A 115,343-nucleotide genomic window follows, 5' to 3' on the forward strand; every position below is an offset into this window, starting at 1 on the left:
GCCGTCAAATCTGCGGGGCCTACAAGGTGATGTGGTCATTGATGAAGCAGCGTTTCACGAGTCGTTAAACGAGCTTTTAAAAGCTGCTATGGCACTGACAATGTGGGGAGCTCGCGTTCGTATCATTTCGACCCATAACGGCGTCGACAACCTGTTTAATCAATATATAAACGATGCCCGGGCTGGCCGGAAAGATTATTCCGTTCACACCATCACGCTTGATGATGCGATAAGTGAGGGCCTATACAAGCGCATCTGTTATGTCACCGGGCAAGAGTGGTCTGAGGCGGCACAACAGAAGTGGCGAGATGATCTTTATCGTAACGCGCCGGATGAAGGATCGGCTGACGAAGAGTACGGCTGTATTCCTAAGCAGTCAGGCGGTCACTATATCAAGCGCATTCTTATTGAAAACGCGATGGTGGCTGATCGCTCAATTCCGATCATCACAATCAAGGCACCTGAAGAGTTCGAGCTTCGCACGGAACAGTCACGCAATGACTTTATTGATATGTGGTGTGAAACAAACCTCCTGCCTTTGCTCGAAAAATTGAACCCCCTCCATTCACATGTCTTCGGCGAAGACTTTGCACGTCGGGGCGATATGTCGGTGTTCCTGCCGCTCGAAATAAAACCCGATTTAACCAAGCGCACTCCTTTCGTGGTGGAGCTTTCGAAGCTGACGTACGACGCGCAGCGCCAAATCATGTTTTACATTCTCGAGCGCTTACCCAGACTGCGAGCTATGGCCTTTGATGCGACCGGCAATGGCGGCTATTTGGCCGAAGCTGCAGCGCTCAAGTATGGCGTTGAGATGGTTGACCAGGTCATGTTGAACGAGAACTGGTATCGGGAATGGATGCCTAAAATGAAAGCAGGTTTTGAAGATGGGGTGTACGAACTGCCGCGTCATCAAACCGTGCTTGACGATTTTGCCAAGCTCCAGGTGCGAAATGGCGTACCCAAAATTGATAAAGGCAGCGACAAACAAGCGGATGGAACGAAACGACATGGTGACTTTGCGGTGGCATTAGCTATGGCTGAACGTGCTTCGTGGATGGACGGATCACCTATAGAGTTTCAGGCGCTACCACGTAAGCGGTCCGAGTCTGATTCAGATTATGAGTCACTGTATCATGCCGATGGCGGCTGGTAGGAGAACAAGATGAAACCAAGAGTACGGATTTATAACGGTGAGCGTATTGACTTAGTTGCACTGCAAGAAGCTCAGACCCAGCGCTCCGAAGTGGCTCACTTGCTGCAGCATTTTAGTAACCACCCGTCGCGCGGACTGACCCCGACGAAATTATCAACAATCCTCGCTGATGCCGAGATAGGTAATATAATTTCGCAGTGTGAACTCGCTGAAGATATGGAAGAAAAAGACGCGCATATATTCAGTGAATTGCAAAAGCGTAAACGAGCTATGCTCGGTGTGGAATGGACAATTGAACCACCGAAAGACGCCAGTAAGGCTGAAAAGCGTGATGCTGAAATGATCACCGAATGGCTAGAAGATGGTGATTCCTTGGATGACCTGATTCTGGACATGGGAGACGCCATTCTTAAGGGCTTCAGTGCCACCGAAATGACTTGGAATTATGAACAGAAGCTATGGATTCCAGAATTCAACTGGCGTGACCCAGCGTGGTTTAAAACTCATAGCCAGTATCGAGATCAACTTCGCCTGCGTGATAATACCCCTGAGGGACAGGTGTTGGAGCCACTGAACTGGATTCTGCATCGTCACCAGGCAAAATCAGGATATCTAGCGCGAACAGGGCTGGTTCGGGTTCTTGCTTGGCCTTATCTATTTAAGAACTACTCAGTGCGAGACCTAGCTGAGTTCTTAGAGATTTATGGTCTACCGCTGCGCCTCGGTAAATACCCGACTGGGGCTACACGAGATGAAAAGAGCACGCTGCTGCGGGCTGTGATGTCAATTGGCCATAATGCTGGCGGCATCATACCCAAAGGTATGGATATCGAATTTAAGGATGCGGCAAAAGGCTCCTCTGATCCATATCAGGCGATGATCACTTGGGCTGAGCAATCACAGTCAAAAGCGATCCTCGGCGGTACACTAACCAGCCAGGCTGATGGCAAATCATCGACCAATGCGCTTGGGAACGTGCATAACGAAGTGCGCCAGGAATTGCGTGATTCTGATGTGAAGCAAATCGGCCGTAGCCTTACTGCGCAGCTGGTGATGCCATTTTATATGCTAAACGGTGCAAGCTTTAGCAGTGAGAATCGGCGTCTGCGGTTTAAGTTCGACACCAAAGACGCTGAGGACCTGAAAAGCTTCAGCGAGTCAATACCCCGCCTAGTTGATATGGGAATGCGCGTTTCACGTCAGTGGGCGCATGAGAAAACCAACATCCCCGAAGCACTTGATGACGATGACTTGCTGACAGCATCACCCAAATCAATTCATCCGAACCGAGTTGCCGCACCAGCAACAAATAAACGTATTGTGTCGCTTCGTCGCGAAACCGCTGTCGATGATGACGCGGTTGAGCCGTTTGGACAGCAGTTGGCCGCGCGTATGGCACCTTTCTTGGATAAAATGACCGACGATGTACGTGAGCTGGTTGAGCGCGCTCAGTCGCTCGAAGAGCTGCAGGACGCCTTGGCCGAATTGGATATGTCGGCAGATCAAGCCGGTCGTTTGTTTGCTCAGGTGTTTCTCGCGTCTGACTTAGCCGGTCGCACGGATGTTGAGGATGGCATTTAATGTCAAGCGCGCAATACGGCTCACTGCCCTTTGAAGAGGCAATCGCATACTTCCGCAGAAAGCTGAACATTCCGACCGAGCGCTGGGCAGATTTATGGGCCCAAGCGCACGATCGAGGGTTTATGGTCGCCGGCGCAATGAAGAATGATTTACTTAACGATTTTCGCTCTGCCGTTGATGAGGCAATTGCTAACGGTCGGTCAATCAGTTGGTTTAAACGCGAGTTCAATGACATTGTAGCGCGTCACGGCTGGAGCCACACAGGCAATGCCGATTGGCGGGCCAGAGTTATTTATAACACCAACGTGCGACAGAGTTACAATGCTGGCCGGTATGAGCAGTTGCAGCGTTTTCCGTACTGGGAATATCGGCACGGCGACTCTTTAGTGCCCCGTGAGCTTCACTTGAAATGGGATAGCTTGGTGCTCCATAAGGATGACCCTTGGTGGCAAACGCATTTCCCGACTAACGGCTATGGCTGCAAGTGTAAAGTATTCGGGCGTAGCGAACGGGAGATGGAGCGACGCGGACTAACACCTGATAGTGCACCTAATGATGGTCGCTACGAATGGACCGACAAAGTAACTGGTGAGGTTTTTGACTTGCCCCGCGGTATCGATCCGGGATTTGAATATGCACCTGGTTCAGTTGCAGAGCGCCGCGCGCTGCAGCGCACAGTTACTCAAAAAGCACAGATATTTGAAGCACCCCCGCGAGTGGTACCAGATATTTTTTCCACGGCCACCGGCGTAACAAACGATAGCTTCAACAGTATTTGGAGCCGCGCACCAGACTCAATGACTGGTGCTATCGATACACTTAGAAACTTTATGAGAATTCATCCAACGAAGACTCTATTTATTAAACAGGCGGAGATTGGCTATAACAACCGCTCTTCAATAGCTATTCAGGATGATGTAGCCAATTATCTCGGATTGAATTCTCGTGATAGAAAGTGGACCTATGGTCGTGCCACAAGGGCAGCAGGTTACACTGCTTCTTCCTGGGACTTTACCGTGATAAAGGTTAAGGCTAATACACGCTTTTCTAATATTGATTTAACGCGTATTCAAGACGAATTAAAGGCTCTGTTAAACGATCGGGTTGACGGAAACGTGGAATGGTCTGTGTCGCTCAGGTTGCGTCAGAAGGGCTATAATGATGACGGTATATTGACAACCTGGCTGCATGAGCTCGGTCATCAGATCCATTTCTGGGGTGGTCAGTCAAATTGGTCGCAGTCATTCCGGTCAGCAGGTGTGACCCGATATGCTGGTGCCAATCCGGAAGAATTTTTTGCCGAGCACTTTGTCATGTGGTTTTTTGCGCGCGACGAGCTCTTTGCCTATTCACCCGCTCTAGTCAGGTGGATAGAAGAGCAGCTCCAGTCGGCGCTGAGTTCAACTCAAAAAGGACGCTGGAAAGAATGACCGTTGAAAATGATAATGATGTCGTGCGGCAAGCCATGGATGTGGTAGCCATGCCGGCCACAATTGAGAATGCCCGGCAACTGGGCAAAATACTAAAGAGCGCTCAGGGTGAAGAAAAGGACCATATCACCGACTTAGTTGAGTCGTTCCTAATGGATGTTAATGATCCGGTAGTTCGTGAGAAGTTGTTAGAGGAGATTGGCTAGTGGCTGGCACACGTATCGTCATTGACGGCAGTACCGCCATTATTAGCGCCGCGATTCGGCCTTTGCGCGACCAGTCCGTAAACCTTGCCGAGCCCAACGCTGAGGTGGGCGAATACCTGATCGAGTCGCACCAGCAACGTTTTAGGGAAGCGGTATCGCCTGAAGGAGATGCATGGGCACCTCTGTCAGAAGCCTACAAGGCGCAGTCGAAACGCCCCAGTGACATCCTGATTGAAGAAGGAATCTTGATGGACACGCTTAACTACAAACCCGGTCCAGCCGAGTTGCTCTTTGGTACCCCTTTGGAATATGGCGCCGCGCATCAGTTCGGGTACCAACCCCGTAACCTGCCGGCACGTAAGTGGCTGGGATTGTCAGCAACCGATAGTGAGGTTATCGTGCAGATCTTCCAAGCGTATCTCTCAGAGGCGTTTTAAAGCAGGTTAAGTAAACAAGCGGTGCCTTGGTTAGCATTATTTGCCGATAATTGACTGACGGAAAATTTAAACGGGTTTTAAACGGTATCCTCGCACCTTGATCAGGCTGATCTTTCCGCGTTTACCTAAATGACCAAAGTTCTGGTTGAAAAAGACTAGCTGGTTATAGATAGTAACGACTTCCATTCCTAGGCAATAAACACCGAGCCAAAAGTAGCAAAACCCTTTAATCCCAAGTTGAAAGCCGCCATCGCCATGATGGAGGCATGAAAAGAAAAAACGCCCTCACCTCAATTGCCGCTTTGACGGCACTGCGATCCGAGAATGAAACCTCGGGTCTTGCCGTATTAAGCACCGTGATGACCGTATCCGATGCCAATCGTAAGCGGGTTCAGCTTCTGCCTGACGGTATTTTCCGCGCGAAAGATGGTCGTCCGTTCGACGCTCCACACTGGATACTTGACCAAACAGTAGCTGACCGACTCATTCAGAAAGTGTCCGCCCGCGCTAACGATCTCCATTTTGATTACGAGCACCAAACTCTCAACTCAGAAAAGAACGGCAAAGAAGCTCCCGCTGCCGGCTGGTTTCGTGAACTTGAATATGTGCCTGGTGAGGGCCTATTCGCTATCGAGCCTCGCTGGACGACCAAAGCGAAGCGTTACATCGAGGACGAAGAATACCGCTATGTTTCTGCTGTCTTCGCCTATGACGGTAAAACCGGTGAGGTCACTGACCTGCATCACGCTGCCCTGACCAATGATCCAGGCCTAGATGGCATGAAGTCGTTAGCGGCTATGAAACATTTTACACCAAGTTCCCAACCGCCCGAATCTTCGGGCATTCAACCACAACAGGAAGATAGTCCGATGAACGAAGCACTGAAACTGTTGCTGGCGACGTTAGGCATCGAATTTGAGGACAAAGACCTCGAAGACGCTGCCGCCTGTAAGAAGCTATCCAAGAAAGCGAACGATGCTATTGCCGCGTTGAAGGCAACGGCTGCTGACTCGGAAGATCTGACTACACAAGTCGCAGCACTGAAAAGTACTCAGGTAGATCCGGCTAAGTACGTACCAATCGAAGTTGCGAATGAATTACGAACCGAAATCGCCGCGCTTAAAAGCGGTGGCGATGAGGCTGCAGTGACATCGCTGATTGAGACGGCTCGATCGGAAGGCCGTTTGTTGGCCAGCGAAGTCGACTGGGCAAAATCTCTTGCTGAAAAGCATGGTTTTGAAGCCCTGAAGTCGAACATTGATGGTCGACCCACTATCGCGGCCCTTACGCGAGATGGAAAAGGTAATAAGCCTGGTGAGGATGGTAAGAATACTACCAAGCCTGATCAGGATGTCGAGTTAACAGCGGACGAGCTTGCAATTTGCAAAAATTGCGGTGTAGACCCTGATGACTATCGCAAAGTCAAAGGAGCCAGCTAATGCAGCTTACTCAAGATCGCGATACCCATCGCTCTGAACTTGCACTTGTGACTGACCCGGTCGCGGCCTCAGAGCGAATATTCGCTGGCAGCATCGTGATGCTCGATGCATCAGGTGATGCTGTTCCAGGCTCAACAGCAACCGGTTTAACACCACGCGGAGTTGCTCAGGAACACGCTGATAACCGAAATGGTTTAGCAGGTGCTCTGAGCGTTCGAAGCCGGCGCGGTGTTTTCTGTTTTGAAAATGACAGCTCGGTGAGTCGCGCTGACATTGGCGGGCAAGCGTATGTGGTTGATGACCAGACTGTGGCAAACACTGATGGCACCGGCACCCGCTCAGCCTTGGGCAAAATCATTGACGTGAACGCTGATGGCGTTTGGGTCGAAATCGCTTAAGGGGCATTTCATGATTGTTAACAAATCGAACCTGAGCATCATCTATACCGCCGTTAAGACAGCATTTAACAAAGGTTTAGTTGATGCCAACGCGTATTGGAACAAAGTGGCGACTGAAGTGCCATCCAGTACTAAAGAAGAAAGTTATAAGTGGCTGGGCCAATTCCCACGTTTACAAAAGTGGATTGGTGATCGTGTTGTTAAAAACCTGTCCGCACACAGCTATTCAATCACCAATGAAAAATTTGAGTCAACCATCTCCATTCCGCGGGATGACATCGAAGACGACACTTACGGCGTGTTCACTCCTCTCTTTCAAGAAATGGGTCATGCGGCCAAAACACACCCAGACGAGTTAGTGTTTAGTGTGCTGGCAAGTGGCTTTAATTCACTTTGCTACGACGGCCAGAACTTCTTCGACACCGATCATAAGGTTGGTAAGAATTCAGTCAGTAACGTTCAGGCTGGTTCCGGTGTGCCCTGGTTCCTGCTCGATACCAACCGGCCGTTAAAACCTATCATCTTCCAGAAGCGTCGTGAATACGATTTGAAGTCGCGCCAGGACGATTCGTCCGAAGCCAGCTGGCAGCGTGATGAATTTGAATATGGCGTGGATGCTCGGGTCAATGCAGGTTTCGGTTTGTGGCAGCTGGCTTTTGGCTCAAAGGCTGATCTGACTGAAGCTAACTTTGACTTGGCTCTGGAAGCCATGATGGGTCTCAAGTCCGACGAAGGTCGTCCATTGGGTGTTCGTCCGAACCTGTTAGTTGTGGGTCCAAAGAACCGGGCAAAAGCAAATAACGTGATTGAAGTGATGAACAAAGAAGGTGGTGCAAGCAACCCGAACTACAAAGCCGTAGAAGTTCTGGTTGTGCCCTGGCTTGAGTAAGCCTTAGCGCTCTCGTTCAAATCTCCCTGAGGCCGCCTGTGAAGTTTGGCGGGCGGTCTTTTTAACGAAGGAATACATGATGTCTAAGCAAATTTTAATAGCTGTTTTGGCCATGGTGTCAGCTCAAGATGGATACCGACGCGCCGGCATTGACTTATTAAACGGTAAGAACGAACTAGAACTCACCGAAGCTCAGCTCGCTCAGTTCGAAGCAGACTCTCGCATTGTGGTAACGCGTGTGGATGCGAAAAGTCAATCAGCAACCAATGGTGCCGGAGGCGGCAAGAAAGAGCCTGAGAAAGCGACCTTTAATGCTGAAGCACCGGCTGAGCTGGATTTATCCAGTTTCGAGCCTGAAGCCCTAGCGCCCTATGTTGCTGCTGTCCACCAGCTGCACAAAGACGGCAAGCTTGAGCTCAATGCCCAGGGCAAACCAAACGTCGACGATCTGTCTGTTGAAGTTGATGGCAAGACCATCAAACCAAGCGCAGCTGACCGCGATGCGGCTTGGGATGGCTACAAAAAACTGATTGGTGCATAACCCGTGAATTATTGCTTAGTGACTGATCTAATCGCGCGCTTCGGTGAGCAAGAACTTATTGCGCTCACTGACCGCGATGGCACTGGCACCGTTGTTGAGGTCGTAGCCCAGCATGCTATCCAGGATGCTTCGGCATTGATAGATGGCTATTTACTGGGCCGCTATGACCTTCCGCTGCAGCCGGCCCCGACTGTATTGACGCCGATTTGCGCTGATATAGCCAGGTACCAGCTGTATGACAACGAGGCTCCTGCCGTAGTCACTAAGCGATATGAAACGGCTATCCAATTTCTGAAGTCAGTTGGTAAAGGAGAAGTAACGCTAGGTGTCAATGATGCGGGTGCCGCACCAGGCTCAACCGATCTCCCGGAAATCCAATCCGGCGGTAATATCTTTAACCGTAAAAACTCGAAAGGGTTCATTTAATGCTGCACTCCCTGGTCGAATCCAAGTTAGGTGAGCTGACAGTCGATGGTGAACTAGTTTTTAAGACCGTTGAGTCAGCAACCAACCTTGATTCGGTTATCAAAGGCAATCGAATCGTATCTGACACGGCTTTTGTCGTGCCAATGACAGAGCGCGGCGCACCTCAGGAAATGAACACTTACAGCTTTCAGCAGCAGTTCACGGTGACAGTTGGTGTGGTTATAGCTTGTCGCAGTATCAACGACCGGTTTGGCAGTGATGCCATTGGACGAATGGAATCGCTGAAATTACATGTTCGGAAACATCTTCTGGGGTGGGAGCCGGACAACATGGAGGCGGTGCTGTTTGACCAAGGCCGCATTGTATCGTTTAGCGCAACGGCCGCGTTCTGGTTAGAGCAATACCGCAGCCGATACACATTCAGAGGATAATACCATGTCTCGTAAGACGAAAAAACGCTTGCTACTTGCCGCACTTGCAGCAACCGGCGCCTATGGCGAAGACCACATCATCGATAATGCTGTAACACCGATCGCAATGCAGACGATGGGACTAGAAGTAACTCCCATCGAAGCAACCGAGATTGATCGCGAGTTCGATAACGGCCGCCCTGGGAATAATAAGTTTCTGGTGGTTGGCAAACACTGCAAGGTCACGTTCTCGGTAGAGTTGACCGGTGGTGGCGGCGCTACTCAGCCGGCAAATTACTCGTCGCTACTGCAAGCGTGTGGGTTCAGCGAAACCGTTGGGTTGGATGATGTAACGTACGCTCGCATCATTAACAACACTGAAAAGGACATTACCTTACATGCCTACATCGACGGAGTGAATCATAAAGTTCTTGGCGCACGTGGTACCTACAAGCACGTTGCCAAAGTGGGCGAAGTACCAAAGATTGAGTTTGAGTTTACTGGGTTGTTCGGCGGTTTAGCCGGAGAGAATATTCCGGAAGCTGACTTCAGCGGCTGGCAAACTCCAGCTGCAGTAGGCGCAAAACACACCACGTTCATGCTCGACGGTAATGAACTCGAACTACATGAGTTTGAACTCGACGGTAAAAATGAAGTGGCCTATTTCGAAGGTACGAAAACTGAAAAGGTGCACCTTACTGACTGGAAGCCTGATGGAAAGATTGTTTTCGAGGCACCCGCTCATGCAGATTTTGACCCAACTTCGATATATATCGCCGGCGCTACCATGCCTATAAGCCTCGTTCATGGAACAGTCGTGGGCAATATTGTCACCATTGACAGCACAAGTATCCAGCTTGGAAAACCTAGTTATGGTGACAAAGACGGCATGATGACTTTCGATTGCCCGTTCCGGGTAATTGATGATGAAACCTTGGCGACTTCTTAAGTCGCCATTACCAGGGAGAAATACTAATGGCATTTAAAATCCAGACGGTGAACGAAATCACCTGGCCGGTAACCGCTGATATTCCACAGGACGGCGGGAAGACTAAAAAGCACAAGTTCTTCGGGCGCTTCCGCTACATCACGCGTACCGAGTTCAACCGGCTTTCGGCGCTGGGTGAGGAAGCTCTGTTACGCCATTGTGCGATTGGCTTTGACGATACGCCGGAAGACATCAAAGCGGATGAAGATGAAGTCAAAAACATCTGCGAAATACCGTACTACTGCTCTGCAATTTATCAGGCGTACCTAAAGCTACTGGTGGGCTCTGAGTCAAAAAACTAGAGACCGTAGCCCGTCAGCTCGCCAAAGGCCCTCAGCGTGATAGCAGCGAAGAAGAGGCCTTTATTGAGCAGATGGAGGCTGCGGGTGCCCCAGTTGAATTGATCGAACAGCAGCGGCTGAACTACACCGAGGCCGCTGTGATTGAGATTTTAGAAGTCTGCCACCCTGCGCTTGAGTGGTTCTTCCAGGTATACGATTTGCTGAGATGGAATCAGCATTTTTGTTTGGGATTAGACGTTGTAGCGGTTGAGGCCGATGCGCGGATGCGCGGTATCAATATCGATAAAGATGACTATCAGCGCCTACGAACACTTGTTGAACACTATAGCCAGGCAATTAACGAGGAGCGAACTTGAGTAACGACTTAAGCTTGATGATACGCCTTAAGGGCGAATCTTCCGACCTCGTCAATGCGCTGAGTAAAGCCAGTGCGCAGCAGCGTACCCTTAATGGTGAACTGCGTGCAACTGGAAATAGTTCGCAGGTCGCCACCCGAGGATTTGACCATGTCACTAAACAAAGTGACGTGCTTACAAGTGCAGTTCGTAGAGCGGGTTTAGCAATTGCCACCTATTTTGGCGTTTCGCAGCTAAAAAATATGGCTGTAAACTTGACCGGTGCAGCTGGACAAATGCAGGCTGCAGATGTTCGTCTGAGAAATTTAACAGATTCATCGGAAGAGTACGCACTGGCTCAACAATTCGTCAGCCAAACGGCATCCAAACAAAGTCAGGATCTCTTAGTTTTAACTCAGTCATATAGTCGGCTTCTTGCCTTGCAAAAAGGCGGCATCATAACTGGTGCTGAATCACGTCTTATAATGTTGGGTATTAACGACGCGGCCGCTGCTCTTGGCGCAACCTCCACTCAAGTTAATCAGGTAATGTATGGCTTATCACAAGCGCTTGCCTCCCCTTTAGTTCGAGCTGAAGAGCTCAACCAAACAGTTGAATCTTTGCCAGGCTTACTGCAAGCGTTGGACAAAGCTGCTGGGTTAGATCCAGGTGGATTTCGTCAAATGGTTAATGACGGGCAGATCACTTCCGATATGCTCAAAACCACACTTATAAAAGCCTTAAATACATATGAAGGTGCCGCAGCTTCCACATACGACAATATTAATTCAAAAATTCAGCGCAACAGAAATGAGTATTTAGAAACAGCAAAAGCGCTTGAAGACCCAATAGATGACATTTTAACTCCTCTTTTAGGAGTTCAAAGTGAAGCCCTTCAGTTTGCGCGAGAAAATGCCCAGGAACTAGCAGTGGCTTTGGAAATAGCAATGGTTGCGGCGGCTGGAGCTGCTACTTCTGCAATTCTGCGTTATGTCATCGCTAAGAATGTAAAAATCAATGCCGAACGAGCTGACCTCGCAGATACGGTGCGGTCTACACAAGCTGATTTGGTTGCAGCCAAAAACTCGCTTGCTAGTGCTCAAGCAGAAAATCGTAAAGCAATAGCTTTAGCAAAAAGCACGGCCACAACTCGCGCGTATACTCAGTCGACAAATCGACTAGCCGCTAGTAAATCCGCGTTAACCGCCGCAACGGCGAGAGCTGCTGCAGCTGAGAAAGCTCATACAGCAGCCATGACAGCATCAGCTGCCCGTGGAGGGATGTTAGCCACTGCTGGTAGAGGCCTGTTCGCTGCGTTTGGAGGATGGCCCGGCATACTCATATCAAGTGCAATTGCCTTGGCAATGTACTCAAGTTCAAGTGCAAAAGCAGAAACCAGCACCGACAAACTGGCCGCATCGATCCGTTCAGTCCAAGAAGCTCGCGGCATGTCATTAGGGGAACTGCAGGCGGACTTAAGCAAAACCAATACTGCCCGTATGCGTCTAGCTACTGAAATTTACAACATGCAGCGCGAACGAGCAGCGCTTGAAAACAAAGTGACTGATGCTGCCGGTCAGGGAACCGGTGATACGACATTTAATAGTTTGATGCGTCAGCTTGACGATTTGAACGAACGCATAGCTGATACACAGGCAAAAAAAGACGCGCTCGATAAAAGTAGTACAGAGAAAGGCGTTATTTTTGAAACCAAAACGAATGAAAGAGACAAGGCCACCATTGACGCAGAAAAAATGCGCCTTGAGCAACTCAATAAGGAAGCTCTCAAACGGGTAGAAAACTACAAAGCTGAACTTGCTCTGCTTGGCGATACTAGCGAGGCGGCACGAGTGCGATATGAAATTGAACATGGCGCACTAAAAGAAGCTGAGGAAGGTACCAAAAACCTGCTGCTCGAAAAAGCAAAAGAACTCGATACCGAAAAACAAATTCAAAAAGTGCATGCTGACGCCGAAGGCTATCTAGAGAATCTTCGTGAACAGGCCAATGTGCACAACATAACTACTGAGCTTGCTCGAGTTCGCTATGAAATCGAGCATGGCAAACTTCAAGGTATTAACGAAGAGCTGGAGCGACGACTATTGAACGAGGCGCGCTTAGCCGATGAAGCGCGCAAAAAGGAAGAAAAAAAACAAGAAAACCAGAAAATCGAGACGCAATTCACATCGATGGTGTCTGCAAATGAAAATGAATTAATGACGCCCGAGCAAAGAATTGCTGCAGAGTATCAAAAGAGACTAGATCTAATTGACCAGTATGGGCAGCTTGAAATTGCTAAAACCCAAGAAATTGAGCGGGCGAAACTTCAGGCAAAGCAGTTGTTCGATAAGCAAACTGAGGAATTGCAGCGTAAGCAGTTGCAAACACAGCTTTATGCTGGACAACAAATATTTGAAGGTATCGCAGGATTAGCCAAAGCTTTCGGTGGAGAGCAATCTGCCGCGTATAAGGCGATGTTTGCTGTCAGCAAAGGATTTGCCATAGCTCAGGGAGTGCTCAATCTTTCAACCGCGATATCTAATGCTTTTGCGCTGCCATTCCCTACTAACTTACCTGCGATGGCCACCGCGGCGTCTGAAGGTGCCCGTCTATTAACAACAATTAAAGGAACCACTTATCAAGGTCAGGCACACGATGGTATATCTCGAGTGCCTGCTGCTAATGAAGGCACATGGATGTTGCGCCGCGATGAAATGGTTCTGAACCCACGTCAGCGTGATAATTTTGAACGCCTAGTTAACCGCGTCGAAGGAATGAACTCTGGTAACTCATCCAGAGCGCAAGTAATCGAATTCCGACCGCAAATTGCTATAGATGCGCGCGGAGCATCTGACGGTATTGAGTCTCGCCTTGAAAACTTAGTGAACGAAATGATGGAACAAATGAAGCAGTCGCTTTATGACGATTTTGCAAGTAATGGTCCACTTTCACAGCGCTTGCGAGGTAACGCTGCTTGAATTTATTTCCAGATATCGAACCCAGTAAATGCGGTTTCACACTTATACCTGCTTCAAAAGCCATCGAATCTCCCTACAACCTAGTTGAGGAAGTTTGGGAGGAGCCAGGTGATAAATGGCACGTCACATTAACCTTTTCATTTTTGACAAAGGCTGAAGGTAGATTGTTGCGCGCCCATCTATTAGCGCTAAGAGGTCAAACCGGTATTACTTTTATAGAAGACACTAGCCATGAAAACCAAGGTTCATGGAGCGGAGCGCCGATTGTCGATGGAGCCGGTCAATACGGAACAACTCTAAATGTTAGAGGGTTTGCCGCTAATGAACTTGTTGCTAAGGCTGGTGATCGTTTTCAGTTGGGTCAACGTCTCCACGAAATCACAGAAGATGTCTATTCCTCTCCATCAGGTCTTGCGACGCTGATATTTCAGCCCGAAGTAATCAAACCTGCTAGTGACGGTGAATCTTTAGTTAGTGATCGCCCTCGTGTTCGGGCGATGCTCAAAGATGCAAGAAATATCCCATCTTTTTCGGGCACTAAATCAGGCTTCCGGAACATTCAAATCCAGTTTCAAGAGGCACTTCGATAATGCGGTTCGATGATCCCACAATTGAAGAGATGATAGCTAACAATGATCCTAAAAGGCTTCGTATTTTTGGCGAGCTCCAGTTTCCATCAGGTTGGGTTCGTGCGCATACAGGCCTTGGAGAACGGACCTACTTGGGAAATGTTTACCAAGGCATTGGTGAGTTGGCCAGCATAGGTAAGTTCAAAGAAAATGGTGGGCGTGGTGCCAATAGCATGGATTTATCTCTTGTTGTTCATGACATGACTTTGTTTGCAGATGTCGTAGACGAAGACCCGAATGGTGGTGACGCTCAACTACATCTTGTTGCTCTCGACGAAAATTTACAAGTAGTCGGTGGTGCACTTCTATTTGACGGTTACATCGCGTCATCTGGTCTGAAGCGAGGCCGCCCCTTCACTATTTCTCTTCGCGCATCAGATTGGTGGGAGCGTTGGAGCCAGCCGGTTCAGAACGCTCGCATGACCGATGAAGCACAGCAATCCATGTATCCCGGAGACCGATTCTTCGACCAAGTCGAGAAGATAGCCAAAGGCATTGATAGCGATGTGCCTGGTCGCTCTGTCGGTGGTGGTAGTGGTCCCGCAAATCCACCTGATTACAGGAAGCAGAAGTAATGCGCGTGAAAGATTGGCCAACTCGATTGATTCAACTCCTGCAGCAGCGTCGCACCATGCCATTTGAGTGGGGTGTGAACGATTGCTGTTTGTTTGCGGCAGATGCTATCGAGGCTGTCACCGGTGAGGACCCTGCACCTGAATTCCGCGACCGCTATTCCACTGAGCTCGGCTCTATGCGTGTGCTCAAGCGTGAGGGTTACGAATCTATTGAAGCAGTGCTTCGCGCCAAGCTCGGTGAGCCAAATCCAAGGCAAGCGCCAGCGCGTGGTGACATCGTCCTGGTCGACTACATGGGAACGCTCACGGTCGGTGTGTATTTCAACTGTGCATGGGTGCTCAGTGAAGATGGGCTGGTTCAAGCACCTGCAAAATGGATCATCCGTACATGGAGCATTAACTGATGCCTCAAGTCATTCCAGCCATAATAGTTGGTATCTCAGCTGGCGTTGCGGTCGGTGGGGCTGCCGCCGTTTGGATAGGTGTTGCGGCGGGAGTTGGAACTTTAGCGCTACAAAATGCCATGAAGCCCGAAATGCCATCGGTCGAGGAGAATGTCGGAGCTGCTCAGAACCTGACTACAGCACCGCTTCAGTCGAGACGTGGCGTCTATGGCGACACGGTCGTCAGTGGCAGCATCGTTGGCTACGCTCGGAAGAAAATCAACGACAAGGACACGCACGTTCTTGCGGTAACACTAGCCGGCCACATCATTGAATCCGCTGAGCTCTACGAAATAAACGGTAAAGAGCCTCATGAGGGTTGCCAGGCGATCATATTTGATGGCACGCAAACGACCGCTTCTCCTGATTTAATCGACCATGTTGAGGACTGGACGGAAGACCATATCGGCTTTGGAGTGGCTTATGCTGTGGTGTATGTGCCAGTCGACCCTGAGAAGATGTCGGGTGGTCTGAATAACGTCACATTTAAGGTCAAAGGCTCCAAGGTCTACGATCCACGCAAGGACACCACTGTGGGTGGCGCGGGTTCGCACCGCTCGAATGACCCAACCACGTGGGAATGGTCAGATAACGTTATCCTGTGTGCTTTTGACTACGTTCGATTCAAAGGGTTTAAGAAGCTCAACCTCGACAAGTTCGACATTGGCCATGTCATCGAGCATGCCACCATCTGTGATGAGCTCGTCGACTACGAAGACTCTGATGGTGTTACGCACCAGGAGAAACGATTCACGGCCAATGGCACTTGGATGTATGACGAGAGCCCGCCAAGTGTGCTGCAGCGCATCCTATCGGCCTGTGGCGGTAAGCCATATCGGCGTGGCGGTAAAATCTATCTGCACACGGCCAGCTATCATGGCATGGCTACGCTCACGCTCACCGAGAACGATGCAGCCGGCGACATTAAAATCATCCCACATCGCGAAATACGTGACCGGGTGAATCTGGTCCGTGCAAGCTTCGTTGACCCTCGCAAAGGGTGGCAACCGACTGATGCACCCGTGGTCAAGAACGCCACCTATCTGCAGAAGGATGGCATGGAGCTCGAGAACGACCTGCAGCTGTCATTCACGACCAGTTCTAGCATGGCGCAGCGGCTGATGAAGTATCACCTCGAGCGCAACCGAGCGGGCATGCGTATTGAGTTTCCAGCGAAGGCAAAGGCGCTGAGTGCATTAGCCGGACGTACGGTTCGCATTCAGTTCCCGGATGACGGTATCGACAAAGAATTCATCGTGGCCGAGTGGGACTTTGACCTCAAGAGCAAAGTGACTCGGTTGATGCTCGAGGAGGAATCCCCGCTGTTGTATTCGGATGACGTCACTCCGAACGTGGGCGATATCACACCCAATACCAGTTTGCCTGACTTCAACGTGCCAGCGCCTCCGGAGAACGTCCAGTTCACTTCTGACTTGGCGGCAACGCATCGACAGGGCTACTTGTCCTGGTCACATCCATTACCGCAGGCGGTGACGCATTACCGCGTTCGCATCAGTCGAGACGGTTCGGTCGTCTCTGAGTTCTCGGTCATTGCCAGTGATATGCCTCGGCAGGACGTCGCTGGATTGGACTCTGGTACCTACACCATAACAGTCGAAGCAAAGAACCGATTTGAGCGGTATTCGGAGCCAGCGCTGATTGAGCTCACGCTCGTTGAGCCGGTGCCTCCAACCGAGTTGGCCGTCACAGTTTCAGACTGGCAAATCCAAGTGCGGCCCATCCTCCCTGGTGTGGGTGTGCGGACCTTGTTCGAGTTCGACATCGTTGTGGGTGATGGCGAAGGTTACACGCCAACAGTGCAAGCCCGCGGCATGAGTCACATCTATTCCGGACTGGACCCAAGCACGCTGCATACTGTGTTCGTACGAACAGTGAATGACTTCGGTCGCTCTGAATGGATCTCCGAAGCGGCGACAACGAGCGCTGCTGGCACACAGGTTGATGGCTTCTTGCAGCCTATACGCGAAGAGCTCGATGCGATTGACACCTTGCTCGGTGGCGCATGGAATCCTACGCAGACGGTTGCTGAGCTGTTTACACAGGTGTTCCGTGACCAAGAGCTGCAGGAGACCGGGCGAGCCACGCTGGTTATCGCACGTAAAGCCGGTAAAGACGTCGAAGGCGCATTGTTCGCTATCGATGCCATTCAGGGGGACGTGTATAACGAGAGTACCGGACTAGCTGCATCATTCGCGCTGGCGCAACAGGCCTCAGCTGATGCTGACGGCAATGCGGAAAGCATCACAGCCATTCTCTCCGGAGTAACCGGTACCAACAACTACGCTGATGCGTTGCTCACGTTGCAGGCTTACTTCACTGAAGGCGGTTTGGGAGCGCGAGCGTTCCTGGGCGTCGACGTGGGTGGCCGAATCACCGGGATCGTGATCAATGACAATGGCGCCACGCAGCAAATCGAGTTTAAAGCGGGCTCGTTCGCGTTCTTGAATAGCTCGAACACGCCAGTCGTTTTTTGGGATGCAAACAAAGGGCGCTATGTATTCGATGGCACACTGGTTTCCGTCGACGCTGAGCTCGGTGGATGGCTGCTAGATGAAACGGCATTGGCAAGCGGTGGCGCTGGTGAGCAACGCGTCATTATCGATAGTAACGGCAACTACGTACGATTCTTCAACGCTGCAGATGAGATGGTGGGCGAGATGTCACCTCAACGCTTCATATTGGGCTCCGTTAATGGCCCATACATGGAGTGGACACCTGCAGGCTTAACAGTCAACGGCGATATCTATTCTCAGAACGGTAGCATGGGTGGCTGGTACATCACGCAAAATATGCTTCGCTCGGCGCAGTCGGGTGCACGAATCGAACTCAACGCTGAGAAGAACCGCATTTCAGTCTTCGACGCGGTGAACGAGAAGGTCGTTATGGGCTACCTCCAAGGACTACCCAAGAACGACGGCTCTGGTAATTGGGAGGCGGGCGTGTACGGCATCTTTATTCGAGCGGGTGACCAGCTGCGCATTGATGGGGATGTGAATTACACCAGCGGTGATTGGCTGGTTGCGAACGATGCCAGCGTCAAGATATTCAATAGCGATTATGAAATCGTTCGTCTCGGTACCAACGATGGCAAGAAAGGCGTATTCATCTTTGATGGCTCTGCTATGGCCAACGTCATTGGTGAGTTCTCATCAGCACGCATCAAGGTTGGTGTAGGTGACAATTCACTTGAGTACATCAATGGTGTTCTGACGGTTAGCGGCACGATTATTGCCGATGATGGAACCATTGCCAACTGGGAGGTATTACCTGGCATGCTGCGAAGTGCCTCCAGTGGCAAACGTATCGAGATAGACGCCAATAACACGCGCATCAATGCTTACGATGTCAGCAACACCAATGTAATGTCTCTAAGTCCTGATGTGATGCGTTTTGGTAATACATCGGGGACCTATATTCAATGGACGCCGGCAACTGGTCTCGAAGTCGTCGGTAAGGTTACGGCCACTGAGGGAAGTTTCAGCAACTGGCGCATTCGTCAGGACTTCATCGAGTCAGTTTCGTACTCGGAAGGCTCAACAAACTATCGTGCAGTGCTCTTCGCAGGCGATGGTACCAATGAACCATATCTTTCGTTCTACGAGCCTGGCAACATCCTGCGCGCTTCGCTCAGTCCAAGTCGACTGTTTGCCGGTGACGTGAATTCAGACTATATCGAGTGGACTCCCGTTGGTGGACTCGTGATACGAGGCGAGGTTCTCGCTGACCGCGGCGTCATTGGTGGTTGGGAAGCGACATCCGACTTGCTGCGTTCAGCCGCTTCAGGCACTCGCGTTCAACTTGATTCGACCAAGAATCGGATCTCGATATTCGATGCGGTCGATGAAAAGGTGGTCATGGGGTACTTGGGAGGGCTGCCCAAGAACGACGGCAGCGGCACCTGGTCATCAACGAACTACGGTTTCTATGTCAGAGCAGGTGACAAGCTTACGATAGATGGCGACGTTAATTACACCGATGGTGACTGGCTCATCGATGGCGATGCTTCTGTCAAAATCCGCAATGGCCAGGGACGTGAAATTATACGACTCGGAACCGTTGCCGGCATCAAAGGTTTGTTCCTATTTGACGGCTCAACTACCGAGGGCACCACTAAGCTTGGTGAGTTCTCAAACCAGCGCATTCAGGTCGGTACCGGAAGCCAGAAATTGACCTATGAAGGCGGTAACTTGTCCATCACAGGTACCGTCAACGCACTCGATGGCAACTTCAATGGAACGCTGACTTCGATTAGTGGCGAACTGGGTGGCTGGCGCTTAAATGATGGCTATATCCAATCGGTGACTTATACCGAAGGGCAAACAAATCCGCGAGCAGTACTCTATTCCGGTGGCGTTGGCGCAACACCGTATCTGACGTTCTACGATATTGGCAATGTCATGCGAGCCTCAATCAGCTCTACACGACTATTTGCTGGTAATTTATCTGGTCAGCACATCGAATGGACACCCCAAAACGGACTCACGGTTCGTGGTCATGTCGAAGCAATATCTGGATCATTCTCTGGCGCTATAGAGGGCGGAACGATTGATATCGGCAATGGTTCATTCGTTGTCGACGTCGACGGTAATATCACGCAACAAAATGGGTACTACCGTACTGCAGAGTCAACCTCCAGTGATGTCCGAGTTCTCATCGATGGCCGCCCATCAAGTCCTTATGCCATTTTTATCGGTGTTGGTGGAGCCTCAGATGCCAACGCAATATTTGCCATCAAGAAAGATGGTACGCGGATCATAGATCCCGATTGGATTCGTGATGTTGTCGGCACAACTTCAGAGTCACAGTTTGCTGCGAGTACTGGAAACAACTCGAACCCAGTGACCGCAACCGTCACTCATGCGTCCGCTGGTAATGCGGTCGATGCGACCGGAACGGTATCAATGAACGTCGTCATGGATGGGGATTATCGTGATTCCAATTATTCTTTGACGGCCATCATCAAGCGTGACGGAACGACAATCGCTTCTCAGACCGTCAACTTCTCTCAGACTTATTTCAATAACGAACCCGGTCTTACGGAAACAGGCTTTCAGGCAGCTATCACCCTAGAGACACGCGATAACGGTGCTGCAGCCGGTAACAGACAATACCAGGTCACTTTCACGCGCACCATTGTTGGAACCATCAAATTGGCCTCAAGTCGCGTGACGGTCAAAACCAACGAAAAATTAGTGTAGGAGTTCACATGGCAGGCTTCACAATTGGAACAGCAGACTTCACGAACGGAAGCAACGTCGTATCGAATGTGACGCTCTCAGATGGCTCACTGGGCTTCTTTGGCATGGGTACCACCATTGCCGTGGGTTCCAACCCGGTCGTTGCTCAGGTTGAGGCGTTGAGCGCTGATACGAGTGCATCCAGTGTCACACTCCGGAAGAATTGGCCGCATGATACGGGCAACTACGCATTTATCGCCTGGAATACCATTGAGGGGCTACAAGGCGCTGTGCAAGCAGCACGTCTATTTGCAGAGCGCTTAGAGACCGCGAACGCTGCAGTAGTGGCGCTATCAAACATGTATCCGGACACAGCAGCTGGAATAGCAGCAACAGACGATGGTGATTACTTCAGTGTTGCCGGCAGTGGTAACACCTTCGCGACGCTTTACCGAAATGAATCAAATGTGGCCGTAGCGAAAGAGTCGCTGCCAAGCGTCGCGGCCATTGTTGCAGCCATCCAAGCAAATTCTGATGCACAGCAGGCTTTAGCGCAGACACAGCAACTACGGAACGAAACCAGCCAGTTCCGTGACGATGTGTCGACCATGAATTCGAATGTGAACACCAAGCATGGTGAAGTGGTCACCAAGCATCAAGAGACATTATCAGCAGCTGATGCAGCCGGACAATCAGCAGGCAGTGCAGGCCAAAGCGCAACGTCTTCAGCTGAGAGTGCTTCATTATCAGCAGAGTGGGCAACAGGTAACGAGCCAGGTGGCGTCGGTACCAAATCTTCGCGCCAGTGGGCTGAGGATGCTCAAGCTGCCGCGGCACCAGTACTATCTGCTCTAGGCGATATTGATGCCGTTCTCGATGCCATCAACGGGGAGGTTATCTAATGGGAACGACCGCTGAAAAACTCGACCGTATCGTTGGTACCAAGGCGCTGTTGCGTGAGCAAATCAACGCCATTCTGACCGAGCGTGGCGATCCACTACTGACGGAAACAGACCCGTTTCGACTCTATCCCCACGTCCTTGACTACACACCGGAAGCGTTATTTCTGCAGGGGGAGCAGGGACTCTGGCTCGATCCATCGGACATAAGCACAATGTACCAGGATGCAGCAGGAAGCACTCCAGTCACAGAGCCTGGACAGCCAGTCGGTTTGATACTGGATAAGTCGCGATCGATGAAGCTGGGGCCGGAAAAGGTTACTTCCGTTCAACTTGCTTCTCCAAGTATTTCTAATTTTGGCGGGAGTTCTGGTTCATACGATTCGGTGAATCACATAATGTCTAATACCGCTGTCGGAACTGATCCGGGATATCCGCGTTTCCGATTCAATTTCGGACTAGAACCGGGAAAAAGATACTTGGTTCAAGGACAACTTAGTGGTGATTTAACGGGGCTATACGGATTCATTCCCGTTCGAATGAATGTGGGAGGCTCTGCAAATAACATCGGTTATGATCCGCAAACTGGATTAATGAGCGGACTCCAAGTTGCAGGAGATCCAGTTATAGAGTTTTTGCTGAACGGAGAACAACTCTCAAATATTAAAATTGAGAGCCTCTCTATCAAAGAGATTTTTGGAAACCATGCCCACCAAGCTACTAGCGCTTCTAGACCAATCTTCGGACGAGAACCGATTACTGGCAAACATAACCTCCTGCAACATACAGAGAACTTTGGTAACGAAGTTTGGGTCAAGCAACTAGATGGTCTCGGTTCGCTGCCGATTGTGACTGACAATTATGGAATCGCACCAGACGGCTCGCAAACGGCGGCTCGGCTTCAATGTAATTTAAATGGTGGAACATTGAGTGCCGATCGTTCTTATCTTTTGCAGACAACGAACATTGCCGGTGAAAAAAGTATAAAGCTGCATGCACGTTTAAATGATGGGCAGCCTAGTACAACAATCGTATTTAGCATTGATGCTGGAGAAACAGTCCAGCTGACGAGTGAGGAGTGGGTAGAGTTAGAGTTAACCAAAAGCTCATCAACGGGACAACTGCGAGTCGGAATAATTGGCAGCTCGTCGTCGAATGAATGTGACATTTTGATTTGGCATCCTCAAATGAATAAGGGGAGCCAAACTCTGTCATATCAACGAGTGAATTCTAAATTCGATGTTGTCGAAGAGGACATCCCAGATGCTTATTATCTGTATTTTGACGGTATCGATGATTACCTAACAACCCCCGCAATTGACTTTTCTTCGACAGATGAAATTAACGTGTTCAGTGGGGCAAACAAGAATACCAGTGGCTTTGCAATTATCTGGGAACTGACCACCGATGGAGTGAACACTGATGGCTCTTACACTCATGGCGTCGATGCCAACCAGGGTAATTATATTGTCGCAACTCGCGGCACGGTGCGCGAAGTGTTGAATACAGATCCGAATTATCCAAGTCCAGATAAAAGAGTCTTTACAAGCTTCGCTAAAATATCTACCCAGACAGCTGTGATTCGTATAAACGGGTTGGAATTAGAAAGTAGCTCAGATCCGCAAGGGTCAGGTAATTACGCAAACGCAACCTCATATATCGGCAGTCGAGGCCTCCTGAATAACAGATTCAATGGGGAGGTATACAGTCTCGCAGTCCGAGGAAAGCTCAGCTCTCAAGCAGAACTCGAACGCACAGAAAAATACGTCGCAGCCAAAACAGGAGTAACCCTCGCATGATAGTCACTTACATAATCACCAGTGAGCAAAAAGCAGAGTTCGAAACCTGTTTGGCCGAATGCGAAATATCAGGACTTGAGGGAATGTTCTCGACGCCGTTGTCTGCTGATGGCCAAGAGCCAGCTACGCATTTCATCAGCTCCGGAGAGTTATCCCAGGAGCAAGTTGATTGGCTAGACGTAACGCTTGAGCCAGATGAGTTCCACAAGCGACTTGATGTAGGCCCGCGGCAGATGATGGATGAGTTAGCGCTCCAGCTGGTTCAGCTATCTCAAATCGATGAATTTAGTGCATAATTTTGATGCTCGGTCTGCTTTATCCCAAGTATGCATCCAAACAAACTCTAATTTCTTGATGTTGTCCCAATTTTTTATGTAATCCTCGACTTTAGAATCTAGATTATCAGGCGCGGAAGAAATATGAATTTGACGTACACGGAGTTTGAGTAATTTGATCAGTCGGATATTGTCTTCAACGAACGTATGAAGGCCGCGCACTTCGTTGTAAAACTCTTCACCGATTGTCCTTGCCGTCGAGAACAACGGTTCGATGCGTTTGAGAGTTGATTGAAGTTTGTACGAAAGCCTGTCGACGATCATTATCAATTCAAGTTCAACTGGTGATTTTCCCTCAGTTCGCTCCTGCAACGACTTTACAATTGCATTCGGAGAGTTTTCCTTTTCAAGCTCCATTAGCCTAAATTTTAAGTCCTCAAGACGACTAAACAGATTTGCTGCTTGTAGAGCCTTAAACTTAGAAACCTCCTGATGTCGCCAATTAAAAAGTGCGTATACAGCCACTATGGCCAACATCAACGAAGCGAGTCCTTGCACGGCCCCTACAAGATTGCCTTCGACATCCCTGAACATCATTGCGCCTAAGCCACCAAAAGCGGCTATTGCGATAACAGCTAGCAGGTTTCCTTTCCATGTCTCAGGCCATTTCATATCAATCATCCAGTTTGAAGTCAGAGTATCCCAGCAAGACTAGCAGACGTTCCCGCTCACCGGAATCGTTTGATAGCTACTCGCCCCACTGGAGCTCACCATTGAGCACTGCATGAGAAACGAGTTCCCGGAGCACGCCAATCTCACTTAAGCCGGCTGAATGGGATATTAGACCGTCTATCCCGCAAGCACCGTCATTTGTCATATAGCTGTAATCGTAAATCATGGTCTATACCTCCTTACTAAGGCTTACTGAATTATTTGATCGAACCAGTGAGCGAAATCTATCTAATCAGCTAGGAAATGTAACTATGAGCAGAGCAGCAAAAAAAGTCCCAGTGACGCAAATTTTAAAATCCACCCAGTCAATGTTGGAGCACTCTAATAGAGTTTTATCCCATCTGAAGGAACACTTGAACATGAGTGAAATGGTCGCGTTCTCTGACTTCGATTCTGACATGAATATACATGTTCAGGTCTGTGGATATAAATTTGTTTTTAGATTTACCCCAGGGATTACAGAGACTGGATTAGGTATGGTTAGGTCGTACCTGTATGGGCGTTGGAACATTTATTATATTCAAAACCTCCAGAAGCAAACGGAAATTGGACCTATTGGCGCACTATTCTCTGATCCTGCTAATGAAAAAATGGCGGCTACATTCCCCGACCTAAACGAAAATGAGTTTTTCGCAGAACAGAAGATAGTGGACGGAATGGATAGTGACCCAAGTAAGCACGAAGAGCTGCTGTCTTGCTTGGTTAGTTGGGCCTACAGAAATCTGGAGGGCGAGTCATTTGAGCTTTCTTACAGTCAATATACATCCTAATCTATAAGCAACTTGTATGCTTAACCGGGCGCAGCTTGAAAGTTACAAGCTAGCCGCCCGATTAGTATCGATATCACTGGAACGCATACCAGTATAGGTTCCTCTATCTCATCATGTGAAACGCGAATATTCGGATATTCGATATTGCTCTCAACCGCACTTAAACAGCTTTAAAAAGAGCCTTAAAGCATAGTTTTAAAGTTCGATAGATGCCCTTTTTTGTCTCAATTTATTTGGTGTGTTGTCGCAAAATCGCGACGCGCTACAGATGTAGCGAGGGGCTTTGATGAGAACCCTTCGGTTCGACAAAACGGCAGGATAGCCGTTTTGCACAGCGCACAGCGCTGCCCGGAGGGCGAAGGCCATGGATGGCCTGAGTGAATCCCCTCCAAAACCACCCACCGCCCCAAACCCCACATTGAACGCGAATGCTATCCAGCGCGTACTGACCTCGTTATAGTGAGAAAAATTCTAACGAGGACATGCTATGAAACCTTTCATTGTTGCGTTAACAGTTACCGCACTTGCGGGTATCAGCACTGTGGTTAGTGCTGCTGATCGTATTACGGGTCATCACTTTGCGACGCGCTCCGAAGCCATGGCACCCAATGCAATGGCAGCAACCAGTCAGCCGCTTGCCACTCAGGTTGCCTTGGACATTATGCAGCAAGGCGGCAATGCCATTGATGCAGCCATTGCAGCGAATGCTGTGCTCGGGCTAGTTGAACCCACTGGGAATGGTATTGGCGGCGATTTGTTTGCCATTGTGTGGGATGCAGAAACCGAACAGCTATATGGACTCAATGCCTCGGGACGTTCACCCAAGAGCCTCACACTACAGTATTTTCAACAGCAAGGCCTCAGCAAAATTCCAGCACGTGGCGTGCTGCCATTGTCCGTTCCGGGTACCGTCGATGGTTGGTTTGAATTGCATGACAAGTTTGGGGCGCTGCCCATGGAACAAGTTTTGGCTCCAGCTATTGAGTATGCAAGACAGGGCTTTCCGGTTACCGAGGTCATTGCGTATTACTTTGCTCGCAATGCCGACGTAATCGGCGACCAGCCCGGGTTCGCAGAAGTCTTTCTTAAGGACGGTGAGCCACCACAAAAAGGTAAACGCTTCCGTAACCCTGATCTTGCCAACACCTACGAACTTATTGCTGAGCAAGGTCGCGATGTTTTCTATAAAGGTGAAATTGCAAAAACGATTGGAGAGTTTGTGAAAGCCCATGGCGGCTTTTTAAGTTACGACGACCTCGCCGAACATACGTCGACGTGGGTCGACCCCGTGTCGACGAATTATCGCGGTTACGATTTGTGGGAACTGCCACCTAATACGCAAGGGATTGCCGCACAACAAATCCTCAATATCCTCGAGAACTATGACCTTGCGGATATGGGCTTCGATAGTGCTACGTATATCCATCATTTTGTCGAAGCCAAAAAGCTGGCGTTTGAAGACCGCGCCAAGTACTACGCGGATCCTGAATTCAGTGCTGCCCCAGTTACCGGACTTCTCGACAAGGACTACGCCAAAGAACGAGCAAAATTAATCGATCCAAATCGAGCTGGCCGTGCGTATGAACCAGGTAACCCGCCAACTGAGGGCGATACCATTTACCTCACCACGGCGGATCAACAAGGCAATATGGTGTCTTTGATTCAGAGTAATTATCGTGGCATGGGCTCAGGTATTACTCCAACTGGCTTGGGATTTGTGATTCAAAATCGTGGTGAGTTGTTTGCCTTAGAAGAAGGACATGCCAATGTCTTTGCACCCGGTAAGCGTCCGTTCCACACCATTATTCCAGCGTTTGTAACCAAAGATGGACAACCGCTCATGAGTTATGGAGTGATGGGAGGCGCGACGCAGCCACAAATGCATGCGCAGATTCTCATCAACATGATTGATTTTGGAATGAATCTGCAGGAGGCAGGCGATGCGCCTCGTATTCTGCATACTGGGTCCAGTCAACCCACCGGCGAAATCATGACTGATGGCGGTGTGCTGAGTCTTGAGAATGGTTTTTCGGCGGCAACGCGTCGCGAATTGATCAAGATGGGGCACACATTACAAGAAGCTGTGGGCCCTTATGGCGGTTATCAAGCCATTTGGCGTAACCATGAAGAAGCTGTTTATTACGGCGCTTCAGAGAGTCGCAAAGACGGTCACGCGGCTGGATTCTAATACGGAGGTCATACGTGCGTTGGTGGATTATTGTCGTGCTTGCTGTTGCTGTGCTGGTCACAGCATGCAGCGCTATGAATAGCCCAGGTCGGTTTGCTGATCGCAATCCGTATCTGGAACCGAAAGACACCAACGCCATCGATTTTTTCAAGATGCGCTGGTTTGGCGATGAAGTTTGGGCCGATCAGCAAGCTGAGCTAGCCGAGCAGCCTGATTTAGTGCCGCAACAAGCGGTAGATTTAACGCTGTTGCAATCGCCGACCACGACTCCACAGATCACTTGGCTCGGACATGCCACGTTTTTACTGCAACATAATGGCGTCAATGTACTTACTGACCCCATTTTGACAGACCGTGCTTCGCCTTTCCGTTTTGCCGGGCCCGAACGCTTACAACCGGCACCTCTGGAGGTCGCAGAGCTCCCGCCTATCGACTTGGTGATTATCAGCCACAATCATTACGACCATCTTGACACTGCAACCATTACCGCACTCGGTCCCGATGTCACCTATTTAGTCCCTTTAGGTTTAACCGAATGGTTTACTGACCTCGGCATCCCCACTGAGAATGTTCATGCGTTTGATTGGTGGCAAGCACAACAATTCGATTCGGTTACGGCCACAGCCACACCCAGCCAGCATTGGTCTGCGCGCAGCCTATGGGACAAAAACGATAGCCTCTGGGTCAGCTGGCATCTCACCATTGACGACTGGCAAGTATGGTTTGCCGGCGATACCGGTTATAACGAAGTCCAGTTCAAAGAAATTGGCAGCAAATTCCCCGATATCGATGATGCGCTGGTGCCAATCGGCGCCTATTTGCCGCGTTGGTTTATGCAGCCGCAACATATTAACCCCGCGGAAGCGGTGTTGATGCACAATGATATTGGTGCTGCGCGCTCCTATGCGATGCATTGGGGTACATATCAGCTCGCTGCTGAAGGGTTGGCACAAACTAAACGAGACTTATCTGATGCTCGCCAGACCTATCAAGCAAGCGAGGACACGCTGCGGTTACTTGCCATCGGTGAAACAGTCACAGTCACACCCTAAACATCATGGGTAAATGAATGGCGATTTCACGATGCCAATTTCACGTCAGCTAAGGTAAGCTGATCACATGTACAATTACTACTATTGAGGTCTTCATGGAGCTCGTTCTCACCGCATTTATCGCAAGTGCTATAACCGGCGGCTGCACCGCTGTAGGTGCATTACCGGTTCTGTTTGGTCGAAAACCCTCCGAGACCTTTAACGACACTCTACTCGGCTTTGCCGCCGGCGTTATGCTTGCTGCGTCGTTCTTTTCGTTAATTATTCCATCGCTCGATATTTCTACCGAAATGTACGGGCCTGGGCCTCTTCCGGCCACCATTGCAGTGGTCGGCATTTTACTCGGCGCACTGGCAATTGCTCTGGCGGATCGTTTGATTCCGCATCAACATTTTATTACCGGTCAGGAAGGTCCCGACCCGCAAAAAGTAGCTGGTGTTTGGCTCTTTGTGCTGGCGATTGCGATTCACAACTTCCCTGAAGGCTTAGCGGTCGGTGTCGCTTACGGTAGTGGGCAAGAAGATACCGCCTATGCATTGGCAGTCGGCATTGGCTTGCAAAACTTGCCGGAGGGACTTGCCGTGGCGGTGGGGCTAATGAGTGTAGGCTACGATCGGGTAGAAGCATTCCTTGTCGCCGCGTTAACCGGACTCATAGAGCCGATTGGTGGTGTCTTTGGTGGCTTTTTCGTCAACATTTCACAAGTATTACTGCCGTGGGGACTGGTCTTTGCGGCCGGTGCGATGTTGTTTGTCATTAGTCATGAAATTATCCCAGAAACCCATCGCCGAGGGCATCATAGACGTGCAACAGCGGGTTTAATGGTAGGGCTGGTAGTGATGTTATTCCTCGACGTGTGGCTGGCGGTATGAAGCGGGCATTATTAGTAGGCTACGGTGATATTGCGCAGCGTACAGCGCGTCTGCTCATCGAATCTGGCTGGCAGGTCACAGGTATTTGCCGGCATCCCGATAAAAAACCAACCATGCCCGGCATTCAAGTACTCGCAGCAGACGCAGGCAACGAAGCTGACTTGCGCCGGCTTGGACTCGCTCAGTTTGATGCGATTGTCATTACGTTGACACCATCAGGATATGACCGTGAGGGCTACCACCACGGCTACGTGATCCCCTGCCGACACATTCAAATGATTTTAGCCAGCGAACCGCAACAGGAATCTGGACCACCGCGCATTATCTATATCTCCAGCACTGGCGTTTATGCTGAGCGTAACGGTGAATGGATTACTGAAGAAATGCCAACGCTGCCAGACACCGATAGTGGTGAGATGTTGTTACAGGCAGAGCAAGTAATTCAAAGTGCGGCAGCTAGCGTAAGTATCTTGCGTTGTTCAGGTATCTACGGCCCCGGTCGAATTTATCTACAGCGCCAAATCAGCTCCGGTGAGGCTGTGATTAATCCCGTTTATAACAACCGTATTCATGCAGATGATGTCGCCGGATTTATTCATTATTTATTGCTACACCCTGAACATCAGGAACCGGTTTATCTTGTCAGTGATGATGAGCCTGTGTGGCAAGAAACGTTGTATTTAAGGTATGCCGAACAGCTAGGCGTCGATGGGAGTACACTCAAACGAAGCGATACAGTCGGCCCACGCGGCAACAAACGCATCAATAATGCCTTAATGCGCAGCACCGGCTACGCGCTGCGATACCCGAACACACTGGTGAACAGTGAACAGTAAATAGGGAACAGAAAAGCCCAAACAGCGCTCTTCTATTCACTGTTCACTATTCACTGGTCCTCCAGGTAATCCAGGATTCCGTTGGCGGCGGCGCGACCCTCCGCGATGGCAGTAACCACCAAGTCGGCACCCCGCACCATATCTCCCCCAGCAAAAATTTTCGGGTTCGAGGTTTGCATCGCATAATCCGTATCGCCAGTGGCAATAACCGTGCCCCAATCACTGAGTTTCACGTCATGTTCAGAGAGCCAACGCGGCGGATTCGGTTGATAACCAAAGGCAATCACCACAGCATCTGCAGGCAACACAAACTCAGAGCCTGCAACTGGTTCTGGACGACGCCGTCCTTGGTCATCCGCTGGACCTAATTCCGTACGGATCATGCGCACGCCACTCACGCGGCCTTGCTCATCACTCTCGATAGCCAGTGGTTGCACATTAAACTCAAACCTAACGCCTTCCTCACGCGCATTCTGAACCTCTCGCCGAGAGCCCGGCATATTGTGTTCATCGCGCCGATACGCACACGTCACTGACGTGGATTGCTGCCGAATGGCGGTCCGCACGCAATCCATCGCAGTATCACCACCACCGAGCACCACCACTTGCTGCTGCCCCAAGTCAATCAACGGATAGCCCGGCACATCACAATCGAGTAGACGTTGTGTGTTCCCAATCAAATAGGGCAATGCATGATGCACACCATCCAGTTCCAAACCTGCCAATTTACCATCGAGAGCCTTATAGGTTCCCAAGGCAAGAAAAACTGCATCATACTCACTCAGCAGTTGGTTCATTTCGATGTCAGTTCCCACCTCAATACCAAGTTGAAACTCGATACCCATATCCGTGAAGATCTCGCGGCGTAGTGTCATTACGGATTTATCTAATTTAAATGGCGGAATACCAAAGGTCAGTAGACCACCAATTTCTGGGTAACGGTCAAACACTACCGGTGTAACGCCATTCCGAACCAGCACATCTGCGCAGGCCAAACCTGCGGGACCAGCACCTACCACGGCAACCCGTTTACCGGTCGCAACAACACCCGACATATCCGGGCGCCAGCCCTGCGCAAATGCCGTGTCATTGATGTATTTTTCAATACTGCCAATGGTCACAGCACCAAACTCATCGTTGAGTGTACAAGCGCCCTCACAGAGTCGATCCTGCGGACACACGCGTCCGCACACCTCAGGCAAACTATTGGTTTTATGACTCAGCTCGGCGGCTTCAAAAATTCGCCCTTGCTGAGCTAACTCGAGCCATTGTGGAATGTAGTTATGGACGGGACATTTCCACTCACAGTATGGATTACCGCAGTCTAGACAGCGATCGGCTTGCCCAGCAGCCTGATGCTCTGCCATAGGTTCGTAGATTTCGACAAATTCAATTTGTCGCTCACGCAATTGCTTCTTCGGTGGGTCTATCCGCTGCACATCGAGGAATTGATAAATGTTTTTGTTCATTACATCACCTCCACCCGTAATTCAGCGGTGGACCGCGCACGATGCCCCAATAACTCCGCAACATCGGTCTGTTTGGGTTTCACCATCCAAAACTGTTGCGCCGACTCGGCAAAGTTCTTCAATAGCGCGTGACCATGGTCACTGCCGGTCGCTTCAACGTGTTCATGCAACAGCCCGCGCAAATGCTCTTGTAGGATAGGGGTATCCACCGCGCGAGCTTCGACGAGTTCGGGATTCAGGCGCTCACGAAACTTGCCATCCGTATCAAGCACATACGCAAAACCGCCTGTCATGCCTGCACCGAAATTGATTCCAGTCGGACCTAGCACCACGACGATACCGCCCGTCATGTACTCGCAGCCATGATCGCCAATACCCTCCACCACTGCTGTCGCACCAGAGTTCCGCACCGCAAACCGCTCACCAGCGCGCCCTGCAGCGAATAACTTGCCGCCAGTGGCGCCATATAAGCAGGTATTACCCATAATGACTGCTGCCGCCGCGTTATAACGACGCTCGGCAGGTGGAATTAGCGTGATCCGTCCGCCAGCCATACCTTTGCCGACATAATCATTAGCATCGCCAATGACTTTAAGTCGCAAGCCACCTGCATTCCACGCACCTAAGCTTTGCCCTGCTGTACCGGTGAATTCCAGCGTAATAGGCGCACCTGCCATGCCTTGATTGCCATGCTGCTGGGCAATCACACCACTCACAGCAGCACCCACGCTGCGGTCAAAATTTCGAATCGAGAATTGCCATTGACCACCGCGCCGTGAACGAATTGCCTCGGCCGTCGCTCCCAGTAGCTGCTGATTCAACTCACCTTGATCATGTGGCGGATTTCGCTCAGTACAAAATTTCGGGAGAGTACTCTCGCAACCTGCAGCGTTCAACACTCGACTCAGATCGACCTGTTGCTGTTGCTGGGTTGCGCCAGCGACTCGTTCGAGCAAATCGACACGACCAATCAAGTCGGTTAATTGGTTCACACCCAACTTCGCGAGCCATGCTCTGACTTCTTCAGCAACAAACCGGAAGTAGTTTTCGACGCGCTCCGGCAGACCGGTGAAATGCTCGCGCCGCAGGGTCTCATCTTGCGTCGCAACTCCCGTTGCACAGTTGTTCAAATGACAAATGCGCAGGTATTTGCAACCCAACGCAATCATCGGCGCGGTGCCAAATCCGAAGCTTTCCGCACCTAAAATCGCACCTTTAATGACATCCAAGCCGGTCTTCAGTCCGCCATCGACCTGCAATCGAACTTTGTGCCGCAAGCCATTACTGACCAGTGCCTCATGTACTTCAGCCAACCCTAGTTCCCAAGGGCTGCCAGCATGTTTCACTGAGGTGAGTGGACTCGCGCCGGTGCCGCCATCGTAGCCCGCCACCGTAATGAGATCGGCATAGGCTTTGGCGACACCTGTTGCGATAGTGCCGATGCCGGGCGACGAAACCAATTTGACCGACACTAGCGCATTCGGATTCACTTGCTTTAAATCGAAGATCAACTGTGCGAGATCTTCAATCGAATAGATATCATGATGTGGCGGCGGTGAGATTAAAGTCGTCCCCGCAACGGAGTAACGCAAGCGTGCAATCTCTGCCGTCACTTTTTCGCCCGGCAGCTGACCGCCTTCACCGGGTTTGGCTCCCTGCGCCACTTTGATCTGTAGTACATCTGCATTCACCAAGTAGTGCGGCGTTACGCCGAACCGCCCCGAGGCAATTTGTTTAATGCGAGAATTTTTTGCAGTTCCGAATCGCCGTGGATCTTCCCCACCCTCGCCGGAGTTTGAATGCCCACCAATATTATTCATGGCTTCTGCAAGTGCCTCATGCGCCTCAGGGCTCAATGCACCTATCGACATGGCTGCGGTATCAAAGCGCTGATAAAGCTCGCTTGCGGGCTCAACAGCGTCAATATTGATGGCCGTTGCACTCGATATCGGCTTGACGAGATCTCGCAGAAAGGCAATGGGCCGTTCGTTCACCTGCTTGGCAAAGAGTTGATACGCTTGCGGATCATTCGTAATCACGGCTTTCTGGAGCGTCGTCACCACATCAGGGTTATAGGCATGATACTCACCCCCATGCACATACTTCAGATGACCGCCCTGGCTTAAGCTTTTACGTTGTAACCATGCATCTCTCGCCAGTCGCTGTAATTGTTGCTGAATATCCATAAAGCCAGCACCATCGACGCGCGCTGGGGCATGACTGAAACACCGCTCGCGGACTTCAGGCGCTAACCCGACCACCTCGAATAAGCACGCGCCACGGTAACTAGCAACGGTCGCAATGCCCATCTTCGACATGATTTTCAGCAAACCCTTGTTGATGCCCGCTCGGTACCGCACTAATGCATCGCGGGCAGGCCCTTCCACATCCCCTCGTTCGACCAATTGCTCAATCGACTCGTACGCCAAGAAGGGATACACCGCAGTTGCTCCCAGTCCAATTAACACTGCCATTTGGTGAGAGTCGCGCACCGATGCGGTTTCAATGACCAAATTGGAGTCACAGCGCAACTGCGCTCGGACCAGTGCTTGCTGCACAGCGCCAACTGCCAGCGGCGCTGGAATGACCAAGTGACCTTTGGCAATATCTCGATCCGAAAGAATAATCACGACCGCTTGTTCGTCACGCACAGCAGCAACCGCCGCTTGGCACAACCGAATGAGCGCTTGTTCTAGATTATCCTGCTCGGGCTCAAAACACAGGGAGAATTTGACTGCTTTATAATGCTCTTCGGGTAACTCCCGCAGTTGCTGCAGGTCGGTATACATCAATACCGGAGATTCAATAACCACGCGTTCGGCGTACCCCGAGGTCTCATTAAAGACATTTTGCTCGCGGCCAATACAGGTAGCCAGTGACATGACATGACGCTCACGGATGGGGTCGATGGGTGGATTAGTCACTTGGGCAAATTGTTGGCGGAAATAATCGTACAGCTGCCGTGGCTGGCGGCTCAACACGGCAATCGGCGTATCATCGCCCATAGAGCCAGTCGCCTCATGACCATCATTAGCCAACACACCCAGCACCTGTTGTATTTCTTCATGGGAATACAGGAAAAGTTTGTGGAATATCGTCATCTGCTCGTCATCAAACAGACGCTCACCAATTTTTTCACCACTTAACTCGGCGAACGGTGTAAGTTTGCGAACATGCTTGTTAAGCCAGTCGCGATAGGGATGCCGGCTTTGTAACTCGTAGTCAATTTCTTCACTGTGCCAAACTTTGCCCGTGTAAGTATCCACCGCCAACATCTGTCCGGGTCCAAGCCGTCCCTTCTCGATGACATCCGCTTCAGCGTAATCCCAAATACCAACCTCGGAAGCCACCGTTAGAATATCGTCCTTAGTTCGAATATAACGCGCCGGACGTAAACCATTGCGGTCCAAACTGCAGGCCACATGGCGACCATTGCTCATGACAATTCCAGCTGGCCCATCCCAGGGCTCCATATGCATCGAGTTAAACTCATAAAATGCACGCAGCGCATCATCCATAGTTGGATCGCCCTGCCACGCCGGCGGAATCAACAACCGCAATGCGCGGAATAAATCCATCCCACCAGCGAGCATCAGCTCTAGCATATTATCGAGTGCAGACGAGTCCGAACCGGAATCATTAATGAAGGGCGCTGCTTGTTGTAAATCGGGAAGTAGCGGCGAGTGAAACTTATATTGTCGCGCTTGTGCCCATTGGCGATTTCCACGAATCGCGTTGATTTCGCCATTGTGCGCAAGAAAACGAAAGGGCTGCGCGAGCGGCCAACGAGGCTGGGTGTTGGTGGAAAAGCGTTGGTGAAAAACACAAATCGATGTGGTGAGCTCAGAATTGGCCAGATCAAGAAAGAAATTCGCAAGATCAGCTGCCAGCATCAAGCCTTTATAGACAATCACTAAGCAACTCAATGAACACACATAAAAGTCTTCGTGGACGCTGAGTTTCTCCTCAGCTCGACGACGTGCAATATACAGTCGACGTTCCAAATCCTTTTTACGCCAACCCGGTGGCGCACTGACAATGACTTGCTCAATACGCGGGCAGGTTGAACGTGCGAGTGGACCGAGCACTTCAGGAGCCGTTGGCACGACGCGCCAACCTTCAATACTAAGTGTTTCTCGAGCGAGTTCGGATTCGATGACAGCACGTTCTCGCCGAGCTTTTTCCTCATCGAGACTGAGGAACATCATACCCACCGCAAACTTCTTACTCAGATGCCACTGCTGTTGCTCTGCGTAGCTACGGAAAAAGGATTCTGGCAGTTTCAGCAATAATCCACAGCCATCACCAGTCTTGCCGTCGGCATTGATTCCGCCACGGTGCTGCATATTCGCAAGCCCAGTAATAGCTCGCTGAATCAAATCATGACTAGCATGACCCTGAATTTGAGTGATGAGGCCGAATCCGCAATTATCACGAACATCAGCATGGTGGTACAAACTCATGCGCGAATCCCCTCAGCAACGAAATGAAACAACGTGATGGAACAACGTAGTGGAAAAACGTCGGACTCTTCACCTTAGATAAGGCATGCGGGGGATGCAAATATAACCAAAATACTGACAGTGAATGTGAACAGTGAATAGGGAAAGGTGAACAGCAAAGCTAAAACAATGCGTACATTTCTAATGTTTTCTATTTACGGTTCACAGTTCACTATTTACCAAAAGCCAGCATCCGATCGAGGGGGAGTCGGGCGCGTTCGCCCATGGTTGGGTCCACATGAATCTCATGCGCGGCACCGCCACTTTCTAATGCTTCAGCAATAGCGACGAGGCCGTTCATAGCCATCCATGGGCAATGTGCACAGCTGCGACAAGTTGCGCCGTTGCCGGCAGTCGGTGCTTCAATAAAGTGCTTGTTCGGTGACAATTGCTGCATTTTGTAAAAAATGCCACGGTCGGTTGCCACTATGAATGTTGAATTCGGGAGCGTTTGACTAGCTTTCAATAACTGTGAGGTAGAACCAACCGCATCGGCTAGATCAACAATAGCTGCAGGTGATTCCGGGTGCACCAAAACAGCAGCTTCTGGGTAGACGCGTTTTAAATCTTCAAGCGCTTTGGTTTTGAACTCATCATGAACAATACAAGCACCCTGCCACATAATCATGTCAGCGCCCGTTTGTTTGGCGATGTAGTTACCCAAATGCTTGTCTGGGCCCCACAAAATCTTCTCGCCTTGCGCATCCAAATGATCAACTAAATCGAGCGCAATAGACGATGTCACCACCCAGTCTGCGCGCGCCTTCACCGCAGCAGACGTATTGGCATAGACCACAACGGTTCGGTCAGGATGCTGGTCACAGAATGCTGAAAACTCATCAATCGGACAGCCTAAATCTAACGAACAAGTCGCTTCCAATGTCGGCATCAACACCCGTTTGTTTGGAGTTAGTATTTTTGCGGTCTCGCCCATGAACTTCACGCCAGCCACAATCAGCGTTTCCGCTTCATGATTCGCACCGAAACGAGCCATTTCTAGGGAGTCAGCCACGCAACCACCAGTTTCTTCGGCCAGCGCTTGGATTTCTGGATCGGTATAGTAATGCGCCACCAGAACTGCATTCTTGGCTTTCAGCAAATCACGGATTCTGGCTTTGTACTCGTCCTTTTGCTCAGCACTCAATGGCTTGGGCTTAGGCGGGAAAGCATAATCAAGAGAGTCAATCACACGGGCGTGGATTTCAGCGGTACTGGTCATGGCGATACTACGGTCTGGTTCACGTCTGGGTAGTATATCAAAATCAGTAAAATGTGAATAGCGAACAGTGAACTGAAAACACGAAAGTCGACCGGTACTTGCACTCACGGGGGGGGGTAATCTTTGCTATTAACTGTTTACTGTTAACTATTTACGGGGGAGTGGTGGGTCGTGCAGGATTCGAACCTGCGACCAATTGATTAAAAGTCAACTGCTCTACCAACTGAGCTAACGACCCACTGGGGATAAAAGTGTTCTCTTCTCACTGTTTACTATTTACTGTTCACAGTGTTTGATTGGTGGGTCGTGCAGGATTCGAACCTGCGACCAATTGATTAAAAGTCAACTGCTCTACCAACTGAGCTAACGACCCAACCTGTACCGCCACCTTGCTTTTATTTCATACCGTTTGGCATGAACAAGGTTGCATTGCAACGGCGGCATAGTTTACTGAAAATGCTGCTCGTTGCAACTGCAAATTACCTAAATCGGGTCTGTTTGCTCAATTTACGAACGTTCGCCCGAAAATAACACAGGATGTTTACAACTCAGCTAAGCGCTTGCGTGCTAATCCTGCTTCGGTGCTATCCGCATATTCATTGATGACTTGCTGATAATAATTACGCGCAGACTGATTTTGACCTTGCTCTTGAGCAATTATGCCCAACTTCAAGACGCAATCGCCGCGTTTATTACTATCGGGGAATGACTCTACCACAGTCGCAAATTCCTTTTTCGCTTCATCAAATTTGCCATCAGCAAATAAGAGTTGGCCAAGCCAGTAATGTGCGTTGGCAGCGTAAGTCGAACTTGGGAAACGTTCGAGGAAGCTGCGAAATGCCGGAATGGCAGCATCGTATCGTTTATCTTCGAGTACTAATCGAATGGCTTGGTCATAGGCATCGTTTTCACTCAAATCCGCAGAGTAATTCGATACCGCAGATTCGCCTGCCATCGGATCTAGTGTAGAAACGGCGGTATTGGTTGCCGGAGCAGGTGCCGCTAAACGACGATCAATCTCTTGGTAAATTTCGCGCTGACGCTGCAAAATTTGTTCCAGTTGATAGGCGTGTTCTTCGGTTTTACCGCGCAATTCAGCGACTTCATTTTGTAACGTCGACATCTGGTCGAGTAAGGCCATTTGCGCCTTATTTCGAGCGTCCATGACGCGTTCCAGCTGTGCCAGACGTTCTTCAATTGAGCCACTGCCAAGCTTCTGAACCGGCGCTTGCGCGAACGCAGCGCCGGATGCCAGAAGTGCCAGTGCGATGAGAGTCTTTTGCATTGGCCCTACCAAGTTTTATTAGTAAACCAAAACGCCGCGACGGTTCTTCGCGTAAGCGTCTGGGTTAGACGCACGAATCATTGGTTTTTCTTCACCAAATGAGACAGTGCTGATTTGATTCGAGCTGACGCCTAAGTTTTGCAAGTACTGCGCGACTGCTTTAGCACGACGCTCGCCTAGCGCGATGTTGTACTCAGGTGTTCCACGCTCGTCACAATGTCCTTCGATAGTCACGCTGACTGCTGGGTTGTTTACCAAGTAATCGGCATGCGCTTGCAACAATTCAGCGTACTGAGAAGTGATGCGTGAATCATCAAATTCAAAGTAGACCATGTTCTCCATGCGCAATTCAGCCATCCGCTCTTCACGGATTTCTTCAGGTGTCTTTTGACGCTCAGCAGCATCCACTTCAACACCAGAACCGCTTTGCTGTTGCGATTGTTGGTTAGTCTGCTGATTCGCCGCTTCATCGGCACCTTGATTCGAGCTACAAGCCGCCAAAGTCAGCATTGGGAATGCGATCAAAAGCGTTTTTAACAGTTTGTTTGCGTTCATGTCCGCGGTCCTTAATTTTCTATAAATGTCTGGGGTGTTCTGTGTTTTCTAATAACTTTCAGTGACTAGCGTAAATACGGTGACCAACTCGGCGATTTCACTTCGCCCTCGCGAGCGGGTAAACGCGCCTTAAATCGACCATCTACCGAAACCAGTGCTAGTACTTGCTGGTTGTTGTGCGTGGTGCTGTAAATCACCATGCTGCCGTTCGGCGCCAAACTGGGCGACTCATCCAAAGCTGTTTGAGTCAAAATCTGTAGGGCTCCGCTCGGATAATCTTGTTTCGCAATATGATAATTCCCTTGAGTGCGATTCACCATAACGAACTGCTGTCCATCTGGAGTAAACACACCACCTAGGTTCTGTTCGCCCTCAAACGTTAGCCGACGAACCTGTCCTGAATCTAAATTTACGCTATATAGTTGCGGTCTGCCACCCCTTTCTGACGTAAAAATCAGCGCTTTACCGTCTGGTGACCAGCTTGGTTCGGTATCGATACTGTAATGATTCGTGATTCGTTTAAGCGCTTTGGTCGCCACGTTCATAGTATAGATTTCTGGATTACCGTCTTTCGACAACACCATGCCCAGACTGCGGCCATCAGGTGACCACACCGGACTACTATTAATGCCTGGGAAGTCAGTCATTGCTTCACGGCGTGTGGTATAGATATCTTGAACAAAAATTTGCGGCTTACCACTCTCGAAACTGACGTACGCTAATTTGTTTCCGTCGGGTGACCACGCTGGTGACATCAACGGCTCAGGACTGCGAAGCAGTACTTTTTCGTTGTAACCGTCGTAGTCCGCAACTACTAATTCATAGGGCTTGTCTTGGTTATAATTCACCGTGACATAGGCAATCCGCGTCATAAACGCACCGCGTTGGCCGGTCAATGTCTCATAAAAAACGTCGGAGATACGATGAGAATACTGACGAAATTGATTGCCACTAATCACGCTACTACGTGCGTCCAAAATGTGGTCTTCGGCCGTGACAAGCTGACCATTGCGTAACACTTGAGTACCGCTCGTAATTTGTCCACGCAGAATATCGACGATTTCAAAAGAAACGGTGTAACGGTCAACGGCATAGGGTTCAATGGTGCCAATCAAAATGGCTTCAACCCCCAAACTGGCCCAGCGGGCGTAATCAACTTCGCTAGCCGTTGAAGGCCGTTGCGGCATTGCATTTACCGGAATAGGATTGAATTTACCGCTACGCATCAAATCAGCAGCGACGACATCGGTCAGCCCCTCCGGTGCTGGTCCAGTACCCTTCCAACGAAACGGTACCACGGCAATAGGACGCGCGCTATCGATGCCCTCAGTGATCACGATCTCGAGCGCTGCTTTGGCTGGATTTTGCAATACCAATAGGGTGATTGCTGCGGTCATCAAGGTCACGAATAATTTTTTCATTGGCCCTACATCTTTTCGTTAAGTTACAGACTTGGTGCGACCGTTAATCTGATCGTACTCATTTCTTTAAATACTTCTGGATCCTGCGAAACCGGCAGTGTACCCGCTTTTAGTACCGCATTGCGAGCCGACTGACACACTCGCGCATCTCCGCTTCCGGTGTCAACCGAAATCACAAAGCCACTGCTGGCTAAGCGAATGGTCAATTCACAGTTCTTGCCACGCATCGATTCATCGACAATCCAATTGCGCTGAATGGTTTGCGTAATCAAACCCGTATATCGTTGAATCTCGCTTTGCATTTGCTGCTGCCGCGCAGTCCGACGCTCTTGTGCTTCACGCGCCAAACGCTCTTGCAATTGACGCTCACGCTCCGCTTTTTCGCGGGCTTCTTGCTCACGTTTTTGCCGCTCGGCTTCTTCGCGTTTACGGCGCTCTTCTGCTTCTTTGGCTGCTTGTTCTTCGCGCTTGCGACGCTCTGCCGCTGCTTGAGCAGCTGCTTCAGCCTCCTTACGTTCACGCTCAATACGGTCTTTTTCTGCTTCAGCTTTACGTCGCTCTTCTGCCAGTTTCTGGCGCTCGCGTTCTTGTTGCTGTGCGAGTTCTCGCTGCCGCTGCTGTTCTTGTTCGCGGCGTCTTTCTGCCTCAGCAGCTCGACGCTCGAGCTCCTTAATTCGGTTCTCTTCAGCCACCCGCTGCTGCCGCTCTCGTTCGCGAATGGCTTCCACTTGTTGGGTTACCTGTGACTGATCAACGGCAACTGCCTCAACGATTTCCTCGGTTTCTTCCAAATCATCCGTCGTTGGCTCTAAGCCAGACAATTGCACTTCAATCGGCTTAATAGGATTCGGACTGATGATCATACCCAATGCCAACACTGCGACAATACCGCCATGCAAGAGCAGCGACCATACCAATGGCATGGTTAAATCTTTTGGCCACCAAGGTTGCTTCTTTGCCACTGCTTACCCCTGCTCTCCGCTACCATCGGTCATCAGTCCCACCGTCGGTACACCGGCCTTTTGCAATAACACCATTAACTGAATCACTTGGTTGTAGGACACCGCACCATCGCCCTTCACCACAATTTGGCGCGCAGGATCAATTTGCAACTCAGCAGCAACACGTACTGCTAAGTCTTGCGCTGATAACGCTGCGTTTGGGTCCTCATACGAACTCAAATAATAGCGCCCATCACGATCCACTGAAGCCACAATCGGCGGCTTGGTATCTGGGTCCATTGGCTCTGCGTTGGCTTTTGGCAAGTCCACCGAAACGCCCTGCGTAATTAAAGGCGCCGTGACCATGAAAATAATCAGCAGCACCAACATGACGTCAATGTAAGGCACTACGTTGATTTCTGACACCGGCTTCCGACGGCGTCGAATGACCGTCATCATGCACTAGCACCTGCTTTTGCTGGAGCGCTCGTCTGCCGCTGCAGAATCGCGAGCAACTCATCCATAAAATTCAAATATTGGTTATCGACTTTCTCAACTCGATGAGAGAATCGGTTGTATGCGATGACAGCTGGAATCGCTGCAAACAGACCCATAGCCGTCGCAATCAAAGCTTCCGCAATACCTGGAGCCACCATGGCTAACGTGGCCTGTTGCACAGCGCCGAGACCAATAAACGCATTCATGATGCCCCACACCGTACCGAACAAACCCACATAAGGACTGATAGAGCCGATAGTCGCGAGCAAACTCAAATTTGATTCGAGTTTGTCGAGTTCACGTGAATGCACCACGCGCATTGCACGATAAGCCGCATCAAGGATCTGTTGCTGCGGCAAATTCGCATTCGACCGCAAGCGCGCAAACTCCTTGAAACCTGCGTGAAATAACTTCTCCATTCCTGAGGCATTTTGTGCACGAGCACCAACCTCTTGGTACAGTCGCCCTAAATCAACGCCTGACCAAAACCGATCTTCAAACGCTAACGCGTTCTGGCTCGCTTGCTGAATCACTTTACGGCGCTGGAAAATCATCATCCAGCCACCTATCGAAAACGCCAACAACATTAACATCACCAGTTGTACAACCAAACTGGCTTCGAGAATTAACGCGGTAATGGAAAGTTCAGCTTGCACGCTTGAGTCCCTCTAAAATTTCTTGTGGCATTGGAATCGCTTTGACCCCGCCGTTATGTTTTAAATTCACGCAAGCAGCTTTAATCTCTGCTTGGCATAAAACGGTTCCATCGCTCGCCAACACCTGCTGACTGAAGAGAACCGAAGCGCGTTTGAGTTGTTCGACCACAACAGTCACATGCAGTTCATCATTAAACCGTGCTGGCAGAAATAAATTTAACTGCACCGAGCGAACCACAAAGCCGATGCCCTGCTCTAACCAAGTATCTTGCTCAATACCTAATGAGCGTAACCATTCGGTGCGCGCTCGCTCAAGGAATTTGAGATAATTGGCATAGTATACGATGCCACCAGCATCTGTATCTTCGTAATAAACGCGAATAGGCCAAATAAAAGCGGCTTGTTTTTCCATAAAATTTTATCTTATTGGTTTTTTAGTCAGTAGTTTTTTTAAACCTAAAAATAGACCACAATCAATAAAGCCATTGTAATTATTGCTTATTTTTGGTCTTACCAATTTCATTTAGGCTATTTAACAACCAAGTGTTAAAACGTGATATTAGTTTTTCTAATAGATAACGCAATTTTTCTCGGTTGAAGACTGGTCAGTCCTGCTTATAATACGCAGCATATCAGTTACGAAGAGACCGGTTGTCACTTCTCCTGTTATTGTTCCCTGGATTTAACTTCCTTGTTGTTCTGTATTTTGCCCGCTCCCTGAGCGGGCTTTTTTTTGTCTGAGTGAACGGTAAACAGTGAACAGGGAACAGAAAACCTAAAAAATGCGCCCTGTTTTGGCTTTGCTATTACCTGTTCACTATTCACTGTTCACTTTTAGTGAGGCCGAAATGGCGATACGCATGCGGTGTCGCAATTCTTCCCCGTGGCGTCCGTTGCAAGAAGCCCTGCTGAATAAGATACGGCTCTAACACATCTTCTATCGTGTCTTTCTCTTCGCCAATTGCGGCTGCCAAATTGTCCAAGCCAACTGGACCACCCATGAATTTTTCCATAATGGCCAGTAATAACTTACGGTCCATATAATCAAAACCAGCTTCGTCTACATCCACCATTTTCAATGCTGCATGAGCAACCGGCTGATCAATCACACCGTTGTTTTTCACTTCAGCAAAATCACGAACCCGGCGTAACAGACGATTCGCAATTCGTGGTGTTCCACGTGAGCGTCGTGCAATTTCCAGAGCGCCATCGGCACTCAAGTTCAAATTCAAGTAGCGCGCTGACCGCTCGATGATAATGGTTAGTTCCTCGACACTATAAAACTCGAGGCGTTGCACAATGCCAAACCGGTCGCGCAATGGTGACGTTAGCGCGCCAGCTCTTGTGGTCGCACCAATCAAGGTAAACGGTGGCAGATCCAATTTGATTGATCGAGCCGCAGGCCCCTCACCAATCATAATATCGAGCTGATAGTCCTCCATCGCTGGGTAGAGAATTTCTTCCACCACTGGGCTCAAACGATGAATTTCATCAATAAAGAGGACGTCATGTGACTCTAAGTTCGTCAACAATGCCGCAAGATCACCTGCTTTTTCCAGCACCGGCCCCGATGTTTGCCGAATATTTACGTCCAACTCATTCGCCACAATATTGGCTAGCGTGGTTTTGCCGAGCCCAGGCGGACCAAAAATCAACACATGATCGAGCGCTTCCGAACGCTGCCGCGCAGCTTGGATAAAAATCTCCATCTGCTCCACAACGTGCTTCTGACCGGTATAGTCACCCAACCGCTTCGGGCGAATAGCACGATCGACAGCCTCATCCTCGGGCTGCTTCTGGGGTTGGTTAATCCGGTCCGGTTCAATCATTTGAAATCCTGTAACTGAAGTGAAATGTGAACAGTGAACCGATCTGATGTTTTGCTGTTCACTATTCACTGTTCACTATTCACTATTAACTATTCACTATTAACTATTAACTATTCACTATTAACTATTCACTTTATTCTTATGTCATCGAGCGCAGTGCGGCTCGAATGAGCTCTTCGCTTGGTGCCGATTCATTCCCTTTGTACGCCGCGTTTACCGCTTTCTCTGCTTGAGCTGGCTTATAGCCGAGGCCGAGCAATGCGCTTAATGCATCTTCGCGTGGACTGCTCGCTTGGATGGTCGGGCTGTCGCTGCCAAAGTCAATTGGCGCTGCGTCGGTTGCAGGTGTATCTGTACCCCATTTCGACAACCGATCACGCATCTCAACGACCAATCGTTCTGCGGTTTTGCGGCCGACGCCTGGTAACTTCACTAAACTCGTCACATCATCATGCGTCACCGCACGGACAAACTGGGTTGCGGTCATGCCGGACATAATGGTTAATGCCAACTTCGGCCCTACCCCTTGCGCTTTAATCAGTTGCCGGAACAAAGTGCGCTCCGCAAAAGTGTTGAAGCCATAGAGTAACTGGGCATCTTCACGCACCACAAAGTGAGTAATCACGGTTACCGTCTCACCCACGTCCGGCACTTCATAAAAACAGGTCATGGGCATTTGTACTTCGTAACCAATCCCATTCACATCAATCAATAATTCTGGCGGTTGTTTTGCTATTAAAGTGCCACGTAATTGTCCGATCACCGCCGTCCCCTCGCTTGATGGATTAGATTATTGCGCATATGTGCATGACACAGCGCCACTGCTAACGCATCAGCTGCGTCGGCTTGTGGTTTGTGCGTCAGCTTTAGCAACGCCACCACCATGTGTTGTACTTGTGTTTTATCGGCCGCGCCCGTGCCGACTACGGCTTGCTTAACCAACCGCGCAGCATATTCGGCAACCGGTAAACCCGCCACCGCTGCGGCGACTATCGCCGCGCCGCGTGCTTGCCCTAACTTCAATGCTGAATCGGGATTGCGCGCCATAAACACTTGTTCAATCGCGAATTCATCGGGCTGAAACTGCGCAATCAACTCACTGATGCCATCATGAATGACCTTCAGTTTTTGAGCAAGGTCTAAACTCCCTGGCTCACCGGCTTTCGCACCTGAGTGGACGCGGATACAACCCGATGCCAAATACGTTAATTGCTTACCTTCCTGACGAATAATGCCATACCCAGTGAGTCGCGAACCTGGGTCAATGCCCAGAATAATGGCCATTAGTGCAATCGCTCGAGTATCGCGTCGGCAATATCAGCGTTGTGATAAACTTCCTGCACATCGTCAATATCATCTAAGGCATCAATCAACTGCATAAATTGCTGTGCATCAGCTTCCCCAATTTCGCTGCGGCTGGTTGGCATGAGGCCACACTCATCGTGAACCGGTTGTAAACCCGCATCGCGTAAGATCTTCCGCACTCGCTCATAATCTTCTGGCGTGGTAAAAACATCCCAAGTACCATCTGGATTCTCCACCACATCCTCCGCCTCAGCTTCTAACGCCGCCGCCAGTAACTCTTCTTCATCTTGTGATGCCGCAAAACTCAGTACCCCGCGTTTCTCGAACAAGTAGCTCACCGAACCATCGGTACCTAAGTTGCCGCCATGACGGCTAAAGGCAAAGCGTAATTCGGAGACGGTGCGATTGCGGTTATCCGTCATAGTTTCAATGAGAATAGCAACACCGCCCGGGCCATAACCCTCGTAGGTCAATTCTTCCACGTTATCACCATCCAACTGGCCACTGCCACGCTGAACTGCGGTATCGATGGTATCTTTTTTCATGTTCTGCGCGAGCGCTTTATCTATAGCGGTGCGCAAACGCGGATTGGTTGCCGGATCATCGCCGCCGCTGCGGGCAGCGACGACAATTTCTCGAATGAGACGGGTAAAGATTTTGCCGCGCTTAGCATCCTGCGCGGCTTTGCGATGGCGAATATTCGCCCATTTGGAATGACCTGCCATGCAGTCGCTCCTGTTACTCAGTTTCCTTCAAGCTAACAGCGATACTCAATTCTTGCAAAGCGTCTGCATTGGCGAAGCCCGGTGCGTCGGTTAGGACACAAGCTGCTGTGGTAGTTTTCGGAAACGCAATCACGTCTCGAATTGAGCTTGCGCCAACCATCAACATGACCAAACGGTCCAAACCAAACGCTAAGCCAGCATGTGGCGGCGTGCCATACTTCAACGCCTCGAGTAAGAAGCCGAATTTCTCTTGTGCTTCGGCCTTGCTGATGCCGAGAATCTCGAATACAGCTTGCTGCATCTCGCTGTCGTGAATACGTACCGAACCACCACCAACTTCCACACCATTCAAAACCATGTCATAGGCATTCGATAGCGCGGTGGTTGGGTTCGCTTTCAATTCTTCAGCAGTCGTGTTCACCGGTGAGGTAAACGGATGGTGAATGGCATACAGCTGACCGTCATGTTCTTCAAACATAGGGAAGTCGATCACCCACAATGGCTTCCATTCGTCGCTTACCATGCCACAGTCTTGACCTAACTTCAGACGCAAAGCGCCCATAGCTTCAGCCACCACAGTCGCAGAATCGGCGCCAAAGAAAATAATGTCGCCGGTGTTTGCGTCAGTGCGCTCAAGAATGCCCTCTAACGCTGCATCAGGGATAAATTTCAACACCGGTGACTGCACGCCCTCACGGCCCGCAGCGCGGTCGTTGATCTTCATCCACGCTAAGCCTTTAGCTCCGTAGATACCGACAAACTGCGTGTACTCGTCAATATTTTTGCGTGAGATCGACTCAGCTTGACCGGGTACCTTCAATGCGGCGACGCGTCCTTTCGGATCATTAGCAGGGCCGCTGAATACTTTAAACTCAACGTCGGTGAGTAAATCAGCAACGTCGACTAATTCAAGTGGATTCCGCAGGTCAGGTTTGTCGCTACCAAACCGACGCATGGCCTCATGCCACGTCATTTGTGGGAAGGCACCCAAATCTACATCCAGCATTTCACGGAACAGGTTTTGCACCATGCGCTCAGTGACTTCCATCACTTGCTCAGCGGACATGAAAGAGGTTTCGATATCGATCTGAGTAAACTCTGGCTGGCGATCCGCACGTAAATCTTCGTCGCGGAAGCACTTCACAATTTGATAGTAACGATCAAAGCCAGACATCATCAGCAACTGCTTAAACAACTGCGGTGACTGTGGCAATGCAAAGAACTTACCTTTGTGAGTGCGACTAGGGACCAAATAGTCACGTGCGCCTTCAGGCGTTGCCCGCGTCAACATTGGTGTTTCAATGTCGAGGAAACCAGCGCTGTCCATAAAGCGACGTACGGCAGCCGTCACGCGAGCACGGAATTGCAAATTATGGTTCATATTTGGACGACGAAGGTCCAAATACCGGAAGCGCAACCGCTGCTCTTCACTCACATGCTGATTAAAGTCGATAGGGAGTGGCGCTGAACGATTCAAAATAGTGAGCTCGGTAGCCATTACTTCCACAGCACCCGTTGCCATAGTCGCATTCACTTGGCTTTCTGGCCGTGCCCGTACCACACCGGTTAATTGAATACAGAACTCTTGGCGGAGCGAATTTGCAGTGTCAAACAAAGCAGCCTGATCAGGATCAAAAACAACTTGCACCAAACCAGTGCGATCGCGCATGTCGATGAATATCAATCCACCTAAATCACGACGTTTGTTGACCCAACCACACAAGGTGATGGTTTCATTGACCAGACTCGTCTCGAGCTGTCCACAATAATGGCTACGCATGGGCGGTTCCCTACCACAGATGAGAATTCTACAAAGCGCAACATTATAACGGACTGCACGCAATTGTCATTAGCTTCGCGGTACTTGTCTGCAATCATTGGGTTACTGAATCAACGTCGGATTATGCTAAACTTCGCGCAATCCATCGACTGACTACGCGAGAGCATACGCGCACCATGACACCGAAACGCGACGCTATATTTTCCGAGCCGCTGACCGCGGTCGCAGACTTTGTTTTTGACGCCAACGTCGTCGAAGTCTTTCCCGACATGATCAACCGTTCGGTGCCGGGCTATCCGAGTATCTTGCATGGTATTGGGCAACTAGCTAAACGCTACGCGCAACCACAATCACGATTGTATGACCTCGGTTGCTCATTGGGCGCGGCAACACTCGCCATGCGCAATGTGGTCGCCGACCTCGACGATATCGAAATTATCGGCGTCGACAATTCCCCTGCTATGGTCGAACGTTGTCAATTGCATGTGCAAGGCTATAAAAGCCAAGTGCCGGTGGTCATTCGCTGCGAGGATGTGCAAACCACCGAGCTGAGTAGTGCTTCCGTGATTGTCATGAATTTCACCTTACAGTTCGTGCCACCTGAACAGCGCGATGCGCTAATTCAGCGCATTTTTGACGCACTCAAGCCGGGCGGTATTCTGCTGTTGGCCGAAAAATTTCACAGTGCGGATGCAGCCATGGATGCCACGCTCATCGATTTGCATCACGAATTCAAGCGCGCCAATGGCTACAGCGAATTAGAAATCAGCCAAAAACGGGCTGCCATTGAGAATGTCATGCGGATTGATACATTGGAACGTCATCGTGACCGCATTCAGGCTGCTGGTTTTGCGCACCATCAGATTTGGTTTCAGTGTTACAACTTCGCTGCCATGATGGCGGTTAAAGCCGGTGGACACCTATGAATCTTGACCATTTTCAAGCTGACCTCGCAGCAGTCGCCCAATCCCCACTGCATCCTTGGCTGACGCGGTTACCCGCGCAACTCGAGCAATGGTCGCGCGAGCAGCTGCATGGCGAACTCAAAGGCTGGCTCGCCGCCGTAAAAGCATTACCGCAGTTGCCCGCCGATCAGGTTGCCTTAACCGACACCGTCAGTGTAAACGCAGCCCAAGTCAGCTCCAGTGCTCAACAACAAATTCATGGCTTACTCCAGCAATTGATGCCGTGGCGCAAAGGCCCTTTTCAGTTTCATGGGGTCGATATCGATACTGAATGGCGCTCCGATTACAAGTGGCAACGCGTCGCTCCACATATCGGAGGTTTGTCGGGGCATGTGCTCGATGTTGGTTGTGGCAGTGGCTATCACTTATGGCGAATGCTCGAAGCAGGTGCCGAGCAAGTGTGGGGCGTTGACCCTGGGCAATTATTCATGGCGCAGTTTCTAGCCACTCGACATTTTATGCCGCCTGAATTGCAGGCTCGCGCGCACTACTTCCCGCTGGGTATCGATGACCTCGGTCCACTGCATTGTTTTGACACTGTGTTCAGTATGGGGGTGTTGTATCATCGCCGCTCTCCGATTGATTTTCTCACACAGCTTCACGATTGTTTGAAAGTGGGCGGCCGACTCGTCCTCGAAACTCTGGTCGTTGACGGTGACCAACAGCAAGTGCTGGTGCCGGGCAAAACCTACGCGAAGATGCGTAATGTGTGGTTTATACCCAGCACCGCAGCTTTACTGCATTGGCTCGAGCGCTGCCGTTTTAAATCGGCGCGCGTGGTTGATGAATCGGTGACTACCGTTGATGAACAGCGAGCTACACCGTGGATGCAGGGGCAATCATTGGCCGACTTTCTTGATCCCAATGACCCAACAAAAACCATTGAAGGCTATCCGGCACCGCGTCGTGCAGTTATTGTTTGTGAAAAGTAAGTTGTTAAACCTTACTGTTAAAAGTAAAAGGAAGCGGTGATGGCTTATCGTCCCAAAACAACATTAGAGCAATGGCGAGCCTTCCAAGCCGTCATTGATGAGGGAGGATATGCCCATGCAGCAGCGACACTGAATAAAAGTCAGTCGTCGTTGAACCATGCGGTTGCGAAGTTACAACAACAGCTCGGTGTTGAATTGCTCCGGGTAGTCGGTCGCAAAGCTGAACTGACCCCGCATGGTGAAGTGATGTTGCGTCGCTCCCGCCAACTCACCGTGTATGCACAGGAACTCGAGCAACTGGCCGACAATCTGAAGCAAGGTTGGGAGCCGCATGTCAATCTGGCATTAGAGATGGCGTTCGACCGCCAGCAATTACTCCCAGTTCTGCAAGAATTTCAGTTGCACAGTCGTGGCAGCCGCTTGTCTATTGTCGATACGGTATTAACCGGCTCTATTGAACATATTCGTGAACAAACCGCGGATATTGTCGTGACACATCAACTACCCAAAGGCTATATCGGTGAGCCGATTCAGGGCTATGTGTTGGAGTTATGGGTTGCGAATACGCATCCGCTGGCACAACTCGAACAGCCACTGAATCCAGAGGTTTTGAGTCAGTACTTGCAGATTGTGATTCGTGATACCGCACGGGAACCTGTTGAACAGGAAGGTTGGCTCAAAGCTGAGCAGCGCTGGACCGTTGACCATTTTGCAGAGGCATTGCAACTGGTCGAGGCTGGCATTGGCTTTTGTTGGTTGCCCCCTTTTGTGACGCGCGACAGAGCAGGATTGACGCGCCTAACCCTTGAGGGCAGTCGACGCCGACAAGGTAGCCTCTATTTAGTGCTCCCCAAAAACGAGAAAACCGGACCTTGCGCCCGGTTACTCTATCAACTGATGCTGACAACACTCGCTTTAAACTAAATCATGGAGCCAACGTTTTAGGTCCGCACCAATACCGCCATGCCGCAAAGCATGTTCAATAAAGGCTTTGGTATAACCAAGCTTGTTACCACAGTCGTGGCTACGCCCTTTCATATAATAAGCGGACACAGGCTGTTGCTTTAACAACATGGCCATAGCATCTGTCAGTTGAATTTCATTACCAGCACCGACTGGCGTTTTCTCCAACAACGGCCATAGCTGCGCTGGAAAAACGTAACGCCCTACCACAGCCAAATCAGATGGCGCTGACTCCACCGGCGGCTTCTCAACCAGCTGCTTGATAGCTGCCGCTTCACCAGCTTGCAACTCAACGCCACCAATATCGGCAATACCGTATTGATTCACCATATGTTTCGGCACTTGCTCGACCATCACTTGCGCAGCACTGGTGGCATTAAAGTTCGCCACCATCTCAGCCAAGTTGTCACGGGTTAGATCACAGCTTGCAGCGTCCACTAACACGTCCGGCAAGACCACAGCAAAAGGTTCATCACCCACTAAGGGCCGAGCGCACAATACCGCATGCCCTAACCCTTTCGCCACGCCTTGACGCACCGGCATAATAGTCACACCTGGTGGCCGCAAACTTTGAATCTCGTCCAGTAAGGCTTGCTTGTTTCGTTCTGCCAACGTTGATTCAAGTTCGTAGTATGTATCGAAATGGTTTTCGATAGCTCCCTTACTCGAATGGGTTACCAGAATAATATCGGTCAAGCCTGCCGCCGCACACTCCTCGATGATGTATTGAATCAGTGGGCGATCCACCAGCGGCAGCATTTCTTTCGCTATCGCTTTTGTGGCTGGCAGCATGCGGGTCCCAAGACCCGCTACCGGTATGACAACTTTTTTAACCATACAACATCCTTTATTTTTTCGTGTCGCCAATTCCTTCGTGCTCAGCGACCACTTCCATTTCTTGCTCAAGACCTTCAGCTGTGGTGGTTGGCTCCATACGTTCAGCACCGTGCATCCAACGCACTAACATGCCTGAAATCATCCACAAGACTAAGCCAAATGCGACCAAGCCAACAGCGATACCACCAAAGACCACGAGTAAGCCAGAATATTCAGGATTCAAGCCAATGCTGGCCGCTAACTCTTGTGAGAAGGTCAGTTGATCAGCGGTTTCAGAGAATGCGCCAATCTCACCGGCAATCTTACTCGCAATAGCTGGCATCAGGAACCAAATACCCATGACCAACGACGCTAAGCGCAGCGGGGCTAACTTCGTCATCAAAGACAAACCAACTGGGGAAATACATAATTCACCCAGCGTATGGAATAGGTACGCCAGTACCAACCACATCATATTGGCTTTACCAGTAGTTTGAATTTCAAATAGACCCAAAATCAGGAATACGAAACCCATTGCGGTGAGCAATAGACCCACAAATACTTTAATTGGCGCATCGGGGCTCTTGTCGCGCTTGTTCAAATACACCCAGAGGAACGAGAAAATTGGTGCAAACAGCAGAATAAAGAGCGGGTTTAATGATTGAAAATAACCTGCAGGGATGATGCTATCGCCCCAGCTACGGTCGGTGTAGCGGTCAGCATAGATGTTCATCAAACCGCCCGCCTGCTCAAACGCCAACCAGAATACGGTTACGAAAACGAACAAGAACAGGATAACGCGCAAACGGTCAAATTCGATTTTAGTCAGCGGTTGCTTCTTACCACCACTGTTCGCAATGTCTTGCTTCGCACCGGGAATCTTACCTACATCGCCCAAGTAACGTTGGAAGAAAAACACTTGCGTCAATACTGCCAGAGTCATACCAATACCGGCCGCAAAGTAACCCCAGCGCCAACCGAAGTCCGGACTTTCGCCGAGAGTCGAGGTAATAAATGGTGCAATAAAGGCACCTAAGTTAATACCCATATAGAAAATTGAGAAGGCACTGTCGCGACGTGCATCACCGCGCGGATAAAGGTCACCGACAATAGTCGAAATGTTCGGCTTGAACATACCGTTACCGGCAATCAATAACCCTAAACCGACATAAAATAGGTCAATACTATGCGGCGTAGCCATAAAGAGCACGAACTGGCCTGCCGCCATCAAAATACCACCGAGTAAAATCGAGAGACGCTGTCCCAAGAAGTTATCGGCTAACCAACCACCAATAATCGGTGTGAAATAAACCAATCCGGTATAGGTTGCATACAACGACAATGCATCCGCATCGCTCATACCAAAGCCAGGATTCAAGCCCTCGGTGGCTGCCACCAAAGTGAGTACTAACAAAGCCCGCATACCATAGTAGGAGAACCGCTCCCACATTTCAGAGGTAAACAGAATATAAAGGCCTTTCGGATGGCCCCAAAGTGTTGAATTGGATGGCGCTTGGCTCATACAACTTCCTCGTTGTGTAATTGATTTATTATTATCGACCGGTCGAATGACAACCGAATCGTTTTCGAGATGACGGGCTTTTATAACGCAAGAACCTTGCTAGGTGCAAGGTTCTCGCGCTAATTCACGGGATATTCAGGTCAAGGACGCTAGAATTGATCGTAAAAGTCGTCGCCTAGGTCCTCTTCATAATCTGGAACGGGTTCCGGAGGAGGATTGCCATCGTAGACTTTATTGCGCCAGTTTTGGAAATAGGCCTCACGCAAGAAGCTATACGAGTCGAGCGAGTTTTCCATGAGACGGTCTTGCTCCATGAGTCGCAACCGTGTATCGAGTGCTTTCACAATCCAGCGACCTGCGCTGACCGGACCACTCAAATTATCGAGAGGAAAATACAAGCCATCTACGACGTCACCACCACGGTCAACGGGCACTGTCGGACCCACTAATGGCAACATCAAGTAGGGCCCGGAGCCGACGCCCCAAGTTGCTAACACTTCACCGAAACCTTCTTGGCGTTGCGTCAATCCCATGGGTGTGGCGACATCAAAAATGCCCACTAAGCCGATAGTACTGTTTAGAGTAAAGCGCCATAAGGTCACACCGGCGTCACCTACTTTCCCTTGCAGTAAGTTATTCACGAAAGAAGCAGGCTCTTCGAGGTTATCGACCACATTGCGCAGTCCTTGGCGGCCCGGCTCTGGAATTTTCGCATAAGCGAGTGCAGCAGGTTTTAAGATGGCTTTATCCAACGCATCATTAAATTCCCAAACACTGCGGTTGGTTTCTTCATAAGGGTCGCGCGGATCCGCATAGGGATCATCCGGTGCACTAGCACAAGCACCGAGTACCAAGGTGGCACTTAGCACCAACCAACGTCCGAAGTGTTTTACATCACGCACAACCTACTCCTTTTGCTTAATTACTTTCAGCCGCCACTGGCACCACTTGGTCAATCACCAATTCCACAGCTTGTCCCGGCTGCGCTTCTATCAGTACCGCCGTCGCGTTTAAATCACCGGGTTGAGAGTCAATCTGTTCATCACTTGAGATACGCGCCATCACCTGCCATTGGTTCAATGTCGACAACCGAATATCTGGTAACATCGCATTCGCATCCGACAAAGTCACCTGTACTGGCCACTGCTCCAAAGGCTGTCTGACCACCGCTGCGGGCATTGGTGGACCATTCGGGTCACGTACATAAACGAAAATTGTCGCGCTCTCGGGAATCTGTTCACGCAGTTCTTCTGCAATTGTAACCGTAACCGACAGCTCTAACGTTGCAGCAGCTTGACGCTGCTCCGCATCCGCAATCGCTTGCTGGACAGCTTGCGCCTGCTCACTATCTGCAGGTAACTGACGTGCCAATAAGCGCCATGCACTCGCCGCCTCAGCCCAATCTTGCTGTTGAAAGGCAACAAAACCCAGCAAAGACAATCCTTCCGTGTTGGTCGGGTCTTGCTCCAACAAGCGGGCCAGCAAGCGAGCTGCTCGCCCTAAATACTGGTCATCGCCCGTCTGCAACAATAGCTGTGCATAGTTTAACAAAGTCGCCGCGCGGTCCGGATTCAATTGATAGGATTTTTCGTAAGCATTTATTGCTTCTTCGGTTTGTTGCATGGCCGTCATCACACGTCCATAAACTAGCCATGCCACTGGATCATCGGGTGCTACCGCAAGCTTCTGACGTAAACCGAGAGCGAATGTCTGCAACTCCTCTGGGGTAGTTTGCGCCGCCGCATCACTCAACACTTTGCGACCCAGCTCTGGTAGTGCTTCGAGGGCTTGATCGGCTTGCTGCTGCTGTTGCCAACCACCAAACAGTGCATACAAGGTCACACTCAATATCAGCACCAGCGCAGCGGGATACCAAATCGAGCGGCCTACTTGAATGTCTTGCACTTGTTCGAGCTCGCTATTCTCCGACACAAAACGTCGATCCAGATCAACTAGAGCCTGTCGGGCCGCATTGTCCGTCAATAATCCATCTGCTTGCTCATTGGCAATTTCTTGCTGTCGCTGCTCATAGAGTTCACGATTGACCTGCAGGCGAGTCCGCTGCTCTTCATGCTGACGACGTCCAGACAACAATAACCAAGCTGCACCAACCAAGCCGGTACCAATCGCCGCTATCCACAAATAATAACTCATCTGTTAATCCTGTTTGCGCAATGCGTCTAAACGCGCTTGCTCCTCAGCGGTCAACTGTTCATCGTCAACCTGTGTCCGCCGACGACGTACACTGATCACAATCACCATGGCGCCAATCACGACTACCGCTGACGGTAACACCCACAGCACCAGCGTGCTGGTTTGTACCGGTGGCTGGTAATGAGCAAAATCGCCATAACGCGTCACCATGTAATCAATGACTTCGCGCTTAGAAGCACCCGCTTGCACCATGGCATAGGTGCGATCACGAAGGTCTTTCGCCAGTGGTGCATCCGAATCCGCAATCGATTGGTTCTGACACTTCGGACAGCGCAGTTCTGCAATTAATTCGCGAAAAAGTGCTTCTTTTGCAGGGTCTTCAAACTGATAGGTTTCGAGGTTTGCAGCTGCAATTGACCATGACAATAGCATGGCGCTGAGCAGCAAACTCCAGCGCAGTAAGTTCGTCATGATGCACCTCCAGATTGCGCTTCTACGAGAGCCCGATAACGCTGGCCGAGTTCACCTGCCCAGACGCGTTCATTGACGTCACCGACATGGCGATAATGCACAATGCCATCGGTATCAATTAAAAAGGTTTCCGGAGCGCCATAAACACCAAAATCGAGCGCGACATTGCCCATTTCGTCAAATAAATTGAGTTGGTAGGGGTCACCTAGTGTATTGAGCCAATTCACAGCTTTGGCGCGCGAATCGTCTTTATAATTAAGGCCAATAATGGCAACACCCTCTGCGGCGAGTTGATTCAGGTATTCATGCTCAGCGCGGCAGGTTGGACACCAAGTTGCCCAGACATTTAACAGAACAACCTGCCCCGTCAACACGCTTTGGTCATGCAACGTTTCGGGTTGGTAAATATCAGGCAACACGAATTCTGGCACTGGCTTACCAACCAGCGCTGAGCTGAGTTCGGTTGGGTCCGAGAACAAACCGCGCAGTAAAAAGCCCACGAGTACGATAAAGATAATCAGTGGAATCGCTAAAATCGCGATACGCATTCCCCGCCCTTCGGTCATACCGTCGCCTCCACTGGCGCTCGACGACTGGCACGATAACGCTTGTCACTCATAGCTAACGCGCCGCCTAGCGCCATCAAAATGGCACCTAACCAAATCCAGCGCACCATAGGTTTCACATAGATTCGAACCGCCCACGCATCGCTGTTATCCAAGGGTTCGCCGAGAGCGACGTAAAGGTCGCGGGTAAATCCCGCGTCCAAACCGACTTCCGTCATGCTGGTTCGTTGCACCGTGTAGAAACGCTTCTCGGTAATCAATTCAGAGACCACGCGGTTGTCTCGACGCACTGTAAACTCAGCATGATCGGCAATGTAATTCGGACCCTGCACTTGGCTAAGCTCGCGGAATTCAAAGTTATAGCCTTGCACCGTGACGGAGTCACCTGGCGCCAGCCTTACATCGCGCTCGACTTCGTATTGACTCACAGCCGCAATACCAATCAGGGTTACAGCAAAACCGAGGTGACCGAGCACCATGCCCCAATGGCTGCGACCAAGGCGCGTCAGGCTCGCAATACCCTGCCCACGTTGCTGAATCCGTTGTTTTAATTCGGTCACGAGGCACAAGACAATCCAGAAAGCCAGGAGCAAGCCCAACACTGCCATGCCTTGCACGGTGTCGGCCAGAATAGACGGCAATAAGAATGCCAAGCCAACCGCTAACACCAACGCTAACACTAATTCGTTACGTAACGGTGCAAGTTGCTGACGTCGCCAACGAAACAGCGGTCCTAGACCCATAAAAAACACAAATGGCACAATCAAGTAAGTGAACATCTGATTAAAGAACGGCACCCCAATGGATATCGAGCCCAAGCCCAGTTCTTTGTGCACCAGCGGTAACAAGGTGCCGACCAACACCACCACCGTCGCGGCAATCAGCAAAATATTGTTCGACAGCAGCAACACTTCACGTGAGGCGACATCGTACTTAGTCTGCGAATTCACTGAGCTTGCTCGCAGTGCATAGAGCAGCAGCGAGCCACCAATGACAATCACTAACAAGGCCAAGATAAAGAGTCCGCGCGCCGGATCAGTGGCAAATGCATGAACCGAAACAATAACGCCCGAACGTACCAAGAACGTTCCGAGCAAACTCAAACTAAACGCGGAAATAGCTAATAACACAGTCCAAGCTTTGAAGGTGCCGCGTTTTTCAGTGACTGCTAATGAATGCATTAAAGCGGTGCCAACCAACCAAGGCATGAAGCTTGCGTTCTCAACCGGGTCCCAGAACCACCAGCCGCCCCAGCCTAGTTCGTAGTAAGCCCACCAGCTACCGATGGCAATACCTAAAGTCAAAAAAGCCCACGCAGCCGTCGCCCAAGGGCGTGACCACCGTGCCCAAGCAGCATCCAACTTGCCCGTCAACAGCGCGGCGATAGCAAAGGCAAAAGCGACCGAGAACCCAACGTACCCCATATACAACAACGGTGGGTGTATGATCATGCCAGGATCTTGCAGGAGTGGATTCAGGTCCCGACCGTCAACAGGAATCAGCGGCAGCGTGCGTTCAAACGGATTGGAGACCGAAATCATGAACGAGTAGAAACCTACGCTAATCAGACCCAAAATAGCTAGCACTCGAGCCATCATGCTCACCGGCATGCGTTTGGAGAATAGTGCAACAGCAGCAATCCAACCTGCTTGCATCAACATCCACAGTAGGAACGAACCTTCATGCGAACCCCACACTGCGGTGATTCGATAAGCTAATGGGAGTTGCGTGTTTGAGTTAGCTGCCACATAGTAAATGCTGAAGTCGTTGACCACAAAAGCCCAAGTCAGCGCAATGTACGCCAGCAAGGTAAAAATAAACTGCCCGTAGGCCAACGGCCGTGCCAGCAACATAGCGCCACTGTGGCCTTTGTAGGCGCCCCAGAGTGGATAAATACCTAATATCAATGAAAACGCTAACGCTACCGCTAGCGTCATTTGTCCAAATTCAGCTAGCATACTTAGTACCCGCCTTCGCTGTCATTCGCGCTATCTTGCTCGGCCTCGCTCGAGCTGGGGAATGCATCTGCCGAGTTTGGATTCACGTGCTTGATACCTTTCATTGCTTCGGCAATTTCTGGCGGTAAATATTCTTCGTCATGCTTAGCCAATACTTCCGTGGCCTGCAAAACCTTTGGCTCAATCAACACACCTTGCGCCACAATACCTTGTCCTTCACGGAACAGATCAGGCAGGATACCGGTATAGTTCACGGTCACTTCCGGACCAATATCGGTCACTCGGAAGCTTACTTGGAGTGTTTCCGGATCACGACGGACCGAGCCTTCGACCACCATGCCACCCAAGCGTAGGCGCTGACCAACTTCAGGTTTACGCAGGTCTTTGCCCTTGCCTTCAACCAGCTCACTGGGGGTATAGAACAAATCAATGTTTTCGTTGAGCGCCGTCAATATCAGTCCCGCCGAGACAGCAACGCCGGTAATCAAGACCAACACCCAAACTAATCGTTTTTTTCGACGTGGAATCATCAGCGACTACGCTCCTGCTGTTGACGGCGTGCCAAGCGCTCTTGGCGACGCATGTGGTCGGCACAGGCTTTTTCGAGGTGCCGGCGCGCGATAACGCTGCGCAACACCAATAAGCCAAGACCGAGAAAAGTGCCTCCGAAGGCTAGCCAGACAAAGAAGCCATAGCCACCCATCACAATAAATTCTTGGAACGAAGAAAAGGCCATCAGTTCAATTTCTCCTGTCCGATTAACTCCTGTTGAACCCACGGACGATGCAATTCTTGTCGCAATATTTCATGCCGCAAACGCCAGCAAATCATCGCTGCTGTGAACAACGCAAAACCTAACAAGCAGATTAGCAGCGGAATCAGCATGCTGGTTGCCATGGAAGGCTTCTCAAACTTGGTGATGGTGGCGCCTTGGTGCAAGGTATTCCACCAGTACACGGAGTAATGAATAATGGGCACGTTCACAACACCCACGAGCGCCAAAATACCGGCCGCTTTGGCTCCGGTGCGCTTATCATCAAACGCGTAATAAAGCGCCAGAACACCCAAATATAAAAACAATAAAATGAGCTGCGACGTTAAGCGCGCATCCCATTCCCACCAAGTGCCCCACATGGGTTTACCCCACACAGCACCTGTAAATAACGATACCGCTGTAAGCACCGCGCCCACTGGCGCGATGGCGGCAATCGCCCACTCTGCGGTTCGTATTTGCCAAACCAATGCAATCAGTGCAGTGATGGCCATGCCCGTGTAGGCGCCCATCGAGAAAATGGCGGCAGGCACATGAATATAAATAATGCGATAGCTATCGCCCTGCTGATAATCAGGTGGCGCGTATGCGAGTCCCCAGACAATGCCCACCAACAAACTCAGCGCGGCACTTATGGCCAACCAGGGTAACCAACGTCCGAGTAATCGATACGTTGCTTCGCCTTTTGCATAGGGGTGTAACCATCGCCACATATTAATTCACACTCACTCGAATCGCAGCCGCTACTGCCAACGGCGCCAAAGTTAGGGTTAATACCATTAAACCGGCCAATAATAACACTTGTCCGAGTATCGGAGCACCCACTAACGCACCTTCAACGGCTGCGCTCGCAAAAATAATTAGTGGGATGAACAGTGGCAATAACAATAGACTTAACAGCGCGCCACCACGACCTAAACTTACGGTCAGCGCTGCTCCTATAGCCGTTAAAGCACTCAAGATGGGGGTCCCTAACAACAAGGTCAGCATCAGGGTAGCCCAGCCGTCCATATGTAACTTTAATAATAACGCGCAAACGGGCGTTAAGATCACTAGTGGCAAGCCACTCAGTAACCAATGAATGATAATTTTAGCGAGCGCCGTTACCGCCAATGGTGTCGGCAAGAGCACCAACTGCTCCAACGTACCGTCTAGGTAGTCATCACGAAATAAACGCTCAGAGCCAAGCAAGGATGACAGCAACGCCACCACCCATATCACACCTGCGGCAATACGACCCAAAACGTCAGGTCCCGGCCCTACCGCCAACGGGAATAACGTCACCACCATCAACACGAACAACAATGGATTGAGAATATCGCTGCGCCGCCGCATTGCTACTCGCCAATCGCGCGCAATAACTGTCGAGATGACTTGCCAAGTGGTCACGTTATTCATGTCCACCACCTAACGTTAGCGTCTGCAATTGCTTAGGTTGCCAAGTCAGCGGCTGATGCGACGTGAGTACCAAAGCACCGCCGTTTTCACAGTGCTCGGCAAAACGTTCTTGTAATAGGTTGATGCCGGCTTGATCCAGCGCAGTAAATGGTTCATCCAGAATCCAGAGTCGAGCACGACTATACCAAAGCCGCGTGAGCGCAATGCGACGTTGTTGCCCTGCCGATAGCTGTTGAGCGGGGATATCTTCCAAACCGAGCAAACCAACCGTCTCGAGCAGCCGCCAAGGGTCTTCGATCTGAGCACCGTCAAGTTGTGCTTGGAGTTGCAGGTTATCCAGCGCGGTTAGTGCTTGTTTGACGGCAGGTTTGTGACCAATGAATAAGGTTTGGCGTTGCCATGTTTCATTATCATCGGTAGCAAATCGAGACACAGTGCCCGTATTCGGCGCGTAGAGTCCAGCCAGCATGCGCAAGAGCGTCGATTTACCGGAACCATTGGGCCCAGCCACATAGAGCACGGCACCTGAGGGAACACTCAGTTCGAGATCACGAAATAGTAGCCGATTCGCACGAGTCGAGCTGAGTTGCTGCGCATGCAGCAAAACGTCGGCCGCCAGGTTTTTGGCAACCGGTTGAGATGTGACACTGTTAAGACTGGTCATTCAATTGCTAGGCTCGTGCTACGGCAAAGACCCGGCAATCCTACCACATTAATCTACAGTCATCAGCACGTTGTATTGTTCGTTTTGCTGTAAGTCTGACACGGTCACAACGCTAGGCTGGAAGACTCCACCGGCGTCACTACTAAACGAAATCGTAAAACTAGTTCCCGCAGGTATTCCCGAGCATGAATAGGATCCGGTATCCGCATTACCCTGCTTCGAATACGTACAACTAATGTTGAGGTCACTGGTGGTAATGCTGACACTGTTGTAATACCTATTGGTACAAGACCTATAGTTTCCATTCTGCATCAACAAACAGTTGACTTCACCAGTAACCGAAAACAGCGCAGTTCCGTCACCGTCGCCATTCTGTGCTTCACTGTCAACGGTAACCGTCAAACTGCTAGACTGCGCGGTAGAAGATTCTAGTGGATGTAAAGCATCACTGCCTAATACACCAGCATTCCCGCCCCTGACGTCAATCTCAATAATAGACTGCCCGCTCACCTGCGCTTGAACGCGCCCACGTGAATACGTGCCGTAATAGTTGTTATCCGGGTCGACAATCGTCTCAATAGGTTGGTTGGTTACGCTGGCGACTGCAGGCTGCGACGCATCCCACTCACCCAATAATGTCAAATTGACCTCATAAAACGGGACTTTACTAATCCAGTCGTCTTCATTGTTATTAATAGCGGTACGGACCGCCTGCAAATGATCCGCAGACATGGTATCCAAATAGATCCCACGCCCAATCATCTGATAGGCACCTGGCGCCACGTTTACGTCTCTATCAGCCAAAGGCGCTGGCAAGGCTGTTCCAAGCACTAAGGAGCGGACTACGGCACGAACGTAATCGGTGTAGGCTGCTGCGCCAGCTGAATTGATGAGATATTCGGCACTGGTTACTGTCAGCGCTTGCAGTTGCCAATCAGGGTACATTGCATAGTAGCCATCGATGCGCCGCATCCGGCACGACTCTTCGTAGTTTTGGCCAACCGTCGCACGCGTAGAAAAACCCAAAATATTTTCAGGTGAGTAATGCCGATGATTGCCGCTTGGGGTGCGGCTATCATCTTGTTTGTAGACCACACCTGCGTTCGCCATATCCGAGTTATCATGATGATCCCGACAGCACTGAGTACACAACTCAGACTGGTCGACATTACGCGGTTCACCATAAATCTTAGTGACCTGCTGATTACCGTTCGGATCCAAAGTTAAACGGCCGTCCTCTAGAATCAATCTACTTGGTGTCGCTCCCTCGCCAAATCCGCGCATAGTACAACTGCAGTTCACCGTGACAAAGTCTTCTACACGCTGAGTTTGTGTCGCTTCGTCATAGGTAACCGTGTCGAAACGAACTGATAATTTATCACCACTACGCTCAACCTGTGGTGTAGGCCGAGTGGTCTCCTTCACTTGGAACACATTAGCATTGTCATCATCCGTTAATCGCACCGCGATAACTTCAGGCGCCGCACCAGGGTTATAGGTCACCTGTGGCTCGTTGCGCGGTGCTGGCTCCGTGATCACCAAGCCACCGTCGCGTCCAGTTATGCTCCCCAACCAGGCTTCCATAGCGACTGTTTCGGTAGCTCCTCCACGCGTCGTCCATGAAATATCTAAGGCGACTGATTTGGCGTCAGGTTGCGCAGGGAGTGGATTCGGTAAACCGACATCCCCAGTCGTCAACCAAGTACCATTAAAATACTGGGGTGCTACCGTCCAAGTTACGGCATAGGACTTATCGCCACGCAAGGCGGTATCGGTACCAGAAGCGATGTCCTCAAATTCATTGAACCTCAGTAGCTCTAGACGCTCTTGCGCTATTTCAAGTGCTTCAGTGCGTTCTGCTGCGCGCACCGAGCTTTGCAGGTATGTTCGTTGTAGACTCACTAAACCAGCCACACCCACCGCAATAATTACGAGAGCGACCAAAAGCTCCACAAAGGTAAAGCCGCGTCCGTGCATCTTAGTTACATTAGAAGTCATGCCAACTCCCTCCTACGCGATACACTCGACGAAAAGCGTCGTTCGTCACCACATTATTCAATACTTGCGCATTATACCGAGCGGTGAGATTACCGTTCGACAGATCCGGATCAAAGTTCGCCATAACGGCTCCTTGAATTACTGCGCCACCATTCATTTTAAAGTCATAGGTTGCGATGTTTCCGGGAGTTCTGAACGCAAACACCATACCAAAAATTTCCATACTGCCATTGATTCTAAAATCGCCATCCTGAATGACTAAAGCTACTGGGTTCTCTTCAGTTCCAATCTGGCCCGAGCTGAGAGCACAAGAGCCGGAAATCCAAATAAGTCCTGTTGAGGCCGCGTTGAGACTGTCACAATTCGCATATTCCGCTGTCGCCATTGCTCTTGAATCAGTCCAATTGGCTTCTTCAATTCCGAATAGATACATCATCAAATCATCTGGAAAATTCGGATCATTATCGAGAATATCGACACCGTGGTCACCACGTTCGCTAAATGGAAGAGACGCGCAATTTCCCTGATCGAATTCTTGTTGACCACAAGTGGTACCGTTACCGTTGATATCGACATCGTCACTAGTCCAAATGGACAACGGCACACCATCACCACCACCATTCGGGTTCGCAACAACTTGGAAACTACCCGACACGTTCATCGCACCACGAATAGCGATAGGAACGTCTGGTGCCGAACGAATCAATGGCATCACCGCAATGCTTTGTCTGAAGGTGCGTTGGCCGCGTCCATCCGCAGATTGGCCGGCAACGGTAATATCAACTAAATCAATATCGCCACGGGGGGTATCATTGATCCGCGTTCCAATAGTGTTCGCAGTATAAGTAGCACCTGCAATAACGCCGTTAATAGTCCGGGTGAGATTATCGCGGTCAGAATCAATCAGCATGATGACTTGCTCTAATGCGGCGTCAGCCACCAAATGTGCCTCTTGGGACGCGGCGTGATTACGCATCACCCGCTGTTCTTGAGCTTTAAAACGCGCGGTGTACAGCGTTGCCAAAATAATAATCGACAGCAATAGTACCGACAGCGTCAGGGTCGCGAATCCGCGTTGGTTGTGATTAATAGGCATTGCGAATCACCACTTCCGTTGAAAATTCACGGGATAACGTTGCATCGGTCGGTGCAGAAACTGACATTTGAACCGTCACAATTTGCTCGTTAACGTTCACCAGCATACGCTCGGTTAACACAAACTGGAGGCTGTCGACCTGCAACATATCGGCACTCGTCAGCGTCTGCCAACCACCCGAATTACAAGATGCTGCACTTTGGCGTCGTTGGATTTGTCCTTCCCGAACACGATAGCCAAAAGCTTCAGGTGCTCCATTAAAAGTGCCATCCTGATTCGCATCATAACGAAACTCGATACAGCTATTGGCGGCTTCACCCGGGAATAAGCTGATGACAATACTATCGTTGAAATCCGTCGACGCATTGGCAGGATCGGTGAGTAACTCATTCGCATCGGCACGATAACCCGTTCGGCGCAAATCACTGACCATCAACTCCATGACAGCAGTCGCTTCCTCCTGCAGTTGACTCAACTGCAGACTGCGAGAATTGACTCCGAGTGTATTTGAAAACACAGTCGTTAAAGCCGCCATCAACAATAAACCAAGCGAGATGGTGATCATCAATTCGATGAGCGAGAGCCCCTGTTGCTTGCGCATTAGCATGCTGGATACCCTCCAATATTACCGGTTTGGCAGAATCGTAATCGCCCTAACACGCTCACAATGACACGAACTTCGCCATCAACATCACCATCGTCAACAATTTGATAGCTCACGGTACCAGCGTTGCCCTCAGCCAGACCACGCATTGCATCAAACCGTGTGAAACTGCCCCCTGAAAATGCTGCATTGGCCAAATTCACACCGGCAAAATCTTCACTATTTTGCTGGCGCAAGATGCCATCAATGCTGCAGTCTGACGTTAAACAGTTGCAGTCGTTCACGGTACTCACCACGGCACACCAGTTGCCACCGTCTTGAGTCCACACCACAAATCGATCTTGCCCACTGCGCAGTGCATCCGAACGCGCAAATTGCAATAATGCATACGACTCCTGCGCAGCGCCCTGCAAGCGCGTAGTGCGCGCAACATCCAACATGGCTGGAACGCCTGCACCCAAGACTATGCTCAAAATAGCTAAAGTGACGAGTAATTCGAGCAAGGTAAAGCCGCGCCCAGCGAGGCGTTGCGGAGTGGTTCTATGCCGCTGTTCTGACAGCAGTTTTTGCCCAAAAAAGCGGCCTGTCGATCGTGCGATTCTAGCGCTCATTGCGTTTGGCCTGAAAATAGCGTACTACTTAAGCATAGTAACAAACTACCCTACATATTTTACGACAAGGCGAATAAATGCAAGTTAAAAATAAGTTGCGTGGAATTACCCTGATTGAGTTGATGGTCGCAATAGCCATTATCGGCATTATTGGCGCGATTGCGTATCCGTCTTATGTTGACTACGTTCGCGAAGCGCGAAGAGCTGACGCCATCAGTCAATTGCTGACGATGCAAATGGCACAAGAGGAATGGCGTTTAAGGAATGCTGCTTACGCTGAATTGGCTGATCTACCGATCACAGTAAATAGCGAGTTCTATAACTTCAGTACCAGTAACATTGGCGCTGAGACCTACACACTAACGGCAACCGCCACGGGTGGACAAGCGAACGACTCGGGCTGCGAAGCGCTGACGCTCAATCAAAACGATCAACGCACGCCAGCCGACTGCTGGAACTAACTAAAAGTGAACAGTGAATGGTGAATAGTGAATAGTGAAAGGTTAACAGTGAACAGAGCGGATTGTCCGTTCACTGTTGACTATTCACCGTTCACTGCAATCCTCAGTTCTGGGGGGATTGAGAACGTGATATTTTCTTCTCGACCGCTGCGCTCATTGACCGACTGACCACCCCAGGCCTTGAGTTGATCGATGACATTACGGACTAGCACTTCAGGTGCCGAAGCTCCTGCGGTTACACCAACTTTTTCGACATCGTCTAACCAGCTTTTATCAATACAACTCGCATCATCAATCAAATAAGCACGAGTGCCCATCTTCTCGGATAATTCGCGGAGACGATTGGAATTCGAGCTATTCCGGGCACCAACTACGAGCAATACATCGACTTCCGTAGCTAAATCACGTACCGCATCTTGACGGTTTTGTGTGGCATAGCAAATATCGTCTTTGCGCGGACCTTCAATATCTGGAAACTTCGCACGCAGTGCGTCAATTACCTCAGCCGTATCATCGACTGACAGCGTCGTTTGACTCATATAATGCAATTGCTGCGGATTCTTCACTTCAAGTGCAGCGACATCTGCCACTGACTCTACCAAATAAATGCCGCCTGCTTCATTATTATACTGCCCCATGGTGCCTTCGACTTCTGGATGCCCCGCATGCCCAATCAACACACACTCGTGCCCCTTGCGACTCGCACGGGTCACTTCCATATGCACTTTAGTGACCAATGGACAAGTGGCGTCGAACACCCGCAAACCACGATCTTTAGCTTCTTGGCGAACCGCTTGCGACACCCCATGTGCCGAAAATATAACGATACTGTCATCCGGCACTTCATGAAGCTCGTCCACGAACATGGCGCCGCGCTGCTTCAGCGAGTCAACCACATATTTGTTATGCACTACTTCATGGCGCACATAAATCGGTGGCTCAAAAATCTCGAGCGCGCGCTCGACGATGGTAATCGCACGGTCGACACCGGCACAAAATCCACGCGGATTGGCCAACAAAATGTGCATACTACCTCCTCAAACAAAGTGAATAGTGAACGGTGAATGGTGAAAAGAAACCGATCTGTTCACTATCTATTATCTGTTCACTATCTATTATCAATTCACTGTTCACTATTCACTAGTTTTTAGGGGTTCACTTCTAGTACTTCTACTGCGAAGGTGACCCGCTGTCCAGCTAGTGGGTGATTAAAATCAATGGTGACAAACTGCTCATTGATGCCGCGAACGATGCCCGGTAATTCCGTTCCATCCGGTTGTGGAAACGTGAATATACTCCCGACTTCTGGCTTGTTATCCGCCGGAAACTTGGTCGCATCTACTTGGTACACATTATCGGGGTTGGGTTCCCCGAAAGCATCTTTTGGAGCCAACTCAAATTCGCGTTCATCACCCGCTTTTAAACCGATCATACAGGCTTCAAAATTATCCGTGAGCGAACCGTCACCCATTCGGCACTTAGCCGGCTTGTTCGTCATCTTGGTGCTATCGGCAACCGAATTGTCGCTGAGCTTGATAGTGAAATGAAAGACCACTTCACGGCCATGCTCTATCGCCATCCGACTCTTCATGAACGTGACTCCTGACTACTTTCACGCTGCTCAAAAAAGGCTTCCAGTAACATCAATATCGCACCTAACGTAATCGCCATGTCCGCCACATTGAATGCCGGCCAATGCCACTCATTCACATAGACATCGAGGAAATCAATCACATACCCATAAATAATACGGTCGATAACGTTACCAATAGCGCCCGCTAGAATAAGCGCAAACGCCAGGTTTTGGCGCCACAAGTTAGCTGGATTCCGACGTAACCAAATCACCAAAACAATGCTGATAGCAATCGCCAAAAAGGTAAACAACCAACGTTGCCAGCCACCTTGGTCACTTAAAAAGCTGAATGCAGCGCCGTAATTCCGAACGTAGGTGAAGTTCAAATACGGCATGATTTGAATACTTTCGTACAAATCAAAAACCCGAATGACCCACTGCTTACTGATTTGATCGAGTGCAATCAGCAACAAAGTTAGCCAAAGAAAGCGCAAGCCACTCGCGCGCTTCTTTAAATCCAAAGGTTGATTAGGCAAATTGACGCTCCTCTCCAGCACCCTCAACATTGGTGACGCAGCGTTGACACAACGTTGGGTGGTCGGCATTCACACCGACATCGGCACGGTGGTGCCAACAACGATCGCACTTCGCATGCTCAGATTTCTCTACTCGTAACCACAAGCCGTTTACTTCAGTGGCTTGGGCGTCCGCTGGTGCTGCATCAACCACCTCCACCTGCGCCGCTGACGTTAACAGCGCAAAACGCAATTCGTCACCCAGCATTTGTAGCGCTGGTGCAAGCTTCGCATCCACTGACAGCGTGACTTCCGCCTGTAGCGAGCCGCCAATTTTCTCATCACGGCGCGCTTGTTCTAGAGCACGATTCACTTCATCACGAACTTCGAGCACTTGCTGCCAGTGCGCATTTTCTTCTGCACTGACGGCCATGCCTTCAATCTGTGCCGCTGCGGTGTACCATTTCTCGGTAAACACATAGCTCGAACGCTTCGTTCCAGCAGCATCAGTCTGCGGCAATGCGGTCCAAATTTCTTGTGCCGTAAAGCTACAAATCGGTGCTAACCAACGCACCAGCATTTCAGCAATATGATACAGCGCTGTCTGGCACGAATGGCGTGCGACGCTGTCTCGTTTTGCGGTGTACTGACGGTCTTTGATCACGTCGAGGTAGAAGCTACCCAATTCAATCGAGCAGAAATGCATGATTTTCTGTACGACCGTGTGGAATTGGTAGTCATCCAATGCCGTTAGAATTTCTTCTTGCAAGGCCACTGCACGCGCCACAATCCAGCGATCAATAGCCACCATGTCTGCTGGTGCAACCGCATCACGCGTCGGCTCAAATTCGTTGATATTGGCTAATAAGAAGCGCGCAGTGTTGCGGATCCGGCGGTAGCTATCGGCGGCACGTTTCAAAATTTCATCAGAAACGGTCATCTCACCAGAGTAGTCAGTCGCAGCGACCCACAAGCGCAGGATGTCACCACCCAGCTTGTTCATCACTTCTTGCGGTGCCACCACGTTACCGATGGACTTAGACATTTTGCGGCCTTGTCCGTCAACTGTGAAACCGTGTGTCAGCACTTGCTTATATGGCGCTTGCTGATACATCGCAACGCCAGTCAGTAATGACGATTGGAACCAACCTCGATGTTGATCCGAACCTTCCAAATACAGGTCTGCCGGCCAGCTTAACCCGGCGGTCTTGTTTAAGACCGCTTCATGAGTGACCCCGGAGTCGAACCAGACATCCAAAGTGTCAGTGACTTTGCGATAGTCTTTCGCCTCATCACCCAACAGTTCCTCGGCATCGAGGTCAAACCAAGCTTGGATTCCGTCTTTCTCAACGCGTTGAGCAACCGCTTCCATGAGTTCCAGAGTACGCGGGTGCAACTCATCATTGTCGCGACGAACGAAAATAGCGATGGGATTGCCCCACGTGCGCTGACGCGAAATACACCAGTCTGGGCGACCATCGACCATGCTCTCAATACGGCTTTGGCCCCATGCTGGAACCCAACGCACTTTCTTAATTTCGTCCAGCGCTTGCGCACGCAAACCTTGCTTATCCATGCTGATAAACCACTGCGGCGTGGCACGGAAAATAATCGGTGTTTTATGGCGCCAGCAATGCGGATACGAGTGATTGTAGGCTTCGTGATGAACCAAGTTGCCCGAGTCGCGCAACGCAGTCACGATATTGTCGTTCGCTTTCATCACATGCTGACCCGCAAACAATGGCGTATCAGCTTTGTACACACCGTCATCACCGACCGGATTGTAGACTTCGATGTCGTACCGTTTACCCACAATAAAGTCGTCCACACCATGCCCTGGCGCGGTATGAACACAGCCGGTACCTGACTCGGTCGTAACGTGCTCACCCAGAATCAATGGCACTTGTTGGTCGGTCAATAATGGATGCTGCACAGCAACGAGTTCTAAGTCTGCACCTTTAGCAAAGCCGAGCTTGTGATACTGCTCGATGTTCCAGCGAGCCATCGCAGAACTGACTAAGTCAGTCGCCATAATCAAGCGCTTCGCCGGTTGCTCCGCAGTCGCTTCTACTTGCACCAATGCGTATTCCAACGCTGGATGCAGCGCAATCGCGCGGTTTGCCGGAATCGTCCACGGAGTTGTGGTCCAAATTACAACACTGACGGTTCCTTCACCTGGGTGCCCCTCAGGGTGACTGAAGCGAGCCACTACATCGGCTTCATCGACCACTGGGAAACCAACGTCAATAGCTGGTGAGCGCTTATCCTGATATTCGACTTCGGCTTCCGCTAATGCCGACCCACAGTCGGTACACCAATGCACAGGCTTAAAGCCCTGCTGCAAGTGACCGTTATCAATGATCTTACCGAGTGCACGAATACTGTCCGCTTCTTGCTGCGGATTCATGGTCAAATAGGGGTTGTCCCAATCACCGAATACGCCCAGACGCTTAAACTCATCACGTTGTTGCTGTACTTGCGTCCATGCGTAATCACGGCAATGCTGACGAAACTCAGCAACCGTCAGCTTTTTGCCCGGCTTGCCATGCTTCTTCTCAACTTGCAGCTCAATTGGTAGACCATGACAATCCCAACCTGGGACGTAAGGCGCATCGAAATCGCTGAGCGTCTTCGCCTTCACAATCATGTCTTTCAGAATTTTATTCACCGCATGACCAATGTGGATCTGCCCGTTCGCATACGGAGGGCCATCATGCAAAATAAACACAGGCTTGCCGGCCTTGGCCTGACGAATCTGGCCATAGACATCATCGGCATACCACTGCTCGAGCATCTGTGGCTCACGTTGGGCCAGATTGCCACGCATAGGAAACTCGGTTTCCGGCAAATTCAGCGTGTGTTTGTAATCGGTCATCCTGCACTTCCCAATATCAAAAATTAGACTAAGTCGAGTCGAAGCAGAGTGAAAAGTAAACCGTTAACAGTGAACACCAAAGAATCGGGCTTGGTTTTCCTGTTACCTATTTACTGTTACCTGTTCACTCAAAAGTTGTTTGGCGGCGGTGGCGTCTTTCGTTATTTGCTCCCGCAGCGCATTAAAATCACTGAACTTGTGTTCCGCACGAATAAAGTGCAGCGGCGTTACCTCTATGTGCTGACCGTAAATAGATTCAGCAAAATCAAAGAGATGAACTTCAAGCTGCACGCGTTCTCCACTTACCGTGGGGCGTCGACCAATATTCGCTACGCCTGGCAGCGTTCTGCTGCCAATCTTTACTTGCACAGCATACACGCCTTGCAACGGCGAGTGTAGGCGCTTTAACTGCAAATTTGCAGTGGGAAAGCCAATGGTTCTGCCTTTCTTCTCACCATGCGCAACTCTACCCGACAACGTATAAGGACGCCCCAACATTGCTGCTGCAGCTGGGAAATCGCCCGCTTTTAAAAACTCACGAATGGCGGTGCTGCTCACGCGATGTTGCTGCTGTCGATAACTGTGGGTATCGACGACTTCAAAATCAAACTCAATACCCGCTTGTTGAAGCAGGTTGAAATCGCCTTCTCGGCCACGTCCGAAACGGAAGTCATCGCCTACCACTAGGAATTTCACGCCCAACAAATCGACTAAGACGTTCTCAATAAATTCGCACGCAGGCTGGCTCGCAAACTGGCGATTGAATTCAATAACGATGTGTCGATCGACCTGCTGCGCTCGCAATGCTAAATGCTTCTCACGGAAATTAGTAAGTCGCGCAGGCGCACGCTCCGGCTGAAACAATTCTTGCGGTTGCGGCTCAAACGTCATGACCGTTGACGGTACACCACGCTGCAGCGCCTGTTGCTTTACCTGCGCAAGCACAGCCTGATGCCCTAAGTGAACACCATCAAAATTACCAATTGTCAGCACACAGCCGCGCTGGTCGCGGCTAATGTTGTGAATTCCACGAATAAGTTGCATCACTGCTCAAGCTGATTAAACAAAGCGCAGAGTATAACAATTCACCCGCGCCACGACTACGCCTTAGCGAAGTTTTACGCGGGTGATGAGAAGGGTGAGTCCGTAGGCCGCTGCACCAACTCCAATCAGCATGGAGAGCTGGTAAATACGGTCTAGCAATGTCGCTTGCAGCCACCAGTCTCGGGCTGGATTCAGGTATAGCACTGCGGCAATCATGACCACTACTGCAAAAGTGACTTTGCCGATGTAAGTGAGTGTGCCCGGATAGCGCTTCAATACGCCGTCTCGCCACAAATTGTAGCCGAGCAAGCCAGCATTGAGTGCAGCCGACATCGACGTTGCAATCGCCAACCCAACATAACCATAGGGGATGGCAAATATGATGTTAAACACCATATTAGAAACCATAGCAATAATACCGTAGCGCACGGGGCGCTTCGTGTCTTGCCGCGAGTAAAAGCCCGTTGCCAACACCTTCACCAGCATAAAGCTCAATAGACCACTGCCATAGGCAAACAAACTGTAGGAAGCCAGTTGCGCATCATTGGCGGTAAATTCGCCGCGCATAAACAACACCATCAGCATGGGCTCTGCTAATACAATCAAGCCTGCCATCGCCGGCAGGCCAAGCAATATAACCGTGCGAATACCCCAATCCAGCGTACGACTGAACTCTTCAGCCGATTTATCGACATGCCGACTCGATAACGCCGGCAAAATCACTGTGGCAATGGCAATTCCGAACAGGCCTAGGGGAAACTCTAATAAACGATCCGAGTAGTACAACCAACTAATCGAGCCACTCATCAAGAAACTGGCAATAAAGGTATCGAGCAGCAAGTTAATTTGACTCACCGACACCCCAAACAATGCCGGGATCATGAGAGTCCGGATTTTCGTGACACCAGGGTCACGCCACCCCCAACGCGGGCGGACTAAGAATCCTGCGCGCTTTAAAAACGGAATTTGAAATAAGAACTGGATCAAACCACCAAAGAACACACCCCAAGCCAAGCCATATTCAGGCTGGTCAAGTGTTGGTGCGAGCCAAATGGCGGCGGCAATAATCGCAATGTTTAAAAACACCGGAGTGAAAGCGGCAACCGCAAACTTACCCAGCGTATTGAGAATCGCTCCAGCTAACGCGGTAAAGGTAATAAACCAGAGATACGGGAAGGTAATTCTAAGCAGATCGGAGGCTAAGACGAACTTATGACCTTGCGGACCATCGTGATACCAATCCAAAAACCAACCGGTCCCAAATAACGCCGCCACAATGGGTGACGCAATCACACCGATTAAGGTCACTATGGTCACCAACGTACCGAGCGTGCCGGCAACGCGAGCAATCAGCAAGCGTTGCTCCTCGATGGGGAACCCTTGCTTGTATTCAGTTAATACAGGAACGAACGCTTGCGCAAACGCACCCTCGGCAAATAAACGCCGGAGAAAATTGGGGATCTTATTGGCAAAGAAAAAGACGTCGGCGGCAGCGCCAGCGCCCACTAAATTGGCGATGACGACATCGCGGGCCAAACCAAGCACCCGCGACAAAAACGTCATCGCACTGACAATAATTCCCGAACGGGCAAGCTTACGACTCAACCGCAGCTTCCTCTGTATTCGCCGCTAGCTTTTCCGCAATGTAGTTATCAATGAGTCGCTCTAAAATCGGCAACGGCATGCTGCCATTCTTTAGAATCACATCATGAAAATCACGGATGTCAAAGCTACTACCCAGCGTGTCACGAGCTTTCGCACGTAGCTCAACAAACTTCAACATGCCCATTTTGTAAGAGGTCGCCTGACCCGGCATGACAATGTAGCGTTCAATTTCAGACACCACATCAGACATCGTCATACCACCATTATTCGCCATGTAATCAATCGCTTCTTCACGGGTCCATCGCTTGGCATGAATACCGGTATCCACCACCAGTCTAATGGCACGGAATAGTTCCGCCTGCAAACGGCCAATGTCACCGTAAGGGTCATCATTATAAAAGCCCAAGTCAGCCATTAGCTGTTCGGTATACAGCGCCCAGCCTTCGGTATGAACCGAATACGGCAAGAATGAGCGGAACAGCGGTAATCCGGTCATCTCTTGTTGTAAGGCAATTTGGAAATGATGACCGGGAACTCCCTCGTGGACGGTCAGAGTTTTCATCCCATATTTTGGCGTTGCTTTGATGTCATACAAATTGGCAAAGAAGCGTCCTGGCCGCGAGCCATCAAGTGCCGGCCGCTGGTAATAAGCACCTGGCGCATTCTTCTCAGCATAAGTTGGCACACGAACCACTTCGAGGTCGGCTTCGGGACGCATGCGGAAAGCTGGATCGATATAGGTGTATATATCATCCACAATCAGTGCGTAATCCTTCAGGATTTGCTCGCGTCCTGCATCGCTATCTGGATAGAGAAATTGCGGATCCTCGTTAAGTTGTTGCAGTAAAGTGCCAATAGCAACGTCGCTCGGATACCCCAAATCATCAAAAATATCCCGCATCTCCGCATGAATTCGTGCCACTTCACTTAAGCCTAACTGATGCACTTCATCAGCGGTGATATCTGTAGTGGTGTATTGCTTCAACTGATAACGATAGTACGCATCGCCATCCGGCAACTTCCATACGCCAGCATCATTATTAGTTTGCGGTAACACGCCAACAAAATAGCTTTGCAGCCCTGCATAAGCTGGATAAACAACTTCTGCGACCGCTTGCTCCGCCTGTTCAATAAAGTCGTTACGCTCTTGTTCCGTTAACTCTATAGATTCAAGTTTGCGCACAAAACTCGATACCAACACATTCTCAGCCGGCTCGCTGCTGGTAAAGTTTTCCATTTGCGCAATTACGGCTTCCACCACAAAAGTCGGCGGCAAAATGCCCTTCTCTTCGCGAATCGCCAGGTCAGCCAATAATCCGTCAAAGTACGAATCCACCGCATTCAAACGGCTAATATAGTACTCCGCATCGGTCGCATCATTGACTTGGTGCATATCGGATAAGAAGCTCGGCAAATTCGTATGCACGCCGAAGAGTTGATTGACAGGATACCCATGCCAACGCCACTTTTCGCCCTCGAGACTATGCCCCATAAAGTTATCGAAAATATCGTACGAAATGAGGTCTTGGCCTTCCCGTCCTTCACGCCCATACGACTGAAACATTTCGTAATTTTCCCGCATCTTGGCATAGCTTTCGGTCGTGCTCTCTGGCGACATATCGCCAAGCTCAGCATTGTGCCCGCGAATACCAAAGCCTTCCAAAATTCGCAATTGCGTCAACAACTGCGGCGAGTCCATCGCGGTCTCTAGCATCACGCGGTCATAAAACACGCGCATAGAGAACGGCTTAAACCAAATGGCGTTGACGACAAGCACTGTCGCAGCAACCACAATGACAAGTAATGAGTACTTAATAAATTTCCACATAGTGCCCTCGCGGAAGCTATAGTAAACAGTGAAAAGAGAACAGATAATGGCAAATCAATTTACCATTCTGCCTTCTATCGAACGAATGAGTCCAGCCAGCAACTTCTTGACCAGCAAAATCTCTTCTGTAGGCGGCAGTTTAATGTAATTTAATCTTGTGACTAATTCCAATTGCGTTTCTAGCTCCAATAATGAGCCTCTCGCAATATGCATAAACCGTAACCGGTCACGTAAACTCGAACGGCCAAATCCTTCGGCTATATTACTCGGAATTGAAACGGCTGCTCGACGAATTTGACTACCAAGAGCATATTCTTCAGTTCTGGGCAGCTCGCGAAGTAACTCATATACTAAGCATGCAAGATCCATAGACTTTTTATAGACTTCAAGTTTCCTGTGCATATAACCTCCATGTTAGACACAAGTCTAGCAGTTTTTCTTTGCTCTTTTTCCTGTCACTATTCACCATTCACACTTGACTTTAGCGTTAGAAAAGGGCATATTCCCCGCCCTAATAAACAATCGCGATCAGTTAACGAATTTTAGGAGTTCACCTTGGCTAATATTAAGTCTGCGAAAAAGCGTGCGGTACAGTCGGAGAAAAACCGTCGCCACAACGCGAGCCGTCGCTCAATGATGCGTACCTTGTTGAAGAAAGTAACTGCTGCAGTAGAAGCAGGCGATAAAGCGACTGCACAGCAGGCATTTACTAGCCTTCAACCAATTCTTGACCGTTATGCGACCAAAGGTCTTATCGGTAAGAATAAAGCTGCGCGTCACAAGAGCCGTTTGAGTGCGAAAATTAACGCACTGTAAAACAAATGCTTAACGCATTGAATACGAAAAACCGACCTAAGGGTCGGTTTTTTTATGCCTTCTCGCTACATAAAAGGTTCAACTTCTTATGCAATGTTGTCATAATGTTGAACCATTATTTTAAGAAAATGATCGTTTGGGGCATTTGTTCATGAAATTTCTGACTTCCTGCATGATAGCGTTCGCGTTATTCACCACTTCTACTAACGCCGCTTCGCCTGCAGAAATCCCCATCGAAGATTTCTTTTCTGATGTTGCTTATAGTGATGTGGCTATTTCGCCGACCGGTAAATACTTTGCCATCAAATCAACGAAAGGCATCAGCGATAGTATCCTTATTTTTGACCGTGAAAATAAGCAAGTTACTGCCAACTTTACCTTTGGTGAACTCCAAGAGTTTTCGCAAATTACTTGGGTTAATGATGAACGCTTCATTTTTTATGGTCAGCGCGTTGAAGGGTATTTGGACGGTTCTTCTTCGCGAGGCAGCTGGTACGGTGCGAATGCCGATGGCAGTAATCGTCGCGAACTCTTTCGTTCGGAACGCAGTGTCATGGACTTAACACACTTGTTACCTGCTGACCCTGATCATGTTCTCGTCAGTAAGTACCACTTCGCAGATGGCTTTAAAGCGAAAGTTCACCGTCTCAATATCAATGATGGGCGCAGCTATTTCGTGGCCGACCAGCCGAACGACGTCAACCAAGTATTGGCCGATAACACTGGTACTCTCAGAGCAGCCTATGGCTTTGAAACCCAAGATGACGGTCTTACTTCAGAGTTCTTTCTCTATTATAAACCTCTCAAGAGTGATTCTTGGAAGCCACTATCTATTGACGGGTATGAACCCGGCGATCGCGTTCGATTTATAGGTTTCGCAGCAGACAATCGGCGTGCTTTCCTTATTGGTGATTTTGAAACCAAGACCAGTGCTGTCTATGAACTGGACACCAAAACGGGTGAGTTGAGTATGATAGCTCATGATGCGGTAGCTGACGTCAGTGGGTATGCAACCGACTTGGACGAACAAGTAATCGCTGTTTCATTTGCACCAGGTAAGTACACACGCACATTTGTCGATGATACGAAGTCGGCCAAACTACTTATGTCGCTTGAACAAGCCTTTCCGGACCAGCAAGTCTTTTTACGAAATGGAACCGCAGACGGGAAATATGCTGTGGTCAGAGTCAGTTCTGATCGAAATCCAGGCGAATTCTATTTATTCGATACCGAAACATTGCAAGCAGGTTACATAGCATCGTCTCGCCCTCGCCTAAACACTAACGATTTAGCAGAGATGCGACCATTTAGTTTCACTGCGAGCGATGGAATGGAACTACATGGCTACCTAACTATTCCGAAGCCTGATCGCTTCGGCCGCACACCACCTTTGGTTGTTGAGGTTCACGGCGGTCCTATGGGTGTCCGTGACAACTGGGGTTTTAATAGCTCGAACCAGTTCTTAGCCAGCCGAGGAATCGCTGTCCTCCAAGTCAATTTCCGTGGGTCTGGCGGTTACGGTCGCGAATTCCAAGAGAGTGGATATGGCCAATGGGGTAAGCGCATGCAGCAAGATGTCTACGACGCTACACAATGGGCCATTGAACAAGGACATGCGGCAAAAGATCGTATATGTATCAGTGGTGGAAGTTATGGCGCCTACTCAGCAATGTTGGCGTTGACACAAAAGCCGGATATGTATCAGTGTGCGGTCGCGATTGGTGGTGTCTATTCATTGCCATTGTTACGTTCTACCACAGACAGTGCTGGCAACGAACGCGCTCGCAAAACCTTTGATCGTCAAATGGGTGCCGATATGAAGGCACTTGAAGCGGTCTCACCGGTATTCTTCGCCGACCAAATCACCAAACCAATATTGCTGATACACGGTCGGAACGACGTTCGAACTCCATTTAGTCAATATGAAGTCATGCTAGAAGCACTCAACAAAAACGACAAGAGCGTTGAGACTTGGGTGCACGACGGTGGGCACTCGGTGTATTCGCAGGAAGAGCGCTTTATTGAAAATCAGAAAATTCTTGATTTCCTTTCACGACATCTGGCGCTTCGCTAAGAACCAGATGAGTCCCCGTAGCTCAGCTGGATAGAGCAGCCCCCTCCTAAGGGGCAGGTCGCAGGTTCAACTCCTGCCGGGGACGCCAAGAACTACCAGTGAATGGTAAATAGTGAACAGTTAAAAGAAAGCGACTAATACAGAGAACAGTGAATCAACTAAGCTTTACTATTCACTGTTCTCTATTCACAATTTACTGTTTTTCGGCGGTTATGGTCCAGCCGAAGACTTCGCCTTCTATTTCGAAAGGCTCCGCTTCTAACTTCAAGCCCACTTTAGTTGCAGCCTTCTTCAGTCCCGTAATGTCTTTCTTGGCATAGGCTGACTGTAACTGTTCATCGAGGCGCTTTTTGTGGTCTGCTAGCACGTGATAATCGTAGGTAAGCTGCTTACGTGCCTGTTCCAAGTTAGAGCCATTCATGGCTTGTAAGACACGCGCGACACGAGCTATCGCATCTTTCACATAGGTTTGCTGCTCAGGCTTATCGAAACGCTGTAATAACGAATCCATCATCCATTTGGTCGATTGCGACAGAATTCGATTGTGCGAATACTTTGCCCAACCCTCATCACCTAACTGCGGAATGGCTTGCATAGCCAAGTCAATAATCAAATCGGCTTGCTGGAATAACGGGCTTTCCTCAAGAATAGCCGTTAATACTTCGACACCAACTTTTGAATCTTTGACGAGTTTGCTACTGGCATGATGACTCATAGTGATAAGCTTGCCACCAGGCTTTAAAATCTCACTGACTTTAGCCAATGCGGGGCCTTGTTCAGCATATTCAAATGCAAACTGGCTGATGACTGCATCGACAGATTCAGCCGTATAAGGTGCCGCTGCGATGGGAGTCGCTGAATGGAACTTGATCGTTTTGAGCTTCTTAGCAACTGCGGGTTGTTTCTCAAATTGTTTAACGGGATTAATTTCTGCAGCATCGAGCCCCTCAATCACAAAGTCCTTCTGATTAGCACGGCCGAAGTCATAAGCCAATAACGCTAACGCACCATTACCACAACCAGCATCGACGATGATTGCACCCTGTGGTATTGAATCAAACGATTGATCCCAAAACTTTTGAATTGCGCCAGTGTAGCCTTGGTTCGCATCACCTTCAGCGAAGCTATTCAGTACACCACTTGTCTGCCAGTACATACTCCAATGCTGCATCTTTTATTCCTAAGCTTAAGTAACAAGAAGAGCACTAGTGTAGGGATAATCTACACGGAATAAAAGAGCGAATCGCAGGCATAAAAAAAGCGGGACCGAAGTCCCGCTTATGCGTTTCATATTCTGATCGAACGAGTCGATTAGAAGTTTTGTTGGAAACGTACGTAGAATACACGACCCCAGCCATTGTATAGGCCGTAGTTGTAGTCGCGACCACCGTATGGCTCAAGAGTAGGCAGCTTTTCAAATGCGTTTTGCACGCCAAGAGTGAAGCTGTTATCCCATGCAGTGTTGTAAGTCGCTTGTAAGTCGTGAGTTACCCACGTGCCCAAGTGACCAGTACGGAGAACTCCGTCAGCACCATTTGCATCAGCAACAGTATCAGTGTACGTGTCACCAATCAGGTTCAAATTCCACGCGAAGGTGAAGTCGTTCAACGTGTACGTGTTGTTGAAGTTCAAACGGTTACGTGGAACACCCAAGTCACGAACTAGGTTACGACCGCCATCGATTGAGTAATCAAGGATGTGACCGATTTGCAGGTTCTGAGTCAATGAACCCATGTCTGCCAAGTCCCAGTTAGCACGGATGTTGAAGTCGAAACCTGAAGTTCCTAAAGTACCTTCGTTACCGAAACCAGCTGTTACTTCAGTGATGACGCCGTTTGCATCACGAGTTACACCTAAACCTGGAGGAATTGGGTCACCCGCATCCAACGCATCGATTAAGTTCTGTGAAGTAAATGAACGGATACGATCTTCGATTTCGATATCGTAGTAATCGATTGCCATGCTGATGTTGTCAGTCAGGTTTACAGCAAAACCAGTTGCGAACTGAGTTGAGTTTTCAGCAGACAAATCTGGGTTGGCAATGTAGAACGCATTTGTTTGACATTGAGCGTTCGGGTCACCTGCTAACACAGTACAAGTTCTCTCGTCGAAGATGAAGTCGGCAGAGAATGATGTTTTCTGAGTCAGGATATCCAAAGATGGAGCACGGAAACCTTCGCCGTACGAACCACGCCAAATGATGTCATCACTGATTGACCATTTGAAGCTAACTTTTGGCGAGAAGTTGCCACCAAAGTCAGAATAACGGTCATAACGACCTGCGAAGTTCAATTCGAAATCATAAGTTACTGGAACTAATACTTCGAAGAACGCGGCGTTTACAGTACGGCCACCACCAGCAGAGTTACCCGCTGAACCACCAACTAAGCCAGCTTCTGACTGTGAATCATAACGGTCAGCATAGCGTTCTTTACGATGTTCAAAACCTACGAATGCTTGAATCATACCAGCATTGGTTTCAGTCACATCGAAAGACGTGTTTGCATAGTACTCGTCGATGTCAAAATCAGAGATACGTGAAGTCGTTACAACACCACCAGCAAGCACGTTGTCAGGGTTTTGACTTGGTAATTGCAGGTCATAACCATAACGGCAGTTGGCGGGGTTGAAAGAACCATCATCACAGTAACCTGGGTTGAAGTCGTTAACGAAAGTCCACGCAGTTTGCGCAGCTAAGTAACCGTTACCGATTTCAGTTGTGTTGTTACGAACACGACGGTAACCGAAGTCAACTTCCATATCACCCAGCATACCTTCGAAGCCGAGCATGAAGTCTTTGTTTTTGTTGGTTACGGTTGTGTCACGGTTACCCATTGCTGCGAAACGGTGATAGAACCAAACTGGAATGTTTGGACCAACCAATGATGGATCATAAGTTGTCGCATTTGGGTTGTTTGGATCATAAATCCAAGCATTTGGGTTAGTTGGGTTGTTGTAGCTATCAGCAGGAGTAGTCAAACCATCATAGAAGATGTTTGAGTCTGGAGCTGGAGCATAACGACCAAACGATTCAGTTTCTGCAACGCTAGCATTGCTGTAGAAAGCCCAATCGTTGTTGATTTGGTGACGAGCTTTAATGAACAAAGATTCGTTCGCTGACGATGCTTCGTTCGCGTTAGTCGCGTTGAAGTTATACTGACAACGAGGCGCGCCGCCGATAGTAGTCGGGATGTAGTTTTCTTCAGTACAGCCGCTAGGGATACCTTGGAAAGCACCAGTTACAGTTGAACGCCAGTTGTTACCATAAGTTGATGAACCAGGAACAACCCAAGGATAAGCGTTTTCATAAACGATTTCACGATTGTTCCAAGATACACCACCAAGTACTTGCGTGCTTGCATCAGAAGAACCGAACAATACGCTTCCTTGCTCGCGGTCACCGCCTTCACGTGGAACTGATACTTCACCAGCACCTAAGGTCAGCTGTGCGCCGTTGTAATCTTTACGAGTAATAACGTTGATTACACCACCGATTGCGTCAGAACCATATACCGCTGATGCACCATCAGACAGGATTTCGATACGCTCTACAGCACCGATTGGGATTGAGTTCAAATCTTGGCTAGAACCAGTAGAAGGAGACATAGTCAAACGACGGCCGTCAACCAATACTAGTGAACGTGAAGCACCCAAACCACGTAAATCTACCTGAGAAACACCCTGTGCAGAGCTACCAGATTGTGGACGGAATGAACCAACTGAGTTGAACGTGGTGTTACGAATGATGTCTGCAACAGAGATGTCACCTGACAGGTCAATCGCTTCACGGTCGATTACGGTTACAGGAACCGCGCCTTCAAGGTCAGTACGCTTAATGCGTGAACCTGTTACTGTGATACGTTCTTGAGCTTCTTCTGCTTGCTCATCTTCAGACTGATCCTGCGCAATTGCAGAGCCTGAAAACGCAAGAGATGCGCCACCGAACATAAGAGCTAAGCGGATAGACTTAGCTAATTTATTGTTAGTATACATATCTTCTCCCTGGACCACTTTATTAGTGATTTACTAGGTTTAAACTGGCACGTGAACGCTCTTCGTGCTCGTTCCGATCGGGGTCTAAGTCGCTGCAAAGCTAATTAAACACCAACCGATCAGTACCCGATACTAATCAAAAAACCCGAGTTCAGCAACCTAGAGAGTCGCTAAAAACCAATATTTTTTGATGTTTTTGTACGATAAACAGCCTTTTTCTTCCGACGAACCGTCTTAAAATAACAATAAAGTATTGTTTTATATGACTTAAATGAAAACAAACCACCGTCACAAAAAGTTCCCGAAGTTTCCAAAATTTCGTCATTTTGATGTTTTTTTAGACGTCGGCATGCCTTGTTTGACGCGCTTTAGAGCCGAACTCGTCCGACTTGTAACAAATTTTTCACGCTCGCCTTTGCACTGCCAGCATATTTATAGCCTTGCGCCAACATCAATTCGGCACACGCAACCGCATCGTTAAAAGCGTGATGCGCATGATAATCGGGCAGTCGATATCGCCCTCGCGCCGCTGCTAAAGTCAAACTCCCGCGAGGAATATGGTGTTGCTGATTACGCAGACGGCGTAATTCAAACTGCAACGTGTCAAACCAGCCCAGCGGACTCAACTTAATGCCATGATCACGCGCCGCAACTTGCAAAAACTGCCAATCTAAATGGGTGTGATGACACACTAATATTGCGTCTTCCAGAACTTGTGCAAGTTCTTGCAAAACTAACTTACTCTCACTGCTTTCGTTAAAGTCACGCTGTACCAGACCATGCACTACCGGACTTTGCTTTAAATCATGGCTCGTATCTGCTGCTGAATCTAAAACAAAGTAGCGCGCGGACTGATACTCGAGGCAGGGTGGACGCACCTCAATCCATGCGATTGCCAGCATCACGTCCTGATTTACATCCAATCCGCTGGTTTCGATATCCACCACCACATAGCGCGCGTCCGTCCATTGCTGGTTCAGCAGTTGGCGCCGCTGCCACCAACGCTGCAACGCTTGAGTCCAAGCCATCAACCTGACCGCCCGAACTTCATCGCAACGCCCTGCTGACATTCATCGATAATTCGAAAAGCAGTCTTCAGCTGACGCCGAACCAGCGTACTGAGATGATCGGGATCGAGAGCATTTTTCGGCTCATCCGTTCCCCACACGTCCAGTTGATGTTGTAGTCGAAGCTGCGTTAGAAACTGCCAGGCTTCTGCCAGCGATTGGTTATCGCGATGATTCAGTAGGCGCCCTTCCAACAGCTGCTCCAAGCGCGCTAACGTGCGCGGTTCGGTCACACCGGCCTGCAATGAATAGATGCGGACAATGTCATTAATCAGCGCAATGCCATAGCGTTTGATATCAATCAAGTCACTGTCTTTACCTGACTCGGTGCCACGAAAGCGATTAAAAAGCCCCAATGGAACCTGCACATTCCGTTGTAAGCGCGCTAAATTCCCCAAAAAGAACTCATTTTGCCCAAGCTTGGCTACTTCAGCTCGGTAGCGCTGATACAGTCGCTTATTGCCCACCACCATGCGGCTATCGAAGAAAATTTGACAATACATCAGTGCCTTAGGCGTTGGGCTCTCGGTCCAGCGGGTGAAGCGCTCAACCCAGCCAGCAATACTGCGGCGACAGTCAGGATGCGACGCCATAATGTTGCCCGGGCACAGCGGAATCCCGCAATCACCTAATCCCGAACAGACCCAATCGCCGAGACCTTCGAACCAACTCAATTGCCGTTCATTGAGCTCATCGGCGAGTAACAAGCCATTATCTTGATCGGAGCTTAAGGTTTGGTCTTCACGGCCCTGTGAGCCAAACGCGAGCCATGCATAAGACGCGGGAGCTACCCCATGCTCACGCTCATAAAACTCAATCAGTTTACGCGTCATGGTATCCGTGAGAGATGCTAGCAACCGCCCCACCACCGTGGTGTTCGCAGCCCGTGTGGCAAACGCTTGCATGTATGCGGGAATTTGCTTCGCTTCTGCGATAAGTTGGTCGCGCGACTGCGTTTTGTTCAAAGCGCTGATGAGCATCACCGGCTCACTGCGCTGCTGTCGCATTAGGTCGGTATTGGTGATCATGCCGATAGGCTGGTCGTTCTCATCCAACACCGGCAAGTGATGAATATTGTTCTGGGTCATGGTCGTCAGAGCGTCCATGAGCGTTTGCCGCCCCGCTACCGTTGCTGGAGCCTGCGTCATCACCGCGTTGACATGCAAGTCAAAACTCAGCCCAGGCGCAATCACTCGATTGCGTAAATCGCGGTCCGTCAGAATGCCCACTAAAGCGCCGTCATCCACTAATAAAATGGAGCTCACTTTCTCATCACTCATCTTTTGCGCTGCGACGCGAATCGATGTGGTCGAGGGGAGTTGGACTGGTGGTCGGGTTAAGACCTCTTGAATACTGGTTTGCAGTGGGTCGACAGTCACCGGTTGACGGCTATTCGGTTTCCCTCGCGCAACTTCTTCTAACGAACGTTGGCTGTGTGCGCGGATAAAGTATTGCTCAAAGGCGACACTGTCACGGCGCAACCGATCAAACACCGTTTGCGGAATAATAAAAATAATCCCGTCTTCGACCACAGTCAGACGATTCACTACCGAACGACCGCTCAACAACGACGGATAACCAAACAAGTCGTGCGACTCTAACCGCTCGATGAGATGTCCATCAGGTGCTAATAAATCAAAGGCGCCCGAGCGTACAATGTAGAGCGCGGGGCTAAAGTCATTAAAAAACTTATCTATATTGTGGTCATTGACATAGGCTGCTTTCAGTTGCTCAATAGCACCCGTGCGCTGTTCATCCGTCAGCGCATCAAACGGCGGGCAATCCAACAGGAAGCGTTTGACCTCAGCAAAATCGGGTTGCATGTTTTGTTTCATGTTGCAGGTCTCCAATGCCAATAATGAGCACTCTACGGCAAAGATAAAAAACCCGCCACAAAGGACGGGTTTTGACAATCAAGAACACCAGATTAATGGTGAGTGGCTACACCGGAACCACGCGGGTAACGGATAGATTCCACTAAATCTTGGGTAGCTTGTGGCGCATCACCAGTCATCTTGTGCACAATCAGTGCCACAATGAAGTTGATGATCATACCGACAGTACCGATACCCTCTGGCGAAATTCCGAATAACCAGTTATCTGGAACATTCGCTGCTGGGTCCACGAACTTGAAGTAGATGATATACGCCAGGGTAAACACGATACCGACGACCATACCCGCAATCGCACCCGAGCTGTTCATCCGCTTATGGAAGATACCCATAATAATAGCGGGGAAGAAGCTCGCGGCTGCAAGACCGAACGCGAAGGCGACCACCTGCGCCACGAAGCCGGGCGGATTGATCCCGAAGTAGGTGGAAATGGCGACAGCAACACCGGCGGCAACACGCGCCCAGAGTAGTTCCTGTTTATCGGTAATGTTCGGGGTCAAGGTTCGTTTCAGTAAGTCATGTGACACCGATGTCGAAATTACCAGCAGCAGACCTGCTGACGTCGACAACGCTGCGGCTACACCACCGGCGGCAACCAAAGCCACAACCCATGCCGGTAAGTTGGCAATTTCAGGGTTTGCAAGAACCATGATGTCGCGGTCTACCGTCATTTCGTTGCGGTCATCACCTGAGTAGAACATGCGACCGTCGTCGTTCTTATCTTCCCACGAAATCAAGCCGGTTTTTTCCCAGTTTTTGATCCACGACGGTGCTGCTTCATACTCAACACCCTGCAAATCAGGACCGTTCACCGTATTAATGAGGTTGGTTTTCGCAAACGCTGCAATAGAAGGTGCAGTCAGATACACCACAGAAATGAACACCAATGCCCAACCTGCAGATAAACGTGCATCCGATACTTTGGGTACCGTGAAGAAGCGCACGATAACGTGCGGTAAGCCCGCCGTACCGACCATTAATGCACAGGTAATCGCGAACATATCGATTTTACTGCGCACACCCTCGGTATAAGCGGCTAAGCCGAGCTGCTCTGACAACCCGTCAAGCCGTTGCAACAAATACTCACCACCTCCGGGCACACCCTCGGCAATAGTCGCACCGAAACCTGTTTGCGGCAGAATATGGCCCGTCATATAAATGGATATAAAGATAGCGGGAACCAAATACGCAAATGCGAGTACCACGTACTGGGCAACCTGCGTGTAGGTAATCCCTTTCATTCCACCCAAAACGGTGTAGAAGAAAACAATCGCTGCACCAATGTAAACACCGGTAGCAATATCTACTTCCAAGAAGCGCGAGAACACCACACCCACACCGCGCATTTGTCCGGCAATGTAGGTAAAGCTAATGATAATCGCACACAATACCGCAATGGTACGCGCCGTCTGTGAGTAATAACGGTCACCAATAAAGTCAGGTACCGTAAACTTACCAAACTTCCGTAAGTACGGCGCCAAACACATGGCTAATAAAACATAACCACCGGTCCAGCCCATCAAATAAACGCTACCGGCATAACCCGCAAACGCAATAATCCCCGCCATCGAAATAAACGATGCGGCGGACATCCAGTCTGCCGCTGTGGCCATCCCGTTCAGGACCGGATGAACACCACCACTGGCTACGTAAAAATCATTCGTAGAGCCGGCTCGAGACCAAATCGCGATACCAATATAAAGCGCGAAGGTCAGGCCGACGATAATAAACGTGAGAGTTTGAATATCCATGCTCGTCGCCCCTACTCTTCGTGAACTTCGTATTTGTTATCGAGCGCCGCCATGCGATTCACATATACGAAAATCAGCACAACGAATGTCAGAATCGACCCTTGCTGAGCAAACCAAAAGCCCAGTTTGAAGCCGAAAAAGGTAATTTGGTTGAGTACATCCGCCAAAATAATGCCAAAGCCATACGACACGACGAACCAGACAACTAGTAACTTCAATACTAGGCTGATGTTTTCGCGCCAGTAGGCTTTTGCGAGTTCTTCGCTTTTAAAAGCCATACGCCCTCCAGGTTGTTCCGTTGTTATTGTTTGGGTCACTATGCAATCTAGTCGGCAACCCGCCGCACAGAAATAAGACATTGGTCTAAGAGAGCTAAGGAAAAGTAAAAAGTGAATAGTGAACAATGAATAGAAATGCTACAAAAGGCAGGTATGAAGGTGTATTTACAATTCACTGTTCACTATTAACTGTTCACTAGGGTTTTGTTATGACTGCTGTGTTGGTTCTGGTATCACTGGCTTATATCGCACTGCTGTTTGCTGTGGCGCATTACGGCGACAAGCCCAATACCTTTGCCAATCGACTCAGCTATAAGCCACTGGTGTACAGCATGTCGTTGGCAATCTATTGCACCAGTTGGACCTACTATGGAGCGGTGGGGAATGCCGCCTCGTCGGGCTGGGCCTATATTCCTATCTTGCTCGGGCCGTTTTTATTGTTCGTGTTTGCGTTGCCGCTGATGGAGAAATTGGTCTCAGTCAGTAAACAGCAAAATATCACCTCGATTGCCGACTTTATTGCGTCGCGCTACGGCAAGCGCCAGCGCATTGCCTTGTTTGTGACGCTGATAGCAGCGCTAGCCACCATTCCTTATATTGCACTGCAACTGAAAGCGGTCGGTCTCACCTTTGTGGTATTGACCGACAACACCTCCGCATTCACCGAACTCTCCATTAATGAGCTGCTAGCAGCTGCACTGATGGCCGCTTTTGCCATGTGGTTTGGTACTCGCCATATTGAGGTCACCGAATATCGCAATGGGATGATTTTGGCGATTGCCTTTGAATCTTTGATCAAGCTGGTGGCGTTAGTGGTTGCTGCCGTATTTGCGTGGCATTTATACAGTTCAGTGGGCTCGGAGCAGCTGTTCCAGCGGCTTGCCAACCCGCCTTCAGAGGCTTGGTCATGGCGAGCGCTGCTCGAATTTGATTTTATTGTGCAGACCTTTATGGCTGCGGGCGTTATTTTGTGTTTGCCGCGCCAGTTTCATGTCGCGGTGGTCGATAACGTCAATGTAAATCACCTCAAGACCGCGCGCTGGGGCTTCCCGTTGTATCTATTGATTATCGCCGTTGCGATTGTGCCTATTGCGGTCAGTGGACAATTTTTCTTTGGTGACGGCGTTGACGGCTCGACCTTCGCGCTGCAATTACCGATGATGAATGACCAACCCTGGTTAGCGGTGTTCATCTTTATTGGCGGCTTTTCCGCAGCGACAGCTATGGTCATCATTGCCTCGGTGACACTCAGCACCATGATCACCAATGACGTGATCATGCCGTTCATTTTGCAGCGTCGCAGCCAGTTCCCCTTTACCGGCAGCGCGCCTATTGGTGTGCTTGCCGACACGCGCAGCTTCCAAGGCCGCCTACTCCTGATCCGTCGCGTCGCCATTGGCGTGATCATGTTGCTGTCTTATCTGTGCTACTACTTCTGGGCCGCAAATACTGGGCTCGTCAGTATCGGCTTGTTAGCCTTCTCGGTCGTTTTGCAGCTGCTGCCCGCGGTACTCGGTGGCCTTTATTGGCGTCGCGGTCATGCTCGTGGCGTCTATGTGGGCCTAGGTGTAGGCCTCATAGCGTGGTTATTTGCGGTGGCAGTACCCATGTACCTGCCCCATCAAATTAGTGACACCAGCATCATTACACAGGGCACTGTGGTCAGTTTGGTCGTCAATACCATTGCCTACATTGTTTTCTCGTTGCTCGCTCAGCCGCGCCTCGTGGACCGCATCCAAGCCACCGCTTTCGTGAAGCCGCGCTCGACCCTACAAGAGCACACCATAGGTCGTCATCACCAAGCCACCAATGGCGACATGCTGCTGTTATTACGAACCTTCCTCGGCGAACAACGCGCCAGCCAGCTACTGGAGTTTTTTGCGGCGTCCGAACGCGGTATGAAAATTACCGAAGCCATGCGCGAAGATGTCGCCAAGCGCGAATTCATCGACTTTGTAGAGCGGTCACTCAGTGGCGTACTCGGTGCCGCCACCGCACGTTCACTGGTTGAAGCGGCGCTGCGTGATCGCCGGCTGCATCTGGAAGAGGTTGTTCACTTCTTTGACGACACCACTCAAGCTCTGCAAACTCAGCAGTCCATCCTGTTCAGCTCACTCGAAAACCTTGCCCAAGGTATTTCCGTAGTCGATGCTGAACTGCGCTTAGTCGCTTGGAATAAACGCTATTTAGACCTGTTTGAGTACCCGGAAGGCATGGTCAAACCCGGACAACCGATCGCCACCTTGATTCGCTACAACGCCGAGCGCGGCGAATGTGGTCCTGGCGAAATTGATGAGCTTGTTGCCAAGCGATTAAATTACATGCAGATGGGCTCACCCCATCGCTTTATTCGCCGTCGCGGTGATGGCCGCGTGATTGAAATGGTCGGTAATCCACTCCCCAATGGTGGCTTTGTAACGTCATTTACAGACATCACCGAGCACGTAGAAACGGCGCAAGCACTAGAAGAAGCGAATATCGACCTCGAACAACGCATCAACGTGCGGCAGCGCAAAATACGTGAAATCAATAATGAGTTAACGGAAGAAATCGAACGCCGTCGCAAAGTTGAAGTCGAGCTGAAACAAGCAAAGCTCGAGGCGGAAGAAGCGAACGCTTCCAAAACTCGTTTTCTTGCGCTGGCCAGCCACGATATTCTGCAGCCACTCAATGCCGCACGTTTATATTTGTCAGCCGTTGATGAGACCAGCCTGACGCCAGCCAATGATCAACTGCTGCAGAAGCTGGATACGGCGCTCGCCTCTACTGAGCATTTGCTGTCGACGCTCCTGCAAATCGCCAAAATGGATCAAGGTGCGTTGCAACCCACATTCCGCCATGTGCGCTTGGATACCATACTGCAGCCGCTGATCCACGAGTACAACGTGTTGGCGCAGCAAAAGCATATCCAGTTTAAGGCGCGCTTGCAGGATAGCGTGGTACTTACCGATCCCACATACTTGCGCCGAATCATTCAAAACTTTTTGTCGAATGCTATTAAATACAATAAAGAACACGGCAAAGTTTTGCTGGGTGTGCGGCGCCGCGGTGAGCAATTGCAAATTGCCGTCTGGGATACGGGTCCAGGCATCACCTCACAGCAACAGCATCGTATTTTTGATGCCTTTTACCGCGGCCAAAATACTCGCGTGGAAGGCGTGGGGCTGGGACTATCGGTCGCCAAACGGATGAGTGAGCAACTACGCTGTGCACTGAAACTCCAAACGCGTGAAGGGTTTGGCAGTTGCTTCTCGGTGACCGTACCGCTGGGCAATGCCGAGTTAATCGATGAGCGCCCACCCACCGAAACCGCAAGTTCGCCTACGGAACGTCTCCTGCTTATTTGTGTGGATGACGACCAAGAGAACCTAGCTGCACTGCGCGCACTGTTGGAAAAGTGGAATTGTGAGGTAGAAACCTTCTGCACCAGCGATACCGCTTTAGCCTATGCCCGCACGCATGAGCGCCCAGATGGCCTGCTACTGGATTATCAGTTGGGTGATGACGCTCACGATGGACTCAGCCTGTGCCGAGCCCTACGTGAGCAATGGGGCGATTCCGTGCCAGCAGCGTTGGTTACTGCCATGCGTGACGACAACTTGCGCCGGCAAGCCCGCGAACAACAGTTACACTTTCTCGCCAAGCCGGTCAAACCTGCTGCGCTCAAAGCACTCCTCAAGCACATCCAGCAACGTCGCGGCTAACCGCGACGCTGTTGGAGCAAAACGGCTACATAGTCTCGGTGGGTAATGCGCGACAAACGCCACCTTGTAGACTCAGCTTCGGCTCTGGGATAACTTCACAGGTGCCCATCATTTGTTGTTCTTCATTTAGCCAGCGGCGCAATTCGGTGTACTCTGCTGCCATCGCTTCAATAGTGTCCGCGTCAACATTTTCGGTCGAATATGCAATGTAATACTCGGGGCCGCCACAAGGCCGAGCACCCACTTCGAGCATGCGACATTGGCTCAAGTCGGTAGCTGCCGCAACACCAACCATACTGCGAATCGCGTTATTCATCTCAGCCAGTTTCGCGCTCGCTTGCTCGGCATCCATCTTATCCAGCGCGGTTGCTTCCGCCTCAACAATCTGTTCTTGCTCGGTGGCTTGCTCAAGCGATTTTTCGGGCTGTTCACTGCACCCGAGCATCAGTGCGCCGGCTAGCAAAACAGCAGTAGTACGAATGATTCTTTGCATCTTTGGTCTCCTTTCAAAAAAAAGCCCGCAGTGCTGCACACCGCGGGCTGTGTTCATTCACTGTTGCTTAGCTTACGCTAGGCGACGGCGGCGCAGCAAGGCTAATGGCAGTACCAGTAGCGCTACAATCCAACCGAATGCACCACTCGATGGTTTCGGCTCTAACCGAACCTGCACACTGGCAGTATCGGTTAAATCACCATCGCTCGCAGTCACAGTAAAGGTCACTGTAGTCGCTTCATCAACTTCTGGTGACGTGAAGGTCACGCTAGCACCTGAAGTAGAGCTGAGTGATACCGACGTCGTGCCTGATTGTGCCCAAGTGTAAGTCAACGCATCACCGTCGGCATCTTCAGACGTTGAAGCAGACAACGTGATGGTCTCACCTGGCTCAGCTGACACCGCTGAAGTAGTCGCTGCAGCTTCTGGAGCTTGGTTGAACAACTCGAAGCTCGCAGTTGCAGTTGCTGTTGGACTTCCGGCAGCATCGACTGCGCGATATTCAACTACCGCAGTACCGACAAAACCATCATCCGGCGTAAATACCAAGTTAGTACCATCAAATGCTGCTGTACCACCAGCTTCTGCTTGCGAGACGATTTCGAGTGTTAAGTCACCATCAACATCAAACGACTGCACTGCTGCCGCTGAATAGCTTTGATCACCTGAGCTGACTTCAGTTAACGTCAACACGTCTCGACCAGAAGTATTCAGAACGGCTGCAAGGTCAACTGTTAATGCATTGTTCTTCGCACCACTGACTTGAGCGGTAATCGCTTCACCGATAGTATCGACTTGTAAGTCATAGTCGATTTCTACAGCAGCTTTCTCACCACTGCGAGTAAAGGCACGATACGCAGTTCCTGAAGCAGGGACAGCACCTTCACCATCGTAGTACAACTGCGTACCAAAGGTACCGTCGAGAGACTCTACCCCAACCGTTGCGAATTCAGGTGAAGCCGGAATGTCGATGTAGTTAAAGTAAACTTCATCTGATGCCAGTTTCAACCACACTGAGAAGGTATACTGGTTGGCATTTTCATCACCCACTTCGTCAAACAAACGAGCATTGACGTATTCCCAGACGAACCATTGGTCCGCACCAGCATTCAATACACCGTAACGAATTTCACTGCCGGCAATACCACCAACAACAAAGTCAGCCCATAATGGTGCCATGACGCCCTGAGGTGGTGCCTCATCAGGAATTGGCATATTGATAAAGCTAGAAGCCATTGCGCCCGTTTGTGAATTCGGTGCAATCACGCCGTTCATCGTTAGGGTAACGGTATTCACCGTTTGGCCATCAACAATAATCCCACCGAAGTTTGTCAACGGGAATGTATACACTTCTTCATCACAACCGGCAGCACAGAGTGACGAGCCGATACCGGCTGCTGCTAATGACAGACCTGCAAATGGGAAGCTTGCTGAAGTATCAACATAACTCTCATTCGCCTCATCGGTTTGTGTACCTGTCCAGACAATGGTTGAACCGTCATCACTCAAACCGAATTCAGTGGCCGTTGCACGCGTTTCCGCTGCATTCACTGAACCTTCCACGACAGCCGCGCCTTCTGGTACTTGTACTGTGACCGTTACCGGCTCACCAGTGTTACCTAAAGCACCACGTGCAGTCATGGTGTATGGCGAACCAATCACCGCGTCACCCGCAGTTTGACCTACGCTGACAATGGCAGGGTTATCTGACTTGGTTGCATACACAGCAATTGGCATACGCAGGTCACTGCTATTACCACTGTTCTCTAACAGAACCTCACCGAAGTACCAGCCGTCTTCTGCAAAACGAGTATCTACGGTCAATTCAAATTCAGCGGTACCATCTGCGGCAATGTCGACATTCGTGACATTTAATTCAGCCGTAACATTAGCATCACGCATAGCCACTGAGGCTGTCCAGCTAGAAGCTGCACCACTGATGTCGGTAATCGTGCGGTCAAACGTACAAGTAATCGCACACGACACATTGGCAAACGACGCCTTATCAACTACTACAGCCACATTGGCTGCCGCAGCGATATCCATCCGGCCAGCACCTACATCAAACGGATCGCTTGGCGTTTGTCCGTCTTGCTTGATAATGCCACCAATGCTCGACGTCATAATAATTGACTTCAGTTGGTCTGCATCAAGGTCACCGTATACGTCTTTCAGCAATGCTGCGGCACCCGCAACATGCGGAGCTGCCATAGACGTGCCGGTCATGGTCATCAAGCCACCGGTGGTGCTTGCAGACAGGATGTTCGTACCCGGTGCAGCAATATCAGGTTTCAAGAAGTTCGGATTACCATTCGGCCCACGAGAACTAGAGTTCGCCATTAAATCAGCAAGCTCTGGATAGACCTTCGCTTGAGCTGGCGTAATCACCGCCTCATCACCCGGAGACCAAGCTGCTAACACAGCCTCGCCATCGGCTTGCGAAATAGAGAAGCTCGGTAACGTTGAAGCACCGACATTCATGATTAATGCTTCTGGTGCGTTGTTGTAGAGCAACATACCGCTCGCACCGGCGTTATCGAGGTTGATTGCTTTTTGTTCAAATGAACATTCGCCGCGTTGAACGAGCACGAGTTCACCGTTAAAAGCACCTTCTGCAAAAGCGTTACAAGCCAAAGCATTCGCTTCATCGACCACAATAGTTGCGGTCAATTCAGCAACAAAGTCTTCTTCAAGGAAGGTTTGGCTGCCTTCAGTGACATCAATATCGGTCAAGCCAGATACGCTAAGTTGATTAACGAAGTCACGGCCATGCGTGGTATTGGCTACCGATAAACCGTCTTCAATACAACTCGGGCAGCCAATGGTCATTTCACCTGGGCCTGAGTTACCAGCAGAAGTCACGGTTAAGACGCCCGCGGCGTTAATCGCTTCGAAAACAGGTTTGTAAGCACTATCTTCTGGTGCGGTACCAGCACCGCCACCCCATGAGTTGTTGATAACATCAGCGCCATCAGCCAACGCATCTTCCAATGCTGGAATCAACATGGCGTTGGAACCGCTACCGATATTGTCGGTGTTACGGAACAACGCTTTGTAAGCCATCAAGTAAGCACCCGGTGCCACACCCGATACGTTCACCGCAGCGCCACCAATAGTCGATGTCACTGGGTTACCCACAGCGGTACCGGCTACGTGCGTACCATGTCCACCCACATCTTGTGGCGTCAGGACTTCATCGGGTAGCGTTTCAAAGGTCGGATCGTAATAGCGCGCGACAATTAATTTATCGTTACAGAACGTCGCATCGACCGCTGCACAATAGTCATCATCGGCTGCTGGCTCGGTCAATGGCGTATGACCATTGTTTGCGAACATTGGATGAGTCGGCGTAATACCGCCATCAATAACCGCTACCCTTACGCCAGCGCCGGCTGACGCTTGGCCACCTAACACCGACCACACTTCAGGTGTATTCAACAAGTCAATGGATGCGTCCATTTGCGTATACATCATTTCGTTTTCGAATACGCGCTTCACACCAGGAATGTTGGATAATTCAGCTTTTGCATCTACTTTGCCAGGCAACTTCACGACCATACCATTCATGGTAAGGCTTAAATGGCGGCTGACCTGAAGCTCAGGGAATTTTGCCTGCATTGCAGACATGACTTTGCGCTGTTCTTGCAACAAAAAGTCTTGGTAATTTTTAGCAGCTGGCAAGCTTGCATCGAATTGCTCTAAGCCATTTGCTTTGGCTGAGCTAGGTGATAAACCGGCAATGCCGCCGTTATATAAAGTGGCTGCTGGAGCTTCCAATTGCACAATGTAATAAGTCGGAAACTCTCGTTGAAGCTTCGTGCGTTCAAACTTCTTCGCTTCCAACACAGCGCGATCACGCTGTGGAACCGGTTGATCTTGTGCCGGCGTGAGTTGCTGCGCAACCACCGAACCGGACGCTAAGGTCGACGCAATCGCGACCGCCAGTACTTGCTTGCGCGCGGTGAACGCGGGCAGCAATGAATGAACTGCTTTCATGTTTATTAACCTCTGGTTACTTACTTCATTATTCTCATGAGTCGTGCTTGCTCATTCAGTCCTGTGAATAAGACTGAATCGACTTGTTATTTTTTAGTAATGAGCAATGAGAATGTAGCACGCATATGACCACTGACACACGAGCTTAGGTAAGGTTTTACACAAGGGGTTGTAACGAAATGTAACCGTTGTTAACAAATCATAAGAAGTGGCGAACCGGCCAAGTTGTCTATTTTATTTAGTTTACAGGAGCTTCCAGTTGTAATCGTTCAGCTAACAACACAGCTTGAGTTCGACTGTAGACACCCAGTTTGCGGAATATTGCGGTAATGTGGGCTTTCACCGTGGCTTCGGTAATATTGAGTTGATAAGCAATTTGCTTATTTAACAAGCCTTCATGCAGAAGATACAAAACTCGATATTGTTGCGGGGTTAAATCAGCAACTTTACGAGCGATTTCTTGGTCTTCTGCAGTCAAGTTGTCTAAACGACCACGAACGGATTCAGGTACCCAACCATCGCCTTGCAGAATTGCATCAATAGCTTCGGCAATTTGCGCCGACGGAAGTGATTTAGGAATAAAGCCAAGCGCTCCAAAACCAATGCATTTAGCCACAACAGCCGCATCTTCACTACCAGAAATGACCGCGACGGGCAGTAAGGGAAAGTCTTCGCGAATGCGAATCAAACCATAGAAATCACCACTACCCGGCATGTGCAGGTCCAGTAACAATAAGTCGAGGTCATCATCCTCAGTAAGAGCGACAAGCGTGGAATCAAGATCACCGGCTTCCCGTAATTCAAGTTCGGGATAATGCGTCGCGAGCGCGCCCTGCAGCGCCTCGCGAAACAACGGATGATCATCAGCAATTAAGAATTTAGCCATAATCCCATCACTTGCACTGGCAAGTCCTCGATAGTGCGCATAGTTGCGCTGTCGCCCTACTTATTAAGACGATTTTCAATCAAGGAATCTACCACACTTGGATCGGCAAGCGTAGAAGTATCACCGAGGTTTTCAAACTCATTGGCAGCGATCTTGCGCAGGATTCGGCGCATGATTTTACCCGACCGTGTTTTCGGTAGATCAGGAGCCCAATGAATGAAGTCAGGCGTGGCTATGGGGCTCAGCTCGGAGCGCACCCAATCGCGAACCTCTTTAGTCAGTTCAGCCGTGGCTTCAGTACCTGACATCGCAATAACATAAACATAAATACCCTGCCCTTTGATGTCATGTGGATAACCGACCACTGCAGCCTCAGAAATGGCCTTGTGCTCCACCAGCACACTCTCGATTTCCGCCGTGCCTAATCGATGCCCGGACACGTTTAGAACATCGTCAACCCGACCCGTGATCCAGAAGTAATCATCTTCGTCACGGCGCGCACCGTCGCCAGTAAAGTAACGATTCTTATAGGCTGAGAAGTAAGTTTGCTCAAACCGCTCGTGGTCACCCCACAAGGTTCGTGATTGGCCTGGCCATGATTCGTTAATGACCAAGTTGCCTTCTACTGCACCACTGAGCTCATTCCCCTCTGCATCCACCAACGCTGGTTGAATACCAAAAAAGGGTCGCGTTGCTGAACCGGGTTTCAAATCAGTCGCTCCCGGTAAAGGCGTAATCATGATGCCGCCGGTTTCAGTTTGCCACCACGTATCCACAATCGGGCAACGGCTATCACCAATGGTTTTGTAATACCACTCCCAAGCCTCGGGGTTGATCGGTTCACCAACACTACCCAGCGTTCGTAATGACTTGCGGGTGCTAGTCTCAGCCGCAGCGGTGCCTTTCGACATCAAGGCGCGAATAGCCGTCGGCGCGGTATATAAGATATTAACGCCGTGCTTATCGACAATCTCACCAATACGCCCAACACCAGGATACGTTGGCAGGCCCTCAAACATCAGCGTCGTTGCACCATTTGCTAAGGGTCCGTAAACAATATAACTGTGGCCGGTAATCCAGCCCACATCAGCTGCGCACCAGTAGACGTCGTCTTCGTGGTAATCGAAGACATACTCGTGGGTCATGGATGCCCACACCAGGTAGCCACCAGTAGTATGCAACACGCCTTTAGGTTTACCGGTAGAACCTGAGGTGTAAAGAATAAATAGTGGGTCTTCGGCGTTCATGACTTCGGGCTGGCACTCAGTAGCGACGTCTTTGACCAATTGGTCGAGCCACACATCACGCGGCGCCTCAAACGCCACATCTGCATGCGTTACTCGACAAACCACGACATGATTCACAGAAGGACAACGATCATTCTTCAGGGCTTCATCGACGTTTGCTTTCAGTGGTGTCGTTTTGCCACCACGACGCCCTTCATCGGCGGTAATCACTACTTTGACACCGCAATCATTCACGCGGTCAGCAATAGCGTTTGGTGAGAAACCACCAAAAATAACGGTATGCACCGCACCAATGCGCGCACAAGCTAACATCGCGTACGCCGCTTCAGGCACCATCGGCATGTAAATTGCCACGCGGTCGCCCTTCTCCACACCAAGCTTTTTCAAACCATTCGCAAACCGCGACACTTCATGGTGCAATTGCTGATAGCTAATCTCTTCACTCACATTCGGGTCGTCGCCTTCCCAAATAATCGCGGTTTTATCCGCGCGCTCGGTCAAATGCCGATCGACACAGTTGTAGCAGGCATTCAAAGTCCCATCTTCGAACCATTTGATACTGACATCACCCGGCGCGAAGCTGGTGTTCTGGACCTTCGTATACGGGCTAAACCAACTGATTCGTTGGCCATGCTCTTGCCAAAAAGCATCGGGGTTGCTGATGCTTTCCTGATACATGGTGAGATAGGTGTCGTTATCAATATGCGCTCGCGCCTTGGCATCGGCGGGAACCTTGTGAACCTCATGCTGCATACAACCTCCTTCATGAGTGAAAAGTAAATAGTGAACAGTGAATAGACAGTGAATAGTGAACGGTGAATAGTGAATCGAATGCGCCAAACACCAATCACATGCGCATGTTCTTGTTTCCTATTTCCTGTTCACTGTTCACTGTTCACTGTTCACTATTCGCTGTCGGTTAACTATTCACTATTTACTGGCTTTTAGACCATTAGACCATAGTCTAGATTGATTAATGACTCCATCCCAACGATGCTTTTTAGGCATTTTACACACGCTTTCTTATTGGGAGGAGCACAGCAATGCTGCATAACAAACTACAGAAATCGCTGATTGCCAGTGCAGTACTCGGAGCTATCGTATCAGCTCCAGTGATGGCCGATGAAGGTCCAACTTGGAAATTTAGTGGTTACGTCAAACTTGACGCGTTCGCATCCGACTATGGCGATGGCACTGCGCCAGCAAGTGGCTTTATTGGTCGTCAGTTTTATATTCCCAGCACCACTCCGGTCGGAGGCCAAGGTGATGATCCAGTCACTGACGTTCATGCTCGCCAGTCACGCTTCTTCTTTGACGTGAACCAGAAGCTAGATAATGGCAAAGACATCAGCGCGCGTATCGAAATCGACTTCCTGACCGTACCAGTTGGCGACGAACGTATTACCAATTCCTATGCGCCTCGCCTACGCCAAGCCTATATTAAGTATGACAATTGGTTGATTGGTCAAGCATGGTCGAACTTTCAAGACTTAAGCATTTTGCCTGAGTCTGTCGACTTTGTTGGTGCTACCGACGGTATGATCTTCATGCGTCAGCCACAAGTCCGTTACACCTCAGGTTCGTGGAGTTTCTCACTAGAAAACCCAGAAACCACAGTCACGCCAAACGGTGGTGGCGGTCGCATCACCTCGAGTGATGGTTTAATGCCAGATTTTACCGCTAAATACAGTGGCAAGTCCGGCAACCTAAGCTACAGCGTTGCTGGTTTAGTGCGTCAATTAGCGTACGACGTTGATGGTGACGGTAGTGACGAAACTGCTGGCGGCTTTGGCGTAAATTTCGCGGCCAAGTACGTACTGGGTAATGGCAACGACATTCGCTTCTCGGCCTCAACGGGCTCCGGCTTTGGTCGCTATCTAGGCTTAAACACCTTTAATGGTGCGGTAATTGATGCCAATGGTGATCTCGAAGCTATCGACAGTCAAGGTATCACCTTCGCCTATCGGCATCAGTGGAACGAAAAAACGCGTAGTAACTTCGTTTACAGCCGTGGTTGGGCAGATAACGATTCTGGGCTGCTTGGCACCGCTGTCACCAAGTCCACGCAACGCATTGGCTTCAACGTGATGCATTCACCAGCTAAAAATGTCACCTTCGGCGCTGAGCTTTCACAAGCAACACGTGAAATCGAGTCTGGCGTAGATGGGGATATGACACGGCTGCACTTCATGGCGATGTACAGCTTCTAACTTGGAGTGAATGGTGAACAGTGAATGGTGAACGGAAAAACACTCTGTTCACCTTTTTTTTGTGTGTTCACTATGTTTCTGTTTGCCTGTTTACTATTACCTATTCACTTTTCACCGTACTTTACAGATCTTCCTTCGCGGTGGGGCGGCCGAAGTAGTAACCTTGCATGTAGTTACACCCTAACTCAGTTACGAATTCGGCTTGTTGGGTGGTTTCGACGCCCTCTGCAACAACTGCAAAATCGAGTGATTGCGCTATTTTGATGACACTGCTGACGAGCACTCGGTCGCTCTTGTGGGTTCGAATTCCTTGAATAAAGCTACGGTCTATTTTTACTTTATCCATTGGCAAGCGCTTCAAATAACTGAGCGATGAGAATCCAGTGCCAAAGTCATCTAAAGCAATAGAGAACTGCTGTTGGCGTAAGCGATTTAATACGGCTATAGCGTAGTCGGTATTCTCCATCAAAATACTTTCGGTCAATTCCAGCTCAATCCACTCTGGCTTGCAGCCAGTTTCTGCCAACGTTTGCTCTAAATGGTCTGCGAATTCAGACCGATTAAAGTGCAAGGTTGATAAGTTGACTGAAATTTTCCGCGGTCCTTCTTTCTGAAACTCAACCGCATCCGTAAAGGCCTGTCGAAATACCCACTCACTCAGTGGAATAATTTGTCCGGTCATTTCTGCGAGCGGAATGAATTCACTTGGCGGCACAAACTTCCCAGGTTCACGTTCCCAACGCAGAAGCGCCTCATAACCAACCACCTGCAAATCATTACAACGTACAATCGGTTGATAGTGCAGACGTAATTGCTGCTTCTCAATAGCTTCTTGCAAGCTGCTGCGCATGGCTGCCGATGACTTAAATTGCAGCGACATGCTGTCTTGATACACCTGCACGTGGTTATGGCCCAAACGTTTTGCTTGGTGCATGGCCATGTCAGCGCGTTGTACCAGTTCTAACGGCGCGTATTGGTCACTGGTTTGGTGTGCTACGCCGATACTCGCTGTTAAGTAAATTTTGTGCTGCATGATGCGGTAGGGTTGTGCAACCGCACTCAAAATACGTTGTGTCAGTGCGTTTACCGCATCGGTATCATGATGCAGGTGTTCAGCGACCAGCAGGAATTCATCACCACCAAATCGCGCCAATTGTGCGCGGCCACCCACCACATTTTCGAGACGTTGGGCGAGTAATTGCAATAACCGGTCACCCACCTGTAAGCCTAAACTGTCATTGATCAGGGTAAACCCATCTAAATCAATAAACATCACCGTCAACTGCCGCGACTGATTAAAGCGCTCGTTCAGGTGTCGTTCTATGGTGGTACGGTTGAATAAACCCGTTAGGGCATCGTGCTCGGCTTGAAACTTTAATTGCCGACCTTGCGACATGAGCGTGCGGTTGCGTTCAATGGTCAACGACACCAACATCACCAAGCCAATACCCGCAATGGCTACCAGTACTTGTAGGTTCGCCATCGCTTGCATATCAGTGAGGTCAATCATGTAAGCAACAATGGGGGTGCCGGCACTGTATGGCGTATTCAGCGCATCACCGTGCAGAAAAATGGCTTGCTCACGAATGCGTTCTAACTCGTCAGTACTGACCCACTCACCATACTTATTCATCAAATAAGCGTACGACACTTCTGTGTAAGTCATAATCGGCGAGTTCGTTTGCGCGACCTGAGCTGCCAGCATAGTAGGCACATCAATAACCGTGACCAGTGAAAACCACGGCGAATACCCTTCCGTTTCCTGGAAACGCACCGGCTGACGAATCATTAACATCGCGCCTTCTTGCGTGTACTCAGGCGCAGGCACCAGCAATTGCAGCGGTTCTGGAAATTCTTGTAAACGTGCCTGCAAATTCGCATCAGCAAAAATCAGGTGCTGATAACTCATGTCCTCAGACTCAGCAATCTCCCAAACGGGCTGCCCCGCGGAGGTCAATAATATAAAGCTTTCAATAAACTCGACATCCTGCAGCAGTCCCGCGATGTCTTCTCGCATGAGCGCATCATGTTCTTCGTACGGGTAGCTTTGCCAACGATTCGCCATCCGCTCCAACATAGTAATAGTCGCTATTCCAGCTAGACGCCGATTTGCATTCAAACTATCTGCTGCTTGTTGCCCCTGCGTACGAAGACCTGACATTTCACTGTGGAACATCGCTACGCTGACCACGAGAACGGCCACTAAGCCGACACTCGCAATCACGGTAGTCATAGGAGCAACAGCGCGCGGCACTCGATTTGAGTCCACACCTAAATTGATAAGGGCAACACCCGCGAGTAATAAGACAATACAGGCTATCAAGCTGCCGGTGGGGTGACGCGCGACAAAAGGTTCGTCCAAAGCATAATGAAGTAGAAGCAAGACTAAGGCAGCGATAACGAGCACCACACCATAGGCAAGCTGTAACCGCATCAACAACGGTGCTTTCGGACGCGCAACCAGCCACGCACCGACTCCTATAAAGCCAATATAAATAGCGCTATGAATGCGGGTATCAAAAGAATCGAGATAGCTACCTAAGCAACCATCCACCGACGCAGCTATGACTAGGACACCGAGTAGACGTGGTCCGACAGAATGCCAGCGTTGTATTCGGCTCACGTATGCGAGTAAGGCAGCACCGGTTGCGATGACACTGACCAATAATGATGAGCTAACGGAGTGATAAATAAGTTGTTGAGTGGGCTCACCCAAACGGTAAACCAATATGGCGAGGCCAGAGATCGTTAAAGCGAGTGCCACTATGGTGTGAAGCACCGCACGCACCTGATGATCAACTAGGGCCAACTGCATACCAATCTGTCCTCAGCAAAATATTTTTTATAGTTATTATGCGAGTCAGTATAACCACAGAGAATTTGTGGTGGCTAGTGTTTGTTCAGCGGAAAACAATCCGCATTCGGGTGAGGCTACTTGGAAAGCAATAAAATACGCAGTTTTTGGAGGATTCCGATATCTCGTCTGACCATCCATTCAGTACCATTACGGTCACGAAATACAGCATGAGTAAGCACTGGCGTGCGCCCTAATTCCGTTTCGATGACACGCATTGCGTCGCGATTCGATTGTTGCACAGGAATAACTAACTCAGACAACGTTTCCTGCCCATTAAATAATGTGATTTTTCGTGGCCGATTCGTTACTTGCCTTGCGCTTTCCGTGTTCATGGCTTTCCAAATTCCTTGTTGATGCAAAATAAGCTAAGCATCAGGGGTTTAGCAGTTCGAGAGCTCTTTACAATTTACAGAAAGTAAACACGTGCGTCTATACGTTTACTTAACAGTTTACGCTGCTAAAAATCATATTTTGTTGTAAATATTTTTGTAGAATCGCTTGAATGCAAGCTATTTGCGATCGACTTCATAGTATTGCCCGTATAAATAGGCGAAAATTCAGACAACGACTTTAACTTATAGATCGGAGAAAACCATGTCTACGTGTAAGCTTTTCGCAGTACTGATCGCTTCTGGCATCTTAGCCGCCTGCAGCAACACCTACAGCCCTGAAGTCACAGGCGAAACCTCAGCGGCAATTAACTACCGCAGTGTTCAGGTAGTCGAACGAGCTCCGGTCGACGCTGAGGAAGTTGCGAAACTATCCACCAACTACGCAATGGCAATTCGCAGCAGCACCGATGAGAAGCTCGAAGATGCCATTGAACGCTTACGTCTACAAGCCGCTAACCTCGGCGCTAACATTCTCGTTATCGACGAAATCAAAGATCGTCGCACCAGTGGTACCATCATTGCCGGCGCACTCGACGGTCAAGTCAATACCGCAGTCCCGGCGGCACCATACCAAGAAGTCTTCGCAACGGCCTACCGGGTAAAAGACTAGTGAACAGAGAATGGTGAACAGTAAACGGAATAAAAATGGTGAACAGAGTTGGTTTTCTGTTCACAGTTCACCGTTAACTATTCACTTTCATTGGAGGGGGTTTCGCTCCCCTGCGTATATAGTGTTAGGTCAGAACCAGAAGCGGAATCCAGTACCTCCATGCAACGTCAACCCGTCTATTCACGGCAGCAAGCTAGCCATAAACTCATCGAGCGTTTGCTTGCTGAGCATGATATTGCTTTACGCCGATTTATCCGGGTTCGGCTTGGTGCGCAGCAAGACTGTGATGACGTATTGCAAGAGGTCTATGTTCGCTTAAGTCAAATCGACGATTTACCCGAGAAGCTGGCCGATAGACTCGATACCGCGAGGAATTATCTGATGCAAATTGCCAGCAACCTACTCATTGACCGCGCGCGGCGGGCGCAAGTTCGACATGCAGAGAAACACATCTCAACCGATGATGTAGAGACCTACAGCACCCTCAATGCACCTGACCGTGACCTGCACAATAAACGTCAACTGCAACAAGTCGAAGCCGCGCTAGCAAAAATTAAATCGGTGCATCGCCAAGCCTTTTTACTGCATCGTGTTGAAGGTCTAAGCTATCGTGAAATTGGTGACCAACTCGGTATTTCGGTTAGCACCGTCGAAAAATATATCTCCTCCGCATTGCTGGCTGTGCGCCAAGCCTTGCTGAGTGACGCGGAGGCACACTCATGAGTTCAACGAAATTAATCCAAGCTCAAGCGGCACGATTTGTGACACGGCTCTACTCTGGTGAACTCACTGCTCGTGAAGAACGCCAGTTACAACAATGGCGCGAACAGTCTCCTCAGCATGAGGCTGAGTTTCAAGCCATGTTGGCGACCTGGGATATCACTGGCAGCCTCTTCCAAAATCCGCAACAGCGGCGTCAACCTGGTGTGCGCCGAGGTTGGTGGGCGGTTGCCGCAAGTATCGCCTTAGTTGGTGTGCTCGGCTGGCAACTTTGGCATTCGCCTGACCCAGCAGTCCCCGCGCAAGCAACACCAACAATGGTTGCTGAGACCAAGGTCAAGCAGCCCATCGTTGAAACGCCTGCGCTGTTTCGTATTACCGAGCGCAAGCTTGAGGCAGCGACTGCACATTATCAAACCGAAGTTGGCGAAGTCTCCCATGTCACGCTAACAGATGGCTCCGTGTTGTCGTTGAACACCGATACGGAAGTGGCGGTGACGCTTACTGCCAATTTGCGCCAAGTCGAGCTCATTCGCGGCGAAGCCTTTTTCAATGTCGCGAGGGACGAGAATCGCCCTTTCCAAATTGATACAGGCCGCAAAATTATTGAAGTCTTGGGCACACAATTCAATGTGCGTAAGCGCGCTGATGAGACCGTCGTCAAAGTGTCTGTATTGGAGGGCAAAGTCGCAGTGCGCACCACCAAGGCTGCAACGGTGACCGAGCCAACCAATCCACCCGAAGAGGATACGACGCTGCTGTTAGCTGGAGACATTGGCTCATACAGTGAATCCTCCGAAGTGGTAACGCAAAACCAGACACAAGCCGTGTCTAGCGCCCAAAGCTGGCGACGTGGTGTGTTTCGCTTTGATGATGAACCGCTCGAACATGTCATCCGTGAGTTTAATCGTTATCGCGAACGCAAAATTGTGATTGCCGATACAAGCGTTGCAGAACTGCGAATCAGTGGCGTGTTTCATCTCAAAAATGGCGACAATATTCTGACCGCTCTCGAGAGTACTTTGCCGGTGCAGTTCGATCGCCAGCAACAGCAAGTCGTTGCCAAACGCCGCTAATCCCTTTTGAGTCCGTAATGCCCTCCTCGCAAAATAGTGAGGAGGAATTCTAACGGCACTGCGTATATAGCTGTAGACCAATAACAACAACAGGAACGTCTCATGAAGTCGACTACCCATCGCCTCAGCTATCTGACATGCTGTACTCTGCTTGCACTCAGTGCCGAAACGCTCACAATGAGCCCTAGTTATGCGGCACCACAGGCCCAAACTACTGCAGCCACAGCTCAATATGACATCCCTGCACAAGCAACCAGTGCAACTTTATTAGAAGTTGCCGAACAAGCCAGTGTACAAATCATTTTTACGCCGCAAGCCACCCGCGGACAGAACTCGCCAGCCGTTTCCGGCAATCTGACACCGCTCGCCGCTATCCAGCAAGCCCTAGCAGGAACTGAATTAGCTGTCGAAGAACAAGGTGCTGGCACTTTCGTGGTCACCCGCGTTCAACAGCAATCGAGCAATCGTATTCAGCAGAGTTTTGACAATAGCTTGGGAAACGCTGAAGGGGAACGCGACCAAGATGTTGAGCGTATCCAAGTTGTGGGCTCTAACATAATTGGTGCGCGCGCAGCCGGAAATCTCCCCGTTACCATTCTGAACGCCGAAGATATCGAAAATACGGGTGCTGTGACCGGTGACGAATTACTGCGCTCGATTCCGCAGGTTGGCGACATCAGCTTTAATAATGAGCGCACCATTGGTGGTGTGAATGATGCCCGCGGAGACGTTGCATCTATTAACCTACGGGGCATCGGTACAGGTAATACACTCACCTTGTTGAATGGTCGCCGGTTAGTGCTGCACCCAGGTACGCAAACCGAAAGTTTTGTTCCCGTTACTACCGTGAACTCTAATACGCTGCCAGTAGCTGGATTACGCCGTTTAGAAGTACTCCGTGACGGAGCGGCAGCTATTTACGGCACCGATGCAGTGGCTGGTGTTATCAACTATGTGTTGAAAGATAATGTTGAGCGCAGCAACCTGAATGTGACCTATGGCGCGTCCGAAGGCACATCGCTCGATCAATTGAATATCAACGGATCGACTGGCTTCGCATTTAACGATGACAAGGGTCATTTAACCCTATCAGCCGCATTGTACAGCCGCGGCGAATTACCTGCGAATGAGCGCTACTACTCACGCAGTAATGATCTCCGTGAAGCGCGCGGCATTCCTGAAGGTTTTATTGGTGATTCGCAATTACGAAATACGTCGTTGTCATCGCCATGGGGTATCTTCCAAACCGACTCATTGGGCACCTTTCATGTTCAGCCGAACACTATGTCAGGCTGCGTCGTCCAAATTGATGATGAAGTGTGCGCCGACCAAGGTTCGTTGTCAGATAATATGCGCTACGACCCATCGCTTGAAGATCAAAGCATGACCTCAGCCGTGGACCGAATGAACTTCTTCGCGCACGTGACGCACGAAGTAACCGACTCTATGGAGTTCTTCGGCGAGGCCCTCTATTACAGAGCCGAATCTGAGCGTCGTCGTGAGCAAAACGCGAACCTCACCGCACAGCGCTTTACGATTAATGCTAATGCTGCCTTCAACCCATTTGGCGAGGAAGTTTTACTGCGCAACTATCGGCCTGTTGATGTTGGCCCACGGCGTATTGAAGTAGAAGACACCAGCTATCGTTTATTGGCCGGTCTACGCGGCTTTAATGGCATGTGGGATTGGGAAAGTGCGGTCCTCTATTCGCGCGCCGATACCTTAGATATGGCCTACAACCGCGTTGATTTGAATGCGTTCCGCGCCGCTATCAACCAAACCGATCCAAACTTAGCTTACAACCCATTCTTAGGTGGTGACCCAGCCAACTTAACCACAGGTGTGGCACGACGCAATAATGAAGCCGTGATTGCCGGCATTGTCACGGATGTGTCTCGTGAGAGTGAATCAGAACTCGCTTTGTGGGATTTTCGCATCTCGAATCCAGCCATTATGAGTTGGTATGCAGGTGATATTGGTTTAGCTGCTGGTGTTGAATTCCGTCACGAAGGTTATGCTGATGACCGTGACTCGTTGCTTGATGGTTCGACGCCGTTTGTCGACAGTGCAATCGGCGAAATCATCAATGATTCTTCCGTACAAGGCAGCAGCGCAACCCCTGATTCCAGTGGTAGTCGTAATGTGGCTTCTGCTTATGCAGAGCTATTAGTACCGCTCTATCACACAGTCGATATGCAATTAGCCTTACGTCACGAACGCTTCTCAGATGTGGGTAGTGTCACCAAGCCGAAAATTGCCCTAAGCTGGTTACCGAGCGACATGGTGCAGTTCCGTGCGGCCTACTCCGGTGGCTTCCGTGCACCGAACCTACCTCAGGTAGTCGAACAAGGTGTAACGCGTTCCAATACTCGTGATGATCCTGTTACTGGTCAACGCTACAGTATCGCTGAAGTTCGTGGTGGTAATGCCACACTCGAGCCAGAAGAAAGTGAAACCCTAAGCTATGGTGTGGCGTTTGCGCCAACCACCAACTTATTGATTACCGTGGATTGGTGGAACATCGAGCAAGACGGCGTTGTCGGCATCCTCAACAGCCAGACGCATTTGTTGTATGACTCGCTACTACGCTCGCAAGGCACGCGTAACGAAGCTGTCGTCCGTAACGACGAACTTGAAGTGGTTTTTGTCGAAAATACCTACAATAACCTCGACGTTCGAGAAATTTCAGGTATGGACATCAGTGTGAATTACGACCTCGACACAGACCTGGGTCGCTTTGATTTTGGTATCAATGCAGCGAACTTACGCAAGTTTATCCAAACGCCTGACCCAATCAGTCAAATCGTGTTAGATGCGCAAGCCGCCGGTGACCCATCGGTCCCCATCGACATCAGTGTGGTCGGTGCCGGTGACTTATTAGCACAGAACGGCAACCCTGAATGGCGCGGAAATGCCAGTGTGAACTGGCGCTGGAACCAATGGGGAGCGGGCTTACGTTACAACTACGTACATGATTTTATGGAAACCAGCGTGACCGATTCTGAGGGCAACATGATGCCGATTCAAAATTGGGAAACCGCCGATATGTTCGTAGATTATCGCTTCAATGCGGGCGTCCTCGACAACTCACGGCTACGTTTTGGTATCCGTAATATCGCCGATAAAGCGCCGCCAACAGCGGACGAAAGCTTCGGTTACTTCTCGAATGTCCATTCGAATCGTGGTCGCTACTACTACGCTAGCTGGTCATGGACGTTCTAATGCAATCGCTTCTCAGAACTCTCCCCTGGGTAGGTTGGGTCGCGGCGGTGATGCTCTTTGCATCACCGTCGTCGGCTGCAGCCGCAACTTGTGAATTTGAGCAAGTACATTTTAATGCTGAGTTTCCTAGTGCGCGTTTAGATGCGTGCGAACAACTCAGCGAACGTGAGTACTTACTTACGGTTGCTCCCGAAAATAAGCCTATCAATCCCAGTCCGTGGTATGCGTTTCGTGCCGAAAGCCAGAGCGACCAGCCGTTAGAGTTGCGTGTGATTGTGCGCTCTGCTCATGGCAAAGCACGATATACCCCAAAAGCATCGATTGATAAGCGGACTTGGGCGGAAATTCCACATACTTTCAATGATGACCGCGTTGCCTTTGCGTTGACGCTGCAACCTGAAGCGCCGCTGTACATTGCCGGTCAGGAGATTATCGATAATCGCAGTTATACCCGTTGGTTAGCTTCATTGGTGAACCGATTTGAGTCACTCGAACTGTCCAGTATTGGACAATCAACTCAGAACCGCCCTCTGCCGGCGCTGATCCATCGTGCTACGGATAGCAAAGTGTGGTTTGTGATTATTGGGCGTCAACATCCACCCGAAATAACTGGTGCGCTGGCTCTCATGCATTTCAGCGAAACTTTGTTTGCCGCTGAGGAGTTAGCTCCGTTGCGCGCTCAATACAATATTTTGTTGGTCCCGAATATGAATCCCGATGGCGTGCATGCAGGCAATTGGCGTCACACCACTACGGGTTTAGATATGAACCGAGACTGGAAAAATCGTACTCAACCCGAAACTCAAGCACTGCATGCGTTTTTACAAGAACGCGTGAGTGCCGGTGAGCGGATCTGGTTTGCGCTCGACTTCCACTCCACCTACCGCAATGTCTACTACACCATGCCAAGCGACTACGTACGGGTGAATGGTCAGCCATTGGCAGAGCCGCAGTTGGTCGATAATTGGCTAGCGCGCCTAGCCAGCGTCATCGACTATGGCGTTGAGAATAAACCGGGGCATAATGCAGATAGCGGTGTGTTCAAACAGTACATCGCCGATGAATATGGTGTACATGCAGTCACCTACGAAGTGGGCGACCGCACTGACCGCAACGAAATAGCGGTGACCGCACGTGCTGCAGCGCTAGCACTAAGATCCAGTGAATAGTTAATGGTGAATAGATAATCGCAAAAACGGTGAGGTGGCCTCGATTCGGTTTTGCGAGTAACTAATAACTAGTAGCCATTAGCTAAAAGGCCAATAGCGGATTTCTTACTCCAATTGAAAATTGTAAATTGCTCACCTTTCGACTAGAATCGTTACCTAATAGGTAACGGTTTTACGAGGCAACGGATATGCCCATCTATTCATTCTCGAATGAGGTCCTCGAGGCCTTTTTCTGCGGCTATAGAAATGACATCGGATTCAGTTTCTCGGACGATATATTGAGTCATCTACGAGTATCTCTAGACATTCTGGACGCAGCATCGCGAGTTGAAGACTTGGAACTGATTCCAAGCGTTTGGAATGTAGATAACCGCAATTGGGAATTTTACGTCGGTGCTAATGCTTTAGAGTCAAATATAACCATCACGTTTGATTTCAACGAGCGTCTGGACAAATCGAGAGTCGAGAATGTGAATTTGCACATCATAACGTAGTGGAGGATTTACATGCGTTTGCAGATGAATCGGGTACCAACGCATCCGGGTACTGTCTTGCTAGAAAGAATCCTGAAACCTCGTCAATTATCGCTGCAGAAAGCCGCGGTTAATTTGGGCGTGTCCGCAAAACACTTGTCAGAAATAACTCGAGCCATGAAGCCAGTAACGCCTTCTATGGCCTATAGAATAGAGCTGGCAACTGGCTTTAGTGCGGAAATGTTTCTCAGAATGCAGATAAAGCACGACCTGTATCAACTTCGACAACAGCACTTCGACGATGTGACAGCTATTACCTAGAGAACAGTGAACAGTGAACAGTGAACAGTGAACAGTGAACAGTGAACAGTGAACAGTGAACAGATAATCGCAAAGATCGTCAGGTGCTCGTAGCGTTATTTGAATTCGCGGATGTGGAACCAGAGGTTGAATGCCCACTTAATACCTTTCACGACCGGTGTGCCCGCGTGTAGGCTTTGCTTGTGGATATCCGTTGTGCCTTTGTAGACGTTATCGAAAATCAGCAGTCGGCCAGTTTTCGGAACCACGTTGATATTGAGGTGAGGAAAAGCTGTAGAGCCACCAGCTTCAACATCGTTTAAGTAGCCCAACACAGTGACCAGACGCTGACCACCGCGCGCAGTGCAACGTTGCCCGCGTTCGGTGCTGAGGTCGTAGGCATCGAAATGCGCACGATATTCTTGGGTCGGTCCGTAGCGAATCACTTGAAATGACTCGGCATGGCTGACTGGCATCGCAATAAACTTCGCGACACGGTCCGCCAAATTAGAAGTGATGATACTTTTATCGTGTTTAACCCAGCATAGACTGTTGGTACGTGCGTCTGAAATCGAGCCTTCTTTATCGTCACTGACTCGAGCGCGTTCCATGCCGTTTTCTGCTAACTGAATAATGTGTTTTGCTTCGGACTCGCTGAAAAAGTTCTCGACCACTTGCACGCGTGGATCTTCGCACAGCGTGTACACATCATAGTTGGGGGCTGCGGATGCAAACATAATGGGATTTAACCTCGTTCATCACTGTGTTGCCAGAGCAAATCATTGATTCTTTCTTCGGTCGGCGCGTAACCCGCCGGAGCAGCTAAAATGGTAGCTCGCAAACGCTCAATTGCAAAGGTATTGCAGTGCTCATCAAGTGCGGTCAGCAGTGTATCGATTTCTGGCCATGATAGGCAAGTCTCATTCGCTCGCATGATGCGCGGATGGTCGCATTTTTCCACATTGTCCCCAATGAGTAACTCTTCATAGAGTTTTTCGCCCGGCCGCAACCCAGTATACACAATTTCGATATCACCCAGTGGATTTTCTTCTGTGCGAAGTTCGAGACCTGACAGTCGAATCATCTTCTTCGCCATATCAATAATTTTAACTGGCTCCCCCATATCGAGCACAAACACCGCACCCGAATTACCCATGGTGCTAGCCTGAATAACTAGCTGTGCCGCTTCGGGAATAGTCATGAAGTAACGCGTGATATCAGGATGAGTCACTGTAATAGGGCCGCCCTGCTCAATCTGCCGTTTGAACAGCGGCACTACCGAACCCGATGACCCCAGTACATTACCAAAGCGCACCATACAGATCTGCATCTGGATATCGCGTTGCGCCATACCCTGCAACACCAGCTCAGCAATGCGCTTAGTGGCACCCATCACATTTGTTGGACGCACCGCTTTGTCGGTTGAAATCAACACAAATTGCTCGACACCGGCCGCGATAGCCGCTTCAGCCGTATGCCAAGTACCAAATACGTTGTTGCGCACTCCTTCAACCATGTTGAACTCAACGAGAGGAACATGTTTATAAGCAGCGGCATGGAATACTGTGTTTACTTTAAATGAACGCATCACACGTTCGATGCGATTACGGCGCTGGACCGTACCAATAATGGGATAAATCTCTACTTTTTGGCCAAAGCGCGCACACAATTCGCGCAACTCAGCTTCAATGGCGTACAAGTTATATTCGGAAATATCGTAAAGCACGACTTTAGTTGGCTTAAGATAAACAATTTGTCGGCATAACTCAGAACCAATAGAACCGCCGGCACCGGTAATCAGAACCACCTTGCCGCGAATATGCTTTTGCATGAGTATTGGGTCGGGCTCCACCGGATCACGCCCCAATAGGTCTTCAATATTGACGTCACGCAGTTCATCAATGCCCATCTCACCATTGACCATATCGGCCATACCCGGAATGGTCTGAATTTTGACGTTAAAGCCCTGCAAACTCTCTAGAATTTGCCGACGGACATTACGACTACTACTTGGCAATGCCAACAATATGCGGCTGATCTGACTTTTGCTAATGATGCTGTCAATTTGACTGGGGTCAATAACAGCGAGGCCCAGCAAAGTAGAGCGCTGCAACGTTGTATCGTCATCAATAAAAGCAATCGGATGAAATTGCTCGCCATTGAATAAAGCTTGTGCCAATTGTCGACCTGCGGAGCCAGCGCCGTAAATCAACACCGTTTCTTTCCGACGCGTGACTAAGCGCTGATAAAGTTCACGCATGGCAACACGCGCACCACCAATCAGGAGTAATGAAATAAGGGAGAAGTTAATAATCGCGTTGGCAGGGAGCCGTAAATTCAGGACGAATAGGCCTAATACTAGTATTAAGGTGGAGAACAAAACCCCCACTAACACTTGCAACAGCGCACGGGTAGACACGTAGCGCACCACCGCACGGTATAAACCTAACTTAATAAATACCAATGTAGAGGTAAGTGCAATGACCAAATAAAGCAGTAGCCATAAACCCCAAGCTGGCGGGATACGCGGGCCAAACTCAAGTCCGTAAGCCATCATGAGCGCAAACAAGAGCACCGAAACGTCGATTGCTACCGACACGATTCGCTTAATGGAACGAGGTAACTGTAACAACCCGAGCAATAAATTCACGCGCACAACATCCTGCTGACTAATCCCTAAACGAGCTCGCAATTGAGCGCCTCTGCGTATTTCTTTGGTTAGTATGCGTATCGTGAGTAGTTCACGACAAGCTTATAACGCAGTCGTTACCGAAATTTTACACTTGTCGTTATTGAATACAACCTTAAACTTTGCCAGCTTATGCTCCGCCATTGAATTTAACGGTATAACGCATTGAGCTAAAACAAAAAAGCCTATCACTTTTTGAGTAATAGGCTCCTTACCTGCAGTTCGTTCCAGTTAGATGACGAGTCCCTGTTTACTGCAATACCAGGAATAGTCTCTCATTTTCAGCTACCACGGCATAAATTTGTTCACCCGATTGCACCTGTACATCAAAAACGCCGAACCGATTACTAAACTGAATGCGATGATCTGGCGGTGCAAACCCCATAAATGAAGTTCCTCCACCTTGATGACGAGTTACCATCGACAATTGAAAATCAGCACGTTTATTTGGCATCGGAATCGATACCAACTCACCCACCATGATTGCCTCAAGTACCGCCTCGTTAATCACCACTTCTGCAACCCGCTGCGATGTTTGCGATGTATCCGCTAACCTTGTTAGTGACCACAAATCGTCCGCTACAACAGAACTGGAAAACATGAGTGCAACTATGCCGGTAAAACGCAGAGTAAAACTCCTCAACGTCATACGAGCTTCCTTTTAGCCACAACATGAGTCTTTGTTTTACAACGAAATTACAATCGAATCAATCTTAATTAACTAGATATAGATCATATAAAAATACGGACTTTTTGTTATAACACTTGTTAAAATTAGTCCGAATTTCAGGTTGTGATTTGCTCAGAATTTGGGCTAAATAAAAGAGGCTGTTTCTTATCAGAAATGTCTGTCTAAAATGTCTGTCTCCGAACTTCTAACTTAGCCGGCAATGTCACCATTGCCGGCCTTTTTTATTGCTACCACTTCACATCAGAGCCAATTCCCGATATAACAACTGACAGATTAAGACTTTAATAATTCTGGGGATCACATGCTGAACCGGATCAGCCGTTCCGCCGCTGTTGCTATGTACTTAAGTATCGCTTGCCTGTTCTTGTTGGTGGGTAGCATTGGTGTGGCTGAGTTTTGGCTGTGGGGTGATGCGCTTATCATGCCGGTTCTCCCCATTTTCACGAGTGTCACAACACTTTTTCTCGGTGCTGGATTACTGGCGCTATTTTATGAGAAAAATCGATTACTGATTCTTTGTGCAGTTGGGTTGGTGGGCTTTATCACGTACATGCTCATTCAAATATGGGCAACAGGTTCTGGCGGTTTGGTCAGCGTGCCTTTGCTACTGACTCTGACATTGATTACGTTGACGGCGTCATGCTTCTTTGTGCCAGTTAACACACCTTGGGGACGCAAATTATGGCAGTACACGGCCGCTGCAGCTATGCTCGGATTACTCGCCATGCAAACCCTGTTTTGGTTTCCTGACCTCGCCGCAACTATATCCACGCTTACCCCATCACCTATTGCTTCTGCAGATAGGGAACTAAAAACCAGTAATCCAAATGCAATGTCGATTGTCGGTGTCTGTATTTTTCTCGGTGCTCTGGCTCTCTTTTTGCGCTTACGTTTACCTGAAAAGTCACGCTATGCACCGAAGAAAATACTCACTGGTGCGCTACTGTTTTTGGTTGTTGGGGTACTCGTCTGGTATGTCATTACCGCACAAACTATCCGTCTTTATACGCAAGAAACTGAAGTGCGCATAGATGAAATAGCGACGAGCATTGATGATCGCATGAGTATGAATGAACATGCCTTTATGCGCATACAGAAACGTTTAGAGTCCATGTACGAGCCTTTCTTTCCCAAAGGCTATGAACAAGATCTAACCCAGTTTGTTATCGATTTCGATGCCGTCAGTGGCATCCTCATATTCAATGATCAACAAGAAGTGTTGATGCACATTGGCGAAGGCAAAAACTACCTCGAAAACGGCTACCTATCGAGCGACTCGTTGCGAGCATGGTTGAATAGCGGCTTTACTTCGCTATCACGCGCCATTATTGCGCGATCACTCGCTGAAGCTAAGCCCAAAATGATCGTCGCATTACC

Annotated in this window: 97 protein-coding genes and 3 tRNA genes (2 of these 100 only partly in view); 43 read left to right on the plus strand and 57 right to left on the minus strand. The window is 49.8% G+C overall.

Going from position 1 to position 115,343, the window contains the following annotated elements; all coding sequences use genetic code 11:
- The 22 genes from ACN0S4_RS02715 to ACN0S4_RS02820 all read left to right on the plus strand — a co-directional run.
- Positions 1–1,156, plus strand: partial view of a hypothetical protein gene (locus tag ACN0S4_RS02715; protein ID WP_417656178.1) — the 3' portion only. 464 nt of this gene lie to the left of the window's left edge; 1,156 of the gene's 1,620 nt are visible here — the last part of the coding sequence; the start codon falls outside the window, past its left edge; its stop codon occupies positions 1,154–1,156.
- Positions 1,157–1,165: 9 nt separating this feature from the next.
- Positions 1,166–2,737 carry a DUF935 domain-containing protein gene (locus ACN0S4_RS02720; RefSeq protein WP_417656179.1) on the plus strand — a complete coding sequence of 524 codons (1,572 nt, stop codon included), beginning with the start codon at positions 1,166–1,168 and terminating at the stop codon, positions 2,735–2,737.
- Positions 2,737–4,167 (plus strand): phage minor head protein, encoded by a 1,431-nt coding sequence (locus ACN0S4_RS02725; protein WP_417656180.1) that lies wholly within the window; start codon positions 2,737–2,739, stop codon positions 4,165–4,167. Before ACN0S4_RS02720 ends, ACN0S4_RS02725 begins: the two co-directional genes overlap by 1 nt.
- On the plus strand, positions 4,164–4,373 hold the full coding sequence (locus ACN0S4_RS02730; protein WP_417656181.1) for a hypothetical protein: 210 nt from the start codon (positions 4,164–4,166) through the stop codon (positions 4,371–4,373). Before ACN0S4_RS02725 ends, ACN0S4_RS02730 begins: the two co-directional genes overlap by 4 nt.
- Positions 4,373–4,810, plus strand: a complete 438-nt coding sequence (locus tag ACN0S4_RS02735) for a phage virion morphogenesis protein (protein ID WP_417656182.1) — start codon at positions 4,373–4,375, stop codon at positions 4,808–4,810. The genes ACN0S4_RS02730 and ACN0S4_RS02735 overlap by 1 nt, the downstream gene beginning before the upstream one ends.
- A 266-nt stretch (positions 4,811–5,076) precedes the next feature.
- Positions 5,077–6,249: a phage protease gene (locus tag ACN0S4_RS02740; protein ID WP_417656183.1), complete on the plus strand. Its 1,173-nt coding sequence runs from the start codon at positions 5,077–5,079 to the stop codon at positions 6,247–6,249.
- The gene (locus ACN0S4_RS02745; RefSeq protein ID WP_417656184.1) at positions 6,249–6,647 is read left to right on the plus strand and encodes a hypothetical protein; all 399 of its coding nucleotides are present in this window, start codon (positions 6,249–6,251) and stop codon (positions 6,645–6,647) included. Before ACN0S4_RS02740 ends, ACN0S4_RS02745 begins: the two co-directional genes overlap by 1 nt.
- 10 nt (positions 6,648–6,657) lie before the next feature.
- Complete coding sequence (locus ACN0S4_RS02750) at positions 6,658–7,536, plus strand: Mu-like prophage major head subunit gpT family protein (RefSeq protein WP_417656185.1); 879 nt, start codon at positions 6,658–6,660, stop codon at positions 7,534–7,536.
- Positions 7,537–7,615: 79 nt separating this feature from the next.
- On the plus strand, positions 7,616–8,077 hold the full coding sequence (locus ACN0S4_RS02755) for an HI1506-related protein (protein ID WP_417656186.1): 462 nt from the start codon (positions 7,616–7,618) through the stop codon (positions 8,075–8,077).
- 3 nt (positions 8,078–8,080) lie between these two features.
- The gene (locus ACN0S4_RS02760) at positions 8,081–8,503 is read left to right on the plus strand and encodes a gp436 family protein (RefSeq protein WP_417656187.1); all 423 of its coding nucleotides are present in this window, start codon (positions 8,081–8,083) and stop codon (positions 8,501–8,503) included.
- Positions 8,503–8,934, plus strand: coding sequence for a hypothetical protein (locus ACN0S4_RS02765; protein WP_417656188.1), 432 nt, complete (start codon positions 8,503–8,505; stop codon positions 8,932–8,934). The genes ACN0S4_RS02760 and ACN0S4_RS02765 overlap by 1 nt, the downstream gene beginning before the upstream one ends.
- A gap of 4 nt (positions 8,935–8,938) precedes the next feature.
- Positions 8,939–9,862, plus strand: a complete 924-nt coding sequence (locus ACN0S4_RS02770; RefSeq protein WP_417656189.1) for a hypothetical protein — start codon at positions 8,939–8,941, stop codon at positions 9,860–9,862.
- A 26-nt stretch (positions 9,863–9,888) separates the two neighbouring features.
- The gene (locus tag ACN0S4_RS02775; protein WP_417656190.1) at positions 9,889–10,203 is read left to right on the plus strand and encodes a hypothetical protein; all 315 of its coding nucleotides are present in this window, start codon (positions 9,889–9,891) and stop codon (positions 10,201–10,203) included.
- Positions 10,204–10,274: 71 nt separating this feature from the next.
- Entirely contained in the window at positions 10,275–10,559 is a 285-nt protein-coding gene (locus ACN0S4_RS02780; RefSeq protein WP_417656191.1) for a hypothetical protein, read from the plus strand.
- Positions 10,556–13,516 carry a tape measure protein gene (locus ACN0S4_RS02785; RefSeq protein WP_417656192.1) on the plus strand — a complete coding sequence of 987 codons (2,961 nt, stop codon included), beginning with the start codon at positions 10,556–10,558 and terminating at the stop codon, positions 13,514–13,516. Before ACN0S4_RS02780 ends, ACN0S4_RS02785 begins: the two co-directional genes overlap by 4 nt.
- On the plus strand, positions 13,513–14,106 hold the full coding sequence (locus ACN0S4_RS02790) for a hypothetical protein (protein WP_417656193.1): 594 nt from the start codon (positions 13,513–13,515) through the stop codon (positions 14,104–14,106). Before ACN0S4_RS02785 ends, ACN0S4_RS02790 begins: the two co-directional genes overlap by 4 nt.
- On the plus strand, positions 14,106–14,720 hold the full coding sequence (locus ACN0S4_RS02795) for a hypothetical protein (protein WP_417656194.1): 615 nt from the start codon (positions 14,106–14,108) through the stop codon (positions 14,718–14,720). Before ACN0S4_RS02790 ends, ACN0S4_RS02795 begins: the two co-directional genes overlap by 1 nt.
- Complete coding sequence (locus tag ACN0S4_RS02800) at positions 14,720–15,124, plus strand: DUF6950 family protein (protein ID WP_417656195.1); 405 nt, start codon at positions 14,720–14,722, stop codon at positions 15,122–15,124. The genes ACN0S4_RS02795 and ACN0S4_RS02800 overlap by 1 nt, the downstream gene beginning before the upstream one ends.
- A complete protein-coding gene (locus ACN0S4_RS02805) occupies positions 15,124–20,382 on the plus strand; it encodes a phage tail protein (RefSeq protein WP_417656196.1) in 5,259 nt (1,752 codons plus the stop codon). Before ACN0S4_RS02800 ends, ACN0S4_RS02805 begins: the two co-directional genes overlap by 1 nt.
- An 8-nt stretch (positions 20,383–20,390) precedes the next feature.
- Complete coding sequence (locus tag ACN0S4_RS02810; RefSeq protein WP_417656197.1) at positions 20,391–21,263, plus strand: hypothetical protein; 873 nt, start codon at positions 20,391–20,393, stop codon at positions 21,261–21,263.
- Positions 21,263–23,059 carry a phage head spike fiber domain-containing protein gene (locus tag ACN0S4_RS02815; protein WP_417656198.1) on the plus strand — a complete coding sequence of 599 codons (1,797 nt, stop codon included), beginning with the start codon at positions 21,263–21,265 and terminating at the stop codon, positions 23,057–23,059. Before ACN0S4_RS02810 ends, ACN0S4_RS02815 begins: the two co-directional genes overlap by 1 nt.
- A complete protein-coding gene (locus tag ACN0S4_RS02820; RefSeq protein ID WP_417656199.1) occupies positions 23,056–23,355 on the plus strand; it encodes a hypothetical protein in 300 nt (99 codons plus the stop codon). The genes ACN0S4_RS02815 and ACN0S4_RS02820 overlap by 4 nt, the downstream gene beginning before the upstream one ends.
- On the opposite strand, the gene ACN0S4_RS02825 is transcribed toward ACN0S4_RS02820, so the two are convergent.
- A complete protein-coding gene (locus ACN0S4_RS02825) occupies positions 23,326–24,006 on the minus strand; it encodes a hypothetical protein (RefSeq protein ID WP_417656200.1) in 681 nt (226 codons plus the stop codon). The genes ACN0S4_RS02820 and ACN0S4_RS02825 overlap by 30 nt on opposite strands.
- 311 nt (positions 24,007–24,317) lie before the next feature.
- On the opposite strand from ACN0S4_RS02825, the gene ACN0S4_RS02830 reads away from it, so the two are divergent.
- The 5 genes from ACN0S4_RS02830 to ACN0S4_RS02850 all read left to right on the plus strand — a co-directional run bounded on the left by ACN0S4_RS02830 (position 24,318) and on the right by ACN0S4_RS02850 (position 29,784).
- Entirely contained in the window at positions 24,318–24,836 is a 519-nt protein-coding gene (locus ACN0S4_RS02830) for a hypothetical protein (protein WP_417656201.1), read from the plus strand.
- Positions 24,837–25,323: 487 nt separating this feature from the next.
- Positions 25,324–27,024, plus strand: a complete 1,701-nt coding sequence (ggt, locus tag ACN0S4_RS02835; RefSeq protein ID WP_417656202.1) for a gamma-glutamyltransferase — start codon at positions 25,324–25,326, stop codon at positions 27,022–27,024.
- Between the two features lie 14 nt (positions 27,025–27,038).
- On the plus strand, positions 27,039–28,076 hold the full coding sequence (locus ACN0S4_RS02840; protein WP_417656203.1) for an MBL fold metallo-hydrolase: 1,038 nt from the start codon (positions 27,039–27,041) through the stop codon (positions 28,074–28,076).
- A gap of 95 nt (positions 28,077–28,171) precedes the next feature.
- The gene (locus ACN0S4_RS02845; RefSeq protein ID WP_417656204.1) at positions 28,172–28,948 is read left to right on the plus strand and encodes a ZIP family metal transporter; all 777 of its coding nucleotides are present in this window, start codon (positions 28,172–28,174) and stop codon (positions 28,946–28,948) included.
- Positions 28,945–29,784, plus strand: a complete 840-nt coding sequence (locus tag ACN0S4_RS02850) for an NAD(P)H-binding protein (RefSeq protein ID WP_417656205.1) — start codon at positions 28,945–28,947, stop codon at positions 29,782–29,784. Before ACN0S4_RS02845 ends, ACN0S4_RS02850 begins: the two co-directional genes overlap by 4 nt.
- A 50-nt stretch (positions 29,785–29,834) precedes the next feature.
- Here ACN0S4_RS02850 and ACN0S4_RS02855 read toward each other — a convergent pair whose 3' ends face one another.
- From ACN0S4_RS02855 to aspS, 17 genes are all read right to left on the minus strand, one after another.
- Positions 29,835–31,253 (minus strand): FAD-dependent oxidoreductase, encoded by a 1,419-nt coding sequence (locus ACN0S4_RS02855; RefSeq protein ID WP_417656206.1) that lies wholly within the window; start codon positions 31,251–31,253, stop codon positions 29,835–29,837.
- Positions 31,253–35,716: a glutamate synthase large subunit gene (gene gltB / locus ACN0S4_RS02860; RefSeq protein ID WP_417656207.1), complete on the minus strand. Its 4,464-nt coding sequence runs from the start codon at positions 35,714–35,716 to the stop codon at positions 31,253–31,255. The genes ACN0S4_RS02855 and gltB overlap by 1 nt, the downstream gene beginning before the upstream one ends.
- A 211-nt stretch (positions 35,717–35,927) precedes the next feature.
- Positions 35,928–36,974: a quinolinate synthase NadA gene (gene nadA / locus ACN0S4_RS02865; RefSeq protein WP_417656208.1), complete on the minus strand. Its 1,047-nt coding sequence runs from the start codon at positions 36,972–36,974 to the stop codon at positions 35,928–35,930.
- A 162-nt stretch (positions 36,975–37,136) separates the two neighbouring features.
- Positions 37,137–37,212: transfer RNA gene (locus tag ACN0S4_RS02870), tRNA-Lys, on the minus strand.
- Positions 37,213–37,271: 59 nt separating this feature from the next.
- Positions 37,272–37,347, minus strand: a tRNA-Lys gene (locus tag ACN0S4_RS02875).
- A gap of 168 nt (positions 37,348–37,515) precedes the next feature.
- Positions 37,516–38,259: a tol-pal system protein YbgF gene (gene ybgF, locus ACN0S4_RS02880; RefSeq protein ID WP_417656209.1), complete on the minus strand. Its 744-nt coding sequence runs from the start codon at positions 38,257–38,259 to the stop codon at positions 37,516–37,518.
- Positions 38,260–38,277: 18 nt separating this feature from the next.
- A complete protein-coding gene (pal, locus tag ACN0S4_RS02885; RefSeq protein WP_417656210.1) occupies positions 38,278–38,814 on the minus strand; it encodes a peptidoglycan-associated lipoprotein Pal in 537 nt (178 codons plus the stop codon).
- 65 nt (positions 38,815–38,879) lie between these two features.
- Positions 38,880–40,211 (minus strand): Tol-Pal system beta propeller repeat protein TolB, encoded by a 1,332-nt coding sequence (gene tolB / locus ACN0S4_RS02890; RefSeq protein ID WP_417656555.1) that lies wholly within the window; start codon positions 40,209–40,211, stop codon positions 38,880–38,882.
- A gap of 47 nt (positions 40,212–40,258) precedes the next feature.
- On the minus strand, positions 40,259–41,197 hold the full coding sequence (gene tolA / locus ACN0S4_RS02895) for a cell envelope integrity protein TolA (RefSeq protein ID WP_417656211.1): 939 nt from the start codon (positions 41,195–41,197) through the stop codon (positions 40,259–40,261).
- Positions 41,198–41,200: 3 nt separating this feature from the next.
- Positions 41,201–41,635 carry a protein TolR gene (gene tolR, locus ACN0S4_RS02900; RefSeq protein WP_417656212.1) on the minus strand — a complete coding sequence of 145 codons (435 nt, stop codon included), beginning with the start codon at positions 41,633–41,635 and terminating at the stop codon, positions 41,201–41,203.
- Positions 41,632–42,330, minus strand: coding sequence for a protein TolQ (tolQ, locus tag ACN0S4_RS02905; protein WP_417656213.1), 699 nt, complete (start codon positions 42,328–42,330; stop codon positions 41,632–41,634). The genes tolR and tolQ overlap by 4 nt, the downstream gene beginning before the upstream one ends.
- A complete protein-coding gene (ybgC, locus tag ACN0S4_RS02910; protein ID WP_417656214.1) occupies positions 42,320–42,742 on the minus strand; it encodes a tol-pal system-associated acyl-CoA thioesterase in 423 nt (140 codons plus the stop codon). The genes tolQ and ybgC overlap by 11 nt, the downstream gene beginning before the upstream one ends.
- A gap of 409 nt (positions 42,743–43,151) precedes the next feature.
- Complete coding sequence (ruvB, locus tag ACN0S4_RS02915; RefSeq protein WP_417656215.1) at positions 43,152–44,159, minus strand: Holliday junction branch migration DNA helicase RuvB; 1,008 nt, start codon at positions 44,157–44,159, stop codon at positions 43,152–43,154.
- 139 nt (positions 44,160–44,298) lie between these two features.
- Positions 44,299–44,922, minus strand: coding sequence for a Holliday junction branch migration protein RuvA (gene ruvA / locus ACN0S4_RS02920; protein WP_417656216.1), 624 nt, complete (start codon positions 44,920–44,922; stop codon positions 44,299–44,301).
- The gene (ruvC, locus tag ACN0S4_RS02925; protein WP_417656217.1) at positions 44,919–45,443 is read right to left on the minus strand and encodes a crossover junction endodeoxyribonuclease RuvC; all 525 of its coding nucleotides are present in this window, start codon (positions 45,441–45,443) and stop codon (positions 44,919–44,921) included. Before ruvC ends, ruvA begins: the two co-directional genes overlap by 4 nt.
- Positions 45,443–46,189: a YebC/PmpR family DNA-binding transcriptional regulator gene (locus ACN0S4_RS02930; protein WP_417656218.1), complete on the minus strand. Its 747-nt coding sequence runs from the start codon at positions 46,187–46,189 to the stop codon at positions 45,443–45,445. Before ACN0S4_RS02930 ends, ruvC begins: the two co-directional genes overlap by 1 nt.
- A gap of 13 nt (positions 46,190–46,202) precedes the next feature.
- The gene (aspS, locus tag ACN0S4_RS02935) at positions 46,203–47,969 is read right to left on the minus strand and encodes an aspartate--tRNA ligase (RefSeq protein WP_417656219.1); all 1,767 of its coding nucleotides are present in this window, start codon (positions 47,967–47,969) and stop codon (positions 46,203–46,205) included.
- A 176-nt stretch (positions 47,970–48,145) separates the two neighbouring features.
- Here aspS and cmoA point away from each other — a divergent pair, with 176 nt between their 5' ends.
- From cmoA to ACN0S4_RS02950, 3 genes are read left to right on the plus strand one after another with little or no spacing between them, the layout of a single operon-like run.
- Positions 48,146–48,895 (plus strand): carboxy-S-adenosyl-L-methionine synthase CmoA, encoded by a 750-nt coding sequence (cmoA, locus tag ACN0S4_RS02940; protein WP_417656220.1) that lies wholly within the window; start codon positions 48,146–48,148, stop codon positions 48,893–48,895.
- The gene (cmoB, locus tag ACN0S4_RS02945; RefSeq protein WP_417656221.1) at positions 48,892–49,866 is read left to right on the plus strand and encodes a tRNA 5-methoxyuridine(34)/uridine 5-oxyacetic acid(34) synthase CmoB; all 975 of its coding nucleotides are present in this window, start codon (positions 48,892–48,894) and stop codon (positions 49,864–49,866) included. Before cmoA ends, cmoB begins: the two co-directional genes overlap by 4 nt.
- 39 nt (positions 49,867–49,905) lie before the next feature.
- Positions 49,906–50,790 carry a LysR family transcriptional regulator gene (locus tag ACN0S4_RS02950; protein ID WP_417656222.1) on the plus strand — a complete coding sequence of 295 codons (885 nt, stop codon included), beginning with the start codon at positions 49,906–49,908 and terminating at the stop codon, positions 50,788–50,790.
- Here the strand turns inward: ACN0S4_RS02950 and galU are convergent.
- The 16 genes from galU to ACN0S4_RS03030 all read right to left on the minus strand — a co-directional run bounded on the left by galU (position 50,782) and on the right by ACN0S4_RS03030 (position 65,459).
- A complete protein-coding gene (galU, locus tag ACN0S4_RS02955) occupies positions 50,782–51,666 on the minus strand; it encodes a UTP--glucose-1-phosphate uridylyltransferase GalU (protein WP_417656223.1) in 885 nt (294 codons plus the stop codon). The genes ACN0S4_RS02950 and galU overlap by 9 nt on opposite strands.
- Positions 51,667–51,676: 10 nt before the next feature.
- Complete coding sequence (locus ACN0S4_RS02960) at positions 51,677–53,167, minus strand: peptide MFS transporter (protein ID WP_417656224.1); 1,491 nt, start codon at positions 53,165–53,167, stop codon at positions 51,677–51,679.
- 149 nt (positions 53,168–53,316) lie between these two features.
- Positions 53,317–54,069 (minus strand): VacJ family lipoprotein, encoded by a 753-nt coding sequence (locus tag ACN0S4_RS02965; RefSeq protein ID WP_417656225.1) that lies wholly within the window; start codon positions 54,067–54,069, stop codon positions 53,317–53,319.
- Positions 54,070–54,085: 16 nt separating this feature from the next.
- Positions 54,086–55,321, minus strand: coding sequence for a c-type cytochrome biogenesis protein CcmI (gene ccmI / locus ACN0S4_RS02970; RefSeq protein WP_417656226.1), 1,236 nt, complete (start codon positions 55,319–55,321; stop codon positions 54,086–54,088).
- 3 nt (positions 55,322–55,324) lie between these two features.
- Entirely contained in the window at positions 55,325–55,792 is a 468-nt protein-coding gene (locus ACN0S4_RS02975) for a cytochrome c-type biogenesis protein (protein WP_417656227.1), read from the minus strand.
- The gene (locus ACN0S4_RS02980) at positions 55,789–56,358 is read right to left on the minus strand and encodes a DsbE family thiol:disulfide interchange protein (protein ID WP_417656228.1); all 570 of its coding nucleotides are present in this window, start codon (positions 56,356–56,358) and stop codon (positions 55,789–55,791) included. The genes ACN0S4_RS02975 and ACN0S4_RS02980 overlap by 4 nt, the downstream gene beginning before the upstream one ends.
- Positions 56,355–58,316 (minus strand): heme lyase CcmF/NrfE family subunit, encoded by a 1,962-nt coding sequence (locus tag ACN0S4_RS02985; protein WP_417656229.1) that lies wholly within the window; start codon positions 58,314–58,316, stop codon positions 56,355–56,357. Before ACN0S4_RS02985 ends, ACN0S4_RS02980 begins: the two co-directional genes overlap by 4 nt.
- Before the next feature lie 2 nt (positions 58,317–58,318).
- A complete protein-coding gene (gene ccmE / locus ACN0S4_RS02990; protein WP_417656230.1) occupies positions 58,319–58,846 on the minus strand; it encodes a cytochrome c maturation protein CcmE in 528 nt (175 codons plus the stop codon).
- The gene (gene ccmD, locus ACN0S4_RS02995) at positions 58,846–59,052 is read right to left on the minus strand and encodes a heme exporter protein CcmD (RefSeq protein WP_417656231.1); all 207 of its coding nucleotides are present in this window, start codon (positions 59,050–59,052) and stop codon (positions 58,846–58,848) included. Before ccmD ends, ccmE begins: the two co-directional genes overlap by 1 nt.
- Positions 59,052–59,801: a heme ABC transporter permease gene (locus ACN0S4_RS03000; protein ID WP_417656232.1), complete on the minus strand. Its 750-nt coding sequence runs from the start codon at positions 59,799–59,801 to the stop codon at positions 59,052–59,054. The genes ccmD and ACN0S4_RS03000 overlap by 1 nt, the downstream gene beginning before the upstream one ends.
- Before the next feature lies 1 nt (position 59,802).
- Positions 59,803–60,486 (minus strand): heme exporter protein CcmB, encoded by a 684-nt coding sequence (gene ccmB / locus ACN0S4_RS03005; RefSeq protein ID WP_417656233.1) that lies wholly within the window; start codon positions 60,484–60,486, stop codon positions 59,803–59,805.
- On the minus strand, positions 60,479–61,150 hold the full coding sequence (gene ccmA, locus ACN0S4_RS03010; protein ID WP_417656234.1) for a cytochrome c biogenesis heme-transporting ATPase CcmA: 672 nt from the start codon (positions 61,148–61,150) through the stop codon (positions 60,479–60,481). Before ccmA ends, ccmB begins: the two co-directional genes overlap by 8 nt.
- A 48-nt stretch (positions 61,151–61,198) precedes the next feature.
- Positions 61,199–63,148, minus strand: coding sequence for a type IV pilus modification PilV family protein (locus ACN0S4_RS03015; RefSeq protein ID WP_417656235.1), 1,950 nt, complete (start codon positions 63,146–63,148; stop codon positions 61,199–61,201).
- Entirely contained in the window at positions 63,138–64,244 is a 1,107-nt protein-coding gene (locus ACN0S4_RS03020) for a hypothetical protein (protein WP_417656236.1), read from the minus strand. Before ACN0S4_RS03020 ends, ACN0S4_RS03015 begins: the two co-directional genes overlap by 11 nt.
- Entirely contained in the window at positions 64,234–64,851 is a 618-nt protein-coding gene (locus ACN0S4_RS03025; protein WP_417656237.1) for a prepilin-type N-terminal cleavage/methylation domain-containing protein, read from the minus strand. Before ACN0S4_RS03025 ends, ACN0S4_RS03020 begins: the two co-directional genes overlap by 11 nt.
- Complete coding sequence (locus ACN0S4_RS03030; RefSeq protein ID WP_417656238.1) at positions 64,845–65,459, minus strand: GspH/FimT family pseudopilin; 615 nt, start codon at positions 65,457–65,459, stop codon at positions 64,845–64,847. The genes ACN0S4_RS03025 and ACN0S4_RS03030 overlap by 7 nt, the downstream gene beginning before the upstream one ends.
- 77 nt (positions 65,460–65,536) lie before the next feature.
- Between ACN0S4_RS03030 and ACN0S4_RS03035 the strand changes: the two genes are divergently transcribed.
- Entirely contained in the window at positions 65,537–65,920 is a 384-nt protein-coding gene (locus ACN0S4_RS03035; protein WP_417656239.1) for a type IV pilin protein, read from the plus strand.
- 80 nt (positions 65,921–66,000) lie between these two features.
- On the opposite strand, the gene ispH is transcribed toward ACN0S4_RS03035, so the two are convergent.
- The 8 genes from ispH to ACN0S4_RS03075 form a co-directional block, all read right to left on the minus strand.
- Positions 66,001–66,948: a 4-hydroxy-3-methylbut-2-enyl diphosphate reductase gene (gene ispH / locus ACN0S4_RS03040; RefSeq protein WP_417656240.1), complete on the minus strand. Its 948-nt coding sequence runs from the start codon at positions 66,946–66,948 to the stop codon at positions 66,001–66,003.
- A 119-nt stretch (positions 66,949–67,067) separates the two neighbouring features.
- Positions 67,068–67,511, minus strand: coding sequence for an FKBP-type peptidyl-prolyl cis-trans isomerase (gene fkpB / locus ACN0S4_RS03045; RefSeq protein ID WP_417656241.1), 444 nt, complete (start codon positions 67,509–67,511; stop codon positions 67,068–67,070).
- The gene (gene lspA, locus ACN0S4_RS03050; protein ID WP_417656556.1) at positions 67,508–68,014 is read right to left on the minus strand and encodes a signal peptidase II; all 507 of its coding nucleotides are present in this window, start codon (positions 68,012–68,014) and stop codon (positions 67,508–67,510) included. Before lspA ends, fkpB begins: the two co-directional genes overlap by 4 nt.
- A 7-nt stretch (positions 68,015–68,021) precedes the next feature.
- A complete protein-coding gene (ileS, locus tag ACN0S4_RS03055; RefSeq protein WP_417656242.1) occupies positions 68,022–70,883 on the minus strand; it encodes an isoleucine--tRNA ligase in 2,862 nt (953 codons plus the stop codon).
- 102 nt (positions 70,884–70,985) lie between these two features.
- Positions 70,986–71,927 carry a bifunctional riboflavin kinase/FAD synthetase gene (gene ribF, locus ACN0S4_RS03060; RefSeq protein WP_417656243.1) on the minus strand — a complete coding sequence of 314 codons (942 nt, stop codon included), beginning with the start codon at positions 71,925–71,927 and terminating at the stop codon, positions 70,986–70,988.
- A 63-nt stretch (positions 71,928–71,990) separates the two neighbouring features.
- Positions 71,991–73,532, minus strand: a complete 1,542-nt coding sequence (gene murJ, locus ACN0S4_RS03065) for a murein biosynthesis integral membrane protein MurJ (protein ID WP_417656244.1) — start codon at positions 73,530–73,532, stop codon at positions 71,991–71,993.
- Positions 73,522–75,360, minus strand: coding sequence for a DUF885 domain-containing protein (locus tag ACN0S4_RS03070; RefSeq protein ID WP_417656245.1), 1,839 nt, complete (start codon positions 75,358–75,360; stop codon positions 73,522–73,524). The genes murJ and ACN0S4_RS03070 overlap by 11 nt, the downstream gene beginning before the upstream one ends.
- 54 nt (positions 75,361–75,414) lie before the next feature.
- A complete protein-coding gene (locus ACN0S4_RS03075) occupies positions 75,415–75,762 on the minus strand; it encodes a four helix bundle protein (RefSeq protein WP_417656246.1) in 348 nt (115 codons plus the stop codon).
- Between the two features lie 153 nt (positions 75,763–75,915).
- Between ACN0S4_RS03075 and rpsT the strand changes: the two genes are divergently transcribed.
- The 3 genes from rpsT to ACN0S4_RS03090 all read left to right on the plus strand — a co-directional run bounded on the left by rpsT (position 75,916) and on the right by ACN0S4_RS03090 (position 78,338).
- Positions 75,916–76,176 carry a 30S ribosomal protein S20 gene (gene rpsT / locus ACN0S4_RS03080; RefSeq protein WP_169930302.1) on the plus strand — a complete coding sequence of 87 codons (261 nt, stop codon included), beginning with the start codon at positions 75,916–75,918 and terminating at the stop codon, positions 76,174–76,176.
- A gap of 151 nt (positions 76,177–76,327) precedes the next feature.
- The gene (locus tag ACN0S4_RS03085; protein ID WP_417656247.1) at positions 76,328–78,250 is read left to right on the plus strand and encodes an alpha/beta hydrolase family protein; all 1,923 of its coding nucleotides are present in this window, start codon (positions 76,328–76,330) and stop codon (positions 78,248–78,250) included.
- A gap of 11 nt (positions 78,251–78,261) precedes the next feature.
- Positions 78,262–78,338: transfer RNA gene (locus tag ACN0S4_RS03090), tRNA-Arg, on the plus strand.
- Between the two features lie 105 nt (positions 78,339–78,443).
- On the opposite strand, the gene ACN0S4_RS03095 is transcribed toward ACN0S4_RS03090, so the two are convergent.
- The 6 genes from ACN0S4_RS03095 to ACN0S4_RS03120 form a co-directional block, all read right to left on the minus strand.
- Positions 78,444–79,421 carry a class I SAM-dependent methyltransferase gene (locus ACN0S4_RS03095; RefSeq protein WP_417656248.1) on the minus strand — a complete coding sequence of 326 codons (978 nt, stop codon included), beginning with the start codon at positions 79,419–79,421 and terminating at the stop codon, positions 78,444–78,446.
- Positions 79,422–79,561: 140 nt separating this feature from the next.
- On the minus strand, positions 79,562–82,243 hold the full coding sequence (locus tag ACN0S4_RS03100; protein WP_417656249.1) for a TonB-dependent receptor plug domain-containing protein: 2,682 nt from the start codon (positions 82,241–82,243) through the stop codon (positions 79,562–79,564).
- Positions 82,244–82,611: 368 nt separating this feature from the next.
- Positions 82,612–83,271 carry an exonuclease domain-containing protein gene (locus ACN0S4_RS03105; protein ID WP_417656250.1) on the minus strand — a complete coding sequence of 220 codons (660 nt, stop codon included), beginning with the start codon at positions 83,269–83,271 and terminating at the stop codon, positions 82,612–82,614.
- Positions 83,271–85,145 (minus strand): DUF294 nucleotidyltransferase-like domain-containing protein, encoded by a 1,875-nt coding sequence (locus ACN0S4_RS03110; RefSeq protein WP_417656251.1) that lies wholly within the window; start codon positions 85,143–85,145, stop codon positions 83,271–83,273. Before ACN0S4_RS03110 ends, ACN0S4_RS03105 begins: the two co-directional genes overlap by 1 nt.
- A gap of 92 nt (positions 85,146–85,237) precedes the next feature.
- Positions 85,238–86,953 (minus strand): sodium:solute symporter family protein, encoded by a 1,716-nt coding sequence (locus ACN0S4_RS03115; protein ID WP_417656252.1) that lies wholly within the window; start codon positions 86,951–86,953, stop codon positions 85,238–85,240.
- Between the two features lie 11 nt (positions 86,954–86,964).
- Positions 86,965–87,231 (minus strand): DUF4212 domain-containing protein, encoded by a 267-nt coding sequence (locus ACN0S4_RS03120; protein ID WP_417656253.1) that lies wholly within the window; start codon positions 87,229–87,231, stop codon positions 86,965–86,967.
- A 209-nt stretch (positions 87,232–87,440) separates the two neighbouring features.
- Here ACN0S4_RS03120 and ACN0S4_RS03125 point away from each other — a divergent pair, with 209 nt between their 5' ends.
- A complete protein-coding gene (locus tag ACN0S4_RS03125) occupies positions 87,441–90,935 on the plus strand; it encodes a PAS-domain containing protein (protein ID WP_417656254.1) in 3,495 nt (1,164 codons plus the stop codon).
- A gap of 25 nt (positions 90,936–90,960) precedes the next feature.
- On the opposite strand, the gene ACN0S4_RS03130 is transcribed toward ACN0S4_RS03125, so the two are convergent.
- The 4 genes from ACN0S4_RS03130 to acs all read right to left on the minus strand — a co-directional run bounded on the left by ACN0S4_RS03130 (position 90,961) and on the right by acs (position 98,310).
- Entirely contained in the window at positions 90,961–91,428 is a 468-nt protein-coding gene (locus ACN0S4_RS03130) for a hypothetical protein (RefSeq protein ID WP_417656255.1), read from the minus strand.
- A gap of 72 nt (positions 91,429–91,500) precedes the next feature.
- On the minus strand, positions 91,501–95,424 hold the full coding sequence (locus ACN0S4_RS03135; RefSeq protein ID WP_417656256.1) for a S8 family serine peptidase: 3,924 nt from the start codon (positions 95,422–95,424) through the stop codon (positions 91,501–91,503).
- 238 nt (positions 95,425–95,662) lie between these two features.
- Positions 95,663–96,310 carry a response regulator transcription factor gene (locus tag ACN0S4_RS03140; RefSeq protein ID WP_417656257.1) on the minus strand — a complete coding sequence of 216 codons (648 nt, stop codon included), beginning with the start codon at positions 96,308–96,310 and terminating at the stop codon, positions 95,663–95,665.
- Between the two features lie 56 nt (positions 96,311–96,366).
- A complete protein-coding gene (gene acs, locus ACN0S4_RS03145) occupies positions 96,367–98,310 on the minus strand; it encodes an acetate--CoA ligase (RefSeq protein ID WP_417656258.1) in 1,944 nt (647 codons plus the stop codon).
- Positions 98,311–98,582: 272 nt separating this feature from the next.
- Between acs and ACN0S4_RS03150 the strand changes: the two genes are divergently transcribed.
- A complete protein-coding gene (locus ACN0S4_RS03150) occupies positions 98,583–99,767 on the plus strand; it encodes a DcaP family trimeric outer membrane transporter (protein WP_417656557.1) in 1,185 nt (394 codons plus the stop codon).
- Between the two features lie 121 nt (positions 99,768–99,888).
- Here ACN0S4_RS03150 and ACN0S4_RS03155 read toward each other — a convergent pair whose 3' ends face one another.
- Both ACN0S4_RS03155 and ACN0S4_RS03160 read right to left on the minus strand, forming a co-directional pair.
- The gene (locus ACN0S4_RS03155; protein ID WP_417656259.1) at positions 99,889–102,582 is read right to left on the minus strand and encodes a putative bifunctional diguanylate cyclase/phosphodiesterase; all 2,694 of its coding nucleotides are present in this window, start codon (positions 102,580–102,582) and stop codon (positions 99,889–99,891) included.
- Between the two features lie 116 nt (positions 102,583–102,698).
- Entirely contained in the window at positions 102,699–102,956 is a 258-nt protein-coding gene (locus ACN0S4_RS03160; protein ID WP_417656260.1) for a hypothetical protein, read from the minus strand.
- A 262-nt stretch (positions 102,957–103,218) separates the two neighbouring features.
- Here ACN0S4_RS03160 and ACN0S4_RS03165 point away from each other — a divergent pair, with 262 nt between their 5' ends.
- The 6 genes from ACN0S4_RS03165 to ACN0S4_RS03190 all read left to right on the plus strand — a co-directional run bounded on the left by ACN0S4_RS03165 (position 103,219) and on the right by ACN0S4_RS03190 (position 110,607).
- Positions 103,219–103,626 carry a hypothetical protein gene (locus tag ACN0S4_RS03165; RefSeq protein WP_417656261.1) on the plus strand — a complete coding sequence of 136 codons (408 nt, stop codon included), beginning with the start codon at positions 103,219–103,221 and terminating at the stop codon, positions 103,624–103,626.
- Positions 103,627–103,785: 159 nt separating this feature from the next.
- Complete coding sequence (locus ACN0S4_RS03170; protein ID WP_417656262.1) at positions 103,786–104,349, plus strand: RNA polymerase sigma factor; 564 nt, start codon at positions 103,786–103,788, stop codon at positions 104,347–104,349.
- Positions 104,346–105,422, plus strand: coding sequence for a FecR domain-containing protein (locus ACN0S4_RS03175; RefSeq protein WP_417656263.1), 1,077 nt, complete (start codon positions 104,346–104,348; stop codon positions 105,420–105,422). The genes ACN0S4_RS03170 and ACN0S4_RS03175 overlap by 4 nt, the downstream gene beginning before the upstream one ends.
- Positions 105,423–105,524: 102 nt before the next feature.
- Positions 105,525–108,644 carry a TonB-dependent receptor gene (locus ACN0S4_RS03180; protein WP_417656264.1) on the plus strand — a complete coding sequence of 1,040 codons (3,120 nt, stop codon included), beginning with the start codon at positions 105,525–105,527 and terminating at the stop codon, positions 108,642–108,644.
- Positions 108,644–109,813, plus strand: coding sequence for a M14-type cytosolic carboxypeptidase (locus ACN0S4_RS03185; RefSeq protein ID WP_417656265.1), 1,170 nt, complete (start codon positions 108,644–108,646; stop codon positions 109,811–109,813). The genes ACN0S4_RS03180 and ACN0S4_RS03185 overlap by 1 nt, the downstream gene beginning before the upstream one ends.
- A gap of 506 nt (positions 109,814–110,319) precedes the next feature.
- Positions 110,320–110,607 (plus strand): HigA family addiction module antitoxin, encoded by a 288-nt coding sequence (locus ACN0S4_RS03190; RefSeq protein ID WP_417656266.1) that lies wholly within the window; start codon positions 110,320–110,322, stop codon positions 110,605–110,607.
- A 95-nt stretch (positions 110,608–110,702) separates the two neighbouring features.
- On the opposite strand, the gene ACN0S4_RS03195 is transcribed toward ACN0S4_RS03190, so the two are convergent.
- The 3 genes from ACN0S4_RS03195 to ACN0S4_RS03205 form a co-directional block, all read right to left on the minus strand.
- Complete coding sequence (locus tag ACN0S4_RS03195) at positions 110,703–111,323, minus strand: 2OG-Fe(II) oxygenase (RefSeq protein ID WP_417656267.1); 621 nt, start codon at positions 111,321–111,323, stop codon at positions 110,703–110,705.
- An 8-nt stretch (positions 111,324–111,331) separates the two neighbouring features.
- The gene (locus tag ACN0S4_RS03200; protein ID WP_417656268.1) at positions 111,332–113,278 is read right to left on the minus strand and encodes a polysaccharide biosynthesis protein; all 1,947 of its coding nucleotides are present in this window, start codon (positions 113,276–113,278) and stop codon (positions 111,332–111,334) included.
- 247 nt (positions 113,279–113,525) lie between these two features.
- Positions 113,526–113,924, minus strand: a complete 399-nt coding sequence (locus tag ACN0S4_RS03205) for a hypothetical protein (RefSeq protein ID WP_417656269.1) — start codon at positions 113,922–113,924, stop codon at positions 113,526–113,528.
- Positions 113,925–114,267: 343 nt separating this feature from the next.
- On the opposite strand from ACN0S4_RS03205, the gene ACN0S4_RS03210 reads away from it, so the two are divergent.
- On the plus strand, positions 114,268–115,343 hold the 5' end (the start) of the coding sequence (locus tag ACN0S4_RS03210) for a putative bifunctional diguanylate cyclase/phosphodiesterase (RefSeq protein ID WP_417656270.1). 1,678 nt of this gene lie beyond the right edge of the window; the window shows 1,076 of its 2,754 coding nt (coding positions 1–1,076); the start codon lies at positions 114,268–114,270; its stop codon lies off the right edge, out of view.

The organism is Pseudidiomarina aestuarii, assembly GCF_048263735.1.
GTDB lineage: Bacteria > Pseudomonadota > Gammaproteobacteria > Enterobacterales > Alteromonadaceae > Pseudidiomarina > Pseudidiomarina aestuarii_B.

Excerpts from the sequence above, each read along its gene's own strand:
- ACN0S4_RS02720 (WP_417656179.1), top strand. The coding sequence starts at position 1,166 with ATGAAACCAAGAGTACGGATTTATAACGGTGAGCGTATTGACTTAGTT.
- ACN0S4_RS02725 (WP_417656180.1), top strand. The coding sequence starts at position 2,737 with ATGTCAAGCGCGCAATACGGCTCACTGCCCTTTGAAGAGGCAATCGCA.
- ACN0S4_RS02730 (WP_417656181.1), top strand. The coding sequence starts at position 4,164 with ATGACCGTTGAAAATGATAATGATGTCGTGCGGCAAGCCATGGATGTG.
- ACN0S4_RS02740 (WP_417656183.1), top strand. The coding sequence starts at position 5,077 with ATGAAAAGAAAAAACGCCCTCACCTCAATTGCCGCTTTGACGGCACTG.
- ACN0S4_RS02745 (WP_417656184.1), top strand. The coding sequence starts at position 6,249 with ATGCAGCTTACTCAAGATCGCGATACCCATCGCTCTGAACTTGCACTT.
- ACN0S4_RS02750 (WP_417656185.1), top strand. The coding sequence starts at position 6,658 with ATGATTGTTAACAAATCGAACCTGAGCATCATCTATACCGCCGTTAAG.
- ACN0S4_RS02755 (WP_417656186.1), top strand. The coding sequence starts at position 7,616 with ATGTCTAAGCAAATTTTAATAGCTGTTTTGGCCATGGTGTCAGCTCAA.
- ACN0S4_RS02765 (WP_417656188.1), top strand. The coding sequence starts at position 8,503 with ATGCTGCACTCCCTGGTCGAATCCAAGTTAGGTGAGCTGACAGTCGAT.
- ACN0S4_RS02770 (WP_417656189.1), top strand. The coding sequence starts at position 8,939 with ATGTCTCGTAAGACGAAAAAACGCTTGCTACTTGCCGCACTTGCAGCA.
- ACN0S4_RS02775 (WP_417656190.1), top strand. The coding sequence starts at position 9,889 with ATGGCATTTAAAATCCAGACGGTGAACGAAATCACCTGGCCGGTAACC.
- ACN0S4_RS02780 (WP_417656191.1), top strand. The coding sequence starts at position 10,275 with ATGGAGGCTGCGGGTGCCCCAGTTGAATTGATCGAACAGCAGCGGCTG.
- ACN0S4_RS02795 (WP_417656194.1), top strand. The coding sequence starts at position 14,106 with ATGCGGTTCGATGATCCCACAATTGAAGAGATGATAGCTAACAATGAT.
- ACN0S4_RS02800 (WP_417656195.1), top strand. The coding sequence starts at position 14,720 with ATGCGCGTGAAAGATTGGCCAACTCGATTGATTCAACTCCTGCAGCAG.
- ACN0S4_RS02805 (WP_417656196.1), top strand. The coding sequence starts at position 15,124 with ATGCCTCAAGTCATTCCAGCCATAATAGTTGGTATCTCAGCTGGCGTT.
- ACN0S4_RS02810 (WP_417656197.1), top strand. The coding sequence starts at position 20,391 with ATGGCAGGCTTCACAATTGGAACAGCAGACTTCACGAACGGAAGCAAC.
- ACN0S4_RS02815 (WP_417656198.1), top strand. The coding sequence starts at position 21,263 with ATGGGAACGACCGCTGAAAAACTCGACCGTATCGTTGGTACCAAGGCG.
- ACN0S4_RS02820 (WP_417656199.1), top strand. The coding sequence starts at position 23,056 with ATGATAGTCACTTACATAATCACCAGTGAGCAAAAAGCAGAGTTCGAA.
- ACN0S4_RS02825 (WP_417656200.1), bottom strand. The coding sequence starts at position 24,006 with ATGAAATGGCCTGAGACATGGAAAGGAAACCTGCTAGCTGTTATCGCA.
- ACN0S4_RS02830 (WP_417656201.1), top strand. The coding sequence starts at position 24,318 with ATGAGCAGAGCAGCAAAAAAAGTCCCAGTGACGCAAATTTTAAAATCC.
- ggt (WP_417656202.1), top strand. The coding sequence starts at position 25,324 with ATGAAACCTTTCATTGTTGCGTTAACAGTTACCGCACTTGCGGGTATC.
- ACN0S4_RS02845 (WP_417656204.1), top strand. The coding sequence starts at position 28,172 with ATGGAGCTCGTTCTCACCGCATTTATCGCAAGTGCTATAACCGGCGGC.
- ACN0S4_RS02850 (WP_417656205.1), top strand. The coding sequence starts at position 28,945 with ATGAAGCGGGCATTATTAGTAGGCTACGGTGATATTGCGCAGCGTACA.
- ACN0S4_RS02855 (WP_417656206.1), bottom strand. The coding sequence starts at position 31,253 with ATGAACAAAAACATTTATCAATTCCTCGATGTGCAGCGGATAGACCCA.
- gltB (WP_417656207.1), bottom strand. The coding sequence starts at position 35,716 with ATGAGTTTGTACCACCATGCTGATGTTCGTGATAATTGCGGATTCGGC.
- nadA (WP_417656208.1), bottom strand. The coding sequence starts at position 36,974 with ATGACCAGTACCGCTGAAATCCACGCCCGTGTGATTGACTCTCTTGAT.
- ybgF (WP_417656209.1), bottom strand. The coding sequence starts at position 38,259 with ATGCAAAAGACTCTCATCGCACTGGCACTTCTGGCATCCGGCGCTGCG.
- pal (WP_417656210.1), bottom strand. The coding sequence starts at position 38,814 with ATGAACGCAAACAAACTGTTAAAAACGCTTTTGATCGCATTCCCAATG.
- tolB (WP_417656555.1), bottom strand. The coding sequence starts at position 40,211 with ATGACCGCAGCAATCACCCTATTGGTATTGCAAAATCCAGCCAAAGCA.
- tolR (WP_417656212.1), bottom strand. The coding sequence starts at position 41,635 with ATGATGACGGTCATTCGACGCCGTCGGAAGCCGGTGTCAGAAATCAAC.
- ybgC (WP_417656214.1), bottom strand. The coding sequence starts at position 42,742 with ATGGAAAAACAAGCCGCTTTTATTTGGCCTATTCGCGTTTATTACGAA.
- ruvB (WP_417656215.1), bottom strand. The coding sequence starts at position 44,159 with ATGATTGAACCGGACCGGATTAACCAACCCCAGAAGCAGCCCGAGGAT.
- ruvC (WP_417656217.1), bottom strand. The coding sequence starts at position 45,443 with ATGGCCATTATTCTGGGCATTGACCCAGGTTCGCGACTCACTGGGTAT.
- ACN0S4_RS02930 (WP_417656218.1), bottom strand. The coding sequence starts at position 46,189 with ATGGCAGGTCATTCCAAATGGGCGAATATTCGCCATCGCAAAGCCGCG.
- aspS (WP_417656219.1), bottom strand. The coding sequence starts at position 47,969 with ATGCGTAGCCATTATTGTGGACAGCTCGAGACGAGTCTGGTCAATGAA.
- cmoA (WP_417656220.1), top strand. The coding sequence starts at position 48,146 with ATGACACCGAAACGCGACGCTATATTTTCCGAGCCGCTGACCGCGGTC.
- cmoB (WP_417656221.1), top strand. The coding sequence starts at position 48,892 with ATGAATCTTGACCATTTTCAAGCTGACCTCGCAGCAGTCGCCCAATCC.
- ACN0S4_RS02950 (WP_417656222.1), top strand. The coding sequence starts at position 49,906 with ATGGCTTATCGTCCCAAAACAACATTAGAGCAATGGCGAGCCTTCCAA.
- galU (WP_417656223.1), bottom strand. The coding sequence starts at position 51,666 with ATGGTTAAAAAAGTTGTCATACCGGTAGCGGGTCTTGGGACCCGCATG.
- ACN0S4_RS02960 (WP_417656224.1), bottom strand. The coding sequence starts at position 53,167 with ATGAGCCAAGCGCCATCCAATTCAACACTTTGGGGCCATCCGAAAGGC.
- ccmI (WP_417656226.1), bottom strand. The coding sequence starts at position 55,321 with ATGAGTTATTATTTGTGGATAGCGGCGATTGGTACCGGCTTGGTTGGT.
- ACN0S4_RS02975 (WP_417656227.1), bottom strand. The coding sequence starts at position 55,792 with ATGACGAACTTACTGCGCTGGAGTTTGCTGCTCAGCGCCATGCTATTG.
- ACN0S4_RS02980 (WP_417656228.1), bottom strand. The coding sequence starts at position 56,358 with ATGACCGAAGGGCGGGGAATGCGTATCGCGATTTTAGCGATTCCACTG.
- ACN0S4_RS02985 (WP_417656229.1), bottom strand. The coding sequence starts at position 58,316 with ATGCTAGCTGAATTTGGACAAATGACGCTAGCGGTAGCGTTAGCGTTT.
- ccmE (WP_417656230.1), bottom strand. The coding sequence starts at position 58,846 with ATGATTCCACGTCGAAAAAAACGATTAGTTTGGGTGTTGGTCTTGATT.
- ccmD (WP_417656231.1), bottom strand. The coding sequence starts at position 59,052 with ATGGCCTTTTCTTCGTTCCAAGAATTTATTGTGATGGGTGGCTATGGC.
- ACN0S4_RS03000 (WP_417656232.1), bottom strand. The coding sequence starts at position 59,801 with ATGTGGCGATGGTTACACCCCTATGCAAAAGGCGAAGCAACGTATCGA.
- ccmB (WP_417656233.1), bottom strand. The coding sequence starts at position 60,486 with ATGAATAACGTGACCACTTGGCAAGTCATCTCGACAGTTATTGCGCGC.
- ccmA (WP_417656234.1), bottom strand. The coding sequence starts at position 61,150 with ATGACCAGTCTTAACAGTGTCACATCTCAACCGGTTGCCAAAAACCTG.
- ACN0S4_RS03015 (WP_417656235.1), bottom strand. The coding sequence starts at position 63,148 with ATGACTTCTAATGTAACTAAGATGCACGGACGCGGCTTTACCTTTGTG.
- ACN0S4_RS03020 (WP_417656236.1), bottom strand. The coding sequence starts at position 64,244 with ATGCCTATTAATCACAACCAACGCGGATTCGCGACCCTGACGCTGTCG.
- ACN0S4_RS03025 (WP_417656237.1), bottom strand. The coding sequence starts at position 64,851 with ATGCTAATGCGCAAGCAACAGGGGCTCTCGCTCATCGAATTGATGATC.
- ACN0S4_RS03030 (WP_417656238.1), bottom strand. The coding sequence starts at position 65,459 with ATGAGCGCTAGAATCGCACGATCGACAGGCCGCTTTTTTGGGCAAAAA.
- ACN0S4_RS03035 (WP_417656239.1), top strand. The coding sequence starts at position 65,537 with ATGCAAGTTAAAAATAAGTTGCGTGGAATTACCCTGATTGAGTTGATG.
- ispH (WP_417656240.1), bottom strand. The coding sequence starts at position 66,948 with ATGCACATTTTGTTGGCCAATCCGCGTGGATTTTGTGCCGGTGTCGAC.
- fkpB (WP_417656241.1), bottom strand. The coding sequence starts at position 67,511 with ATGAAGAGTCGGATGGCGATAGAGCATGGCCGTGAAGTGGTCTTTCAT.
- ileS (WP_417656242.1), bottom strand. The coding sequence starts at position 70,883 with ATGACCGATTACAAACACACGCTGAATTTGCCGGAAACCGAGTTTCCT.
- ribF (WP_417656243.1), bottom strand. The coding sequence starts at position 71,927 with ATGCAACTTATTCGTGGAATTCACAACATTAGCCGCGACCAGCGCGGC.
- ACN0S4_RS03070 (WP_417656245.1), bottom strand. The coding sequence starts at position 75,360 with ATGTGGAAATTTATTAAGTACTCATTACTTGTCATTGTGGTTGCTGCG.
- ACN0S4_RS03075 (WP_417656246.1), bottom strand. The coding sequence starts at position 75,762 with ATGCACAGGAAACTTGAAGTCTATAAAAAGTCTATGGATCTTGCATGC.
- ACN0S4_RS03085 (WP_417656247.1), top strand. The coding sequence starts at position 76,328 with ATGAAATTTCTGACTTCCTGCATGATAGCGTTCGCGTTATTCACCACT.
- ACN0S4_RS03095 (WP_417656248.1), bottom strand. The coding sequence starts at position 79,421 with ATGCAGCATTGGAGTATGTACTGGCAGACAAGTGGTGTACTGAATAGC.
- ACN0S4_RS03100 (WP_417656249.1), bottom strand. The coding sequence starts at position 82,243 with ATGTATACTAACAATAAATTAGCTAAGTCTATCCGCTTAGCTCTTATG.
- ACN0S4_RS03105 (WP_417656250.1), bottom strand. The coding sequence starts at position 83,271 with ATGGCTTGGACTCAAGCGTTGCAGCGTTGGTGGCAGCGGCGCCAACTG.
- ACN0S4_RS03110 (WP_417656251.1), bottom strand. The coding sequence starts at position 85,145 with ATGAAACAAAACATGCAACCCGATTTTGCTGAGGTCAAACGCTTCCTG.
- ACN0S4_RS03115 (WP_417656252.1), bottom strand. The coding sequence starts at position 86,953 with ATGGATATTCAAACTCTCACGTTTATTATCGTCGGCCTGACCTTCGCG.
- ACN0S4_RS03120 (WP_417656253.1), bottom strand. The coding sequence starts at position 87,231 with ATGGCTTTTAAAAGCGAAGAACTCGCAAAAGCCTACTGGCGCGAAAAC.
- ACN0S4_RS03125 (WP_417656254.1), top strand. The coding sequence starts at position 87,441 with ATGACTGCTGTGTTGGTTCTGGTATCACTGGCTTATATCGCACTGCTG.
- ACN0S4_RS03130 (WP_417656255.1), bottom strand. The coding sequence starts at position 91,428 with ATGCAAAGAATCATTCGTACTACTGCTGTTTTGCTAGCCGGCGCACTG.
- ACN0S4_RS03135 (WP_417656256.1), bottom strand. The coding sequence starts at position 95,424 with ATGAAAGCAGTTCATTCATTGCTGCCCGCGTTCACCGCGCGCAAGCAA.
- ACN0S4_RS03140 (WP_417656257.1), bottom strand. The coding sequence starts at position 96,310 with ATGGCTAAATTCTTAATTGCTGATGATCATCCGTTGTTTCGCGAGGCG.
- acs (WP_417656258.1), bottom strand. The coding sequence starts at position 98,310 with ATGCAGCATGAGGTTCACAAGGTTCCCGCCGATGCCAAGGCGCGAGCG.
- ACN0S4_RS03155 (WP_417656259.1), bottom strand. The coding sequence starts at position 102,582 with ATGCAGTTGGCCCTAGTTGATCATCAGGTGCGTGCGGTGCTTCACACC.
- ACN0S4_RS03160 (WP_417656260.1), bottom strand. The coding sequence starts at position 102,956 with ATGAACACGGAAAGCGCAAGGCAAGTAACGAATCGGCCACGAAAAATC.
- ACN0S4_RS03165 (WP_417656261.1), top strand. The coding sequence starts at position 103,219 with ATGTCTACGTGTAAGCTTTTCGCAGTACTGATCGCTTCTGGCATCTTA.
- ACN0S4_RS03170 (WP_417656262.1), top strand. The coding sequence starts at position 103,786 with ATGCAACGTCAACCCGTCTATTCACGGCAGCAAGCTAGCCATAAACTC.
- ACN0S4_RS03175 (WP_417656263.1), top strand. The coding sequence starts at position 104,346 with ATGAGTTCAACGAAATTAATCCAAGCTCAAGCGGCACGATTTGTGACA.
- ACN0S4_RS03180 (WP_417656264.1), top strand. The coding sequence starts at position 105,525 with ATGAAGTCGACTACCCATCGCCTCAGCTATCTGACATGCTGTACTCTG.
- ACN0S4_RS03185 (WP_417656265.1), top strand. The coding sequence starts at position 108,644 with ATGCAATCGCTTCTCAGAACTCTCCCCTGGGTAGGTTGGGTCGCGGCG.
- ACN0S4_RS03190 (WP_417656266.1), top strand. The coding sequence starts at position 110,320 with ATGCGTTTGCAGATGAATCGGGTACCAACGCATCCGGGTACTGTCTTG.
- ACN0S4_RS03195 (WP_417656267.1), bottom strand. The coding sequence starts at position 111,323 with ATGTTTGCATCCGCAGCCCCCAACTATGATGTGTACACGCTGTGCGAA.
- ACN0S4_RS03205 (WP_417656269.1), bottom strand. The coding sequence starts at position 113,924 with ATGACGTTGAGGAGTTTTACTCTGCGTTTTACCGGCATAGTTGCACTC.